At 65.8% G+C, this 111,878-nt stretch carries 101 protein-coding genes, 5 tRNA genes, 3 rRNA genes, 1 other RNA gene and 1 riboswitch (2 of these 111 running past the window's edge); of the genes, 66 read left to right on the top strand and 44 right to left on the bottom strand.

What is annotated here, in order from left to right; translation table 11 throughout:
• Together BJP62_RS08265 and BJP62_RS08260 are read right to left on the bottom strand one after the other, a co-directional pair.
• Positions 1-582, bottom strand: the start of a protein-coding gene (locus BJP62_RS08265; protein ID WP_236943682.1) for an FAD-dependent monooxygenase. Its footprint begins 615 nt before the window's first position; 582 of the gene's 1,197 nt are visible here — the first part of the coding sequence; the start codon lies at positions 580-582; the stop codon falls past the left edge of the window.
• Positions 579-1,880, bottom strand: coding sequence for an aminopeptidase P N-terminal domain-containing protein (locus BJP62_RS08260; protein ID WP_070528799.1), 1,302 nt, complete (start codon positions 1,878-1,880; stop codon positions 579-581). Before BJP62_RS08260 ends, BJP62_RS08265 begins: the two co-directional genes overlap by 4 nt.
• 340 nt (positions 1,881-2,220) lie before the next feature.
• On the opposite strand from BJP62_RS08260, the gene BJP62_RS08255 reads away from it, so the two are divergent.
• On the top strand, positions 2,221-2,967 hold the full coding sequence (locus BJP62_RS08255; protein WP_070528797.1) for an autotransporter domain-containing protein: 747 nt from the start codon (positions 2,221-2,223) through the stop codon (positions 2,965-2,967).
• Between the two features lie 79 nt (positions 2,968-3,046).
• Here BJP62_RS08255 and BJP62_RS08250 read toward each other — a convergent pair whose 3' ends face one another.
• From BJP62_RS08250 to BJP62_RS08225, 7 genes are all read right to left on the bottom strand, one after another.
• On the bottom strand, positions 3,047-3,934 hold the full coding sequence (locus BJP62_RS08250) for a M48 family metalloprotease (protein WP_070528795.1): 888 nt from the start codon (positions 3,932-3,934) through the stop codon (positions 3,047-3,049).
• Positions 3,934-4,473 carry a hypothetical protein gene (locus BJP62_RS08245; RefSeq protein WP_070528792.1) on the bottom strand — a complete coding sequence of 180 codons (540 nt, stop codon included), beginning with the start codon at positions 4,471-4,473 and terminating at the stop codon, positions 3,934-3,936. Before BJP62_RS08245 ends, BJP62_RS08250 begins: the two co-directional genes overlap by 1 nt.
• Positions 4,470-6,293: an adenylate/guanylate cyclase domain-containing protein gene (locus BJP62_RS08240; protein ID WP_070528790.1), complete on the bottom strand. Its 1,824-nt coding sequence runs from the start codon at positions 6,291-6,293 to the stop codon at positions 4,470-4,472. Before BJP62_RS08240 ends, BJP62_RS08245 begins: the two co-directional genes overlap by 4 nt.
• A gap of 58 nt (positions 6,294-6,351) precedes the next feature.
• Positions 6,352-6,555, bottom strand: coding sequence for a GNAT family N-acetyltransferase (locus BJP62_RS18840; protein ID WP_205700986.1), 204 nt, complete (start codon positions 6,553-6,555; stop codon positions 6,352-6,354).
• Positions 6,549-6,917 carry a GNAT family N-acetyltransferase gene (locus BJP62_RS18835; RefSeq protein ID WP_205700985.1) on the bottom strand — a complete coding sequence of 123 codons (369 nt, stop codon included), beginning with the start codon at positions 6,915-6,917 and terminating at the stop codon, positions 6,549-6,551. The genes BJP62_RS18840 and BJP62_RS18835 overlap by 7 nt, the downstream gene beginning before the upstream one ends.
• Before the next feature lie 91 nt (positions 6,918-7,008).
• Positions 7,009-7,740: a YebC/PmpR family DNA-binding transcriptional regulator gene (locus BJP62_RS08230; protein ID WP_070528788.1), complete on the bottom strand. Its 732-nt coding sequence runs from the start codon at positions 7,738-7,740 to the stop codon at positions 7,009-7,011.
• Positions 7,741-7,827: 87 nt separating this feature from the next.
• Entirely contained in the window at positions 7,828-8,646 is an 819-nt protein-coding gene (locus tag BJP62_RS08225) for a hypothetical protein (protein ID WP_070528785.1), read from the bottom strand.
• Positions 8,647-8,777: 131 nt separating this feature from the next.
• Between BJP62_RS08225 and BJP62_RS08220 the strand changes: the two genes are divergently transcribed.
• Genes BJP62_RS08220 through BJP62_RS08210 form a run of 3 tightly spaced genes read left to right on the top strand, consistent with a single transcriptional unit; the run spans position 8,778 to position 13,451 of the window.
• Complete coding sequence (locus BJP62_RS08220) at positions 8,778-10,328, top strand: sensor domain-containing diguanylate cyclase (protein ID WP_070528783.1); 1,551 nt, start codon at positions 8,778-8,780, stop codon at positions 10,326-10,328.
• The gene (locus tag BJP62_RS08215; protein ID WP_070528781.1) at positions 10,328-11,872 is read left to right on the top strand and encodes a sensor domain-containing diguanylate cyclase; all 1,545 of its coding nucleotides are present in this window, start codon (positions 10,328-10,330) and stop codon (positions 11,870-11,872) included. Before BJP62_RS08220 ends, BJP62_RS08215 begins: the two co-directional genes overlap by 1 nt.
• Positions 11,859-13,451: a sensor domain-containing diguanylate cyclase gene (locus BJP62_RS08210; protein WP_168163817.1), complete on the top strand. Its 1,593-nt coding sequence runs from the start codon at positions 11,859-11,861 to the stop codon at positions 13,449-13,451. Before BJP62_RS08215 ends, BJP62_RS08210 begins: the two co-directional genes overlap by 14 nt.
• On the opposite strand, the gene ubiA is transcribed toward BJP62_RS08210, so the two are convergent.
• Positions 13,436-14,314, bottom strand: a complete 879-nt coding sequence (gene ubiA, locus BJP62_RS08205; protein WP_145927149.1) for a 4-hydroxybenzoate octaprenyltransferase — start codon at positions 14,312-14,314, stop codon at positions 13,436-13,438. The two genes, BJP62_RS08210 and ubiA, sit on opposite strands and share 16 nt — an antisense overlap.
• Positions 14,299-14,862 carry a chorismate lyase gene (locus BJP62_RS08200; RefSeq protein WP_070528776.1) on the bottom strand — a complete coding sequence of 188 codons (564 nt, stop codon included), beginning with the start codon at positions 14,860-14,862 and terminating at the stop codon, positions 14,299-14,301. Before BJP62_RS08200 ends, ubiA begins: the two co-directional genes overlap by 16 nt.
• Before the next feature lie 113 nt (positions 14,863-14,975).
• Between BJP62_RS08200 and BJP62_RS08195 the strand changes: the two genes are divergently transcribed.
• The 9 genes from BJP62_RS08195 (at position 14,976) to bioH (ending at position 23,987) form a co-directional block, all read left to right on the top strand.
• Complete coding sequence (locus tag BJP62_RS08195) at positions 14,976-15,683, top strand: AzlC family ABC transporter permease (protein WP_236943681.1); 708 nt, start codon at positions 14,976-14,978, stop codon at positions 15,681-15,683.
• Positions 15,680-16,006: an AzlD domain-containing protein gene (locus BJP62_RS08190; RefSeq protein ID WP_070528771.1), complete on the top strand. Its 327-nt coding sequence runs from the start codon at positions 15,680-15,682 to the stop codon at positions 16,004-16,006. The genes BJP62_RS08195 and BJP62_RS08190 overlap by 4 nt, the downstream gene beginning before the upstream one ends.
• Before the next feature lie 203 nt (positions 16,007-16,209).
• Positions 16,210-17,178: an ABC transporter substrate-binding protein gene (locus tag BJP62_RS08185; protein ID WP_083300792.1), complete on the top strand. Its 969-nt coding sequence runs from the start codon at positions 16,210-16,212 to the stop codon at positions 17,176-17,178.
• A gap of 9 nt (positions 17,179-17,187) precedes the next feature.
• A complete protein-coding gene (locus BJP62_RS08180) occupies positions 17,188-18,003 on the top strand; it encodes an ABC transporter permease (protein ID WP_070528769.1) in 816 nt (271 codons plus the stop codon).
• A gap of 119 nt (positions 18,004-18,122) precedes the next feature.
• Positions 18,123-18,917, top strand: coding sequence for an ABC transporter ATP-binding protein (locus BJP62_RS08175; RefSeq protein ID WP_070528767.1), 795 nt, complete (start codon positions 18,123-18,125; stop codon positions 18,915-18,917).
• Complete coding sequence (locus tag BJP62_RS08170) at positions 18,917-20,737, top strand: ATP-binding protein (RefSeq protein WP_070528765.1); 1,821 nt, start codon at positions 18,917-18,919, stop codon at positions 20,735-20,737. The genes BJP62_RS08175 and BJP62_RS08170 overlap by 1 nt, the downstream gene beginning before the upstream one ends.
• On the top strand, positions 20,737-22,050 hold the full coding sequence (locus BJP62_RS08165) for a sigma-54 dependent transcriptional regulator (protein WP_070528764.1): 1,314 nt from the start codon (positions 20,737-20,739) through the stop codon (positions 22,048-22,050). Before BJP62_RS08170 ends, BJP62_RS08165 begins: the two co-directional genes overlap by 1 nt.
• A gap of 39 nt (positions 22,051-22,089) precedes the next feature.
• Positions 22,090-23,223: an 8-amino-7-oxononanoate synthase gene (gene bioF / locus BJP62_RS08160; RefSeq protein WP_070532483.1), complete on the top strand. Its 1,134-nt coding sequence runs from the start codon at positions 22,090-22,092 to the stop codon at positions 23,221-23,223.
• Positions 23,220-23,987, top strand: a complete 768-nt coding sequence (gene bioH, locus BJP62_RS08155) for a pimeloyl-ACP methyl ester esterase BioH (RefSeq protein WP_070528762.1) — start codon at positions 23,220-23,222, stop codon at positions 23,985-23,987. Before bioF ends, bioH begins: the two co-directional genes overlap by 4 nt.
• Before the next feature lie 11 nt (positions 23,988-23,998).
• On the opposite strand, the gene BJP62_RS08150 is transcribed toward bioH, so the two are convergent.
• The 5 genes from BJP62_RS08150 to grxC all read right to left on the bottom strand — a co-directional run bounded on the left by BJP62_RS08150 (position 23,999) and on the right by grxC (position 26,840).
• A non-coding RNA gene (locus BJP62_RS08150) (sX9 sRNA) lies at positions 23,999-24,076 on the bottom strand.
• A 62-nt stretch (positions 24,077-24,138) separates the two neighbouring features.
• The gene (locus BJP62_RS08145) at positions 24,139-24,870 is read right to left on the bottom strand and encodes a metallophosphoesterase (protein ID WP_168163816.1); all 732 of its coding nucleotides are present in this window, start codon (positions 24,868-24,870) and stop codon (positions 24,139-24,141) included.
• Complete coding sequence (locus BJP62_RS08140; RefSeq protein WP_070528759.1) at positions 24,867-25,859, bottom strand: NAD(P)H-dependent glycerol-3-phosphate dehydrogenase; 993 nt, start codon at positions 25,857-25,859, stop codon at positions 24,867-24,869. Before BJP62_RS08140 ends, BJP62_RS08145 begins: the two co-directional genes overlap by 4 nt.
• A 136-nt stretch (positions 25,860-25,995) precedes the next feature.
• Positions 25,996-26,478, bottom strand: a complete 483-nt coding sequence (gene secB / locus BJP62_RS08135) for a protein-export chaperone SecB (RefSeq protein WP_070528756.1) — start codon at positions 26,476-26,478, stop codon at positions 25,996-25,998.
• 101 nt (positions 26,479-26,579) lie between these two features.
• Positions 26,580-26,840, bottom strand: a complete 261-nt coding sequence (gene grxC, locus BJP62_RS08130) for a glutaredoxin 3 (protein ID WP_070528753.1) — start codon at positions 26,838-26,840, stop codon at positions 26,580-26,582.
• A gap of 637 nt (positions 26,841-27,477) precedes the next feature.
• On the opposite strand from grxC, the gene BJP62_RS08125 reads away from it, so the two are divergent.
• The 5 genes from BJP62_RS08125 (at position 27,478) to rrf (ending at position 32,655) form a co-directional block, all read left to right on the top strand.
• Positions 27,478-29,012: ribosomal RNA gene (locus BJP62_RS08125) — 16S ribosomal RNA — on the top strand.
• Positions 29,013-29,073: 61 nt separating this feature from the next.
• Positions 29,074-29,150, top strand: a tRNA-Ile gene (locus BJP62_RS08120).
• 35 nt (positions 29,151-29,185) lie between these two features.
• Positions 29,186-29,258 (top strand) — tRNA-Ala (locus BJP62_RS08115).
• A 267-nt stretch (positions 29,259-29,525) separates the two neighbouring features.
• Positions 29,526-32,417, top strand: a 23S ribosomal RNA gene (locus tag BJP62_RS08110).
• Between the two features lie 125 nt (positions 32,418-32,542).
• Positions 32,543-32,655 (top strand): 5S ribosomal RNA (rrf, locus tag BJP62_RS08105).
• Together the 16S, 23S and 5S rRNA genes with 2 tRNA genes alongside form the textbook arrangement of a ribosomal RNA operon.
• A gap of 777 nt (positions 32,656-33,432) precedes the next feature.
• Here rrf and BJP62_RS08100 read toward each other — a convergent pair.
• The 3 genes from BJP62_RS08100 to BJP62_RS08090 form a co-directional block, all read right to left on the bottom strand.
• Positions 33,433-33,508: transfer RNA gene (locus BJP62_RS08100), tRNA-His, on the bottom strand.
• Positions 33,509-33,543: 35 nt separating this feature from the next.
• A tRNA-Arg gene (locus tag BJP62_RS08095) sits at positions 33,544-33,620 on the bottom strand.
• 26 nt (positions 33,621-33,646) lie between these two features.
• A tRNA-Pro gene (locus tag BJP62_RS08090) sits at positions 33,647-33,723 on the bottom strand.
• A gap of 128 nt (positions 33,724-33,851) precedes the next feature.
• On the opposite strand from BJP62_RS08090, the gene folD reads away from it, so the two are divergent.
• From folD to BJP62_RS18390, 11 genes are all read left to right on the top strand, one after another.
• Entirely contained in the window at positions 33,852-34,706 is an 855-nt protein-coding gene (gene folD / locus BJP62_RS08085) for a bifunctional methylenetetrahydrofolate dehydrogenase/methenyltetrahydrofolate cyclohydrolase FolD (protein ID WP_070528746.1), read from the top strand.
• A 1-nt stretch (position 34,707) separates the two neighbouring features.
• The gene (locus BJP62_RS08080) at positions 34,708-35,733 is read left to right on the top strand and encodes a quinone-dependent dihydroorotate dehydrogenase (RefSeq protein WP_070528744.1); all 1,026 of its coding nucleotides are present in this window, start codon (positions 34,708-34,710) and stop codon (positions 35,731-35,733) included.
• A gap of 145 nt (positions 35,734-35,878) precedes the next feature.
• Positions 35,879-36,460 (top strand): electron transport complex subunit RsxA, encoded by a 582-nt coding sequence (gene rsxA / locus BJP62_RS08075; RefSeq protein ID WP_070528742.1) that lies wholly within the window; start codon positions 35,879-35,881, stop codon positions 36,458-36,460.
• A 10-nt stretch (positions 36,461-36,470) separates the two neighbouring features.
• Positions 36,471-37,031: an electron transport complex subunit RsxB gene (gene rsxB / locus BJP62_RS08070; RefSeq protein ID WP_070528739.1), complete on the top strand. Its 561-nt coding sequence runs from the start codon at positions 36,471-36,473 to the stop codon at positions 37,029-37,031.
• Positions 37,028-39,145, top strand: coding sequence for an electron transport complex subunit RsxC (gene rsxC / locus BJP62_RS08065; protein ID WP_070528736.1), 2,118 nt, complete (start codon positions 37,028-37,030; stop codon positions 39,143-39,145). Before rsxB ends, rsxC begins: the two co-directional genes overlap by 4 nt.
• Positions 39,142-40,320 (top strand): DinB family protein, encoded by a 1,179-nt coding sequence (locus tag BJP62_RS18395; protein WP_070528734.1) that lies wholly within the window; start codon positions 39,142-39,144, stop codon positions 40,318-40,320. The genes rsxC and BJP62_RS18395 overlap by 4 nt, the downstream gene beginning before the upstream one ends.
• The gene (locus tag BJP62_RS08055; protein ID WP_070528732.1) at positions 40,317-41,357 is read left to right on the top strand and encodes an RnfABCDGE type electron transport complex subunit D; all 1,041 of its coding nucleotides are present in this window, start codon (positions 40,317-40,319) and stop codon (positions 41,355-41,357) included. Before BJP62_RS18395 ends, BJP62_RS08055 begins: the two co-directional genes overlap by 4 nt.
• Positions 41,354-41,986: an electron transport complex subunit RsxG gene (rsxG, locus tag BJP62_RS08050; protein WP_070528729.1), complete on the top strand. Its 633-nt coding sequence runs from the start codon at positions 41,354-41,356 to the stop codon at positions 41,984-41,986. Before BJP62_RS08055 ends, rsxG begins: the two co-directional genes overlap by 4 nt.
• Positions 41,986-42,690, top strand: a complete 705-nt coding sequence (locus tag BJP62_RS08045; RefSeq protein WP_070528726.1) for an electron transport complex subunit E — start codon at positions 41,986-41,988, stop codon at positions 42,688-42,690. The genes rsxG and BJP62_RS08045 overlap by 1 nt, the downstream gene beginning before the upstream one ends.
• 73 nt (positions 42,691-42,763) lie before the next feature.
• Positions 42,764-43,414 (top strand): endonuclease III, encoded by a 651-nt coding sequence (gene nth, locus BJP62_RS08040; protein ID WP_070528725.1) that lies wholly within the window; start codon positions 42,764-42,766, stop codon positions 43,412-43,414.
• Positions 43,415-44,047, top strand: a complete 633-nt coding sequence (locus tag BJP62_RS18390; RefSeq protein WP_145927148.1) for a hypothetical protein — start codon at positions 43,415-43,417, stop codon at positions 44,045-44,047.
• A 238-nt stretch (positions 44,048-44,285) separates the two neighbouring features.
• Here the strand turns inward: BJP62_RS18390 and BJP62_RS08035 are convergent, their stop codons facing one another.
• Positions 44,286-45,251 carry a GyrI-like domain-containing protein gene (locus tag BJP62_RS08035; RefSeq protein ID WP_070528722.1) on the bottom strand — a complete coding sequence of 322 codons (966 nt, stop codon included), beginning with the start codon at positions 45,249-45,251 and terminating at the stop codon, positions 44,286-44,288.
• Positions 45,252-45,586: 335 nt separating this feature from the next.
• Here BJP62_RS08035 and BJP62_RS19235 point away from each other — a divergent pair, with 335 nt between their 5' ends.
• Entirely contained in the window at positions 45,587-47,413 is a 1,827-nt protein-coding gene (locus BJP62_RS19235) for a carbohydrate-binding protein (RefSeq protein WP_070528719.1), read from the top strand.
• Between the two features lie 55 nt (positions 47,414-47,468).
• On the opposite strand, the gene BJP62_RS08025 is transcribed toward BJP62_RS19235, so the two are convergent.
• Positions 47,469-48,857, bottom strand: a complete 1,389-nt coding sequence (locus BJP62_RS08025; protein ID WP_070528716.1) for a sodium:alanine symporter family protein — start codon at positions 48,855-48,857, stop codon at positions 47,469-47,471.
• A gap of 94 nt (positions 48,858-48,951) precedes the next feature.
• Positions 48,952-49,081, bottom strand: a riboswitch (glycine riboswitch).
• Positions 49,082-49,526: 445 nt separating this feature from the next.
• On the opposite strand from BJP62_RS08025, the gene BJP62_RS08020 reads away from it, so the two are divergent.
• The 7 genes from BJP62_RS08020 (at position 49,527) to BJP62_RS07990 (ending at position 57,808) form a co-directional block, all read left to right on the top strand.
• On the top strand, positions 49,527-51,152 hold the full coding sequence (locus BJP62_RS08020; protein ID WP_070528713.1) for a methyl-accepting chemotaxis protein: 1,626 nt from the start codon (positions 49,527-49,529) through the stop codon (positions 51,150-51,152).
• Between the two features lie 252 nt (positions 51,153-51,404).
• Entirely contained in the window at positions 51,405-53,402 is a 1,998-nt protein-coding gene (locus BJP62_RS08015) for a UvrD-helicase domain-containing protein (RefSeq protein ID WP_070528711.1), read from the top strand.
• A 70-nt stretch (positions 53,403-53,472) separates the two neighbouring features.
• Positions 53,473-54,030 (top strand): sugar O-acetyltransferase, encoded by a 558-nt coding sequence (locus BJP62_RS08010; RefSeq protein WP_070532477.1) that lies wholly within the window; start codon positions 53,473-53,475, stop codon positions 54,028-54,030.
• A gap of 275 nt (positions 54,031-54,305) precedes the next feature.
• A complete protein-coding gene (locus BJP62_RS08005) occupies positions 54,306-55,022 on the top strand; it encodes an ABC transporter permease (RefSeq protein WP_070528708.1) in 717 nt (238 codons plus the stop codon).
• Between the two features lie 68 nt (positions 55,023-55,090).
• On the top strand, positions 55,091-55,999 hold the full coding sequence (locus BJP62_RS08000; RefSeq protein WP_070528706.1) for a glycine betaine ABC transporter substrate-binding protein: 909 nt from the start codon (positions 55,091-55,093) through the stop codon (positions 55,997-55,999).
• A gap of 4 nt (positions 56,000-56,003) precedes the next feature.
• Complete coding sequence (locus tag BJP62_RS07995; RefSeq protein ID WP_070528705.1) at positions 56,004-56,663, top strand: ABC transporter permease; 660 nt, start codon at positions 56,004-56,006, stop codon at positions 56,661-56,663.
• Positions 56,663-57,808: a betaine/proline/choline family ABC transporter ATP-binding protein gene (locus BJP62_RS07990; RefSeq protein ID WP_070528703.1), complete on the top strand. Its 1,146-nt coding sequence runs from the start codon at positions 56,663-56,665 to the stop codon at positions 57,806-57,808. Before BJP62_RS07995 ends, BJP62_RS07990 begins: the two co-directional genes overlap by 1 nt.
• A gap of 46 nt (positions 57,809-57,854) precedes the next feature.
• On the opposite strand, the gene BJP62_RS07985 is transcribed toward BJP62_RS07990, so the two are convergent.
• Together BJP62_RS07985 and BJP62_RS07980 are read right to left on the bottom strand one after the other, a co-directional pair.
• Positions 57,855-58,466, bottom strand: a complete 612-nt coding sequence (locus BJP62_RS07985) for a glutathione S-transferase (protein ID WP_070528700.1) — start codon at positions 58,464-58,466, stop codon at positions 57,855-57,857.
• A 102-nt stretch (positions 58,467-58,568) separates the two neighbouring features.
• Entirely contained in the window at positions 58,569-60,353 is a 1,785-nt protein-coding gene (locus BJP62_RS07980; protein ID WP_070528698.1) for an ABC transporter transmembrane domain-containing protein, read from the bottom strand.
• Between the two features lie 150 nt (positions 60,354-60,503).
• Between BJP62_RS07980 and BJP62_RS07975 the strand changes: the two genes are divergently transcribed.
• Positions 60,504-61,427 carry a bestrophin family protein gene (locus BJP62_RS07975; RefSeq protein ID WP_070528695.1) on the top strand — a complete coding sequence of 308 codons (924 nt, stop codon included), beginning with the start codon at positions 60,504-60,506 and terminating at the stop codon, positions 61,425-61,427.
• Between the two features lie 176 nt (positions 61,428-61,603).
• Positions 61,604-62,482 (top strand): lipid A biosynthesis lauroyl acyltransferase, encoded by an 879-nt coding sequence (locus BJP62_RS07970; RefSeq protein WP_070528692.1) that lies wholly within the window; start codon positions 61,604-61,606, stop codon positions 62,480-62,482.
• A 56-nt stretch (positions 62,483-62,538) separates the two neighbouring features.
• Here the strand turns inward: BJP62_RS07970 and aceB are convergent, their stop codons facing one another.
• Positions 62,539-64,134, bottom strand: coding sequence for a malate synthase A (gene aceB, locus BJP62_RS07965; RefSeq protein ID WP_070528690.1), 1,596 nt, complete (start codon positions 64,132-64,134; stop codon positions 62,539-62,541).
• Positions 64,135-64,240: 106 nt separating this feature from the next.
• Here aceB and BJP62_RS07960 point away from each other — a divergent pair, with 106 nt between their 5' ends.
• Complete coding sequence (locus BJP62_RS07960) at positions 64,241-65,137, top strand: LysR family transcriptional regulator (RefSeq protein ID WP_070528688.1); 897 nt, start codon at positions 64,241-64,243, stop codon at positions 65,135-65,137.
• Between the two features lie 195 nt (positions 65,138-65,332).
• Positions 65,333-65,692, top strand: a complete 360-nt coding sequence (locus BJP62_RS07955; protein ID WP_070528687.1) for a 5-carboxymethyl-2-hydroxymuconate Delta-isomerase — start codon at positions 65,333-65,335, stop codon at positions 65,690-65,692.
• Positions 65,693-65,834: 142 nt separating this feature from the next.
• Here BJP62_RS07955 and aceA read toward each other — a convergent pair whose 3' ends face one another.
• The gene (aceA, locus tag BJP62_RS07950) at positions 65,835-67,115 is read right to left on the bottom strand and encodes an isocitrate lyase (protein ID WP_070528685.1); all 1,281 of its coding nucleotides are present in this window, start codon (positions 67,113-67,115) and stop codon (positions 65,835-65,837) included.
• A 256-nt stretch (positions 67,116-67,371) separates the two neighbouring features.
• On the opposite strand from aceA, the gene grpE reads away from it, so the two are divergent.
• The 3 genes from grpE to dnaJ all read left to right on the top strand — a co-directional run bounded on the left by grpE (position 67,372) and on the right by dnaJ (position 71,193).
• A complete protein-coding gene (grpE, locus tag BJP62_RS07945) occupies positions 67,372-67,905 on the top strand; it encodes a nucleotide exchange factor GrpE (RefSeq protein ID WP_070528683.1) in 534 nt (177 codons plus the stop codon).
• A gap of 158 nt (positions 67,906-68,063) precedes the next feature.
• On the top strand, positions 68,064-69,989 hold the full coding sequence (dnaK, locus tag BJP62_RS07940; protein ID WP_070528681.1) for a molecular chaperone DnaK: 1,926 nt from the start codon (positions 68,064-68,066) through the stop codon (positions 69,987-69,989).
• Between the two features lie 73 nt (positions 69,990-70,062).
• Positions 70,063-71,193, top strand: coding sequence for a molecular chaperone DnaJ (gene dnaJ, locus BJP62_RS07935; RefSeq protein ID WP_070528678.1), 1,131 nt, complete (start codon positions 70,063-70,065; stop codon positions 71,191-71,193).
• Positions 71,194-71,530: 337 nt separating this feature from the next.
• On the opposite strand, the gene BJP62_RS07930 is transcribed toward dnaJ, so the two are convergent.
• Both BJP62_RS07930 and BJP62_RS07925 read right to left on the bottom strand, forming a co-directional pair.
• Positions 71,531-71,881, bottom strand: coding sequence for a DUF4870 domain-containing protein (locus BJP62_RS07930; RefSeq protein ID WP_070528675.1), 351 nt, complete (start codon positions 71,879-71,881; stop codon positions 71,531-71,533).
• Between the two features lie 82 nt (positions 71,882-71,963).
• Entirely contained in the window at positions 71,964-73,088 is a 1,125-nt protein-coding gene (locus tag BJP62_RS07925) for an ABC transporter substrate-binding protein (RefSeq protein ID WP_070528673.1), read from the bottom strand.
• Positions 73,089-73,239: 151 nt separating this feature from the next.
• On the opposite strand from BJP62_RS07925, the gene coaD reads away from it, so the two are divergent.
• From coaD to BJP62_RS07905, 4 genes are all read left to right on the top strand, one after another.
• Positions 73,240-73,734 (top strand): pantetheine-phosphate adenylyltransferase, encoded by a 495-nt coding sequence (gene coaD / locus BJP62_RS07920; protein ID WP_083301042.1) that lies wholly within the window; start codon positions 73,240-73,242, stop codon positions 73,732-73,734.
• A 278-nt stretch (positions 73,735-74,012) separates the two neighbouring features.
• Positions 74,013-74,228, top strand: a complete 216-nt coding sequence (locus BJP62_RS07915; protein ID WP_070528668.1) for a hypothetical protein — start codon at positions 74,013-74,015, stop codon at positions 74,226-74,228.
• A gap of 113 nt (positions 74,229-74,341) precedes the next feature.
• Positions 74,342-75,280, top strand: coding sequence for a class I SAM-dependent methyltransferase (locus tag BJP62_RS07910; RefSeq protein WP_070528665.1), 939 nt, complete (start codon positions 74,342-74,344; stop codon positions 75,278-75,280).
• A gap of 13 nt (positions 75,281-75,293) precedes the next feature.
• Positions 75,294-76,688: an exonuclease domain-containing protein gene (locus BJP62_RS07905; protein WP_070528662.1), complete on the top strand. Its 1,395-nt coding sequence runs from the start codon at positions 75,294-75,296 to the stop codon at positions 76,686-76,688.
• Here BJP62_RS07905 and BJP62_RS18985 read toward each other — a convergent pair.
• Both BJP62_RS18985 and BJP62_RS07900 read right to left on the bottom strand, forming a co-directional pair.
• Entirely contained in the window at positions 76,685-76,837 is a 153-nt protein-coding gene (locus BJP62_RS18985) for a hypothetical protein (protein WP_236943680.1), read from the bottom strand. The genes BJP62_RS07905 and BJP62_RS18985 overlap by 4 nt on opposite strands.
• 171 nt (positions 76,838-77,008) lie before the next feature.
• Positions 77,009-77,869, bottom strand: a complete 861-nt coding sequence (locus BJP62_RS07900; protein ID WP_070528659.1) for a PIG-L deacetylase family protein — start codon at positions 77,867-77,869, stop codon at positions 77,009-77,011.
• A gap of 324 nt (positions 77,870-78,193) precedes the next feature.
• Between BJP62_RS07900 and BJP62_RS07895 the strand changes: the two genes are divergently transcribed.
• Positions 78,194-79,243, top strand: coding sequence for a DUF475 domain-containing protein (locus BJP62_RS07895; protein WP_070532475.1), 1,050 nt, complete (start codon positions 78,194-78,196; stop codon positions 79,241-79,243).
• A gap of 58 nt (positions 79,244-79,301) precedes the next feature.
• Here BJP62_RS07895 and BJP62_RS07890 read toward each other — a convergent pair whose 3' ends face one another.
• Positions 79,302-80,249: a TerC family protein gene (locus BJP62_RS07890; RefSeq protein WP_070528656.1), complete on the bottom strand. Its 948-nt coding sequence runs from the start codon at positions 80,247-80,249 to the stop codon at positions 79,302-79,304.
• A 93-nt stretch (positions 80,250-80,342) separates the two neighbouring features.
• Here BJP62_RS07890 and BJP62_RS07885 point away from each other — a divergent pair, with 93 nt between their 5' ends.
• Together BJP62_RS07885 and trpS are read left to right on the top strand one after the other, a co-directional pair.
• A complete protein-coding gene (locus tag BJP62_RS07885; RefSeq protein ID WP_083300786.1) occupies positions 80,343-81,140 on the top strand; it encodes a TatD family hydrolase in 798 nt (265 codons plus the stop codon).
• Between the two features lie 179 nt (positions 81,141-81,319).
• Complete coding sequence (gene trpS / locus BJP62_RS07880; RefSeq protein WP_070528652.1) at positions 81,320-82,333, top strand: tryptophan--tRNA ligase; 1,014 nt, start codon at positions 81,320-81,322, stop codon at positions 82,331-82,333.
• 69 nt (positions 82,334-82,402) lie between these two features.
• Here trpS and BJP62_RS07875 read toward each other — a convergent pair whose 3' ends face one another.
• The 6 genes from BJP62_RS07875 to gpmI all read right to left on the bottom strand — a co-directional run bounded on the left by BJP62_RS07875 (position 82,403) and on the right by gpmI (position 89,149).
• Positions 82,403-83,209: a hypothetical protein gene (locus BJP62_RS07875; protein WP_070528649.1), complete on the bottom strand. Its 807-nt coding sequence runs from the start codon at positions 83,207-83,209 to the stop codon at positions 82,403-82,405.
• A 223-nt stretch (positions 83,210-83,432) separates the two neighbouring features.
• Positions 83,433-84,218 carry a molybdopterin-synthase adenylyltransferase MoeB gene (locus tag BJP62_RS07870; protein ID WP_070528647.1) on the bottom strand — a complete coding sequence of 262 codons (786 nt, stop codon included), beginning with the start codon at positions 84,216-84,218 and terminating at the stop codon, positions 83,433-83,435.
• A 95-nt stretch (positions 84,219-84,313) separates the two neighbouring features.
• Complete coding sequence (locus BJP62_RS07865; RefSeq protein WP_070528645.1) at positions 84,314-84,694, bottom strand: hypothetical protein; 381 nt, start codon at positions 84,692-84,694, stop codon at positions 84,314-84,316.
• A gap of 99 nt (positions 84,695-84,793) precedes the next feature.
• Entirely contained in the window at positions 84,794-86,254 is a 1,461-nt protein-coding gene (locus tag BJP62_RS07860; RefSeq protein ID WP_070528643.1) for a S41 family peptidase, read from the bottom strand.
• Between the two features lie 31 nt (positions 86,255-86,285).
• Positions 86,286-87,593: a murein hydrolase activator EnvC gene (locus tag BJP62_RS07855; RefSeq protein WP_083300785.1), complete on the bottom strand. Its 1,308-nt coding sequence runs from the start codon at positions 87,591-87,593 to the stop codon at positions 86,286-86,288.
• Positions 87,594-87,595: 2 nt separating this feature from the next.
• Positions 87,596-89,149, bottom strand: coding sequence for a 2,3-bisphosphoglycerate-independent phosphoglycerate mutase (gpmI, locus tag BJP62_RS07850; RefSeq protein WP_070528640.1), 1,554 nt, complete (start codon positions 89,147-89,149; stop codon positions 87,596-87,598).
• Positions 89,150-89,332: 183 nt separating this feature from the next.
• On the opposite strand from gpmI, the gene BJP62_RS07845 reads away from it, so the two are divergent.
• Entirely contained in the window at positions 89,333-89,623 is a 291-nt protein-coding gene (locus BJP62_RS07845) for a helix-turn-helix transcriptional regulator (RefSeq protein WP_205700982.1), read from the top strand.
• Between the two features lie 4 nt (positions 89,624-89,627).
• Here the strand turns inward: BJP62_RS07845 and BJP62_RS07840 are convergent, their stop codons facing one another.
• The 3 genes from BJP62_RS07840 to cutA are packed head-to-tail and all read right to left on the bottom strand — an operon-like array spanning position 89,628 to position 91,980.
• Positions 89,628-90,095, bottom strand: coding sequence for a TlpA disulfide reductase family protein (locus BJP62_RS07840; RefSeq protein WP_083300783.1), 468 nt, complete (start codon positions 90,093-90,095; stop codon positions 89,628-89,630).
• Positions 90,092-91,600 (bottom strand): protein-disulfide reductase DsbD, encoded by a 1,509-nt coding sequence (gene dsbD / locus BJP62_RS07835; RefSeq protein ID WP_205700981.1) that lies wholly within the window; start codon positions 91,598-91,600, stop codon positions 90,092-90,094. Before dsbD ends, BJP62_RS07840 begins: the two co-directional genes overlap by 4 nt.
• Before the next feature lie 32 nt (positions 91,601-91,632).
• Positions 91,633-91,980: a divalent-cation tolerance protein CutA gene (gene cutA, locus BJP62_RS07830; protein ID WP_070528630.1), complete on the bottom strand. Its 348-nt coding sequence runs from the start codon at positions 91,978-91,980 to the stop codon at positions 91,633-91,635.
• On the opposite strand from cutA, the gene BJP62_RS07825 reads away from it, so the two are divergent.
• Positions 91,979-92,392 carry an FxsA family protein gene (locus tag BJP62_RS07825; RefSeq protein WP_070528627.1) on the top strand — a complete coding sequence of 138 codons (414 nt, stop codon included), beginning with the start codon at positions 91,979-91,981 and terminating at the stop codon, positions 92,390-92,392. The two genes, cutA and BJP62_RS07825, sit on opposite strands and share 2 nt — an antisense overlap.
• A 13-nt stretch (positions 92,393-92,405) precedes the next feature.
• On the opposite strand, the gene BJP62_RS07820 is transcribed toward BJP62_RS07825, so the two are convergent.
• From BJP62_RS07820 to BJP62_RS07805, 4 genes are read right to left on the bottom strand one after another with little or no spacing between them, the layout of a single operon-like run.
• Entirely contained in the window at positions 92,406-92,690 is a 285-nt protein-coding gene (locus BJP62_RS07820) for a DUF167 domain-containing protein (RefSeq protein WP_070528624.1), read from the bottom strand.
• Positions 92,690-93,277 carry a YggT family protein gene (locus BJP62_RS07815; protein WP_070528621.1) on the bottom strand — a complete coding sequence of 196 codons (588 nt, stop codon included), beginning with the start codon at positions 93,275-93,277 and terminating at the stop codon, positions 92,690-92,692. The genes BJP62_RS07820 and BJP62_RS07815 overlap by 1 nt, the downstream gene beginning before the upstream one ends.
• A 9-nt stretch (positions 93,278-93,286) precedes the next feature.
• Entirely contained in the window at positions 93,287-94,108 is an 822-nt protein-coding gene (gene proC, locus BJP62_RS07810) for a pyrroline-5-carboxylate reductase (RefSeq protein ID WP_070528618.1), read from the bottom strand.
• Positions 94,109-94,147: 39 nt separating this feature from the next.
• A complete protein-coding gene (locus tag BJP62_RS07805; RefSeq protein WP_236943701.1) occupies positions 94,148-94,846 on the bottom strand; it encodes a YggS family pyridoxal phosphate-dependent enzyme in 699 nt (232 codons plus the stop codon).
• A gap of 91 nt (positions 94,847-94,937) precedes the next feature.
• Here BJP62_RS07805 and BJP62_RS07800 point away from each other — a divergent pair, with 91 nt between their 5' ends.
• From BJP62_RS07800 to BJP62_RS07790, 3 genes are read left to right on the top strand one after another with little or no spacing between them, the layout of a single operon-like run.
• Positions 94,938-95,981 carry a type IV pilus twitching motility protein PilT gene (locus BJP62_RS07800; protein ID WP_070528607.1) on the top strand — a complete coding sequence of 348 codons (1,044 nt, stop codon included), beginning with the start codon at positions 94,938-94,940 and terminating at the stop codon, positions 95,979-95,981.
• A gap of 58 nt (positions 95,982-96,039) precedes the next feature.
• Positions 96,040-97,176, top strand: coding sequence for a PilT/PilU family type 4a pilus ATPase (locus BJP62_RS07795; RefSeq protein ID WP_070528604.1), 1,137 nt, complete (start codon positions 96,040-96,042; stop codon positions 97,174-97,176).
• Positions 97,177-97,205: 29 nt separating this feature from the next.
• Complete coding sequence (locus BJP62_RS07790) at positions 97,206-99,206, top strand: FimV family protein (protein ID WP_070528600.1); 2,001 nt, start codon at positions 97,206-97,208, stop codon at positions 99,204-99,206.
• Between the two features lie 265 nt (positions 99,207-99,471).
• Here BJP62_RS07790 and uvrA read toward each other — a convergent pair whose 3' ends face one another.
• Entirely contained in the window at positions 99,472-102,318 is a 2,847-nt protein-coding gene (uvrA, locus tag BJP62_RS07785; protein WP_070528598.1) for an excinuclease ABC subunit UvrA, read from the bottom strand.
• 219 nt (positions 102,319-102,537) lie between these two features.
• On the opposite strand from uvrA, the gene BJP62_RS07780 reads away from it, so the two are divergent.
• The 10 genes from BJP62_RS07780 to BJP62_RS07735 form a co-directional block, all read left to right on the top strand.
• Positions 102,538-103,902 (top strand): MFS transporter, encoded by a 1,365-nt coding sequence (locus tag BJP62_RS07780; protein WP_070528595.1) that lies wholly within the window; start codon positions 102,538-102,540, stop codon positions 103,900-103,902.
• The gene (locus BJP62_RS07775; RefSeq protein ID WP_070528592.1) at positions 103,902-104,399 is read left to right on the top strand and encodes a single-stranded DNA-binding protein; all 498 of its coding nucleotides are present in this window, start codon (positions 103,902-103,904) and stop codon (positions 104,397-104,399) included. Before BJP62_RS07780 ends, BJP62_RS07775 begins: the two co-directional genes overlap by 1 nt.
• Positions 104,400-104,602: 203 nt before the next feature.
• Positions 104,603-105,088 (top strand): spore coat U domain-containing protein, encoded by a 486-nt coding sequence (locus BJP62_RS07770; protein ID WP_070528589.1) that lies wholly within the window; start codon positions 104,603-104,605, stop codon positions 105,086-105,088.
• 22 nt (positions 105,089-105,110) lie between these two features.
• A complete protein-coding gene (locus tag BJP62_RS07765) occupies positions 105,111-105,830 on the top strand; it encodes a molecular chaperone (RefSeq protein WP_070528587.1) in 720 nt (239 codons plus the stop codon).
• A complete protein-coding gene (locus BJP62_RS07760) occupies positions 105,814-108,186 on the top strand; it encodes a fimbria/pilus outer membrane usher protein (RefSeq protein ID WP_070528584.1) in 2,373 nt (790 codons plus the stop codon). The genes BJP62_RS07765 and BJP62_RS07760 overlap by 17 nt, the downstream gene beginning before the upstream one ends.
• 47 nt (positions 108,187-108,233) lie before the next feature.
• Positions 108,234-108,686 carry a spore coat U domain-containing protein gene (locus BJP62_RS07755; protein WP_070532467.1) on the top strand — a complete coding sequence of 151 codons (453 nt, stop codon included), beginning with the start codon at positions 108,234-108,236 and terminating at the stop codon, positions 108,684-108,686.
• Positions 108,687-108,850: 164 nt separating this feature from the next.
• Positions 108,851-109,675 (top strand): autotransporter outer membrane beta-barrel domain-containing protein, encoded by an 825-nt coding sequence (locus BJP62_RS07750; RefSeq protein ID WP_083300781.1) that lies wholly within the window; start codon positions 108,851-108,853, stop codon positions 109,673-109,675.
• A gap of 195 nt (positions 109,676-109,870) precedes the next feature.
• Positions 109,871-110,848: an META domain-containing protein gene (locus tag BJP62_RS07745; RefSeq protein WP_083300780.1), complete on the top strand. Its 978-nt coding sequence runs from the start codon at positions 109,871-109,873 to the stop codon at positions 110,846-110,848.
• Positions 110,849-111,088: 240 nt separating this feature from the next.
• Positions 111,089-111,817, top strand: a complete 729-nt coding sequence (locus tag BJP62_RS07740) for an LOG family protein (RefSeq protein WP_070528576.1) — start codon at positions 111,089-111,091, stop codon at positions 111,815-111,817.
• Between the two features lie 8 nt (positions 111,818-111,825).
• A protein-coding gene (locus BJP62_RS07735) for a hypothetical protein (protein WP_070528573.1) crosses the window boundary here: on the top strand, positions 111,826-111,878 show its 5' end (the start). The gene runs 241 nt beyond the window's last position; only the first 53 of its 294 coding nucleotides appear in the window; it begins with the start codon at positions 111,826-111,828; the stop codon falls past the right edge of the window.

Here is a 111,878-nt window from a genome sequence, read left to right as displayed (position 1 = left end):
GTGCTGGTCGTACGGCTTGACCGACTGCTCGACGTCGTCGAGCGCAGCCAGCAACTGGCCGCCCTCGGCAAGCACGACGAGGCCGGCGGTCAGCCGGTGGATGCCTTGCGGCGTCGCCAGACTCAGCCGCGCATAGCGGGCGAGCCGGTCGACGCCGGTGACGGTGGTGCCGAGCGCGACGGTGGCATGGTCGGCCTTGGGCCGCTTCAGTACCGGCCCGGCCTTGAGCCGCTCGAGCGCCAGCGCCGCCAGCCTGCTGTACGGCACGACATGGCCGAGCGCCGGCAGGCCGATTTCGGCCGCCGACAGTTCGGTGCGGCCGAGCGTACCGGCCTGCGAAACGTGGACCCGGGTGATCGCGGTGGCGCCGAGCTCGTCGTGCCACAGGCCGACGCGGGCCAGCGCCTCGGTGCTGGCGTGCGAGAGCGCCAGCGCGCGCGGGTCGGCCGGCGTGGTCACGCGCGCCTCGATCGCCAGCGCATCGATGCCGGCGTCGGCCAGCCGCAAGGCCAGCAGCGCGCCGACCGGGCCGCCGCCGACGATGGCGACGTCGACATGTTCGGGCAGGCGTTCGGTCATCATCGCTGTGCCATCCAGTCTTCGATCTCGGCGACCGTTCTCGGGCAGCCGTCGGTCAGCCATTCGAAGCCGGTCCCGGTGATGACGACGTTGTCCTCGATGCGGATGCCGATGTTCTCGAATTCGGCCGGCACATTGTCGGCCGGGCGGATGTAAAAGCCCGGCTCGATCGTGAACGCCATGCCGGCCTCGAGCGTGCGCCATGCGCCGTTCCGCATGTAGGCGCCGGCGTCGTGGACGTCGAGGCCGAGCCAGTGGCCGGTCCGGTGCATGTAGAACTGGCGGTAGCTGCCGGTTTCGAGCACTTCGGCTAGCGAGCCCTTCAGCAGTTTCAGGTCGAGCATGCCCTGCGCCAGCACGCGCGTTGCCGCGTCGTGCACCGCGCCCCAGCTGTTGCCGGGGCGTGCTTCGGCCTGCGCGGCTTCGTGCGCGGCCAGCGTGATCTCGTAGACGGCTTTCTGCGCCGGGCTGAAGCGGCCGTTGACCGGGAAGGTGCGGGTGATGTCGGACGCGTAGCCGCCGATTTCGCAGCCGGCGTCGATCAGCACCAGTGCGCCGTCGGCGATGCGGGCGTTGTTCTCGATGTAGTGCAGCACGCAGGCATTGGCGCCGCCGGCGACGATGCTCGTGTACGCCGGGAAGCGGCTGCCCTGGCGGTAGTAGTCGTGCAGCAGCTCGGCCTCGAGCTCGTACTCGAAACAGCCCGGTGTGGCGAAGCGCATCGCGCGCTTGTGCGCCTCGACGTTGATCCGGCCGGCGCGGCGCATGATGTCGAGCTCGTGCGCGTCCTTGAACAGACGCATCTCGTTGATCGCGTCGCGCACCTCGACGATCTCGCCCGGGGCGGCGACGCCGGCGCGGGTGAAGGCACGCACGCCGGCCAGCCAGCCGGACAGCCGCGCGTCCCAGTCCTTGTCCTGGCCGAGCGGAAAGTAGACGCGCGGCTGGTTCTTCATCAGCTCGACGAGGCGTTCGTCGAGCTCTTCGATCGGGTAGGCGGCATCGAAGCCGAAGGTGTCGGCCGCGGCGGCCGGGCCGTAGCGGTAGCCGTCCCAGATCTCGCGTTCGAGGTTCTTCTCGCGGCAGAACAGGATGGATTGCGGCGCGTCGCCGGTGACGGTGACGATGACGAGCACGGCTTCGGGCTCGGCAAAGCCGCTGAGGTAATAGAAGCCCGAGTCGAAACGGTAGGGGAAGGCGGTGTCGGCGTTGCGGTTCAGTTCCGGCGACGTCGGCAGGATCACGAGGCCGGGGGCGAGCTGGCTGGCCAGCGCGGCACGGCGTTGAGCGTAGGGCTGCATGGGGCGCGTCCTGTTGGTGTTGTCCGCCAATTATAAGGCCGGACGGCGTGGTGGGTGGGCGGCCAGTGGAACGCGCGGCGCCGTGCGAGGGCTTCGATTGGCCGGACGCAACCCTCCTTCCGGCATCAGAAGCCTGATGGTTTTGGTGGCTTTTAGTAAGCATGACGAATGAATAAGATTCAGAAATGCGACAAGCCCGTCAGGGAAAACGCCTACGGATTCGCCGGAAACCGGCGTTTAATTCATAATTAGTCACGTTTTTGTAAGTAAATAACCAAACATAGACAGAAAAATGAAAAAACAGATTTCCGTACTCTCTCTCGCCTTTTTCGGTTCAGCCATGGCGGCGCAGGCCGTCGAACGCGAAGGCGTTTACCTCGACATCGGTGAGAATGTCCTGACCAGGGATGTCGAGGCCTACAACACGCAATTCGGCGTCGGCTACAAGTTCGTCGACGACAACGGCATTTTCGATGTCCGTGGCAGCGGCCTGTACCAGAAGGGGTATGGTGACGAGGGCGACGACTACGATCACGGCACCGCTTTTGCACTTGAGGGCCTGTACAAGTCCCCGCTGCTGGCGAACGCGATCCGCGTGCTGGCCGGCGCCAGGTGGCAGACCGGCAAGGACGAATATACGGGCGTCAGCCTTGATGGCGGCGGCCAGGACAGCAGTTTCGCCGGCGACATCCGCACCAACGGCTATACGCTGTTCGGTGGTGCGCAATTCGACCTGAATCCGTCGCTGCGTTTGCAGGCGCTGGTCAGTTGGGGGCGCAACAAGGCGACGTATGACAAGGCCCTGATCGCCGGCCCGGATGCCGATTTCATCTTCAACGATGATCCGGAAGGCGACACCAAGACCACCGGCCTGTCGTTCCGGCTCGAATACGATCTCACGACCAACTGGACCGTGACCGCTGCAGCGGGCTTCTACCGCACGAGCTTCGACAACATCGATGCCGACCTGACGCCGGCGGCGGCCGAGTGGGTATTCGGCGACCCCAGCGCCACTCGCGTCTGGATGGAAGGCGGCGACGACATCAAGTACAGCGAGTACTCGATCGGCGCGCGCTACCAGTTCTGATCCCGGCGCGGCGCATACAAAAAAACCGGCAAAGCCGGTTTTTTTGCGTCAGGCGCCGGCCCGAAGGCCGTGCGCGCCGTCAACGCCCGGTCGCAGCGCGGAACCTCGGCGTATTCTCGACCCCGCCGGCGTACTTCTCGAGCTTGGCCCCGACATTGCGGTCGATGTAGTCGAGTCGCGCCTGCGGGCTCGGGTGGGTGCTGAACATCAGCTGGACGCTGCCGTCGGCCGGATTGATCTCGCCCAGCGTCTGCAGCACCGAGACCAGCGCGTACGGGTTGTAGCCGGCGCGGGCGGCCAGCACCATGCCGGTGACGTCGGCCTCGAACTCGTCGTCCTTGTCCAGACCGCGCACATACACTTCCGAGACGCCCGACAGCACATTGGCGCCGAGCTGGCGGCGCGCGTCGTCGGCCTTGTACTGGGCGACGCCCTGCAGCGCGTTGGCGACGGCCTCGCGGCCCTTGCCCGACTGCGTGGCGCGCGTCACGTGGTGGCGCAGCACGTGGGTGATCTCGTGACCGAGCACGCCGGCGAGTTCGGACTCGTTGCGCAGCCGGTCCATCAGCCCGCGGGTGATCAGCACCACGCCGCCCGGCGTCGCGAAACTGTTGACGTTGGGGCTGTCGATGACGCCGAAGCGCCAGTCGAGATTCGGCGCCTCGCTCTGGCTGGAGACCCAGCGGCCGACCTGGTTCACATAGGTCTGCAAGCCGGCGCTGTTGACCAGCGGCGCGGCGCCGAGCAAGTTGGCGGCCATGCCGTCGCCGAGGGTTTTCTCTTCCTTCGGCCCGATCGTCCGGTTGGCGTCGATGGTGTTCTGCACCGCGCCGACAACCGAATTGACGAGGTCCGGGTTCTCCATCGCCTTGCCGAGGAAGTCGGCCAGGCTCGATGCCAGTGCCGGCTGGGCCAGCGCGGCGGCGAGCGTCATTGCGGCGAGGCGGAATGTCTTGCTGCGTTGCATCACGGGCCTCTCCGGCGGTTTTGCGGATCGTTGCCGTTCCCCGACGACGTGTCGGACGGCGTCGCGCGCGATACGACATAAGGCACGCTGCGCGGCTTCAGGCCGTTGGCCGCCGCGCTGCCCGCGGCGCTCTGGCGCGTCGCATCGTAGCCGTCGAGCTTCTTCAGCTCGGCGTAGTTCGGCCTGGCGTTGCGGATCTGCTCGCTCGACAGCCCCTTGACGCCGGTGGTCACGGTGGTGCCGGACGAACCGGTCGCCAGCACGCTGCCGATTGATCCGATCCCGCCGCCATTACCCTTGCCGCTACCGGTGCGCACATTCAGCAGCTTGACCCAGCCGCCCTGGCTGCCCGATTTCACCTGCATCCACGCGCCCTGGCGCGCGACGATGTCGACCCGCGCGCCGGCGCTCAGCTTGCCGGCGCTGGCGGCGTCGCTGAACGGCTTCTGCTTCAGGTCGCTGGCGCGGACCAGCGTGCCGCTCTCGGCCCAGGCGAAGCTCGCCAGGCCCAGCAGCACTATCGCAAGCAACGATCTCATTGCTTCTCCTTGAAGGGTTGGTACAGCCGCACGGCTTCGGCGCGGCCCTTGACGTGATGCTCGCCGCAGTCGCCGAAGCCGAAGGCATCGCCGCAGGCGTCCCTGGTCGATTGCGACACGAGAATCCGCGCGATCCCTTTGGTTTGACCCTCGATCCGGCTGGCAAGGTTCACCGTATCGCCGATTGCCGTGTAATCGAGCCGATCATCGGCACCAATGAAGCCGACGACGGCGCGGCCGGTGTGGACACCGATGCCCACGTCGAAATCGCGGCCGAAATCGGCACCGGCCTGCGCCAGTTCGGCACGGAAGGCTTCGAGCTCGTTGCCCATCTCGATCGCGGCGGCGACGGCGTGGCGGGCGTGATCCGGGTCGTCGACCGGGGCGCCCCAGAACGCCATGATCGCGTCGCCGATGAATTTATCAAGCGTGCCGCCGTGGCGGAAGACGACGGCGACCTGCCGTGAAAAATAACGGTTTAGTAAAGCAACCACCTCTTCGGGCTGTCGCGTTTCGGACAGGCTGGTGAAGCCGCGGATGTCCGAGAACAGCACGGTGACGTCGCGCGCGGCCGGGGCACTGTCGATCACGCCGCCGGCGACCAGCTGGCCGACGACGCGCGGGTCGAGGAAGCGGCCGAACAGCCGCACCGTGGCTTCGCGCCGTGCGCGTTCCTTGACGTAGGCGACCAGCGCGGCGAGCGCGTAGTAGAGCCAGCCCCAGACCAGCGGCATCGCCAGCGGCGCGAACCACAGCCGCATCTGCGCCAGCCACATCGCCGCAGCGCCGGCGAGCGACGCGACGGCCATGGCGATGCCGAGCCAGAGCGTATTGATGCCCGACTGGAAGCCCAGCGTCAGCAGCGCCGCGATCGCCAGCGCCAGCACGGCAAACCACGGCCGTGGCGCTTCGCGCAGCCAGTCGCCGTGTGCGAGGTTGTCGATTGCCGTGGCCAGGATCTCGACACCGGGCCAGGTCTTGGCCAGCGGTGTCGGGCGCAGGTCCTGCAGCCCCGGCGCGGCGGTGCCGATCAGCACGATCTTGCCGGTGAATTCGTTCTTCGGCCGCTGCGGCGTTTCGCGACCGGCATCGGCGTAGATGTCGGCGTAGCTGACCGTTGCATGCCTTGGCGTCCAGTTCAGGCGCATCCGCCGGACCTCGGGCTGCGGCCAGTCGAAGTGCCGTGCCAGCGCGGTCGGCAGCGCCGGAATCCGCCAGCCGTCCCGCTCGGCGTAGCGCAGGTAGTGACGGCCGATGCCGTCGCGGTCGGCGTCGAAGTTGATCAGCCCGCCGCGCCAGCTTGCCGGCGCCAGCACCAGCGGCAGCAGCAGCGGCGCACGCGCGTCGGGAACGGCGTGGGGCAGGCGTTCGAGGCCGAGCGGGGCGGGCAGGTCGGCGAGTTTCGCGCCCTGGCCGTCGCCGAGCAGCACCGTCGGCACGAAGACGTCCGGGGTGGCGGCGATCGTGTCGCGCAGCAGTGCGTCGCTGTCGAGACGGAAGGTGTCCGCCTCGTTGAACAGCAGGTCGAAGACGATGGCCTTGGGATGCTGGGCGGCGATGGCCGAGACCAGCTCGGCGTGGATCGCCCGCGGCCACGGCCAGCTGCCGGCCTCATCGTTGAGCCGCTCGAGGCTGGTCTGGTCGATGTTGACGACGACGATGTCGTTCGACGGCGCGCGGGCGTTCACGGTGGCGCGCGTCAGTGCATCGCCGGCCTGCGCATCGACGCGCTCGAACAGTGCCCAGCGGTAGTCGGCGCCGACAGCCAGCGCGATGACGAGAAGCAGGATGAGGTAGGCGTAGCGGTTGAGTGGTTTCATGGGCGTGGCCGGATGACACGCTCACAGCATGGCGGTCGTCGCGGGGACAGACAAGCCTTCAGGTGTCGTCAATGGCCGGCGAGAGCCGCCGCGCCAGTGTCTGCTGCACGCGTGGCCAGTCCAGATCGGTGACCGCGAACAGCACGCTGTCGCGGACATGGCCGGTCCAGGTGGTGCGATCGCGGCGCAGCACGCCTTCGCGCACCGCCCCGAGCTTCGCGATGGCGGCCTGGCTGCGCAGGTTGCGGGCATCGGTCAGCAACTCGATCCGGCGTTGACCAGCGTCGAACGGACCGACGGGTGCAGAAAGGTGCCGCCGATTTCGACTCCGCGCTGCGCCGGCTTGAAATTGAGAAAGCTGCTGGTACCGACGATACGGCCACTGGCGCACTCGCGGACCGCATAGGCGATCCACCGGCCGGCGTCGACCTGCGCCATGATCGTCGTCCACCACGATTCGAAGTGAATACCCTGGCCGCTCATCGCGAACAGGTTCCAGCCGTCCGGATCGCAATCGAGCGCGATGCGAACGTCGTGTTTCAGTGCGCCGATGTATGGCTCGAGCCGGACGATGCGGCCGGCCAGCGATCCGCCGTCGACGGTGAAACCGGTCTGGTCCGTCACTTGCATCTCCCGTCGTCACGGTCGTGCTGGCGCAGTGGAAGGCAACAAAAAAGGGCCGGTGAGGCCCTTTCATGTTGCGGTCGCTGCGGACTCAGTCTTCCTCGTCCATCAGCGCGGTGGTGTACACCTCCTGCACGTCGTCGAGGCTTTCGAGCGCGTCGATCAGCTTCTGCATCTTGGCGATGTCGTCGCCGGAGAGCTCGGTTTCCGCTTGCGGCTTCATCGTCACTTCGCCCATTTCGGCCTTGAAACCGCCGGCTTCGAGCGTTTCCTTGATGCCGACGAATTCGTACGGCGGGGTGATGACTTCGATCGAGCCGTCGTCATTGGTGACGACGTCTTCGGCGCCGGCTTCGAGCGCGGCTTCCATCAGCGCGTCTTCGTCGGTGCCCGGCGCGAACACGAGGTAGCCACAGTGCTTGAACTGGAACGAAACGCAGCCGTCGGTGCCCATGTTGCCGCCGTACTTGCTGAATGCATGGCGCACGTCGGCAACGGTACGGGTGCGGTTGTCGGTGAGGCAGTCGACCATCACCGCCGCACCACCGATGCCGTAGCCTTCGTAGCGGGTTTCGAGGTAGTCGACGCCGTCGAGCGTGCCGGAGCCGCGCTTGATCGCGTTCTCGATATTGTCCTTGGGCATCGATTCGCCCTTGGCCTTGTCGATGGCCAGACGCAGGCGCGGATTCATGTTCGGATCGGCGCCGCCCATCTTGGCGGCGACGGTGATTTCCTTGATCAGCCGGGTGAAGACCTGACCGCGCTTGGCGTCCTGACGACCCTTGCGGTGTTGAATGTTCGCCCATTTGCTGTGGCCGGCCATGCTCGAATTCCTGCAGTAACGGTTTGAATGGGCGCGATTTTATCACAGCGCATTTCGCGGCTGTATGGCTGCTGGCGCGGTATTGACCTACAGCAGATGGACTGCGGCACCGAGGCCGTAGACCAGTGCGGCGCTGCCGAGCGTGACCAGCCCGGCGCGCCGGCCGAGCAGCACGGTATTGAGCCCGGCGCCGGCGAGCCCTGCCGCGATCAGCCCCCAGGGCGATGGCAGCAGCGACAGCAGCAGCGTAGCCGGCACGGCGCCGGCGAGCCAGGCGGCACCGCGCAGCAGCCCGCACTGGCGGCGCGTCGGCGCCGGCGGCATGAGTTGCGGCAAGCGCTGCACCAGCGCCGGCCATGCCGCATCGGGGTTGGCGCGCAGTGCGGCGACCAGCGTCAAGGCCTGCTCCGGCGGGCAGTCACTCGCCAGCAGCAGCCCGGTCAGGCCGGTGCATTCCTCCGGCCCCGGAAGCGCGGCGGCAAGCGGTGCACCGGGGGCCGCAGGGGGGGCCGGTTTCGTGCGCCAGGCCAGCCAGAGCGGGCCGAACAGGACCAGCAGCCAGCCGGCGAATGCCTGCGTGGCCGGCAGCAGCCCCAGCCCGGCAAGCAGCGCCGGCAGCACCGCCGCGTACAGTGCGGCGCCGGCGGCCTGATCGCGTGCCCGTTGCCATGCCGGGGCCAGCGTGGCTGCGTACAGCCGGGCGCCGGCCAAGTCCTCGAGCCATGGCCAGCACCACAACGGCCCGACGTGGCGCAACACGCCGGTAAGGCGACTTGCCGTTCCACCCCGGGTGGCGGCAATCTCGAGCCAGTACCACTGCCGCGGCGTGCCGGCTTCGAAATCGGACAGCGCCAGCGCGGCAGGATCATCGGCGTTCGGTAGAGGCGGGACGGAGGTCGGCGGCATATGGTGATTTTAAGCGCTGCGGGGCGGAAATCGTGCGACGCCGCACCGGCTTAAAGTGTCCGACAATGCATGCTATGCATGAGTAAAGCTGGTGCAAGTGCGCGACCAAAGCGCGGTCAACGGGAGTTCAATTGCAGCGCATCAAAGACAAGATACTGGCCAAGCCGCTCGAGCTCGGCGTGGTGCTGTTCCTGATCCTCGGCGTGGCCTGGATGGCCATTGCCGAACGCTGGAGCCAGGCGATCGTGGCGGCCGAGGCGTCGCGGCAGGTTGACCTGCTGATGAGTCAGAAACAGGTCGAGCTGACGCAGGTGGCGACCCGTTTCCACCGCCGGAGCGAGCTGCTCAAGGCCGTACCGCGCATCCTGGCCGAGCAGGAAAAGGTCCGCGCCGTTCTCATCGATCCGCAGTCCGAGCAGTTCCGGAGCAAGGCCGGCAGGGGGCTGGACCTGATGGTCGACAGCCTGCCCGTCGACAAGATACTGGTCGTCGACCGGGAGGGGCGCAAGCTGCTGTCGAGCGATTTCGACGAGACGATGCCGCTTCAGGGGCCGGTATTGCGCGGCCAGGCGTTCGACGATGCGCTGCATGGCCGCTACAGCATGCGCTTTGGCGTTGGTGCGCTGACCCGTCATCCCGGTTTCTATCTGTCGGCGCCGGTCCGCTCGGGCGACATGATCCTCGGTGTCGTGCTGGTCAAGATCGACCTGACTACCGCGGCCAAGGAAATCGTCGATCGCGATCTGGTGCTGGTCGACCAGAACGGCGTGATCGTGCTGTCGAGCCACCCTGCGCTGCAACTGATGACCTACCCGGGGGCGACGGTCGACCGGCTCGATCGGCAGACCAGAATGCTGCTGTACCGGCAGCAGCGCTTTGTCGCGCTGACGCTGCCGCGGGCGGACCCGGCGCTGCCGGCCAATGTGGTGCGCTTGCCGAACGACCCGGTACCGTACCTGCTGGTGGCAGGGAGGCCGGGCGACGTGCGGAATGATCTGCGGGCATACCTGCTGGTGCCGCTGACGATGCTGACCGAACTGGATGCCCGCCGGCGCGTGGTGCTGTGGCCGATGCTCAGCGCCGGTTTCTTCGGCCTGGCGATGCTGCTGGTGCTGCTGATCTATCTGGTGCGGACACGCTGGCTGCGCCAGCAACTGACCGTTGCCAACACCGAGCTGCGCCGCCAGGCCGAGACCGACGCGCTGACCGGCATCGCCAACCGGCGCCGGTTCGACCAGGTGCTCGCCGGCGAGCTGGCCCGTGCGCGCCGCTACGGCGAGCACGCCTGCGCGGCGATCATCGACATCGACTACTTCAAGCGCGTCAACGACGTGCACGGGCATCCGGCCGGCGATGCGGCGCTGGTCTATCTGGCCGACATGATTTCGCTGTCGATCCGCGATACCGACCTGTTCGCGCGGCTTGGCGGCGAGGAGTTCGGCCTGCTGCTGCCGCAAACCGGCATCGATGGCGCGCAACTGCTGCTCGAACGGCTGCGCGCCGCGATCGCGGCCGGGCAGTTCGTCCACGACGGCAAGGCGATCCCGCTGACGATCAGCATCGGTTACGCGGCGGCCCACCCCGACGAAGGCCCCGAGTCGCTGCTGCAGCGTGCCGATACCGCGCTGTATGCGGCCAAGCAGGGCGGGCGCAACCGTGTATGCATGGCGGCCGACCCGTGATGGCGTCGCTGCGCCGGCGTCTCCGCCAGCACCCGCTGCAGGCCGGGGCCGGCCTGCTGGTGTTGCTGGCGCTGTGCTGGCTGCCGCTGGCCTGGTGGCTGAGCGCGCGTGTCGTCGGCACCGAAGCCGAGCGCTTCGTCGCGCTGGTGCAGGCGCGCCGTCTGGCCGAGCTGCACCGGGTCGGCAGCAACCTCGCCAGCCGCTTCGACAATCTCAAGGCGACGCCCGACATCCTTGCGCATACGCTGGAGGTCCGCCGGGCACTGATCGCACCGGGTGCGGCGCACGATGAAAGCGCCAGCCGCTACCTGGCGATGTTTGCCGCCCGCTCGTTCGGCGACGTCATCTGGGTGCTCGATCGCGGCGGCCGGATCGTGCTGGCCAGCGACGCCGGCAAGCCCGGCAGCCTGCTCGGCGCATCGCTGCCGCAGCGGCCGTATTTCCTCGACGCGATCGGCGGCAAGCCGGGCATGCAGTTCAGCTACGGCACCCATACCGGCCTGCCGGGTTTCTACTTTTCCGCGCCGGTGCTGGTCGACGGCACGGTGCTCGGCGTCGTGGTCGTCAAGGTGAAGATCAGCACGCTCGACAAGATGATCGACGATTCGGACCTGCTGCTGTCGGATGCTTTTGGCGTGCTGGTGCTCGCCCGCAACCCCGGCTACCGGCTGCGGGTGCTGCCCGGCGCGTCCGCGCTGTCGCTGTCGCCGGCGGTGCTGCAGCGCCATTACCACCTGCCCAGGCTGGTGCCCCTGGTGCTGGCACCGGCGCGGTCGCCGCTGCCGGCCGGGCTGGTGCACGTCGACGGCGAGGCGGCGCCGTCGCTGCTGCTCGACAGTGCGATCCCGGGGCTGGACGGGCTGCGTCTGCACATGCTGGTGCCGCTGCGCTCGCTCGAACACCTGCCGGAGCGGCAGCGGCTGTATTTCGCGCTGATCGGCGGTTGCGGACTGCTGCTCGGCGCGCTCGGGCTGCTGGTGCTGATCTACCTGCTGCGAACCCGCCTGCTCAGCCGGCAACTGGCGCGGGCCAACCACGAGCTGCGCCAGCAGGCCGAGACCGACTTCCTCACGGGCTGCGCGAACCGGCGCAAGTTCGACCGGGTGCTGGCGGTCGAGCTGGCACGCGGCCGGCGTTACGGCGCGCCGCTGACGCTGGCGCTGATCGACATCGATTATTTCAAGCGCATCAACGACGTCCACGGGCATCCGGCCGGCGATGCGGCGCTCGTTGACCTCGTCGAGACGGTCAGGCAGGAAATCCGCGAGGCCGACCTGCTGGCGCGGGTCGGCGGCGAGGAGTTCGCCCTGTTGTTGCCGCAGACCGGCGAGGCCGGGGCACGCCGGCTGCTCGAGCGGTTGCGCGCATGCGTCGCCCGGCGCGGTTTTCATGTTGCGAACACGCCGATCGCGTTTACGATCAGTATCGGATTCGCGCTGGCGTGCGATGGCGACGATGGCAACAGGTTGCGGATTCGCGCCGACGCGGCGCTGTACGCGGCCAAGCAGGGTGGACGCAACCGGGTCGAATATGCAGGTGGGTAAATCGAAAATGCCGGGCAAGCTGGCTTCGCTGCCCCGGGCTTTCGCCAGGGCGGCCGGCCTCTATGTCGTGTTGCTGCTGTTCTGGGCGCCGGTCGCCTGGTGGCTGGGCACGGTGGTCGTACGTGCCGAGGCGGCGCAGACCGTCGCCGATGTCGCCGCGCGTCGCGCGGAGCGGCTGCGGCTGCTCGGCGGCGCCTTTGCCGACCGCTGGCAGGGGTTCAAGGCGCAACCCGAGATCGCCGCCGATGCGCCGGCGATTCGCCGTGCGCTGCTGACGCCGACCTCCGCCAATGTCGGCGAAGCCGACCGCTTCCTGGCCATGCTGTGCGAGCGGTCAATGTGTGACGCGATCTGGGTGCTGGCGCCGGACGGGAAGATCGTGCTCGCCAGTGACGTGGGCGAGCCGGATTCGCTGTTGGGGCGTTCGCTGGCCGGTCACGACTTCTTCGCCGAGACGCTCAAGGGGCACGGCGGGCGGTTTTTCGGCTACGGCACGCACACCGGCAAACCGGGCTTCTATTTCTCCGCGCCGATCCTGAACAGTGGCCACATCGCCGGTGTGGCGGTGGCCAAGATCCGGATCGAAACGCTTGATGCGCTGTTCGTCGATCCGGCGCTGATGGTGACCGACCAGTTCGGCGTGATCGTGATGGGGCGCGATCACGCACTGCTCTGGCACACGCTGCCGGGGGCCGGCATCGACAAGGCCGATCGCGCCGTCCGTGCCAGCCGTTACGGTGCGCTGCCGCTCAAACCGCTGCCGCTCGAGCCGGTGGATTCCCCGCTGCTGCCCGACGGGCTGTTCCTGCGCGCCGGCAGCAGCGTGCCGCAACTGTTCCTGAGCCAGGGTGACGCGGGATTCGACCAGCTGACGCTGCACATGCTGGTGCCGCTGCCCGAACTGAGCCGGCTGGCGACGCGGCAATGGCTCTACTTCACGCTGATCGGCGGCAGCGGTGCGCTGGCGCTGGCGCTGGTCATCGTACTGGCCACCTATCTGCGTCATGTCCGGCGGCTGGGCCGGCAACTGGCGCGGGCGAACCGCAAGCTGCAGCGGCAGGCCGACAGCGACTTCCTCACCGGCTGCGCCAACCGGCGCAAGTTCGAGCGGGTGCTCGGCGCCGAACTGGGGCGCGGCCACCGCTACGGCAATGCGCTGACCGTCGCGATCATCGACATCGATTTCTTCAAGCGGATCAACGACAGCTACGGCCATCCGGTCGGCGACGCGGGGCTGGTCTACCTGGTCAAAACGGTTGCGGCGGCGATCCGCGACGACGACCTGCTCGGGCGGATCGGCGGCGAGGAGTTCGCGCTGATGCTGCCGCAAACGGATGCGCATGGCGCCGAGCCGCTGCTGCAGCGCTTGCGTACCCGCTTCGAGCAGGGCGGTTTCGAGGCCGACGGCCAGACGATCGGGTTTACGGTCAGCATCGGATACGCGAGCGCGGTGGCCGGCGACGATATCGAGTCGCTGCTCAAGCGTGCCGACGAGGCGCTGTACGCGGCCAAGCAGGGCGGCCGCAACCGGGTCTGCTTCGGCGAGCCCGGCCCGGCGGCGGCTCAGCCGAGCGCGTAATCGAGCAGTACGCCGAGGAAAATCGCCGCGCCCATCCGGTTTGCATGCAGAAAGGCCCTGAAACACGCCTGCGGTTCGCGGTGGCGGATGCGCGGGTACTGGTCGAACAGCACCAGCAGCGCCGCCGCGCCGACTCCGGCCACATAGAGCGGGCCGCGGCCGGTATCGAGGCCGACGGCGAGCATGACCGCCAGAAAGGCGAAGTAGCACGCCATGACGATGGCGACGTCGAAGCGGCCGAAGGTGATGGCCGAGGTCCTGATGCCGATCTTCAGGTCGTCCGGCCGGTCGCACATCGCGTAGGCGGTGTCGTAGGCAACCGACCAGAACACGTTCGCCAGCAGCAGCCACCACGCAGCGGCCGGTACCGTACCGGTCACCGCGGCATAGGCCATCGGGATGCCGAAGCCGAAGGCCACGCCCAGATACGCCTGCGGAACCGCGAAGAACCGCTTGGTATACGGGTAGCTGGCGGCGAGAAAGGCCGCCGGCACGGCCAGCAGCAGCGCCAGCCGGTTCAGCGGCAGCGCGACCAGCAGCGCCGCCAGCGCCAGGCCGGCGGCGTACAGCAACGCCGCTTTTTCGCTGACCTTGCCGCTGGTCAGCGGCCGGGCCTTGGTACGGGCGACGTGTTTGTCGAAATCGCGGTCGGCGTAGTCGTTGATCACGCAGCCGCTCGAGCGCATCAGCACGGTGCCGGCAACGAAGATGGCCACGATGGCCCAGTCCGGCCGGCCGGCGCTGGCGAACCAGAGCGCCCACAGTGTCGGCCAGAGCAGCAGCATGATGCCGATCGGTTTGTCGAGGCGCGCCAGGCGCAGGTAGAGCGAGAGCGTGTTGTCCGGGTTCATCGTGCTGGGCATGCGGTTGGTGCCGTGCTGGCCGGAAAGGCCGGCGGCAGGAAGACTTCGGTCACGAGCAGACGGTCGTGGCCGGCGAAGAACAGCGAGCGGCGTGCCCACAATCGCGGCGGCAGGCCGGCGACGTGCTGCGCGGCCTTGCGCCACAGCGGGTGACGCACATCGACCTGCCGCCATGCCAGCGGCGAGCGGCGGATCGTCGGGGTCGCGAACAGGAAGGAGCCGAGCGAGGCATTGCCGAGCCGGCCGATGCGCCGGAAACCGCCACGCAGCGCCGCGTGCTGCAGCACGCTGTGTGCGAATACCAGCGGCGTCTCGCCGCTCATCAGCAGCACCTCGCGGGTTTCGACCTGCCGGCTGCGGCGCGCCAGCGCGATCGCCCGGCGTTCGTCATCGTGGACGGGTGCAGGCCCCTGTGCGCAGACCCGAACCGAAAACGCCGGAAAATGGGCGATCAGCCGGGCGGTCAGCGAGCCGCGCTCGGTCAGCCACGGCCTGAGCGGCGGCGGGGCGAGGCAGAGCGGCGTGTGCCAGGAGGCGGAACGGGGCATGCGCGCATTATGCCACGCGGCCCCGGCGGCACCGCCGCGGCGCGATCTGTAACGGTCGTTTCACCAGTGCACTGTTCCGGTGGCCGCGCGTGCCGCTCGCCTATCATCGGCCGATGACTTCTCCCTGTACTGAACGCGTCGACGGCATGCTTGCCGGCTGCCGCGACACGCTCGCCATGGTCGTCGGCATTGCGCCATTCGGCCTGATCTTCGGCACGCTGGCCGGCACCGCCGGCTTGTCGCCCTGGGCGGCGCTGGCGATGTCGCTGTTCGTCTACGCCGGCTCGGCGCAGTTCATCGCGGTGACGCTGCTCGCCGCCGGCGTCAGCGCGCCGGTGATCGTCGCGACGACCTTCGTCGTCAACCTGCGCCATGTGCTCTACAGCGCGACGATGGCGCCCTATGTCGGCGGGCTGCCGCGGCGCTGGCGCGCCGCGCTGGCCTTCCTGCTGACCGACGAGGCGTTCGCGGTGCTCTATAACCGCTTCAGCAGCGAGCGCGGCCGGGTCGACCGGCGCCGCTACTACCTCGGCGCCGGCCTGACGCTGTACACGAGCTGGGTCGGCTCGACCGCGGTCGGCGTTGCGCTCGGCAACGTGGTCCCCGAGCTGCAGCACTGGGGGCTGGAATTCGCGATGGTCGCCAGCTTCGTCGGCATCGTCGTGCCGCAGCTGAAGAACCGCGTGCAGGTCTGCGTGGCGCTGACCGCCGGCATCGTCGCGCTGCTGGCGCACGGCCTGCCTTACCAGCTCGGGCTGATGGTCGCGGCGCTGTCCGCCGTCGCCGTCGGCGTCGCGCTCGAGTCGCGGGGGCGGGCATGAGCACGCTGATCCTCTGCATGGCGCTAATCACCTACGTGATGCGCGCGTGTTTCTGGTTCGGCATCGGCGACGGCCTGCCCGACTGGCTCAGGCGGGCGCTGCACTACGTGCCGGTCGCGGTGCTGACGGCCATCGTCGTGCCGACGGTGCTGCTGAAGGACGGCGCGTTCTACCTCGACATCCACAACGCCCAGCTCGCCGGCGCGCTGGCGACCGGGCTGATCGTCTGGCGTTTCAACCACCTGCTTGCCGGCATCGGCGGCGGTCTGGCGGTGTTCGCGCTGTGGCGCGTGTTCAGCATGGCGGTTTTCGGCACGGGCTGAGCCGGCCGATTCCGTAGTTTCGCCACGGTGACTACCGGCCCGGCAGCGATGCCCGGCCGGTTTTCCTTTGGGCTTCAACGGTTTGGAAAGTAGGAAAACAACGGATTCTGGCTGGCACGGTGCTTGCATGTAGCGGCCTGCATGCCGCGCCATCCCGGCCGGATTCGCGTTGTCCAACCTCTGCAACTACGGAAGCCACGCTGATGAAACCGCTGTCCCTGCTGTTGTGCCTGTCCCTCGCCGCCACGTTCGCCCATGCCGCCGATGACGACGTGATCCGGCTCGGCAACCTCAAGTTCGCCCATTACGGCGCGGTGTCGTACATCAAGGAAATCGCGCCCAAGTGCGGGATCAAGGTCCAAGAGCGGATGTTCGCCAAGGGGCTCGATATCATGCCGGCGATCATCGCCGGCGAGATCGACATCGCCGCCAGCGCCGCCGACGCGGCGATCGCCGGCCGGGCCGGCGGCGTGCCGGTGTATGCGGTCGCCGGCTTTGCCCGGGGCGGGGTGCGCATCGTCGTCCAGCAGGGGTCGCCGATCAGGAACGTCGCCGACTTCAAGGGCAAAAAGGTCGGCGTCGCCCGCGGCGGCGCGCAGGAACTGCTGCTGCTGGCCGAGCTGGCCAAGGCCAACCTGAGCTGGTCCGAGAAGCCGGGCAAGGACGTGCTGATCGTCTACCTGCCGTTCGCCGACCTGAACCAGGCGCTGATGCAAAAGCAGATCGACGCGATGGCGCAGTCGGAGCCGCAGGCGTCGCAGGCGATCAACAAGGGCTTCGGCACCGAGCTGCTCAAGCCGTACGACACGCCGATGGGTGAGCCGATCCGCACGCTGGTGATGACCGAGAAGCTTTACAACGGCAACCGGCCGCTGGCGGAGAAGTTCATGCGCTGTTTCGTCCAGGCGACCAAGGCCTTCATCGACGATCCGAAGCTGGCCGAAAACTACGTGCGCAACAATATGTTCAAGGGCCAGATCACCGCCGACGACTATCAGGACGCGATCGCCAACTCGCCGTTCTATTACAACCTCAGCACCGAGCACATGCAGATCACCACCGACTTCATGGTCAAGTACGGCGTCGGCAAGATGGTCAAGCCGCCGGTCGCCAGGGAATGGGTCAGGCTCGATCTGCTCGATCAAGCCAAGACCGCGCTCAAGGTCAAATAAGGAGGCCGCATGAACCGTCTGCTGAAAACCGTACGCGGGCTGTGGGTGCCGCTGCTGGTCGTCGCGCTCTGGCAGGGCGCGGCGCAGGCCGGCTGGCTCAATCCGCAGATCCTGCCGTCGCCGTGGCAGGTGCTGGTGCGCTGGTACGCCTATCTGCTGCCACTCGAACCGTATGATCCGGCGCAGATGTCGCGGCTGGGCTGGCTGGTCTCGGGCGAACTGATCCACGATGCGCTCGGCAGCCTGTACCGGGTCGTCGTCGGCTTCCTGATCGGCGCCGGGCTGGCGCTGCCGCTCGGCCTCCTGATGGGCGCGAGCCAGCGCGTCTACGGCTGGTTCAACCCGCTGATGCAGGTGCTGCGGCCGATCCCGCCGATCGCCTACATCCCGCTGTCCATCCTGTGGTTCGGCCTCGGCAACGCGCCGGCGATCTTCCTGATCGCCATCGGCGCCTTCTTCCCGGTGCTGATGAACACCATCGCCGGCGTGCGCCATGTCGATTCGATCTACCTGCGCGCGGCGCGCAACCTCGGCGCCGGGCAGTGGACGATGTTCGCCAGGGTGATCCTGCCGGCGGCGACGCCGTACATCCTCTCGGGCGCGCGCATCGGCGTCGGCACGGCGTTCATCGTCGTCATCGTCTCGGAGATGATCGCCGTCAACAACGGCCTGGGGTTCCGGATCCTCGAGGCGCGCGAGTACTTCTGGTCCGACAAGATCATCGCCGGCATGTTCACGATCGGCCTGCTCGGGCTGGCGATCGATACGGCGATGAATACGCTGAACAACCATCTTCTGCGCTGGCATCGCGGCCTCGAACACTGATTCCCGCCCGCATCCGGCCGATGGCTTTGTCGTCGGCGCTTGCCGTACCACTTGTACTGTCTGCGCTCCGCCTTCGCGCCCTCGGCCGGATGTGAGCGGAAATAACAAAGGTTTGAATCATGACGACACAAATCCAGATCGATCACGTCCACAAGGTGTTCAAGACGCCGGGCGACGATGTGATCGCCTTGCAGGACATCCACCTCGACATTCCCGAAGGCGAGTTCGTCTGCCTGCTCGGGCCTTCGGGCTGCGGCAAGTCGACGCTGCTCAACGCCGTCGCCGGCTTTTCGCTGCCGAGCAGCGGCGAGATCCGCGTCGACGGCCGCGTCGTCACCGACACCGGGCCCGATCGCGGCATGGTGTTCCAGGAGTACGCGCTGTTCCCGTGGATGACCGTCGCGCAGAACATCGCCTTCGGGCTGAAGATCAAGGGCAGCAGCGCCGACGAGATCGAGGCCAAGGTCGCCGGCCTGCTCGAAACGCTGAAGCTGACCGAGTTCCGCGACCGTTACCCGAAGGACCTGTCGGGCGGGATGCGCCAGCGCGTGGCGATCGCGCGCGTGCTGGCACTCGACTCGCCGATCATGCTGATGGACGAACCGTTCGGCGCGCTCGACGCGCTGACACGACGCAGCCTGCAGGACGAGTTGCTGAAAATCTGGGCAACGTATAAAAAGACCATCCTGTTCGTCACCCACAGCATCGAGGAGTCGATCTATCTCGCCGACCGCATCATCGTGCTCACCTACCGCCCCGGCACCGTCAAGCGCGACGTGCTGGTCGAGCTGCCGCGCCCGCGCGACCCGAGCGCCGCGGCGTTCAACGCGCTCAAGCGCGAGCTGGCGGAACTGGTGATGGAAGAGCAGCAGCGCCACCAGCGGGCCGAACTGCTCGGCCTGACGACCGACTGATGTCGCGGCCGGCGCGCGTCCTGCTCTGGCTGGCTGCGCTGGCCGCCGCCGCCGGCCTGCTGTGGCTGCTGGCGGCGTGGGGCGAGCGCGCCGAGACCGAGCGCTTGCGCGAGGCCGGCCGGCACCGGCTCGACGTCTACGCCGGCAGCCTGCGCAACGCGGTCGACCGCTACGCCTACCTGCCGTTCGCGCTGTCGACGCATCCGGACCTGGCGGCGCTGCTGCGCGCACCGGACGATGCGGCGCTGCGCGACAAGGTCAACCGCTACCTGATCATCAACAAGGCCAGCGCGCAGGCGTCGGTGCTCTATCTGCTCGATGCGCAGGGCACGGCGATCGCCGCGAGCAACTGGGATACCCCGCAGAGCTACGTCGGCCGGAACTACAGCTTCCGGCCCTACTTCTTGCAGGCGCGCGAGGGCCACGGCGGGCGTTTCTACGGTGTCGGCTTCACCACCCGCCAGCCCGGCTACTTCCTGTCCTACCCGGTGTTCGACGGCCGCAAGGTGATCGGCGTCGTCGTCGCCAAGGTCAGCCTCGACGGCCTCGAACACAACTGGCGCCAGGGCGGCGAGCGCATGCTCGTCGCCGACCGCCACGGCGTCGCCTTCCTGTCGACCGACGCCGACTGGCTGTGGCACAGCCTGACGCCGCTGCCGGCCGAGACGCTGCGTTTCATCGAGGACACCCGCCAGTACGGCCGCGCCGATTTCCCGGTGCTGGCGCTGAAACAGCGCCAGCCGCTCGACGCCGACACCGAGCGCGCGACCGGGCCGCGCGGCAGCGAGGTGCTGGTGCAGACGCTGAACCTGCCCGATCTCGAGTGGCGCATCGTACTGTTCAGCGACCTTGCGCCGGTGCGGCAGGTCGTGCGCAACACCGTGACCGGCGGTGCGCTCGGCCTGCTGGCGCTGCTGTCGTGGCTGCTGTTCTGGCGCCAGCGGCGCCGGCGGATCCGCGACAACCTGCGCGCCAGCGCCGCGCTGCGGCAGGCGCACGACGAACTCGAACACAAGGTCGACGCGCGCACGCGCGATCTGGTCGACGCCAACGCTCAACTGCAGCGCGAGATCGCCGAGCGCATCCGCACCGAGACCAATCTGCGCGCGGCGCAGAACGAGCTGATCCAGGCCGGCAAGCTTGCGGTGCTCGGGCAGATGGCCGCCGGCGTCACGCACGAGCTGAACCAGCCGCTGACGGCGATGCGCTCGTTCGCGGAGAACGCGCTGGCACTGCTCGACCGCGGCGATACCGGCGAAGTGCGCCGCAACCTCGGCCTGATCGCCCAACTGACCGAGCGGATGGGCAAGATCACCGGCCAGCTGCGCGCGTTTGCGCGCAAGAGCGACGGCAAGGTCGAGCCGGTGCTGGTCCACGCGGCGATCGGCAACGCGCTGCTGCTGCTCGAGCAGCGGCTGCGGCAGCAGCAGGTCCGGCTCGACATCGACCAGCCCGACACCGGGCTGCGCGTCTCGGGCAACCCGGTCCGGCTCGAACAGGTGCTGATCAACCTGCTGCGCAACGCGCTCGACGCGGTCCGGACCTCGCCGCAGCCGGCGATCCGGATCGGCGTCGCCGCGTCGGGCGACCATGTCGGCATCACGGTCAGCGACAACGGCCCCGGCATCGCCGAGGCGCAACTGCCGGCGATCTTCGACCCGTTCTTTACGACCAAATCCGCCAGCGAGGGGCTGGGTCTCGGGCTGGCGATCTCGCTGTCCATCGTCCGCGATTTCGGCGGCCGGCTCACCGCCGGCAACCGGCCCGAGGGCGGCGCGTATTTCAAGGTCGAGCTGTCGGCCGTCGACTGGAGACCATGATGAAAGTGTTGCTGATCGACGACGAGGCGCTGATCCGCCAGGCGGCCGGGCAGACCCTGCAGCTGGCCGGCTTCGACGTCACGGCGTGCGCCGACGCCGAGTCGGCGCTGCCCAGGCTCAAGCCGGACTTTCCCGGCGTGATCGTCTGCGACGTCCGCCTGCCCGGTATCGACGGCCTGCAGCTGCTGGCGCGCAGCGTCGCGATCGACGCCGAGCTGCCGGTGGTGCTGGTCACCGGCCACGGCGACGTGGCGATGGCGGTGCAGGCGATGCGCGCCGGCGCGTACGACTTCATCGAAAAGCCGTTCGCGTCCGAACAGCTGGTCGAAGTCGTCCGCCGCGCGCTCGACAAGCGCACCCTGGTGCTCGAGAACCGCCAGCTGCGGCGCGAACTCGAACGCCGCAGCGGCATCGAGGCGACCTTGCTCGGCAAGGGGCCGGGCATCGAGCAGTTGCGGCGCAAGATCGCCGATCTGGCGACGACCGACGCCGACGTGATGCTGTTCGGCGAAACCGGCACCGGCAAGGAGCTGGTCGCGCGCAGCCTGCATCGCTACAGCGGCCGCGCCGACAAGCCCTTCGTCGCGCTCAACTGCGGCGCGCTGCCCGAGCAGCTGTTCGAGAGCGAGATCTTCGGCCACGAGGCCGGCGCGTTCACCGGCGCGACCAAGCGGCGGATCGGCAAGCTCGAGTACGCGAACGGCGGCACGCTCTTCCTCGACGAGATCGAAAGCATGCCGCTGGCGCTGCAGGTGAAACTGCTGCGCGTGCTGCAGGAGCGCGAGATCGAGCGCGTCGGCGGCAACGAGGTGATCCCGGTCGACTGCCGCATCGTCTCGGCGACCAAGTACGACCTGAAACAGCTGAGCGAGCAGGGCAGGTTCCGCCTCGACCTCTATTACCGGCTCAACGTCGTCACGCTGAACCTGCCGCCGCTGCGCGAGCGCTGCGAGGACATCCCGATGCTGTTCGAGCATTTCGTGCTGCAGGCGGCGCTGCGCTACCACCGGCCGGCGCCGATCGTCTCGCAGGGGCGGCTGCGCGAGCTGATGCTGCACGGCTGGGCCGGCAATGTGCGCGAGCTGCGCAATGTCGCCGACCGCTTCGTCCTCGGCCTGCTCGACGATGCACCGGCAAGCGAACAGCCGCTCGACCTGCCGGCGCTGGTCGAGCGTTTCGAGCGCAACCTGATCGACGATGCGATGCAGCGCGCCGGCGGCCAGGTCAGCGCCGCGAGCGTCGCGCTCGGCCTGCCGCGCAAGACGCTGTACGACAAGCTCAAGCGCTACGGCCTCGGTCGCGAGTCCGAGTAGCGCGGTACAATCGCGGCCCGACGTTCCGTGCTGACCGCCATGCCTTTCGACGCCCTCGAAGCCGATCTCGAAGCCCGCCGCGCCGCGGACCTGTACCGCCGGCGCCGCATTCTCGGCAGCCCGCAGGGCGCGATCGTCGACGTCGACGGCCGGCGGCTCGTCAATTTCTGCAGCAACGACTACCTCGGCCTCGCCAGCCACCCCGACATCATCGCCGCGGCGCAGGCCGGCGCGGCACGCTGGGGCGTCGGCAGTGGCGCGTCGCACCTCGTCTGCGGCCACAGCGCCGCGCACGAGGCGATGGAGGCGCGGCTTGCGGCCTTCGTCGGCAAGCCGGCGGCGCTGTCGCTGTCGACCGGCTACATGGCCAACCTCGCCGCGATCACCGCGCTGGTCGGCCGCGGCGACGCGATCTTTGCCGACAAGCTCAATCACGCGTCGCTGAATGACGCCTGCCAGCTCTCGCACGCCACGTTCAAGCGCTTTCCCCACAACGATCTCGAGCGGCTCGAACGGCTGCTGGCGACCACCGAGGCACGGCGCAGGCTGATCGTCGTCGATGCGGTGTTCAGCATGGACGGCGACAGCGCGCCGCTGGCGGAGATCGTGCGGCTGGCCGAGCGCTACGACGCGTGGGTCTACGCCGACGACGCACACGGCTTCGGCGTGCTCGGCGACGGCCACGGCAGCGCGGCCGGCATCGCCTCGCCGCGGCTGATCTACATGGCGACGCTCGGCAAGGCCGCCGGCGTCGCCGGCGCCTTCATCGCCGCCGAACCGGTGGTGATCGACTACCTGGTCAACGTCGCCCGGCCGTACATCTACACCACCGCCGCGCCGCCGCTGCTCGCCGAGGCGGTGCTCGCCAGCGTCGAGCTGATCGAGCGCGAGCACTGGCGCCGCGAGGCACTGGCGGCGCATATCGCCCGCCTGCGCGCGCTGTTGAGCGGACTGCTGCCGTCGCAAACGCCGATCCAGCCGCTCGTCGTCGCCGACAACGCCGCCGCACTGGCGCTGTCGCAACGGCTGCGCGACGACGGGCTGTGGGTGTCGGCGATCCGCCCGCCGACGGTGCCGACGCCGCGCCTGCGCATCTGCCTGTCGGCCGCGCACGAGGCCGGCGACATCACCCGCCTGGCGACGACGCTGGCTTCACTTCTGGACAAGCAATGAACCTGCATTTCGATACCGTGGGGCGCGGCGACGACGTCGTCTGGCTGCACGGCTGGGCGATGAACGGCGCCGTCTGGCGCGATGTCGCCGGTGCGCTCGCCGGCGACGCCTGCCATCACCTGGTCGACCTGCCCGGCCACGGCCGCAGCGCGACCGATACGCCGCTGTCGCTGGCCATGATGGTCGACGCGCTCGACGCCGCGTTTCCGTTCCCGGTCCACGTTGTCGGCTGGAGCCTCGGCGGCGCGGTCGCAACCGCATGGGCATTGCGCTCGCCGGACAAGCTGCGTTCGCTGTCGCTGGTCGCCTCGAGCCCGTGCTTCATGCAGCGGCCGGGCTGGGGGAGCGCGATGCCCGAAAAAACACTGGCGCAGTTTGCCGCCAGCCTCGGCGACGACTGGCGCGGCACGCTCAAGCGCTTCATCAGCCTGCAGGCGATGGGCGACGAATCGGCGCGGGTGGTCGCGCGCCGGCTCGGCGACGAGCTGTTCGAGCACGGCGAACCGTCGCTGACCGCGCTGGCCGAAGGCCTGGCCATGCTGCGCGACACCGACCTGCGCGACCGGGTCGGCGCGCTCGGCCTGCCGGTGCTGCTGCAGTTCGGCGACCGCGACACGCTGACGCCGCTGCCCGCCGGTGCCTGGCTGGCGCAGACCTTGCCGCAGGCCGAATTCGTCGTCCACCGCGGCGCCGCACACGTCCCCTTCGTCTCGCACCGCGACGCCTTCATCTCGGCACAGCGGCGGTTTCTGGCTGCAATCTGAAGGAGCAAAGAAGCGATCAGCAAGATCGGCGAGCGGCCGTCAGCGCGGGAAGGCCAGCGCGCAGGAACCGGAATGGACATGAAGTCCATGAGGATTCCGAGCACTGCCCGACCCGCGATCACGGCTGCGCAGCCATCTTGATGATTGCTTCTTAGGCCCAGCCCGAGGAGAGCCACTGTCCCCAGTCGAGCCGGTCCCGGTCGAGCGCCTGTTCGACCGCCTGCTCGTGGTCGTACGGTACCGCACGGTGGTCGATCAGCCAGCCGCGGTCGCTGGCCTCGATGCGTGCATAGCGCGCGAGCGGCGCGCCGGTCTGCATCGCGTGCGGCGGGTCGGCATCGCGGAACGCCGGCAGGCCGACGCTGCCCGGATTGACGATCATCCGGCCGTCCGGCAGCGTGACCACGCGCGGGATATGGCTGTGGCCGCAGGCCATGATCTCGGCGACGATGCCGGTCGCGTCGGCGTTGATGTCGCCGAGCGCGCGCAGCCCGTCGTCGAGGTCCTCGAGCCAGTAGCGTGTGTCGTCGCCGGGTTTGCCGTGACAGAGATAGATGAGATTGTCGACCAGCATGCTCGCCGGCCGTTTCTGCAGCCAGCGCCAGCCGGCATCGCCGAGTTCGTCGACGACGAAATCCATCGTCGCCGACGACGCGGCGGCGATGATCTCGCGATCCTGCTTGCCGTTGACGCCGAGCACGCGCCGCGTTTCGGACTCCGCCAGCAGCCGCTGCCAGGTGCCGCGCGGGTCGAGCGGACCGTACAGCGTGTCGCCGAGGTCGAGCAGCGTCGCGCCGGGCCAGTCGGCCAGGTCGGCGAGCACCGCATCGAGCGCGGCCAGGTTGCCGTGGATGTCCGAGAGCAGCGCGTAGCGCAGTTTCACCGCTGCGCTTCCATCTTCGGTGCGCGCTCCATCAGTGCGCTGACGATCTCGGGCACGCTGGCGCCGTCGAACAGCAGCCGGCAGACCGCGGCGGTGATCGGCATGTCGACGCCGAGCGTGCTGGCCTGACGGTTGACCTCGCGCGCGGTCGGCACGCCTTCGGCGACATGGCCGAGGCTGGCCAGCGCCTGATCGAGCGTCAGTCCTTCGGCGAGCTTGAGGCCGACGCGGCGGTTGCGGCTCAGGTCACCGGTCGCGGTCAGCAGCAGGTCGCCGATGCCGGCGAGCCCCATGAAGGTTTCGGCACGCGCACCGAGCGCGGCGCCGAAGCGGCTCATCTCGGCCAGACCGCGCGTCAGCAGCGCTGCCCGCGCGTTCAGGCCGTAGCCGAGCCCGTCACAGACGCCGGCGGCGATCGCCAGCACGTTCTTGACCGCCGCACCGATCTCGACGCCGATCAGGTCGTCGCTGGCATAGAGCCGCAGCACCGGGGTGTTCAGGGTTTCGACGATGCGCTGCGCGAATGCGGCATCGGTCGCGGCGATCGTCACCGCGCCGGGCAGGCCCTTGGCCACTTCCTGCGCGAAGCTCGGCCCGGACAGCATGCCGCGCGGCACCGCCGGGTCCATTTCCTCGTTGGCGACGTCGTGCGGAAACTTCATCGTCCCGGCTTCGAGCCCCTTGCACGCCCACAGCACCGGCGACGTCGAGCCGAGTTCGCGCAGCGCGCGCAGCGTGCCGCGCAGGCCCGACATCGGCGTGACGATCAGCACGCAATCGGCCGCGGCAACGGCATCGGCGAGCGAAGCGCTGACCGACAGCGCGGGCGGAAACGGTGCGTCGGCCAGATAGCGCGGATTGGCGCGCTCGGCGCGCATCGTCTCGACCTGTTCGGCATCCCGGCTCCACAGCGTCACGTCGCATTGGTCGGCAAAGCGGATCGCCAGCGCGGTGCCCCAGGCCCCGGCGCCGAGTACGGCGAGTTTCATCAGAGTCGTCCTCCACTGTATTCCGATATAGCCGATCGCCCGAAGCATGTCGGGCATGGCTACAAATGACAACGCGCCGTGGCGGGCCACGGCGCGTCTTGACCGACCCGCGCCTGAGGGCGGGGCGGGCGCACGTTTAGTGCGTGGTCTCGGTGGTACCGGCCTGCTGTTGCGCAGCCTGCTGCGCGCGCTGTTGCAGGTAGATCGCCTCGAAGTTGATCGGCTGCAGCAGCAGCGGCGGGAAGCCGGCGCGGGTGGTCAGGTCCGACACGGTCTCGCGCAGGTAGGGGAAGAGGATGCTCGGTGCGCCGATGCCCAGCAGCGGGTCCATCTCTTCGGCCGGCACGTGCTCGATCTGGAACAGGCCGGCCTGGGTGGCCTCGATCAGGAATACCGTGCGGTCTTCGACCTGGGCCTGGGCGGTCACGGTCAGGCTCACTTCATAGAAACCGTTGTCGAAGCCGCGGGCTTCGTTGCGGAACTGGATGTTGAATTCGGGTTGCAACTGCTCGAGGAAGGCTTGCGGCGCGTTCGGCGATTCGACCGAAACGTCCTTCACATAGATCTTCTGGATCGCGAATACCGGCTGGTTTTCCGCTGCTTGGTTTTCTTCGCTCATGATTCCTTCCTGGGTGTCACGGTGTGTGTTTGATTGCTTTGAACAGCGCGCGAAATCATCGCACGATTCCAGTGCTGCTGCCACTTGGCGCGGCGCAGCGGTTAATCTGCCTCAAGCAGCGGCATCAGCCCGCCGGCGCGATCGAGCGCGGCCAGATCGTCATAGCCGCCGACATGGGTTTCGCCGATGAAGATCTGCGGCACGGTGCGCCGGCCGGTTTTCTGCATCATCGTTTCGCGCTGGGCCGGGTCGAGATCGATCCGGACCTTTTCGATCGTCGCGACGCCGCGTGCGCTCAGCAGCCGCTCGGCCATCACGCAGTACGGGCAGACGCCCGTGCTGTACATCACCACTCTGGGCATGGTTGCTCGTTCCAATAAATCAGACATCTGTTTTCAGTAAGTGGGGGCGGCCGCTCCGGCTGCAAGTGCGCTCGGTCGTGATCGCATTGCGGCTTTTGCACATAGATACTCGCGCGAGCGATGACAACGGGCGGCCCTGGCCGCCCGTTGTTCTTTTGGGCGCGGTGAAGCCGGCACTGCCGATGCTGGACGAGCCGGTGGCGGCATTCCAGGCCGGCCGGCGAGGCCGAAACTGACGGATTTCATGCATTTGGCATGGGTTTGTCAGCTTTGCCGCAGGGCAGGGCGGGCTGGCGCGAATGCGTCGGATTCCGGGGTGCTGAAATTTCGCTGTCCGATCAGGGGTTTATCGGTTGTGCTGCGAAATTGTTGCGGCGGGGTGTTGACGGAAGACGGGGAAGTGCTTAAAGTTGCGTTCTCTGCTGATGACGCAGCGAAAGAAACGAAGCGAAACCCGCCGAGTTTACCGAGCGAAGCGTCCTGAAGCAAGCGATCTTTAACAAATTACAGCCGATGAGTGTGAGTGCTTGATGAGTGCATCAAGTACTTGCACTTAAATGATAGAAAGCAGTCTGGCCGCTTCGGTGGTCGGGCGAGTTTTTTTGAGTTAACGCAAGTGCGCAACTATTCAGTGATTAAACGAAAGAGTTTGATCCTGGCTCAGATTGAACGCTGGCGGCATGCTTTACACATGCAAGTCGAACGGGGTTGAGGAGCTTGCTCTTCAATCTAGTGGCGAACGGGTGAGTAATACATCGGAACGTGCCCAGTAATGGGGGATAACCTGCCGAAAGGCAAGCTAATACCGCATACGCCCTGAGGGGGAAAGTGGGGGATCGCAAGACCTCACGTTATTGGAGCGGCCGATGGCTGATTAGCTAGTTGGTGAGGTAAAGGCTCACCAAGGCGACGATCAGTAGCGGGTCTGAGAGGACGACCCGCCACACTGGGACTGAGACACGGCCCAGACTCCTACGGGAGGCAGCAGTGGGGAATCTTGGACAATGGGCGAAAGCCTGATCCAGCAATGCCGCGTGGGTGAAGAAGGCCTTCGGGTTGTAAAGCCCTTTTGTCAGGGAGGAAATTCTGGCCCCTAATACGGGTCGGGGATGACAGTACCTGAAGAATAAGGACCGGCTAACTACGTGCCAGCAGCCGCGGTAATACGTAGGGTCCAAGCGTTAATCGGAATTACTGGGCGTAAAGCGTCCGCAGGTGGCTTGTTAAGAGCGATGTGAAAGCCCCGGGCTCAACCTGGGAACTGCATTGCTGACTGGCTCGCTAGAGTACGGCAGAGGGGGGTGGAATTCCGCGTGTAGCAGTGAAATGCGTAGAGATGCGGAGGAACACCGATGGCGAAGGCAACCCCCTGGGCTGATACTGACACTCATGGACGAAAGCGTGGGGAGCAAACAGGATTAGATACCCTGGTAGTCCACGCCCTAAACGATGTCTACTAGTTGTTGGGCTTTTCGGAGCTTAGTAACGCAGCTAACGCGGGAAGTAGACCGCCTGGGGAGTACGGCCGCAAGGTTAAAACTCAAAGGAATTGACGGGGGCCCGCACAAGCGGTGGATGATGTGGATTAATTCGATGCAACGCGAAAAACCTTACCTGGTCTTGACATGTCTGGAATCCCGAAGAGATTTGGGAGTGCCGTAAGGAGCCAGAACACAGGTGCTGCATGGCTGTCGTCAGCTCGTGTCGTGAGATGTTGGGTTAAGTCCCGCAACGAGCGCAACCCTTGCCATTAGTTGCTACCATTCAGTTGAGCACTTTAATGGGACTGCCGGTGACAAACCGGAGGAAGGTGGGGATGACGTCAAGTCCTCATGGCCCTTATGACCAGGGCTTCACACGTCATACAATGGTTGGTCACAGAGGGTCGCGAAGCCGCGAGGTGGAGCCAATCCCATAAAACCAATCGTAGTCCGGATCGCAGTCTGCAACTCGACTGCGTGAAGTCGGAATCGCTAGTAATCGCGGATCAGCATGTCGCGGTGAATACGTTCCCGGGCCTTGTACACACCGCCCGTCACACCATGGGAGTGGGTTTTACCAGAAGTAGCTAGGCTAACCTTCGGGAGGCCGGTTACCACGGTAGGATTCATGACTGGGGTGAAGTCGTAACAAGGTAGCCGTAGGGGAACCTGCGGCTGGATCACCTCCTTTAAAGATAATGCCTCATTAAGCATTCACACTCATCGGCTGTAGGTTAGAGATACGGAGAACTGGGTCAGTAGCTCAGTCGGTTAGAGCACCGTCTTGATAAGGCGGGGGTCGCTGGTTCGATTCCAGCTTGACCCACCATTTGCTTTGCGGATGGACAAACAGTTTGATCCGATGGGGGCATAGCTCAGTTGGGAGAGCATCTGCTTTGCAAGCAGAGGGTCGTCGGTTCGATCCCGTCTGCCTCCACACCTTGCGGTGAGCCATCACCGTGTTGGTTTAGATCCGGAAGGACTCAGAATCAAGTGCATTCAATCGAGAGATTGCGTGGATTTCATTCTGACTGCTTCAGTTGGACGAGATTTATTCTCTGTATCGCTCTTTAACAAGATAGAAGAAGCAAGACTCAAATTTATTCAGTAATGAATGGGTTTGATTGCATCGAGTTTTGAATTCGAGAGAATTCGAAGTCGCAAACACAGCTTGTAGCCGCAAACCACGTGTTTGAGGTTATAGGATCAAGCGACTAAGTGCATCTGGTGGATGCCTTGGCGATCACAGGCGATGAAGGACGCGGCAGCCTGCGAAAAGCTGCGGGGAGCTGGCAAACAAGCTTTGATCCGCAGATATCCGAATGGGGAAACCCGGCCCTTTTGGGTCATCCATGACTGAATACATAGGTCATGTGAGGCGAACCCGGCGAACTGAAACATCTAAGTAGCCGGAGGAAAAGAAATCAACCGAGATTCCCAAAGTAGTGGCGAGCGAAATGGGAAGAGCCTGTACGTGATAGCGGTAGTCTTAGTAAAACGGCATGGAAAGGCCGGCGATAGTGGGTGATAGCCCCGTATACGAAAAGACCATCGTGGTACTAAGCGTACGACAAGTAAGGCGGGACACGAGAAATCCTGTCCGAAGATGGGGGGACCATCCTCCAAGGCTAAATACTCGTGATCGACCGATAGTGAACCAGTACCGTGAGGGAAAGGCGAAAAGAACCCCGGGAGGGGAGTGAAATAGAACCTGAAACCGGATGCATACAAACAGTGGGAGCCCCCTCGTGGGGTGACTGCGTACCTTTTGTATAATGGGTCAGCGACTTACGTTCAGTAGCGAGCTTAACCGAATAGGGGAGGCGTAGGGAAACCGAGTCCGAATAGGGCGATCAGTTGCTGGGCGTAGACCCGAAACCAGGTGATCTATCCATGGCCAGGATGAAGGTGCGGTAACACGCACTGGAGGTCCGAACCCACTAATGTTGCAAAATTAGGGGATGAGCTGTGGATAGGGGTGAAAGGCTAAACAAACCTGGAAATAGCTGGTTCTCCCCGAAAACTATTTAGGTAGTGCCTCAAGTATCACTAACGGGGGTAAAGCACTGTTATGGCTAGGGGGTCATCGCGACTTACCAAACCATGGCAAACTCTGAATACCGTTAAGTGCGAGCTTGGGAGACAGACATCGGGTGCTAACGTCCGGTGTCAAGAGGGAAACAACCCAGACCGCCGTCTAAGGTCCCAAATGATCAATTAAGTGGAAAACGAGGTGGGAAGGCATAGACAGCCAGGATGTTGGCTTAGAAGCAGCCATCATTTAAAGAAAGCGTAATAGCTCACTGGTCGAGTCGTCCTGCGCGGAAGATGTAACGGGGCTCAAATTGATAACCGAAGACGCGGATATGTACTCTGTACATATGGTAGGGGAGCGTTCCGTAAGCCTGTGAAGGTGACTTGTAAAGGTTGCTGGAGGTATCGGAAGTGCGAATGCTGACATGAGTAGCGTTAAAACGGGTGAAAAGCCCGTTCGCCGAAAGCCCAAGGTTTCCTACGCAACGTTAATCGGCGTAGGGTGAGTCGGCCCCTAAGGCGAGGCTGAAAAGCGTAGTCGATGGGAAACAGGTTAATATTCCTGTACCGATTCTGAGTGCGATGTGGGGACGGAGAAAGGTAGGTCAGCCATCTGTTGGAATAGGTGGTTTAAGCGTGTAGGTGGGGGATTTAGGCAAATCCGGATCCCTGTTAACACTGAGGCGTGACGACGAGGGCCCATTGGGCCTGAAGTGATTGATCCTATGCTTCCAGGAAAAGCCACTAAGCTTCAGCTCAGAATTGACCGTACCGCAAACCGACACTGGTGGGCAGGATGAGAATTCTAAGGCGCTTGAGAGAACTCAGGAGAAGGAACTCGGCAAATTGACACCGTAACTTCGGGAGAAGGTGTGCCTCTGTAGGGTGAAGCGACTTGCTCGTGGAGCTCGAAGAGGTTGCAGTGAAAAGGTGGCTGCGACTGTTTATCAAAAACACAGCACTCTGCTAACACGAAAGTGGACGTATAGGGTGTGACGCCTGCCCGGTGCCGGAAGGTTAATTGATGGGGTGCAAGCTCTTGATCGAAGCCCCGGTAAACGGCGGCCGTAACTATAACGGTCCTAAGGTAGCGAAATTCCTTGTCGGGTAAGTTCCGACCCGCACGAATGGCGTAACGATGGCCACACTGTCTCCTCCTGAGACTCAGCGAAGTTGAAGTGTTTGTGAAGATGCAATCTCCCCGCTGCTAGACGGAAAGACCCCGTGAACCTTTACTGTAGCTTTGCATTGGACTTTGAAGTGGTTTGTGTAGGATAGGTGGGAGGCTTTGAAGCAGAGACGCTAGTTTCTGTGGAGCCGTCCTTGAAATACCACCCTGACCCCTTTGAGGTTCTAACCTTGGTCCGTCATCCGGATCGGGGACCGTGCATGGTAGGCAGTTTGACTGGGGCGGTCTCCTCCCAAAGTGTAACGGAGGAGCTCGAAGGTTACCTAGGTACGGTCGGACATCGTACTGATAGTGTAATGGCACAAGGTAGCTTGACTGCGAGACTGACACGTCGAGCAGGTGCGAAAGCAGGACATAGTGATCCGGTGGTTCTGTATGGAAGGGCCATCGCTCAACGGATAAAAGGTACTCCGGGGATAACAGGCTGATTCCGCCCAAGAGTTCACATCGACGGCGGAGTTTGGCACCTCGATGTCGGCTCATCACATCCTGGGGCTGTAGCCGGTCCCAAGGGTATGGCTGTTCGCCATTTAAAGTGGTACGTGAGCTGGGTTCAAAACGTCGTGAGACAGTTTGGTCCCTATCTGCAGTGGGCGTTGGAAATTTGAGGGGGGCTGCTCCTAGTACGAGAGGACCGGAGTGGACGCATCTCTGGTGTACCGGTTATCACGCCAGTGGTATCGCCGGGTAGCTAAATGCGGAAGAGATAAGCGCTGAAAGCATCTAAGCGCGAAACTTGCCTCAAGATGAGATTTCCCTGGGAACTTGATTCCCCTGAAGGGTCGTGGAAGACCACCACGTTGATAGGTCGGGTGTGGAAGCGCAGTAATGCGTTAAGCTAACCGATACTAATTGCCCGTGCGGCTTGATCCTATAACCTGAACCGCGTGGTTCGGGTGTGTTGCGACAAGCTCGACACAATCAAACCGAGCCTTTGCTTCTTCTATCGAATTCAGAGATATGACTAGTAGTAAACAGTCGTAACTCAACCAGTTACGTCTGGCGACCATAGCGAGTTGGTCCCACGCCTTCCCATCCCGAACAGGACCGTGAAACGACTCAGCGCCGATGATAGTGCGGGTTCCCGTGTGAAAGTAGGTCATCGCCAGACTCCCCATAGAAACCCCCCCATCAGCGAAGCTGGTGGGGGGTTTTGCTTTAGGGGGCTGAAAACGGCAACACGGGCTCGTGTTATGGCGGAGCCGGTGACGTTGAGCGGTGAGGCTGGGTCTTGCCAGCTTCCCGGCGGTTCGAGGAAGGGGTACTGAATGGCGCAAGCTGGCCGACGAGGCGCCACTGGCCAAGGAGCGCGGAGAACGGGGTCGTCCAGCCGGTGGCCGAGGCCCCAGGCAGCGCCATGACGGTTACCGGGGGTCGTGGGTGGGTTGCAGTTTGCTTGGTGCTGATCTCGCCAATGCTTTCCCCGATGCGCTCGAGGGTGACCTGTGACGCTGCCCGGGGTGGAAAGGCGCGCAAGCCGATGCCTATTGTTACCCGGTGGGGCAAGTAGGTCGTCGCAGCGCAAGCCGCTACCGGGTGGGGCGAGTTCCACGAAAAGGGGCTGGCCGGGGACTCCTGCGATGGGCGGGTGATTGGTGATCCGGTATCGGTCGTCTGCCGGTGCTCAACCGCTGTGCAGTGGCAGGTTCAAGCCCGCCGGTGCCCCTGTGCTTGATGGCGACTACTGGGTGATACGGAGGGGGGAGTGCTGCCGTTTGCGGCGATAGGGCGTGCCCTGCGGCCGGCAACCGACCGGAGCTTGATGATCATCCTGTCCCGCTTGGGTTTTCACGCGGCGGGGCACGGTGCCGGCCGTTGTGGCGTCACCATGTCGTTTTCCGGTGGCGGAAAAGCAAAAAGCCCTTGATTGCTCAAGGGCTTTTTAACTTGGGGTGGCTGATGGGGCTCGAACCCACGACAACAGGAATCACAATCCTGGACTCTACCAACTGAGCTACAGCCACCACTGAAACTTGTACTGCCAACTGCCGGGAAAACCTGGCGCACCCGACAGGAATCGAACCTGTAACCTACGGCTTAGAAGGCCGTTGCTCTATCCGGTTGAGCTACGGGCGCCGTGTTGCCAGCGTTGATCGCTTGTCTGGTCGGGGCGGTGGGATTCGAACTCACGACCCCCTGGTCCCAAACCAGGTGCGCTACCAGACTGCGCTACGCCCCGAACAGAGGCCGGAATATAGCCCGGACGGGCCGGTTTCGTCAAGCCCCCCGTACCCGGAGATTGAGCGGAAAGGGTCAACAATGAGAGAATGCGCCGATTATTCAGTCAGTTGCTTCCGGAGTTGCCCGATGTCCGCCCAGATCCTCGATGGGAAAGCCATTTCTCAAGAACTCATCCGCGACGTGCGCGCGCGCGTGGACGCCCGTGTGGCGGCCGGCAAGCGTGCACCGGCGCTGGCGGTCGTGCTGGTGGGCAGCGACCCGGCAAGCCAGGTCTACGTGGGCAACAAGAAGCGCCAGTGCGAGAACGCCGGCATCACCTCGCTGGCGTACGATCTGCCGGCCGAGACGGGCGAGGCCGAGCTGCTGGCGCTGGTCGAGAAGCTCAACAAGGACGATGCGGTCGACGGCATCCTCGTGCAGCTGCCGCTGCCGGGGCACCTGAATGCCGACAAGATCATCGAGCTGATCGACCCGAGCAAGGACGTCGACGGCTTCCACCCGTACAACATCGGCCGGCTGGCGCTGAAGATGCCGCTGCTGCGGCCGTGCACGCCGCGCGGGGTGATGACGCTGCTGGAGAAGACCGGCATCGACATCGTCGGCAAGGATGCGGTGGTCGTCGGTGCGTCGAACATCGTCGGCCGCCCACAGGCGCTCGAGCTGCTGCTGGCGCGTGCGACGGTGACCGTCTGCCACAGCAAGACGAAAGACCTCGCCGACAAGGTGCGCGGTGCCGACATCGTCGTCGCCGGCGTCGGCATTCCCAACTTCGTCAAGGGCGAGTGGATCAAGGACGGCGCGATCGTCATCGACGTCGGCATCAACCGGCTCGAGAGCGGCAAGCTCTGCGGTGACGTCGAGTTCGACGTGGCCAAGGAAAAAGCCAGCTGGATCACGCCGGTGCCGGGCGGCGTCGGCCTGATGACGGTGGCCACGCTGATGCAGAACACGCTCGATGCGTGCGAGAAGCGGGGCGCCTGAGTTGAGCTATCCGCTGCTACGCCCGCTGCTGTTCGCGCTCGACGCCGAACGCGCCCACGGCCTGACGCTCGGGCTGATCGACACGCTGCACAGCTTCGGCTTCCTGCGCGCGTTCGCGCACCAGGCCGAGCCGTCGCCGGTGACGGTGATGGGGATCGAGTTTCCGAACCCGGTCGGCCTGGCCGCCGGGCTCGACAAGAACGGCGAGCACATCGATGCGCTTGCCGAGCTCGGTTTCGGTTTCATCGAAGTCGGTACCGTGACGCCGCGGCCGCAGCCGGGCAATCCGAAGCCGCGGCTGTTCCGGCTGCCCGAGGCCGAGGGCATCATCAACCGGATGGGTTTCAACAACGGCGGCGTCGACGCGCTGATCGAGAATGTCCAGCGCGCGCAGTACCGGGGCGTGCTGGGGATCAATATCGGCAAGAACGCCGATACGCCGATCGAGAAGGCGACCGGCGACTACCTGATCGGACTCGAGAAGGTCTACGAGTACGCGAGCTACGTGACGGTGAACATCAGCTCGCCGAACACCAAGAACCTGCGCCAGCTCCAGCAGTCGGACGAACTGGCACAACTGCTCGACGCGCTCAAGGCCAAGCAGCTGGCGCTGGCGAACCGCGACGGCCGCTATGTGCCGCTGGCGCTGAAGATCGCGCCGGACCTCGATGCCCATCAGGTCGAGGACATCGCCGAGCGGCTGGTGGGCAGCGGTATCGACGCGGTGATCGCGACCAATACCACGCTCGGCCGGACCGGGGTCGAGCACCTGAAGCACGGCAAGGAGGCCGGCGGCCTGTCGGGGGCGCCGGTGCGCTCGAAGTCGACGCACGTGATCCGCGATCTGGCCGAGGCGCTGCACGGCAAGCTGCCGATCATCGGTGCCGGCGGCATTCTGGCCGGCGAGCATGCGGTCGAGAAGGTCCGCGCTGGCGCAAGCCTGGTGCAGCTGTACAGCGGGCTGATCTACCGCGGCCCGCAGCTTGTGGCCGATTGCGTCGAGGCGATTGCCGCGCTGCGCGACTGAGCCGGGTGCAGCTTCGGCGGGCAGGGCGGCGTGAAGCCGCCCTTTTTGCTTGCGGGGCGCTACGATGTTGATCAAACCGGCTTGTTGCCCGAGGGGCGAGCCGGATAATACCGGGCTTCAATCCCGGGTTTTCTGGTGACGGCGGATGGAACTGAACCATTACCTGCTGGTGCTGGTCGGCGCGGTGCTCGTCAACAATGTGGTGTTGGTGCGCATCCTCGGCCTGTGCCCGTTCATGGGCGTGTCGAAAAAGCTCGAGGCGTCGATCGGCATGGGCCTGGCGACGGCCTTCGTGCTGACGCTCGCCTGCGGTACCTCGTGGCTGACCGACCAGCTGCTGATTGCATGGCAGCTCGAATACCTGCGCACGCTGGCCTTTATTGTCATCATCGCGGCGATCGTCCAGTTCACCGAGATGTTCATCCACAAGACCAGCCCGGCGCTGTACCAGACGCTGGGCATCTACCTGCCGCTGATTACGACCAACTGTGCGGTGCTCGGCGTGCCGCTGATCAATTCGCAGGCGAAGAACGGCTTTGTCGAATCGCTGGTGTTCGGCTTCGGCAGTGCGGTCGGCTTCTCGCTGATCCTGATCCTGTTCGCGGCGATCCGCGAGCGGCTCGAAGGTGCCGACATTCCGGCGCCGTTCAAGGGCTCGCCGATCGCCTTCATCACCGCCGGACTCATGAGCCTTGCGTTCATGGGCTTCTCAGGCCTGGTCAAGTGAGAGTGAGGCAATGAGTTTCTGGCTGGCCCTCGGGCTGATGATCGCGCTGGCGCTGCTGCTCGGCGCGATCCTCGGCGTCGCGGCAATCCGCTTCAAGGTCGACGAAGACCCGCTGGTCGACAAGATCGACGCCATCCTGCCGCAGACGCAGTGTGGCCAGTGCGGCTTTCCGGGCTGCAAGCCGTACGCGACCGCGATCGCCAACGACGAGGCCGAGATCAACCAGTGCCCGCCCGGCGGCGACGACGGCGTGCGCAAGCTGGCCGAGCTGCTTGGCAAGGAATACAAGCCGCTGAACGCCGAGAACGGGGTCGAAAAGCCGAAGTCGCTGGCGGTGATCGACGAAAACACCTGCATCGGCTGTACCTTGTGCATCCAGGCCTGTCCGGTCGACGCGATCGTCGGCGCGGCCAAGCAGCTGCATACGGTGATCGCGTCCGAGTGCACCGGCTGCGAGCTGTGCATCGCCCCGTGTCCGGTCGACTGCATCGAGATGCGTGACGTCGGCGAAGCCGCGGCGACGTGGCGTTGGCGCTATCCGGTGATCCAGCTCAGGAAGGTGGCGGCATGAGCGCGCGGACTCTCTACCGCTTCAACGGCGGCGTGCATCCGCCAGAGCACAAGAGCGAGTCGTCCGGCACCGCTATTGTTGCCGGACCGCTGCCGGCGCAACTCGTGCTGCCGTTGCGGCAGAGCATCGGCAACGCCGCCAAGCCGCTGGTCGCCGTCGGCGAGCGGGTGCTGAAAGGCCAGATGATCGCCGCGGCCGACGGCAGTGTCTCGGCGGCGCTGCACGCGCCGACGTCGGGCACCGTGCTTGCGATCGAGGAGCGGCTGGTTGCGCATCCGTCGGGGCTGACCGAGGCGAGTGTCGTCATCGACAGCGACGGGCTGGATGCGTGGTGCGAACGCACGCCGTTCGACTGGCGCGCCGCGCAGGCCGCCAGCGACGGCAGGGCGATCCGCGACTACCTGCGCGACATGGGCGTCGTCGGCCTTGGCGGCGCGGTGTTTCCGTCGCACCTGAAACTCGCCGGCCGCGACGTGCTCGACACGCTGATCATCAACGGCGCCGAGTGCGAACCGTATATCACCTGCGACGATCGGCTGATGCGCGAACGCGCCGCCGACATCGTCGCAGGCGTGGAGATCGTCCGGCAGCTGCTGAGTGCGCGCGAGGTGCTGATCGGCATCGAGGACAACAAGTCCGAGGCCGTTGCTGCCTTGCGCTGCGCGATTGCAGAGGCGGGCGCAGCGGTCGACGTCGTCGTCGTGCCGACCTTGTATCCGTCCGGCGGCGCCAAGCAGCTGATCAAGCTGCTGACGAATATCGAGGTGCCGAGCGGCGTCCGCTCGACCGATCTGGGCGTGCAGTGCTTCAACGTCGCGACGGTCTACACGATCTATCGCGCGCTCGAACACGCCGAGCCGGTGATCAGCCGCGTCGTCACGCTGACCGGCAATGTCGCGCGTCCCGGCAATGTCGAGGCGCTGATCGGCACGCCGCTGGCCGATCTGATGGCGTTCGCCGGCGAGCAGCCGGGCACGCGCGAGCATATCTACGGCGGACCGATGATGGGTTTTGCGCTGCCGGGTCTTGAGGCCGGGCTCACGAAGGCCGGCAACTGCATCATCGCGACGGCACCGGCCGACTTCCCGGACAAGGGCCGCGAGATGCCGTGCATCCGCTGCGGCGAGTGCGCCAGCGCCTGCCCGGCCGAGCTGCAGCCGATGGACCTGTACTGGTTTGCCCGCAGCCGCGAGTTCGGCCGCGCGCAGGAGCGCAATCTGTTCGACTGCATCGAGTGCGGCGCCTGCGCCTACGTCTGCCCGTCGAGCATCCGGCTGGTCGATTACTACCGCTTCGCCAAGTCCGAGATCTGGGCGGCCGAGGCGAACAAGAAGGCCGCCGACAAGGCGCGCGAGCGGCACGAATTCAAGCAATTCCGCGAGGAGCGGGAAAAGCGCGAGAAGGCCGAGCGCCTCGCGGCGCGGCAGGCCGCGGCTGCCAAGCCGGCCACCACAGCCGATGCCGTCAACCCGGCTGCGGCCGACAATGCGGAAGCCAAGGCCGCCAAGATCAGGGCGGCGATGGCGCGCGCGGCCGAACGCAAGGCCGCAGGCGGCGAGGCTGGCAGCGACGCGCAGGCCGCCGATGCGATGGACGCCGAAAAGCGCGCCAAGATCGCCGCGGCGATGGAAAAGGCGGCGGCACGCAAGGCGCACCTCGAATCGCTGCAGGCCGGCGAGGCACCCGCGGCGGAGGCGATTGACGAGGCCAAGGCCGAGAAGATTCGTGCTGCGATGGAAGCGGCTGCGCTGCGCAAGGCGGCGCGCGATGCGGCCAAAGTGGAGGCGGGCACCGAGCCAGTCGGGGACGCCGCAGCCATCGACGACGCCAAGGCGGCGAAGATCCGCGCCGCGATGGAAGCGGCCGCACAACGCAAGGCGCATCGCGAGTCGCTGCAGGCCGCAGCGCCGGTCGTTGACGCTGTTCCGGCCGCACCCGCACCCGCACTCGACCCGGAAAAGGCCGAGCGCATCCGCGCGGCGATGCAGAAGCGCGAGGAAGAAAAAGCCCGGCTGGCGGCGATGAGCCCCGAGGAGCGCGCTGCGCTCGACGCCGAGCGTCAGGCCCGGATCGACGCCGCCAAGGCGCGTGCCGCAGCGAAAGGTGGACAATGAGCATCCTGATCGTACCCGGCTACGGCGGTTCGGGCCCCGCGCACTGGCAGAGCCGCTGGCAGGCGCTGCATTCCGAATGCATGCGCGTCGAACAGGCCGACTGGGAGGCGCCCGATCTCGATGCCTGGATCGCGCAGCTCGACGCCGCCGTGCTCGCCGCCGGCCCCGATGTCAGGATCGCGGCACACAGCCTTGGCTGCCTGCTCGTCGCACACTGGGCGGCGCGCTCGCCAAGGCCGGTTGCCGGCGCGCTGCTCGTCGCCGTGCCTGATCCGGCGGGGGGCGAGTTTCCGCTTGCCGCGGCCGGTTTCGGCCCGGTGCCGACGGCGCGCCTGCCGTTTGCGGCGACGATGATCGCCAGCCGGAATGATCCGTACGCGGGCTGGGCGTTCAGCCGGCAGGTGGCGACGGACTGGGGCGTGCAACTGGTCGATGCCGGCGAACGCGGCCACCTGAACGCCGACTCCGGGCTTGCCGACTGGGCCGAGGGCTGGTGCCTGCTGCAGGGGCTCGGTCTTGCCGACGCGGTGATCGGCCCGGCGCAGCTGGCGCTGATGGCGCGCTACAACGCGCACATGAACGCCAAGCTGTACGCCGCGGCGGCGAGCCTGCCCGAAGCCGAGCTGATGCGCGATCGCGGCGCCTACTTCGGTTCGCTGTTCGCGACGCTGAACCACCTTGTCGTCGCCGACATCCTCTGGCTGAAGCGCTTCGCCGCGCATCCACGCGGCGGAGTGAATGGACAGACCTCCGCGCATCCACGCGGCGGATCGAATGGACTGACCTCCGTGCATCCACGCGGCGGATCGAATGGGCTGGCCACCGCGCATCCGGGCGAGCACACCAAGGCCCTGGCGCCGGTGGTGGCGCTGCCGATGCCGGCCGGGCTGGACGCGATCGTCTGCGCCGATCTTGCGTCGCTGGCTGCATTGCGCAGCGTGCTCGACCACGCGATCGGCAGCTGGATCGGCGGCCTGAGCCTAGCGCTGCTGGCCGAGACGCTGCACTACACCCGCGCCAATGGCGTTGCCTGCCAGAAGCGTCTGGGCGACGTGCTGCTGCATTTCTTCAACCACCAGACGCACCATCGCGGCCAGGCGAGTACCCTACTGTGCCAGGCCGGTGTCGACCTCGGCGTGACCGATCTCGCGCCCCTGATTGCGGACGCCGAATGATCACTTCCCCGTTCCTGACCAAGCCGACACCACTTCAGGTCGTCATGGCCAAGGTGCTGCTGGCGTTGCTGCCGGGCATCGCGGTCCACTTGTACGTGTTCGGCGCCGGCATCCTCGTCCAGCTGCTGCTGGCGACGCTGACCGCGCTCGGCGTCGAAGCCGCCTGCCTGAAGCTGCGCGACTTTCCGGTCAGACCCTTCATTACCGACGGTTCGGCCGTCGTCACCGCCTGGCTGCTGGCGCTGTCGCTGCCGCCGCTGGCGCCGTGGTGGATGATCGTGCTGGCAACGGCGATCGCGATCGGCATGGCCAAACACCTGTACGGCGGGCTGGGGCAGAACACCTTCAACCCGGCGATGGTCGGCTTTGCGGTGATGATGGTGTCGTTTCCGGCGCAGATGTCGCGCTGGGCGGCGCCCCAGATGCAACAAGCGACCGAGCTGGATGCGCTGGCGCAGATCGGCTACATCTTCACCGGCCGGCTGCCCGTGCCGTTCGACGCGATCGCGTCGGCAACGCCGCTCGATACCGTCAAGACGACGATCCTGCAGCATGGTGGCATCGGCGAGCTGTTTGCCGTGCCGCTGTTCCACGCCGGGCAACTCGGGGCAGGGTGGATGCCGAGCATGATGGGCTGGATCGCGCTGGCCTACCTCGTCGGTGGCGTCTATTTGTACGCGTCGAAAATCATTCCATGGCAGACGCCGGTGGCGTTTCTGGGGGCGCTGGCGGCACTGTCGGGCGTGCTTCATCTGGTCGACCCGGCGCGGTTCACGTCGCCGCTGTTCCATCTGTTTTCGGGCGCGGCGATGCTCGGCGCCTTCTTCATCATCACCGACCCGGTCTCGGGTCCGACGACGCCGCGCGGACGCCTGGTTTACGGCGCGCTGATCGGCGTGCTGGTCTACGTGATCCGCGTGTTCGGCGGCTATCCGGACGGCGTGGCGTTTGCGGTGCTGATCATGAATCTGGCCGCACCCTTCATCGACCAGTACACGCAACCGAAGGTGTTCGGTCGCAAGGGCGGGGCGGCATGAAGCGGATGGTCAAATCCGGCGTGCGCGGCGCGGCGACCTTGGCGCTGTTCGCGCTGGTGTTCACCGCGCTGATGGCCGGCACCTATGCGCTGACCCGCGATACGGTAAGGAAGAACGAGCTCGACGCCAAGGTGGCGCTGCTGGCGCAGGTGCTGCCGGCCGGCAGCTACGACAACGCGCTGCTCGATGATGCCGTCGTGGTGCCGAAGGCGGACGCGGCACGGCTCGGCAACGACACCGAGAGCCGCATCTATCTGGCGAAAAAAGCCGGCAAGACCGTCGGCGCGGTGGTCGAGGCGACGGCGCCGGACGGCTACGCCGGCAGGATCCGCCTGCTGATCGGTGTCGATGCCGCGGGCCGCGTGCTCGGCGTGCGGGTGGTCAGCCACAAGGAAACGCCGGGGCTCGGCGACTATATCGACGCGGCCAAGTCGGACTGGATCACCCAGTTCCGCTACAAAAGCACCAGCAACCCTGGCAATGCGCTATGGAAGGTGAAGAAGGACGGTGGCGCGTTCGACAGCCGCGCCGGCGCAACGATCAGCCCGCGTGCGGTGGTCACGGCGATCCACGCGACGCTGGTCTATGTCGATGCTCACCGCAATCAACTGTTTGGAGCCCTGCACTGATGGACAAGCTGATCGACAAGGAAGAAGCAAAGGCGATCGTCCACAACGGGCTGTGGAAGCAGAATGCCGGCGTGGTGCAGATCCTCGGCATGTGCCCGGTGCTGGTGATGTCGAACAACATCATCAACGGCGTCAGCCTCGGGCTGGCGACGAGTCTGGTGATGCTGATCTCGGGCATGGCGGTGGCGGCGATCCGCCGCTTCGTGCCGAACGAGCTGCGCACGCCGATCTTCATCCTGATCATTGCCGCCCTGGTGACGATGGTCGACCTGGCGATGAACGCCTGGGTGCACGGGCTGTACGTGGTGCTCGGCATCTTCATCCCGCTGATCACCACCAACTGCATCGTGCTGGCGCGCGCCGAGGCGTTTGCCAGCAAGAACGGCGTGCTGCAATCGGGGCTCGACGGCCTGTTCATGGGGCTGGGGCTGACCGGCGTGCTGGCGGTGCTTGGCGCGATGCGCGAACTGGTCGGGCAGGGCACGCTGCTCTCGAGCATCGACCTGCTGTTCGGCCCGCAGGCCAGAACCTGGGTGATCCACGTGATCCCGGCGGAAGCCAATTACCAGTTCCTGCTGGCGATGCTGCCACCGGGCGCATTCATCGGCCTCGGTTTCCTCGTCGCCGGCAAGATGGCGCTCGACCGGCGTGCCGAAGCCCGTGCCAAGGCCGTGCCGCCGCCCACAGCGAGCGCCGCGGCCTGATCCGGCGGGCGGCCGGCATCAGCGGTTAAAATGAACGCCCCGCGATCGGGGCGTTTTTTCGTATGGAGCATCAATGAACAAGGATACCCGCCGCGAATTCTTCCGCCGGCTCGCCGAGCTCGACCCGGAGCCGAGGAGCGAGCTCGAATACAGCACGCCGTTCGAACTGCTCGCCGCGGTGCTGCTGAGTGCGCAGGCGACCGACATCGGCGTCAACAAGGCAACGCGCCGGCTGTTCCCGGTGGCCAATACACCGGCGGCCATCCTCGCGCTCGGGCAGGAAGGGCTCGAGTCCTACATCGCCACGATCGGCCTCTACCGCAGCAAGGCCAAGCACCTGCTGCAGACCTGTGCGATTTTGCTTGAGCGCTACGGTGGCGAGGTGCCGAACGACCAGGCCGCGCTCGAATCGCTGCCCGGCGTCGGCCGCAAGACCGCCAACGTGGTGCGCAACGTCGCGTTTAAGGAACCGACGATGGCGGTCGACACCCACATCTTCCGCCTCGGCAACCGCACCGGCATGGCGCCGGGCAAGGACGTGCTCGCGGTCGAACTCAAGCTCCTGAAGGTGGTGCCGAAGGAATACATGCTGCACGCGCACCACTGGCTGATCCTGCATGGCCGTTATGTGTGCAAGGCACGCCGGCCCGAATGCTGGCGCTGCGTGGTTGCCGATCTGTGCGATTACAAAGACAAGGAAATGGTGCCGCCGAAGGGGAGGTAAATGGATATTGAAACGATAAGCAAAATGGTTGCCTTAGTAGTTGCTATTGCGGGTGTTGGCTGGAGAATGCTTGATTTTATTTATAGTAACAAATCAAGGCTACGTGAAGAGTATAAATTCGCCAGGGATTTTTTCGAAGATTTGACTTCGCAGAGAGCGCTTCACCCCTTTGTTATTGAAAAGGGCTATCATGCGATTTCGGGTACGACAGCAATTAAAGGTGAGGAGGTTGCATATATTTTAACGCTTGAGAATTCCGCTCAATTTTTGCGAGATTTTGTACTGTCGCGTAAATACTTAGATTATTTAAATTCGGCGGAATATTCTCAGATTGTTTTTGCAAGGAAATACCAAAATAGGTGGTCTAGAACTTGGCGAAAAGGGATTTACTTCTCTGGGTATGTGGTATTTGCGTTCTCTGCGTTATCTCCGCTTGTTCTCGCGACAACATTAGCTTTTCAGTCTAAGCAGTTGTTTGGTTTTCTTGCCTTTACGTTGCCTGTCTTTGGTTGGTTGGCGTTTGATGCTATCCGCTCTTTTGCCCGAATTTATCGAGGAGAAAAGCTCGTTGCAAGCCAGCAGAAATATATGAAAAAAGTAGTGCTCTCACCACCGGTGCGGCGGCGAGATTGAACCGATGAATAAATGCTTGGGATGTTAATCGAGGCTGTTGTTGTGGCTGGCTCGTAGGTTGAGTTGAATGCAGTGCAGCTCAACGGTCTTCGGGCTAATCAATTGGCCGTGTAGTGAATTTGTTCAAATTGTTTGGCCTTACGCTTCTTGCCTAAGCGACGATCTGCTCGTTTCAGTTTTATCGCTGGTTTAAAAAAAGGTGCGAATTCGCGATTTTTCTAAATTTCCAGCTCACCATTCAAAGCGGCCTTACCGGAATGCACAGCTCGCAACTGAAATCCTCGCGACTGGTGTCCTCGTCCGGTGCGCCGCTGTAGCGCTCGAAGCACGGCCGGTTGTCGAACTGGTAGCCGCTGCCCGGCAGCCAGTCGCGGGTCAGCGCCAGCCAGGCGTCGCCGATGGTGCGTACGTCGCCGCTGAAGCTGGCGACGGCGTAGCGGCCGCCGGGCAGCTCGGCAATGCCGGCTTCGCCGCTGGCGACGAAGTCGGCCGGGACTTCCACCGCCGCGTCGTAGCGGCATTTTTCCGGCAGCGTGACGCTCGGGTCGTCGTGGCCGATGCCGTAGCTGGTGTTGCCGGACAGGCCGTGCGTGCGTGCCCACGGTGCGAAGGTGCCGCGCCAGAACTGGCCGAGCGCCGGGCCGTAGGGGCCGATGTGGCGCAGGTAGGCGACGCGTACCGGTGGCAGGGTCTGGATCGTGACGTTCATGATGATCTCCGTGTCGGGTGACGTGTCCTCATCGTGCCCGGCCATATGGTTACCGGCCTGATCGTGCTTGCGATCCGGCTGATCCGGATTGCGGTTCTGCATGCGCCGCACGCGGATCGCATCGAGTTCGGCCTGCCAGCGGGCCGGTGCTTGCCGCCGCCAGTCGCTCGGCGTGACGCCGAAACGGGTCTTGAACGCGCGGGCGAACGCTTCACCCGAACCGAAACCGACCGCCAGTGCGATGTTCAGCACCGGTTCGCCGGGCCGGATGGCGAGCGTCGACGCGGCGACCTCCAGCCGTCTGCGGCGCACATAGTCGCCCAGCGTTTCGCCGAGCCAGGACTGGAAGACCCGGTGGAAATGGAACGGCGAGAAGTTCGCCACCCCGGCCAGCGTGGTGAGATCGAGCGGGGCGTCGAGGTGCCGGTCGATATGGTCGAGCACCCGGTTCATCCGGCGGCTGTATTCGGCGAAATGGAGATTGGGCAGGGCCATCGGGCAAGATGGAAGCGGCTGGTCAAGCAGCATCGCATGCGCCGGCCACGCCGGACAAGGCCAGGCGGACGCGCCGGCGCTGCGCTCGTGTACGAAGCAGATCGACACTGCTGGCCCATGCGGCGACACGGTGCGTTGGGTGCGAATGCAACGGCCGTTCGTGAACCTCGTTCAGCGGCGGTGACGATGCAGGCTGATGATTTTCATGGGTTTTATCCGTTTGTTCTGGCCGTTCGTGAAAAAGAGCGGGCCATCGGCTAGTCGAACGTCATCTGTTCTGAAACTGTGCGTGCGCGGCTGTAGACCGCACAACGACAGTGGATGGAGAAGTCTTGATGACGCATTTCAATCGTTTTGCCCTTGCCGCCATTCCGGCCGCGGTGCTGGCCGTACCGGTGTACGCGACCCCGGCACCGCTGTGCGTTGCCGCATGGAACGCGACCACCGCCTACAACGGCGGGGACAAGGTGGCCCTGAACGGCATCAACTACCAGGCCAACTGGTGGACGCAAGGCAACAGCCCGGCGACCCACTCCGGCCCGGCCGGCAGCGGCATGCCATGGACCAGTCTGGGTACGTGCAGCACCATTTCGACCCCGACCCCGACCCCGACCCCGACCCCGACCCCGACCCCGACCCCGAGCGGCTGCACCGACTGGCTGACGACGCCGGTCTACAACAGCGGCCAATGCGTGATCTACCAAGGCAAGATGTACCGCGCCAAGTGGTGGACGCAAGGTAGCGTACCGGGCGCCGAGCAATGGGGGCCGTGGGAGTATCTCGGCGACGTGCTACCACCTTCTCCGACTCCGACTCCGACTCCGACTCCGACTCCGACTCCGATCTACGCATCGCAGATCGTGGGAGACGTCTGCCCGGGCGAGGCACCGCATCCGACCTGGAGTGCCGGGGCCAGCTATGCCGCCGGCGCGACCGTCAAGCCGGCTGGCGGCACCTTCCGTGCCTACTACAACGGCAATTTCGCACCGGGCATTTTTGTCGCCAAGCAGACCCATGTCGCATCGACAGCAAACGAGCCGAAGGTGCTCGGCCAGGACAGCGTGTCGTTCGATGCCAGCCTCTGGTCGGTGGCCGCCGTGTACCCGAAACCGTGCCCGCCGCCGACGCCCACCCCGACGCCAACGCCGGTCCAGATCAGCGCGGCCGAGGTGACGACCTGGCGCGGTGGCGCCAAGGGCGCGTACTCGATGGTGCACGACGACTTCTGCAACAACGTCGTCAGCCAGAGCCACATCAACGTGGCCGAGCCCGCGCTGACGCAGCGGGGGCTGGTGGCGGGCTTCGGCATCGTCACCAACCTGTGCCAGCCCGGCCACTGGAGCGCGGCGCAGACTTTCATCACGAACGGTCATGAAATCATCAACCACTCGCGCAACCATCCGGTCGCCGGCAGTGGCGACGCCAACTGGGTGAACAGCGTCGAAATCAACGATTCGGTGCAGGACGTGAAGACCAGGCTGGGCGGCTACCAGATGAGCTACTTCATCTGGCCGAACGATACGGCGACCGATGCGGCGCTGACGTATCTGCGAGCGCAACCGGGTTATCTGGGCGGCCGGGGCAGCAACCGCGATCTTGGCGGCGGCAATATCGAGTACGTCGGCCGGGCCGCCGGCGTGAACGCCGCCAACTTCAGCGATCCGTACATGGTGAAGTGGGACCTGTTCACCGCTTCCGGCCAATGGTCGCTGTATCCGATGGGCAGCGAAATCCTCAACCTGCACGTCGATGCGGCGATCGATCAGGGCGGCTGGGCGACGCGGACCATGCATGCGGTCGACGACAACCCGAACAGCAGCTGGGAGCCGGTGCCGGTGGCGCGCTACCTCGGCCACCTCGATTACGTGAAGGCCAGGGTCGATGCCGGGCTGTTGTGGGTGGCGACGCCGTCGAACGTGATCCGCTACCGCTACGCCCGCGAAGCGTGCGCGCCGGCGCTCAACGGCAATCAGGTGGTGTTCAATACCGGCAACGCCGATTGCGTGAAGTACGCCACGCCGCTGACGCTGGACCTGAGCGCCAGTGCGGCGATCAGCGTCAGGCAGGGCGGCGGCGCGCTGGCGGTGAGGGCGCTCGGTAACGGCAAGTACCGCGTCGATGCCGATCCGCTGGCGGGGCCGCTGTCGGTGTTCGGCCAGTAAGCACGGGCCGCAAAGCCCCGGCCTTGGCCGGGGCTTTTTGCGTTGCGCCCGGCGATCAGCGCTGCGCCAGCGCCGGCTGCAGCACGCCGGTATCGTCGTCGTCGAGCCGGCCGGCGAAATAGCGCTTCGTTTCCATCGCCACCACATGCCGCAGGCCGATCAGGCCGATCAGGTTCGGGATCGCCATCAGGCCGTTGACGATGTCGGCCAGCACCCAGATCAGGTCCAGATGCAGGAAGGCGCTACCGACGATGCAGGCGATGAACACCAGCTTGAACGGAATGATGCCGCGGCGGCCGGCGAGGTACTGCATGCAGCGCTCGCCGTAGTAGTTCCAGCCGATGATCGTGGTGAAGGCGAAGAACAGCAGGCCGACGGTGACGATCAGGTTGCCCCAGTCCTGCGACAACCCCTGCTGGAAGGCGAGGTTGGTCATCCGTGCGCCGCTGGCGTCGCCGGACCAGACGCCGGTGACGATCAGCACCAGCCCGGTCATGGTGCAGATGATGATGGTGTCGAAAAAGGTGCCGGTCATCGAGATCAGCCCCTGCTCGACGCAGGAGTTGCTGCGCGCGGCGGCGGCGGCGATCGGCGCACTGCCCAGGCCCGATTCGTTCGAGAACACGCCGCGGGCGACGCCGCTCTGGATCGCCAGCATCATCGTCGCGCCGAAAAAGCCGCCGACGGCCGCGTGGCCGGTGAACGCCGACCGGATCACCAGCATGATCGCGTCGGGCAGGGCGCTGGCATTCATCGCCAGCAGCGCGACCGACGCGGTGACGTAGAACACCATCATGAACGGCACGATGGCCTCGGCAACGCGCGAGATCGACTTGATGCCGCCGAGCGTGATCATCGCCACCAGCACCGCCAAGGTCAGGCAGGTCCACAACACCGGGATGTCGAAACTCGAATGCACGGCTTCGGAGATCGCGTTGACCTGCGCGAACGTGCCGATGCCGAACAGCGCGACGCCGACGCCGAACAGCGCGAACAGCTTGCCCAGCCACGGCAGGCCGAGGCCGTGCGTGAGGTAATACATCGGCCCGCCGGCCATCTGGCCCCTGTCGTCGACGGTGCGGTACTTCACCGCCAGCAGGCACTCGGCGTACTTGGTCGCCATGCCGAAGAACGCTGCCATCCACATCCAGAACAGCGCGCCGGGGCCGCCGAGCTTGATGGCTGTCGCCACGCCGACGATGTTACCGGTGCCGACGGTGGCCGACAGCGCGGTGCACAGCGCGGCAAAACTCGACACGTCACCGGGCAGGTTGGGGTTCTTGTCGGCACGGAACACGAGCCTGAGCGCCAGCGGCAGCCTGAACACCTGCAGCAGGCCCAGCCGGGCGGTGAGATAAATACCGGTGCCGACCAGCAGGATCAGCAGCGGCGGGCCCCAGACGAGGTTGTCGATCGTCTGCAGCAGGTCTTGGAGCGGGGGCATGGTTTGTAGGTCTCCGTCAGTATCAAACATCGATCTGACAGAGGGGACGGCCAGCCGTACGCTGCCCGGGACGCGGGCAGGCACGGCGAGCGGCCGTCCTTCCTCTGTCCTTTTACCTGAGCGTTTCAGCGTTCCTGACGGAACGCCTTTCGCCTTCGGTGCCCGGCCGGTGCAGTCCGTCCTGAAAACGGTGATGCACGCCGGGGCTCTCCAGAGGCTCGTCCAGTCGCAGTCCCTGCCGGGTTTTCCCGGCGCCTGAAAGATTCACTTCTTCGGCGGCCCGACGCGCCTTGCGGCACGGCCATGTGGGCACTCTCCTGCGACCTTCATCCGAACACGGGGGAAGCTTGCAACATCGAATGTAGCAAAACGACGTAGTCATCGGCCATCGTGATTTCTCCCAATATTGACCTGCCGCAAGCCGGTGCCCCGGCGCGGCCTGCCTCGCGGGGATACGGCCTGGCGGCCGATTCTGCCGCCTTTGCTTACATGCGCTTGTGTCAGGAAACATGCCGGATCGCAGGCTGTAGTTGGTCCGGGCGTTTGCCGGGGGCGCGCCTGTCGGCCCGCCACTTGCGTGTTTTGCTTAATTTTTGCTGACTTCTATATTTCCAGTTCGTATTTATTGCTCGCGGCCACTCCGGTGCGGGCGGGTATGGAGGACTGGAAATGCTGTCGAACGCGACGATACGCCACAAGCTGTGGCTGCTGATCCTGCTGGCGGTGCTGGCCATCTCGGCCGGGGCGGTGTGGGCCCTGTTCAACGAGCGCAGGGACATGCTCGATGCGCGGCGTACGGCCACGCGCCACGTCGTCGACACGGCCCACTCGGTGATCGCGCACTACGGCCAGCTCGCCAAGGACGGAAAAATGCCGCTCAATGCAGCGAAGCAGACGGCGGCCGACGCGGTCGCCGGCCTGCGTTACGACGACGGCAATTATGTCGCGCTGTATGACACGCATTACCGGATGCTGCGGCACCCGATCAAGCCCGAGCTGAACGGCAAGGACCAGAGCCAGCTCAAGGATCCCAACGGCGTGCGCATCGTCAGCGAACTGGTCGATGCCGCGGTGCGCGACCGCGGCGAGTTCGTCGACTACCAGTGGGCCAAGCCGGGCAGCAAGACACCGGTCGACAAGGTCAGCGGCAGCCGGCTCTACGCGCCGTGGGGCTGGGTCGTGGCGACCGGCGTCTACGTTGACGATGTCGAGCGCGAATTTGCCCGCAAGGCCTGGGCATGGGCCGGATCGATCGCCGCCGGCCTTGCGGTGCTGGTGCTGGCGTCGTGGCTGATCGCGCGCAGCATCAGCGTGCCGCTCGAAAAGCTGCGCGACCACATGCACGAGATCGCCGCATCGGGCAATCTCGCGATCGGCAACCGTCCGTCGGCGGACGGCGAAGTCGGCCAGATCGGCGCAGTGTTCTTTTCGCTGATCGACCGCTTCCGCGACATTCTCCGCGACGTGCGCCAGGGCTCGCGCGAGGTCTCGGGCGAGATCACCGAACTGGCGCGCAGCATGAAGGTGATCGAGGACAGCTCGGCCACGCAGCAGCGCTCGGCGATGGCGACCGCGGCGACGGTCGAGGAGATCAGCGCCAGCATTGCCCGGATCAGCGGCCACCTCGGCGAGGTGGCGGGGCGCTCGGACAACGCGCAGCAACTGACCCGGCAGGGACGGGACGCGGTCGGGCGGGCGACCGGCGAGATGGAGCGGATCGCCGAGTCGGTCGGCGAATCGACCCGGCTGGTGCAGACGCTCGGCGAGCGTTCGGGGCAGGTCTCGGCGATCGTCGCGACGATCCACGAGATCGCCGACCAGACCAACCTGCTGGCGCTGAATGCGGCGATCGAGGCCGCACGCGCCGGCGAGGCCGGGCGCGGCTTTGCCGTCGTCGCCGACGAGGTGCGCAAACTGGCCGAACGGACCAGCGAGGCAACCAAGCGGATCACGACGATGACCGATGCGATCCAGAGCGATACCGGCCAGGCGGTCGCCGGCATCGAAGGCGTCAGCGGCCTTGCGCTGAGCGGCGTCGCGCTGGCCGGCGAGGCCGCTTCGTCGGTCTCGCGCATCGACGAGCGCACCCGCGAGGTCTCGGTCATTCTTGGCGAGGTCACGCAGGCGGCGGGCGAGCAGTCGCGCGCGAGCGAAGAGATCGCCCGCAACATCGAGGCGATCTCGCAGACCGGCGAAGAGAATCTCCGGGCGATCGGCGAGATTGCCGCGGCGTCGGCGCATCTGGCGGCGACGGCGGCAAGGCTGGACGGCGTGGTCGGGCAGTTCCGGGTCTAGAACCTGTCCCGTTGGGCGGCTGCGCATTGTGTCCCCGCCCGATGCCCGGAACCCCGCAAGGGGGCTACCTTCGGGTCGTTCTCCTGAACTCGATGTCCGTTCCGGTTTCCCCCGGGGGACGTCCAGAGGGCATCCTCGCTTCGGGCGTGAACAAACGACTTTGGCTCGCTCGCCTGCCGGGACAGGTGCTTCGGGGGCGGGGCGATGGCGGGGCTGTGCTAGAATCGCAAGCCCTTGAAGGAAAACCGCTTTATGCTCGACAAGCTCAACGATCCGCAACGCGAGGCCGTCAAATATCTTGGCGGCCCGTGCCTCGTGCTTGCGGGGGCCGGGTCGGGCAAGACGCGGGTGATCACGCAGAAGATCGCCTACCTGATCGGCCAGGCCGGGATGGACGCGCGCAATATCGCGGCGATCACCTTCACCAACAAGGCGGCGCGCGAGATGCAGGAGCGCGTCGGCGCGCTGATGGACGCGAACCGCCTCAAGGGGCTGACGGTGTCGACCTTCCACAGCCTCGGCATGCGCATCCTGCGCGAGGAAGCGAAGCACCTCGGCTACAAGCCGCAGTTCTCGATTCTGGACAGCGCCGATGCCAGCAAGATCATCTCCGACCTGCTGACGACGACCGACAAGCAGCTGATCCGCTCGACGGTCAGCCAGATCTCGCTGCTGAAGAACGACCGGATTTCGCCCGATACCGCGCTGGTGCGTGCCAGCTCGGACGGCGAGATGCATCTGGCCAAGCTCTACCGCGCCTACCAGGACACCTTGCAGGCGTATCAGGCGGTCGACTTCGACGACCTGATCCGGCTGCCGGTCGACCTGTTCGAGCAGCACGAAGACGTGCTGACCAAGTGGCAGCACCGGTTGCGCTACCTGCTGATCGACGAGTGCCAGGACACCAACACCACGCAGTACGACATGGTGAAACAGCTGACCGGCATCACCGGCCAGTTCACCGCCGTCGGCGACGACGACCAGTCGATCTACGCCTGGCGCGGCGCGAACATGGAAAACCTGCGGCTGCTGAGCACCGACTTCCCCAAGCTCAAGGTGATCAAGCTCGAGCAGAACTACCGCTCGGTCGCGCGCATCCTGCGCTGCGCCAACGCGGTGATCGCCAACAATCCCAAGCTGTTCGAAAAGACGCTGTGGTCGGACCTCGGCGTTGGCGATCCGGTGCAGGTGATCGAGGCCAGGAACGACGAGCACGAGGCTGAACTCGTCGCGATGAAACTGCTGGCGCACAAGTTCGAGGCCGGCACCGGTTTCAAGGACTACGCGATCCTCTATCGCGGCAACCATCAGGCGCGCATCGTCGAAACCCAGCTGCGGATGCACAAGATCCCGTACACGATTTCGGGCGGGCAGTCGTTCTTCGACAAGGCCGAGATCAAGGACGTGCTGTCCTACCTGCGGCTGATCGCCAACGAGGACGACGATCCGGCCTTCATCCGTGCGGTGACGACACCCAAGCGCGGTGTCGGCAACGTCACGCTCGAAAAGCTCGGCGCCTACGCGGCCGAGCGGCACATCTCGCTGTTTGCCGCCGTGCACGAGGAAGGCTTCGTCTGGCAGGTGCAGGCCGCCCAGTACGAGCCGCTCAAGCAGTTCTGCGACTTCATCGGCCGGATGCAGTTCGAGGCGCCGCGTGCGCCGGCCGGCGAGCTGCTCAGGCAACTGCTCGACGCGATCGACTTCGAGACGTGGCTGTATGACAGCGACGAGCCGAAGCCGGCCGAGACCAAGTGGAAAACCGTGCTCGAACTCGTCGACTGGGTGGCCAAGCAGGGCGAGAACAACGGCAAGAACCTGATCGAGATCAGCCAGACGATCGCGCTGATCACGATGCTGCAGGGCCGCGACGAGGACGAGGTCGACGCGGTGAAGATGTCGACCCTGCATGCGAGCAAGGGGCTCGAGTATCCGCACGTGTTCCTCGTCGGCTGCGAGGAGGACATCCTGCCGCACCAGAACTCGATCGAATCGAACATGGTCGAGGAAGAGCGGCGGCTGATGTACGTCGGCATCACCCGCGCCCAGCGCAGCCTGACGATCAGCTACTGCGGCAAGCGCCGCCGCGGTGGCGAGTGGCAGATCGTCCAGCCCAGCCGCTTCCTGCGCGAGCTGCCCGGCGACGACGTGCGCTTCTCGGGCCGGCTTGCCGGCGACAAGGCCGAAGGCGCGATCAGCAAGCAGGAAGGCCGGGCGATGCTGGCGGGCATGCTGGCCAAGCTCGGCGGCTGAGCAAGAATCGGCTGGCGCCCGGCCGGCCGCGCGGTAAGCTGGCGGTTTCACGATGCTGCGGAGCCGCCCGATGACCGAACTCGACAAACTGCTCGCCGGTGAACCGTTCGACTTCTTCGCACCCGAAATGGTCGCGATGCGCAAGAACGCCGAGCGCCTGCTGCGGCAGATCGCCCAGACCGAATCGGAACTGCAGGCGCCGTTGTGGCGCGAACTGTTCGGTGCGCTGGGCGAGGACAGCTGGGTGCGTGCGCCGCTGTTCTGCGAATACGGCAAGTCGATCCGCATCGGCAGCCATACCTTCCTCAATGCCGGCGCCACCTTCCTCGACGGCACGGCGATCACCATCGGCAACAACGTGCTGGTCGGCCCGAACGTGCAGTTCTACGGCGCCAGCCACCCGATCGACCACATTGAGCGGCGCGACTGGACCGCGCGCTGGAAACCGATTTTCATCGAAGATGACGTGTGGATCGGCGGCAATGCCGTCATTTGTCAGGGTGTAACGATCGGCGCGCGGTCCATCGTCGGTGCCGGCGCCGTCGTGCTCAAGGACGTGCCGGCGGACACCATCGTCGGCGGCAATCCGGCGCGGATCATCCGCAAAATCGACGCGAACGATCGCTGAGTGCCGCGGCGGCGATCCGCCTTCCAGCGTGCATAGAATCAAAAGTATTTGGTTTGTAATGTCCGGTAACAAAGTGTTATAAGTATAAGCCTCAGTCAGACGGCGCCCCGGCGCCACTCAATCTGGCGGCCGTTTCCCGGCCGCCGCCGCGCCCCTGGCGCACCGCGTCCGGCGCCATGCCGGACAACCTCGTAAGGCAGCTCTCTAGTTGTCGCGATCATTACAGCGGATCGCGCCCGGCCCCGTGTCGCCGCGCTTTCCGCCAAGGAGGACGCATGAACAAAAGAGCGTTTTTCAAGCGCATCAGTATCGGGCTCGTACTCGCCGCCGCAGGCCTGGCCGCGCTGGTCTACGGCATTGGCCCCGCCGGGCTCGCCCAGTACCGGGAAGACCTCGTCTATCTCGGCCAGCAACACCTTTATCTCGTGTTCGTGTCGATGGCACTGGCCCTTGTCGTCGGCCTGCCCAGCGGCGTGCTGCTGAGCCGGCCGTGGGCGAAGCGCTATGCCGAGCACGGCATGCAGGTGTTCAACATCGGCAACACGCTGCCGCCGATGGCGGTGCTGGCGCTGGCGATGGTCGTCGTCGGCATCGGCGACAAGCCGGCCATCGTCGCGCTGTTCCTCGCGTCCCTGCTGCCCATCGTCCGCAACACCTACGCCGGGCTTGCCGGGCTGTCGCCGACGCTGCTTGAAGCGGCCGATGCGATCGGCATGACGCCGCGGCAGCGGTTGTGGCGGGTCGAGCTGCCCAATGCGCTGCCGGTGATCGCGTCCGGCGTGCGCATCGCGCTGGCGATCAACGTCGGTACCGCGCCGCTGGCCTTCCTGATTGGCGCCAGCAGCTATGGCGAGCTGATCTTCCCGGGCATCTACCTGAACAACCACACCGCGCTGCTGCTCGGTGCGGTCGGGACGGCCGCGATCGCGCTGGTGCTCGACCTGCTGGTCGCCAGCCTCGGCCGGCTGGCCAGCCCGCGCGGCGTCGCCTGACGCTTCACCCCCCCGTACCATCCCGCCGCCCGGACCGGGCCGGCGGACCCCAACATGGAGGACGATCCATGGCGATATTTTCGTCGCTTTCCAAACGCGTGGCGCTGGGCGCCGCCGCGCTCGTGCTGGCCGCGCCGGCGCTGGCCACCAGCCTCGTGCTCGGCAGCAAGAACTTCACCGAGCAGCACATCCTGTCGTCGCTGACCGCGCAATACCTCGGCAGCAAGGGCTATCAGGTCGAGCAGAAGACCGATCTGGCGACCATCATCCAGCGCAACGCGCTCGAGAACAAACAGCTCGACCTGGTCTGGGATTACACCGGCACCGCGCTGATCATCTACAACCACATCGCCGAGCGGATGAGCGACGCCGACGCGTACGCAACGGTCAAGCGCATCGACGCCGCCAAGGGTCTGACCTGGCTGGCCCCGGCGCCGCTGAACAATACCTATGCGCTGGCGATGAAGCGCGAGCGCGCCGAGGCCGAGGGCATCCGCAGCGTGTCCGATCTGGTCGCCAGGATGGACGCCGCCAGGGCGGGCAAGCCGTGGCAGCTCGGTTTCGACATGGAGTTCGCCGGCCGCTCCGACGGACTCAAGCCGATGCAGGCGCTGTACAAGCTCGAGCTGACCCGGCCGCAGATCCGCCAGATGGACCCGGGCCTCGTCTACAACGCGATCCGCGACGGCTTTGTCGACGCCGGCCTCGTCTACACCACCGACGGCCGGGTCAAGGGCTTCGACCTCCTGGTGCTCGACGACGACCTGCATTACTTCCCGAGCTACGCGGCGACGCCGGTCGTGCGTGCCGAGGTGCTGGCGCAGAACCCGGGCCTGGCCGATGCGCTGAACACGCTGTCGGCCCTGCTCGACAACGACACCATGTCGGCGCTGAACGCGCAGGTCGACATCGACCACCGCCCGGTCGACGACGTCGCCCGCGCCTTCCTGCGCCAGCACGGCCTGATCGGGGGCTGAGCGCATGGAGACGCTGAACCAAACCGTTGACTACATCTGGCACAGCCTGCCGTTCATCCTCGGGCTGACGCAGCAGCATCTGGCGCTGGTCGGCATCGCCGTCGGGCTGGCGGTGCTGATCGGTGTGCCGCTCGGCGTGCTGATCGTGCGCTTCAAGTCGCTGGCCGGCGTGGTGCTGAGCCTGGCGACCGTGGTGCTGACGATTCCGGCGATCGCGCTGTTCGGGCTGATGATTCCGCTGTTCTCGCTGATCGGCCAGGGTATCGGTGCGGTGCCGGCGATCACCGCCGCCTTTCTGTATTCGCTGCTGCCGATCGTGCGCAACACGCACACCGCGCTGACGACGCTCGACGCCGGCGTGCGCGAGGCCGGTCGCGGCATCGGCCTGACGTTCTGGCAGCGGCTCAAGTGGGTCGAGCTGCCGCTGGCGGTGCCGCTGATCTTCGGCGGCATCCGTACCGCCGTCGTTCTCAATATCGGCGTGATGGCGATTGCCGCCATCGTCGGCGCCGGCGGCCTCGGCACGCTGATCCTGCACGGCATCAGCCAGAGCGACATCCGCAAGCTGATCGCCGGCGCCGTCGTGGTGAGCGTGCTCGCCGTGGTGATGGACTGGTTGCTGCTTCGACTGCAGCGCGTACTCACTCCCAAAGGAATCCGCTGATGATCGAACTCAAGAACCTCTGCAAGCAATTCGTCCAGAAGAACGGCCAGCCGTTCAACGCCGTCGACAACGTCAACCTCGTGGTGCCGGAAGGCGAGATCTGCGTGCTGCTCGGCCCGTCGGGCTGCGGCAAGACGACGACGATGAAAATGATCAACCGGCTGATCGAGCCGAGTTCGGGCCAGGTGCTGATCAACGGCGAGGACACCGCCGGCATCGACACCGTGACGCTGCGGCGCAATATCGGCTACGTGATCCAGCAGATCGGCCTGTTCCCGAACATGACGATCGAGGACAACATCATGGTCGTGCCGCGCATGCTCGGCTGGGACAGGAAGCGCTGCCGCGAACGCGCGCGCGAGCTGATGAGCATGGTCGCACTCGATCCGGACCGTTTCCTGCACCGTTATCCGAAGGAAATGTCCGGCGGCCAGCAGCAGCGCATCGGCGTGATCCGCGCGCTGGCGGCCGACGCCCCGGTGCTGCTGATGGACGAGCCGTTCGGCGCGGTCGACCCCATCAACCGCGAGCAGATCCAGAACGAGTTCCTGCTGATGCAGCGCCAGCTCGGCAAGACGGTGATGCTGGTCAGCCACGACATCGACGAGGCGATCAAGCTCGGCGACCGGATCGCCGTGTTCCGCCAGGGCCGGATCGTCCAGTGCGCCGGCGCCGACGAGATCCTCGCCAAGCCGGCCGACGAGTTCGTCGCGTCCTTCGTCGGCCACGACCGCACGCTCAAGCGCCTCTTGCTGGTGCAGGCCGGCGACGTCGCCGACGCGCAGCCGACGCTGACCGCGGCGCTGGACACGCCGTTGCAGCAGGCTTTCGGCACCATGGACGACCACGACCTGCGCTACCTGACCGTCGTCGACGGCGACGGCAAGCCGCTCGGCTACGTGAAGCGCAAGGACGCCAAGGCCAGCGATGGCGTCTGCGCCGACCGGCTCAACCCGATCACGATCACGTCGAATCCCGACGAGAACCTGCGCGTGGTGCTGTCGAAGCTGTACGAGCACAACCTGACGTGGATGCCGGTGCTCGACGCCGACGGCCGCTACAACGGCGAGGTGTCGCAGGACTACATCGCCAGCTTCCTCAACTCTGGCAAGACGCACGGCCGCCAGCGCGTCGCGCTGAAATGAACAAGGGCGCCGTCGGCGCCCTTGTTCACGTGTGTGGCAACGCGGTTCAGGCCGCCGGCGGCCGGGTGTCGCCGAACGAGGCGCGGGTATCGAGGCGGGCGCGCAGCTCGGCCAGGTTCGGGTGCTGCGTCGCCCATTGCAGCTCGGGAAAGCGCAGTTCGAGGTAGCCGAGCATGCAGCCGACGGCGACATCGGCGAGCGTGAACGCATCGCCGGTGCACCACTTGCGGTCGGCGAGGTCGGTGGCGACGCGCTCGAGGCCGCGGTCGATCTTGACCTGCTGCTTGGCGATCCACTCGGCGCTCTGCTGTTCGGCCGGCCGGCGGGTTTCCATGACGATCAGCACCGCGGCGTCGGTGATGCCGTCGGCGAGCGCTTCCCAGCGCTTGACGCTGATCGCCTGGCGGTGCTCGGCCGGGATCAGCTTGCCGACCGGCGAGATCTGGTCGAGGTAGTCGACGATGACGCTCGAGTCGTACAGCGGCCGGCCATCGTCGAGCAGCAGCACCGGCACCTTGCCGAGCGGATTGAGCGCGGCGATCCGGTTGTCCGGGTCATGCGGCGAGTCTTCGGCCAGCTGATAGTCGATGTGCTTTTCGGCGAGCACGACGCGGACCTTGCGGCCGAACGGGCTGGTGAGCGAGCTGATCAGTTTCATGGCCGAGACACGCAGAGAAGGGAGGCGAGCCGATTCTAATCGGCCGGCTGCGCTTCGGCCATTAGGGTTGTCTGCAAGCAACATATCAGCGTTGTCGCATGTTCAAGTCAGTTTTTCAGCCGGAACCCGTGCCGGGTCGCCGAACTGCAGCGCGGCGAGCTGCGCGTACAGCGGCGAGCCGTGCAGCAGGTCGGCGTGCCGTCCCTGCGCGACGATGCGGCCGTGTTCGAGGACGACGATCCAGTCGGCCTCGAGCACCGTCGCCAGCCGGTGGGCGATCACCAGCGTGGTGCGGTTGTGCGAGGCGTTGTCGAGCGCCTGCTGCACCAGCCGCTCGCTGGCGGCGTCGAGCGCGCTGGTCGCTTCGTCGAGCAGCAGCACCGGCGGGTTCTTCAGGATCGCCCGCGCGATCGCAATGCGCTGGCGCTGGCCGCCCGACAGCCGCACGCCGCGCTCGCCGAGAAAGGTGTCGTAGCCCTGCGGCAATTCGGCGATGAAGCCGGCCGCCGCCGCGGCTTCGGCGGCCCGTTCGATCTCGGCCTGCGTCGCGTCGGGCCGGCCGTAGCGGATGTTGTCGGCCACGCTGCCGGCGAAGATCACCGACTCCTGCAGCACCACGCCGATATGCCGGCGCAGCGCGGCGAACGACAGCGCGCGGGTATCGACGCCGTTGACGCGCACGCTGCCCGACTGCGGCTCATAAAAGCGCAGCAGCAGCTGGAACAGCGTGGTCTTGCCGGCGCCGGACGGGCCGACCAGCGCAATGTGCTCGCCGGGGCGGATGTGCAGCGACAGCCCGGCGAGCGCTGGCGTGTCCGGGCGGGACGGGTAGGCGAAGTCGATCGCCTCGAACTCGATGCCGAGGCCGTTGTCCGGCAGCGGCTGTGGCGTGGCGGTTTCCTGCACCGGCGAGCGCGTGTGCAGCAGCTGCAGCAGCCGCTCGGTGGCGCCGGCGGCGCGCTGCAGGTCGCCCCAGACCTCGGCGATCGCACCGACCGCGCCGGCGGTGACGACGGCATAGAGGATGAACTGCGACAGCTCGCCGGCGCTCATCGTCCCGCCGAGCACCGCCTGTGCGCCGAGCCAGAGCACGAAGACTACGGCGGCGAACATCAGCACGATGACCATCGCGGTCAGCCAGGCGCGAGCGCGGATGCGCTCCAGCGCGGTGCCGAAGGCCGTGTCCGCCGCAGCGCCGAAGCGGGCGTTCTCGAACGGCTCCTGCGTGAACGACTGCACCGTCGGCATCGCGTTCAGCACCTCGCCGGCCAGCGCGCTGGCATCGGCGACGCGGTCCTGGCTGGCTTTGGACAGCCTGCGCACCCGCCGGCCGAACACGAGGATGGGCACGATGACGGCGACCAGGGTCACGAGGATGTAGGCCGAGAGCACCGGGCTGGTGACGACCAGCATCGCCGTGCCGCCGGTGAACAGGAAAAAGTTGCGCAGCCCCATCGACAGGCTGGTGCCGACGACGGTCTGGATCAGCGTGGCGTCGGTGGTCAGGCGCGACAGCACTTCACCGGTCTGCGTTGTTTCAAAGAACTGCGGGCTCATCCCGAGTACGTGTTCGTAGACGGCGCGGCGCAGGTCGGCAGTGATCCGCTCGCCGAGCCACGAGACGAGGTAGAAGCGCAGCGACGTCGCCGCGGCCAGCAGCAGCGAGACGCCGAACAGTGCAACGAAGTAGCGGTCGATCTGCCCGCGCTGCGCCGGCGAGAAGCCGAGGTCGATCAGGTAGCGGAACGCGACCGGCAGCGCCAGCGTTGCGCCGGCGGCGACCGCAAGCGCGACGAAGGCCAGCAGCCAGCGGCCGAGATAGGGGCGCAGGAAAGGCGCCAGGCCGAGCAGCGGCGTGATGCGGCGGGCATTCGAAGGGGCAGACATGCGTTTGGGCGAGGCCGGGCAGGACGATCCGGGCAGGGTACGCCATCCTAGCCGTGCCGGGCGAGCGACGTGCCGGCGTAGCAAGCGGTAACCTGTTCGTGACGGCCGGCTGGCTATAATCGCCGCTCCGATGTCCTGCCGTTTCCCCCGATGATCGTCCGCCCGCCGCAGCACTGGTTTTTCATGGTTTTCACCTGGCGGGGGTCGGTGCTGTCGTCGATCCTGCCGCGTCTCGGGCTGAACCTGGCGTTTGCGCTGCTGGTCGTCGTGCTGCATGGCTGGGTCGAAGGTTTCGGCCTGCACCTGTCGATCGGGCCGTTCAGCCTGATGGGGATCGCGCTGGCGATCTTCCTCGGTTTCCGCAACAACACCAGTTACGACCGCTTCTGGGAAGCGCGCAAGCTCTGTGGCGGGGTGCTGGTGAACACGCGCTCGCTGCTGCGGCAGGCGATCGCCATGACCGGCCGCAAGCCCGACGATCCGCGCATCGTGCAGTTCGCAGCGCTGCTGCAGGCCTTTGCCTTCGCGCTGAAACACCAGCTGCGCCAGACCGACCCGCGTGCGGATCTGGCACGGCTGCTGCCCGATCCGATGGCCGCGCGGCTTGCCGCGGCGCAGTTCGTCCCGGCGATGGTGCTGCGCGAGCTGGCGCAGTGGCTGGCGGACGAGCGCGCCGCCGGCCGGCTGAACGACATCCTCTGGCAGGCGATGGACACCAATCTCGACAAGCTGTCGGAGATCCTCGGCAGTTGCGAGCGCATTGCCAGCACGCCGCTGCCGTACGCCTACAGCGTGCTGCTGCACCGGACGATCTACCTGTACTGCTCGCTGCTGCCGCTGGGGCTGGTCGACAGCATCGGCCTGCTGACGCCGCTGATCTCGGTCTTTGTCGCCTACACCTTCATGGCGCTGGAATCGATCGCCGGCGAGCTGGAAACGCCGTTCGGCACCGAACCCAACGATCTGGCGCTGGACGCGATCTGCCGCACCGTGGAGCGGTCGTTGTTGGAAATGACCGACGCGCCGCAACTGCCGCCGGTGCTAGAGCCCGATTCCCAGTACATTCTGACGTGAGTTTTGTTACGCGTTGACGGCCTTGAGGAAGCAAGCGAAAGGGATTGTTGCCAGACCGTATCGATGTGGCCGCGTTCACTAAATTATCGCGTGGCGCTGCGCATAGACCGCGTATGCTGGCCGCGCATCGTTCCGGGCCGACGACGCCGGTGAGATTGCCCGCGGGAAACAGACGTGTGAAGCGGAAGATCGGTTTTTACCTGAGCCTGGCGTTGCTGCGCCTGCTGGCCTGCCTGCCATACGGCGTGGTCGCCCGCCTGGGCGAGGCGCTCGGCGCCTTGCTGTACCGCTTGCCGACGTCACGCAAGCGCGTCGTGCACACCAATCTGCGGCTGTGCTTCCCCCATCTGGACGAGGCAGCGCGCGAGAAGCTGGCCAGGGCACATATCGGCCATGTGATCCGCAGCTACCTCGAGCGCGGTTTCCAGTGGTTCGGCAGTGCGCGCACCATGGCGCGGCTGATCGAGCTCGACAGCGCCATCGACCTGAACGACCCGGCTGCGCCGCCGACCATTTTCATGGGCTTCCATTTCGTCGCGATCGAGGCGGGGTCGATGCGTTACTCGTGCGAGTTGCCGGTGGCGTCGCTGTACACGCCGATGTCCAACCTGCGCTTCGACGCACTGGCCAGGGCGCAGCGCAGCCGCTTCGGCGCCGAAATGATCTCGCGCGCCGACAGCGTCCGCGCATCGCTGGAGTGCCTGCGACGCGGCGTGCCGGTGATGCTGGCGGCGGACATGGATTTCGGCGTGACGAATTCGGCCTTCGTGCCGTTTTTCGGTGTGCAGGCCTGCACGCTGACGTCGGTGTCGCGACTGGCCAGGCTGAGCGGTGCGCGCGTCGTGCCCTTTGTCACCGAAGTCCTGCCCGGTTACCGCGGCTACAAGCTGACGATCTTCGAGCCGCTGGCCGACTACCCGAGCCACGATGCCGTGGCCGACGCCAGGACGATGAACGCGTTTCTGGAGGCGCAGATCCGGCGCATGCCGGCGCAGTATTACTGGGTGCACAAGCGCTTCAAGCACCGGCCCGCAGGCGAGGCGTCGGTTTACTAGACCCCATGAAAAACGGCACCCTCGGGTGCCGTTTTCGTTCTGGCATCGAAGCCGGATCAGAGCTTTTCGTACAGCGGCAAGGTCAGGAATTCGGCGAAGTCGTCGCTGGTGCTCATGGTTTCGAATATCTGCGCCGCCTGCGCGTACGGCGTGGCGTTGAACACCGCGTCGCCGTGCTCCAAGCGGATTGCGTCGAGCACTTCCGGGATCATCCCGCGCACCATGTCGGCGGTGACCTTGCGGCCGTCGTCGAGCACGCCCTTCGGCGTACGGATCCACTGCCAGACCTGCGAGCGGCTGATTTCGGCCGTCGCCGCATCTTCCATCAGGTTGTGGATCGGCACGCAGCCGTTGCCGGCAAGCCAGGAGCCGAGGTACTGGATGCCGACGTCGATGTTCATCCTGAGACCCGCTTCGGTGATCGGCGCTTCCGGCTGGAAGTTCAGGAGGTCGGCGGCGGTGACCGCGACATCCGGGCGCTGCTTGTCGAACTGGTTGGGCCGGTCGCCCAAGACCTTGACCCATTCCTCCATCGCGATCGGCACCAGCCCCGGGTGGGCAACCCAGCCGCCGTCGAAGCCGTCGCCGGCGTCGCGCGTCTTGTCGGCGCGCACCGCGGCCATCGCCTTGTCGTTGGCTTCCGGTTCGTTCTTGATCGGAATCAGCGCGCTCATGCCGCCGATCGCCGGTGCGCCGCGCTTGTGGCAGGTCTTGACCAGGTTCAGCGCGTAGGCGCGCATGAACGGCACCGTCATGGTGATCTGCGCGCGGTTGGCGAGGCAGAAGTCGCGGTCGGTCTTGAACTTCTTGATGCAGCTGAAGATGTAGTCCCAGCGGCCGGCGTTGAGCCCGGCCGAATGGTTGCGCAGCTCGTAGAGGATTTCTTCCATCTCGAACGCGGCGAGGATGGTCTCGATCAGCACCGTCGCTTTGATCGTGCCCTGCGGAATGCCCAGCTCGTCCTGCGCCAGCACGAAGGTGTCGTTCCACAGCCTCGCTTCGAGGTGCGACTCCATCTTCGGCAGGTAGAAATACGGTGCGGTGCCGCGGTCGATCTGTTCCCTGGCGTTGTGGAACAGGAACAGCGCGAAGTCGAACAGCCCGCCCGAAACGCGCGATCCGTCGACGGTGACGTGCTTTTCGTCAAGGTGCCAGCCGCGCGGGCGGACGATCAGCGTCGCGATCTTGGCATTGAGCTTGTACTCCTTGCCGGCCTCGTTGCGGAAGGCGAGGGTGCGGCGCACCGCCTGCTTGAGGTTGATCTGCCCCTGGATCTGGTTGCCCCAGTTCGGCGTGTTCGAATCCTCGAAGTCGGTCATATAGCTGTCTGCGCCCGAATTCAGCGCGTTGATGATCATCTTCTTTTCGACCGGGCCGGTGATCTCGACACGACGCAGCGCGATGTCGGCCGGCACCGGTGCGATCTGCCACTCGCCGGCGCGGATGTGCGCGGTCTCGGCGAGGAAGTCCGGGCGCTTGCCGGCGTCGAGCTCCTGCTGGCGCAGCACGCGGCGGCCGAGCAGTTCCTGGCGGCGGCCCTCGAAGGCACGGTGCAGTTTGGCGACGAAGGCCAGTGCTTCCGGCGTCAGAATGGCGGCGAAGTCGTCGGAAACCGGCGCGTGGATCTGGACACCTTGCGGCAGTGAACTCATTGCGTGCTCCTCGTTGGCGTGATGTTGCAATGCACCCAGTCTAGACGCCGCCATGGCCACAAAAAAGCCCTAGAATGCGATAGCTTCTTTTACTTTCAAGTACATAATGGACGCACTCAAACAGCTGCAGACCTTCATCGCGGTGGTCAATCTCGGCAGCCTTTCGGCCGCGGCGCGCGATGAGGGCGTGGTGCCGGCGGTGATCGGCCGGCGGATCGATGCGCTCGAGGAGCGGCTGGGCGCCCGGCTGCTGGTACGCACGACTAGGCGCGTGACGCTGACGCAGGAAGGCAGCGCGTTTTTCGAGGACGGCCAGCGCATCGTCGCCGAACTCGAAGAGGCCGAAGCGGCGGTCGCCTCGGGCAGCGTGCGCGTACGCGGCCACCTGCGCGTGAGTGCGCCGGCCGGCTTCGGCCGCCGCCATGTCGCGCCGCATATCGCGACCTTCCAGCGCGAACACCCGGACCTGAAGGTCACGCTCGACCTGTCGGACCGGCTGGTCGATCTGGCCGGCGAACGCGTCGACTGCGCGATCCGCATCAGCGAGCTCGCCGATTCGAACCTCGTCGCCGTGCGGCTGGCCGAGAACCGCCGCGTCGTCGTCGCGTCGCCGGGTTATCTGGCCGAACGCGGCATTCCGAAAACGCCGGACGACCTCGAGCGCTTCGACTGCCTGTCGCTCGGCGCGAGCCAGAGCCGAGGCTGGACCTTCCGCGTCGACGGCAAGCTGGTCAACTGGCGGGTGCAGGGCGTGCTCGAATGCAATGACGGCGCGGTGCTGCACGAATGGGCATTGCGCGGCTACGGACTGGCGTGGCGCTCGCTGTGGGAGGTGCGCAGCGACGTTGGCGAAGGCCGGCTGGTGACGGTGCTCGACGCCTATTCGGCGCCCGACTATCCGGTGTACGCGGTGATGCCGCAGCGCAAGCACCTGCCGCAGCGGGTGCGGCGCTTTGTCGATCACCTGAAGGCGGCTTATGCGGCGGTGGGATACTGGGACTGAAGCGCCGGCCTCGCCCCGCCGGCGCTGCGCTCCATCGCATCACCTGCCGCCGCCTGGATGGCATCGCCTCGGCCGCCGGGAACCGCATCGGACTCCGGATTGCAGCGTTGAAACGGATGCCTCAGGGTCATGCCGGGCTTGATGATGCCCGGGGACGCCCGCACCTGTTCTGCACCTTCTCCGGAGCCACGACCGATGCCGCATCTTTCACTTGAATACACCCAGAACCTGACCGGCTACGACGCCCCCGCCGCACTGCGCACGCTGGGGCAGACGATGTTCGATTCCGGCCTGTTCGGCGAGTCCGACATCAAGGGCCGGTCGCAATGCCTCGCCGGTTATCTGGTCGGTACGTCGGATACCGACACCGCCTTCGTCCACGTGCAGGTATCCTTGCTCAGCGGCCGCACGGCGGAGCAGAAGCAGGCGCTCGGCGCGCGGATTGCCGAGGCCCTGAAGACCACCTTGCCGGCCGGTCACGCCGGCGTGCAGCTGACCGTGGACGTGCGCGACATGGACCGCGACTGCTACGCCAAGGTCGTACTGCCGGGCTGACGGGACTGGCGTGCAAGAAAAAACCGCACGCGGGTAGCGTGCGGTTTTTTCTTGGCTGCCGAAGTCGGCGCGGGAGGGAGTAGGACCGTCCCGGCAGCCACACCGCCCGTCGATCATGTCCGGGGCGGCTGGGGTATCCGGCTCAGTGGAACTGCTCTTCCTCGGTCGAGCCGGTCAGCGCGGTCGTGCTCGACTGGCCTTGCTGGATCACCTGGGTGACCGAGTCGAAGTAGCCGGTGCCGACTTCGCGCTGGTGCTTGACCGCGGTGAAGCCGCGGTCGGCGGCGGCGAATTCGGCCTGCTGCAGCTCGACGAAGGCGCTCATGCCGGTGCGGGCATAGCCGTGCGCGAGGTTGAACATGCCGTAGTTCAGCGCGTGGAAGCCGGCGAGCGTGATGAACTGGAACTTGTAGCCCATCGCGCCGAGTTCCTTCTGGAACTTGGCGATCGTTGCGTCGTCGAGGTTCTTCTTCCAGTTGAAACTTGGCGAACAGTTGTACGCCAGCATCTTGCCCGGGAACTTGGCGTGGATCGCCGCGGCGAAGGCGCGCGCGTACTCGAGGTCCGGCTTGCCGGTTTCGCACCAGATCAGGTCGGCGTACGGCGCATAGGCGAGGCCGCGCGAAATCGCCTGCTCCAGGCCCGGCTTGGTCCGGTAGAAGCCTTCCGGCGTGCGCTCGCCGGTGCAGAACGGCTTGTCGTTGTCGTCGACGTCGCTGGTCAGGAGGTCGGCGGCTTCGGCGTCGGTCCGGGCGACGAGGAGGGTCGGCACGCACATCACGTCGGCAGCCAGACGCGCGGCGGCGAGCTTCTCGACGGCTTCGCGCGTCGGCACCAGCACCTTGCCGCCCATGTGGCCGCACTTCTTCACCGACGCGAGCTGGTCTTCGAAGTGCACGCCGGCGGCGCCGGCCTCGATCATGCCCTTCATCAGCTCGAACGCGTTCAGCACGCCACCGAAGCCGGCTTCGGCATCGGCGACGATCGGTGCGTAGTAATCGATGCTGTCATCGCCTTCGGCGTGGCTGATCTGGTCGGCGCGCTGGAAGGTATTGTTGATCCGGCGCACCACGGCCGGGACCGAGTTCGCCGGGTACAGCGACTGGTCCGGATACATTTCGCCGGCGATGTTGGCGTCGGCAGCGACCTGCCAGCCCGACAGGTAGATCGCCTTCAGGCCGGCCTTGACCTGCTGCATCGCCTGGTTGCCGGTCATCGCGCCGAGGGCGTGGACGTACGGCGTTTCGTTCAGCAGCTTCCAGAGCTTTTCCGAACCGCGGCGTGCCAGCGTGTGTTCAATCTGTAGTGAACCGCGCAGCCTTTCAACATCGGCGGCGCTGTAAGTACGCTGGATGCCTTTCCAGCGCGGATTTTCCGCCCATTCCTTCTCGAGTTGTGCAATGCGCTCTTCCCGTGTAGTCATCTCTCTCTCCCGCGTGGTGACTGGCGTTTCCGCCGAAAACAAAAGAAATTCAAGCACAAAACTACTGCAGCGCAACATGATTTTGCGGTGCACCAATAAAGTGTAGTCCGATGATTTTGACTACATATTGGGGCTTGCCCGTATCCCTTTGATCGCATTGCCGTTTGACCGGTTTCCCCGTCTGCAAATGCTTGAAATTTCCCGGCTTGGCTCTATATAGCGGGGCAGTCTTATGTTTTTCAGGAGTAGCTAGCCAATGTCGCAAGAAAACGAACAACAGCCTTTGAATCAGACCGAACAGGATGTGACCGTCGCGCAGGACGAAGCGCAGGGCGCAGGCCTCGAGGCCCAGCTGACCGCCGCGCTGGCCGACCTCGACCGCGCGCGCCAGGACGTGCTGTATGCCAAGGCCGAGATGGACAACGTCCGCCGCCGTGCCGCCGAGGAAAACGACAAGGCGCGCAAGTTCGCGGTCGAGAAGTTCGCGCGCGAGCTGCTGTCGGTGAAGGACGCGATGGAAATGGCGCTGCTCGACCAGTCGGGCAATTTCGACGCGCTGAAGATGGGCGTCGACCTGACGCAGAAGGCGCTGGTATCGGCGTTCGAAAAGTTCGAACTCGTCGAAGTGGCGCCGGCGGTCGGCGACAAGCTCGACCCGAACGTGCATCAGGCGATCTCGATGGAACCGGCGCAGCAGGAGCCGAACACCGTCGTTCGCGTGCTGCAGAAAGGCTACACGCTGTCGGGCCGCGTGCTGCGTCCGGCAATGGTCATCGTCGCCGCGGGCTGACCCGCCTGCAGGGATGTCGTGCTCGCTGGTGCCCGTCGCCACAACCCGCTGTCGGCGGGGGCTTGAAAACCCGAACGACATCCCCACTTGGCCAACAAGGTTATTCGAATCGATGGTCTCGCCGCGGCGGGGCCGACTTATTTGGAAGGAAACGAATCATGGCAAAAATCATTGGTATTGATCTGGGTACGACCAACTCCTGCGTGGCGGTGTTCGAGAACGGCCAGCCGAAGGTGATCGAGAACGCCGAGGGCGCACGCACCACGCCGTCGATCATCGCGTATCAGGAAGACGGCGAGATCCTCGTCGGCGCGCCGGCCAAGCGTCAGGCCGTGACCAACCCGAAGAACACGCTGTATGCGGTGAAGCGCCTGATCGGCCGCAAGTTCACCGACAAGGAAGTGCAGAAGGACATCGACCTGATGCCGTTCGGCATCGTCAAGGCCGACAACGGCGATGCCTGGGTGTCGGTGCGCGACAAGCAGATGGCGCCGCCGCAAATCAGCGCCGAAGTGCTGCGCAAGATGAAGAAGACCGCCGAAGACTACCTCGGCGAGGAAGTGACCGAAGCCGTGATCACCGTGCCGGCCTACTTCAACGACAGCCAGCGCCAGGCGACCAAGGACGCCGGCCGTATCGCGGGTCTGGACGTCAAGCGCATCATCAACGAGCCGACCGCTGCCGCGCTCGCGTTCGGCATGGACAAGCACGAAGGCGGCGATTCGAAGATCGCCGTGTATGACCTCGGCGGCGGTACCTTCGACATCTCGATCATCGAAATCGCCGACGTCGACGGCGACAAGCAGTTCGAAGTGCTCGCGACCAACGGCGACACCTTCCTCGGTGGCGAAGACTTCGACCAGCGCCTGATCGACTACATCATCGGCGAGTTCAAGAAAGAGCAGGGCATCGACCTGAAGAACGACGTGATGGCGCTGCAGCGGCTGAAGGAAGCCGCCGAAAAGGCCAAGATCGAGCTGTCGAGCGCTGCGCAGACCGAAATCAACCTGCCGTACATCACCATGGATGCAACCGGTCCGAAGCACCTGGTGCTGAAGATCACCCGCGCCAAGTTCGAGTCGCTGGTCGACGAGCTGATCGAGCGCTCGATCGAGCCGTGCCGCGTTGCCCTGAAGGACGCCGGCCTCAAGGTGTCGGACATCCATGACGTCATCCTCGTCGGCGGCCAGACCCGCATGCCGAAGGTGATGGAAAAAGTGAAGGAATTCTTCGGCAAGGAAGCGCGCCGCGACGTGAACCCGGACGAAGCCGTTGCCGTCGGTGCGGCGATTCAGGGCTCGGTGCTGTCGGGCGATCGCAAGGACGTGCTGCTGCTCGACGTGACCCCGCTGTCGCTGGGCATCGAGACGCTGGGCGGCATCATGACCAAGCTGATCCAGAAGAACACCACGATCCCGACCAAGGCATCGCAAGTGTTCTCGACCGCCGACGACAACCAGAACGCCGTGACCATCCACGTGCTGCAGGGCGAGCGCGAGAAGGCGGCGGCGAACAAGAGCCTCGGCCAGTTCAACCTGTCGGACATCCCGCCGGCACCGCGCGGCACGCCGCAGATCGAAGTGACTTTCGACATCGACGCCAACGGCATCCTGCACGTGTCGGCCAAGGACAAGGCGACCGGCAAGGAGAACAAGATCAAGATCCAGGCGTCGTCGGGTCTGTCGGAAGACGAGATCAACCGGATGGTCAAGGATGCCGAGCTGAACGCCGAGGAAGACAAGAAGCTGTCCGAACTCGTCGCTGCGCGCAACCAGGGCGACGCGATGATCCACTCGGTGAAGAAGTCGCTGGCCGAGTTCGGCGACAAGGTGTCGGCCGATGAAAAGGCCGCGATCGAAACCGCGATCAAGGAACTCGAAGAAGTGGTCCAGGGCGACGACAAGGAAGTCATCGAAGCCAAGACCAACGCGCTGATGCAGGCCAGCCACAAGCTGGCCGAGCAGATGTACGCGCAGCAGGGCGGTGACGCCGCTGCGGCCGGCGGTGCCGAGGCAGCGGGTGACAAGAAGGACGACGGCAATGTCGTCGACGCCGAGTTCACCGAAGTGAAAGAAAACAAGTAATCCGGTTGTTGCATCTGGAAAGGCACACGGCGCGCACGGCGGGCCGTCGTGCCTTTTTGCTTAGGTGATATCCATGTCCAAGAAAGATTTTTACGACGTCCTCGGGGTCAATCGCGACGCCTCCGACGACGACATCAAGAAGGCCTATCGCAAGCTGGCGATGAAGTATCACCCGGACCGCAATCCGGACAGCAAGGACGCCGAAGAGAAGTTCAAGGAGGCCAAGGAGGCCTACGAGATCCTCTCCGAGCCGCAAAAGCGCGCCGCGTACGACCAGTACGGCCACGCCGGGGTCGACCCGCAGGCCGGCATGGGCGGCGGTTTCGGTGGCGGTGCCGGCGGCTTTGCCGACGCGTTCTCCGACATCTTCGGCGACATCTTCGGCGGCGGTCAGCGCGGCGGCGGTGGCCGCTCCAACGTCTACCGCGGCGCCGACCTGCGCTACAACATGGAGATCTCGCTGGAAGAGGCCGCGCGCGGCGTCGAGAAGCAGATCAAGATCCCGTCGCACGACGAATGCGAGCTCTGCCACGGCTCGGGCGCCAAGCCGGGCACCGAGGCCAAGACCTGCCACACCTGTGGCGGCGCCGGCCAGGTGCGCGTGTCGCAGGGCTTCTTCAGCATCCAGCAGACGTGCCCGACCTGCCACGGCAGCGGCCGCTACATCCCCGATCCATGCCGCAACTGCCACGGCACCGGCCGCGTGCAGTCGAGCAAGACTCTGGCGGTGAAGATCCCGGCCGGCGTCGACGAAGGCGACCGCATCCGGCTCTCGGGCGAAGGCGAGCCGGGCGTCAACGGCGGCCCGCCGGGCGATCTGTACGTCGTCGTGCACCTGAAGTCGCACTCGGTGTTCGAGCGCGAGGGCAACGACCTGCACTGCGAAATGCCGATCAGCATCACCGTGGCGGCACTCGGCGGCGAGATCGAAATCCCGACGCTCGACAACAAGGCGCGGATCTCGATTCCGGCCGGCACCCAGACCGGCCAGGTGTTCCGGTTGCGCGGCAAGGGGATCAAGGGTGTGCGCAGCGCGATCACCGGCGACCTGATGTGCCATGTGGTGATCGAAACGCCGGTGAGCCTGACCAGCCGGCAGAAGGAGCTGCTGCGCGAATTCGACGAGATCAGCCAGGGCGAGCCGGGCAAGCACAACCCGCGCGAGAAGTCGTTCATGGACAAAGTCAAAGACTTCTTCTCCTGAGTTTTCCGGTTCGGCTTTCGCCCGATTGCTTTGTCGCTGCGCCGCTCGTGTACTGACCGTACACGTCACGGCTTGCTTCGCGCACTCGAACGAAATCCTTTCCGGAAGTGCTGCGTGACCAGTTGCAAGGCTGGAAAACAAAAAGGCTGCCCTCGGGCAGCCTTTTTGTTTGTGGTACGACACGCATCTCAGTAGGCGAGCGAGCCGGTTCGTTTTCGCCCGAAGCGCAGGAGCCGGAATGGACATGAAGTCCATGAGGACGACCCGAAGGTAGCCCCCTTGCGGGGTTCCGAGTATCGGACGGGAACGAAATGCGCCGGCACAGCCGCCTGATGGCTTACTTGATCAGGCGGATATTGAACGGCAGCACGCAAGGCTGGCCGTTGCTGGCCTTGACCGCGCCCATGATGCAGAAGATCAGCTGGGCGACGAACATGATGCCGATCAGCAGGAAGCCGACGAGCACGATCGCGAGGATCTGGCCGATCAGCGTCAGCAGCAGCATCGTGATCGCCCAGTTCAGCGCCTCCTTGGCGTGTTCCTGCAGGAAGGCGTCGTCCTTCTTCAGCAGGTAGACGATCAGCGCCGGGATAAAGGTAAAGAAGATCGTGCCGATCCAGACGAGGACGGCGAAGGTCTGGCTGTTCTTGTCGGCGGCGGGCGAGGACGGGCGGGGGAAGTCGGTCATGGCGGTCTCCTTGTGTTCGAAAAGCCGTTCCAAACGGCGATGCCCCGCGGGCGGGGCATCGTCGGGATCGTCATTGCAGCGATCAGCGGGTCAGTGTACCGGTCGGCGAGATCATCGTCAGCTCGACAAAGTTGCTGCCGGTGCGCTTCTTGTCGCCGAAGTCGACGATGAAGCCGCCGAGGTCGTAGCGCTTGAGCGAGGTCAGCGCGTTGTAGACGGCCGAGCGGGTCGGGTTTTTGCCGGCGCGCTTGAGCGCCTCGACGACGAGCCGCGCCGACAGATAGCCTTCCATCACCGCGTACGACGGCGTGCTGCCGTCGCGCAGCACGGCGGCGGCGTCCTGCTGGAACTCGCGCACGAAACGCAGCTGCTCGTTGCGCGGATACGGCAGGACCTCGGAAATGGCCAACCCGTGCGCCTGCTTCTTGCCGACGGCCTGAATCACTTCCTCGAACTGGATCGGCGACAGCCCGTAGAGCTGGGCGGTGCCGCCGCCGGCGCGGAACTGCTTGACGAAGGTTGCGGCCGGCCTGGACACGGTGATCAGCACCACCGCCTCGGGATTGAGTTTGGCCAGTTCGTTCGCGGCCTTGGTGGTATCGCCGCTCTTGCGGTCGTACCAGGCCTCGCCGACCAGTGCCAGCTTGCGCTTGGCCAGCGCATCTTTCAGTGCGCCGTAGCCGGCCTGGCCGTAGGCATCCTGCTGGGCGACCACGGCGATCCGGGTGACGCCGAGGTTGCCGGCGAGCAGGTTGACGATGCGGTCGATCTCCTGCCGGTAGCTGGCGCGGGTGTGGAAAACGAACAGGCTGCTGCCGGGCGTACGCAGGGCATCGGCGCCGGAATGCACGCCGACGAGCGGAATGCCGGCGTTGTCGAGCACCTTGGTTTTCTCGAGCTCGGTCATCGTTGCCGTGCCGTAGTACGACACCAGCGCCAGCGCGCCTTCCTTGTCGATCAGCTCGCGGGTATTGGCGACGGTGCGTTGCGGATCGTAGCCGTCGTCGCGGACAACGTGGTTGATCGGCTCGCCATGAATGCCGCCGTTGGCGTTGACGCGCGAGAAATACAGCGAGGCGCCGAGCGCCAGCGCCTTGCCGGTGCCGGCGACGAGGCCGGTGGTCGGCACCGACTGGCCGATGACGATGTCGGCGTGGGCGAGCGGGGCCAGCACGAGCGCGGCTCCCAGCAGAAACTTGCGCAACACGGCGGTCTCCTCGTTGGTGATCGGGCCATCTTAAATTAAGCCGCCGTCGGCAGCCAAACCGCCGAGGCCGGGGTATTGCCCGGCGCAACATTGCCGCCAAAGGCCGGTGTTATAGTGACGGCATTGACGGTCCATTCAGGGGATGACGCCGATGCGGCGGGGCGTATATGCAGGCAGTTTCGATCCGGTGACCAATGGCCACCTGTGGATGATCGAGCACGGCGTGCAGCTGTTTGACGAGATGATCATCGCGATCGGCGAGAATCCGGACAAGCGCTACACCTTCTCGCAGGACGAGCGGCTGGCGATGCTGCGCGAGACGACGGCGCACCTGCCCAACCTGCGGGTCGAAACCTTCGAGAACCGCTTTCTCGTCGACTACGCCCGCGAAGAAGGGGCGCACTACATACTGCGCGGCATCCGCGAGGCGGCCGACTATGAGTTCGAGCGCAAGATGCGCTACGTCAACGCCGACCTGGCGCCGCATATCGACACCGTGTTCCTGATGCCGCCGCGTGAAATCGCCGAGATCAGCTCGACCATGGTCAAGGGTCTCGTCGGCCCCAAGGGCTGGGAGGGCGTGGTGCGGCAGTATGTACCGACCGCGGTTTTCGAGCGTCTGCTGCAATGGCAGGCGCAGGGCTGAACCGGCCTTGCGATGCTTGCCGGCCTGACGGCTGGTATTCGGGTGTGCGATGCCGGGCCGGGGCTGTACTGGAAGGTCAAGGCGAGGCACTGATGGCGTAACCGCATTTTTGCCGATTTTTAGCCGATATTGGCCGCTGAAAGGCGACGATGGCTGGCGAGTGCGGGTGAAGCCGGAACCGTGCCAGCAAGCCGTCCGTCCGAACTTGTATTGCGGGCAGGCACTCTTCGGGGAATGCCGCAGTCATAGCAGAACCTCAACGAGGAGGACTGTTAACAATGCGTGCTCTCAGCAAGTGGATCGCCGTTGTCGCCGCGACCTTGTTTTCTGCGGCGGCGTTCTCGGCAATGACCGCGCCGAACGATATTCCGACCAGCGACCATGGTACCGGCCTCGACCAGAACCAGTGGCTGCACAAGCAGGCCGGGCCGGGCAGCAACAGCGGTGGCGGTTTCGGTGGCAGCGGCGGGGCAGGTGCAGGCGGTGGCATGTAGCCGCGGTTGACTCATCCCAACGAAAAGGCGGCCTCTGGCCGCCTTTTGCACGTCCGGCATTGTCGGCGCATCCGGTAGAATGCGCCTTTACATTCCTCCGCCCCTGCCGTCCGATGAGCGACCTTTCCAGCTACAAGAACCGCCTTGCCAAGAATGCCAAGCACTGGGGCAAGTGGGCCCGCCGCCAGGGCATCCAGTGCTACCGGCTGTACGACCGCGACGTGCCCGAGTTTCCGGTCGTCGTCGACTGGTACGCCGGCAGGGTGCATCTGGCCGAGGTCGAGACCGGCTGGGTACAGACCGACGAGGACCACGAGGCCTGGCTTGCCGAGATCTGGTACGCGACCGGCGAGGCGCTCGGCATTCCCGAGGACGATATCGCGATCAAGCTGCGCCGGCGCCAGAAGGGCGAGTCGCAGTACGAGAAGACCGGTGCCGAGGGGGACGAGTTCATTGTCGAGGAGGACGGATTGCGTTTCATCGTCAACCTCGACGCCTATCTCGACACCGGGCTTTTCCTCGACCACCGCAATACGCGCAAGCGCGTGCGGGCCGAATCGGCCGGCAAGCGGATGCTCAACCTCTTTTGCTATACCGGTGCGTTTTCGGTCTACGCTGCTGCCGGCGGCGCAAGCGAGACGGTGTCGGTCGACCTGTCGAACACCTATCTGGCATGGGCCAAGCGCAACCTCGAAGTCAATGGCCTCGATACGCCGGCGCACACGCAGGTGCGCGCCGACGTGCTGCAATGGCTCGGCGACGCCGAACGCGCCGGCGAGAAGTTCGACCTGATCGTCTGCGATCCGCCGTCGTTCTCGAACTCGAAGAAAATGGCCGGCATCCTCGACGTCCAGCGTGACCAGCGCTATCTGGTCGAAACCGCGCTCGACCTGCTCAATCCGGGCGGCGTGCTGTATTTCTCGAACAACCTGCGCCGCTTCAAGCTCGACGAGGCGCTGGTGCCGCTGTGCGAGGACATCTCGACCGAGTCGGTACCCGAGGATTTCCGCAACAAGCGCATCCATCAGTGCTTCCACTTCGTGAAGCGCTGAATCCCGTGTGGCCATGAACCCTTACCACAGCGCCCCCCTGGTCTTTGTCGACCTCGAAACCACCGGCGCGACGCCGGCCAGCGACCGGATTACCGAGATCGGCATCGTCCAGGTCGACGACGACGGTGTGCGCAGCTGGTCCAGCCTCGTCAATCCGCAACAGCCGATTCCGCCGTTCATCCAGCGGCTGACCGGTATCGACGACGCGATGGTCGCCGGTGCGCCGACCTTTGCCGAGCTCGCCGACACCGTGCTGCCGCAGCTGCAGGGCCGGGTGTTCGTCGCCCACAACGCGCGCTTCGACTACGGCTTCCTGAAGCACGAGTTCGGCCGGCTCGGGCTGCGTTTTTCGGCCCCGGTACTGTGCACGGTCAAGCTGTCGCGCAAGCTGTACCCGAACGAGTTCAAGCACAGCCTCGACGCGATCGTCGCAAGGCACGGCCTGACGGTCGACGGCGAGCGCCATCGCGCCTTGAGCGATGCGCGGCTGCTGCCGGCCTTTCTCGACGTCGTCCTGCGCGAACATCCGTCCGAGTCGGTACAGCAGGCGATCGCCGAGCTGCTACGCCAGCCGCGGATTCCGGCCGGCCTCGACCCGGCGGTGATCGACGAGCTGCCCGAGACCGGCGGCTGCTACTCGTTTTATGCCGCCGACGGCGCCGCCTTGCTGGTCGGGCGCAGCCACAACATCCGCAAGCGGGTGCTGCAGCATTTCGCCGCCGATGCACGCAAGCCGCGCGAACTCGAAATGCTGGCGCGGCTGGCACGCATCGACTGGCAGGAAGCGGCAGGCGACTTCGGCGCAATGCTGAACGAGGCAAGGCTGATCCGCTCGCTCAAGCCCGCGTACAACCCGCGCCCGAAGAAGAATGCCGGCGCTTGCGTGCTGCGTCTGGCCGAACAGGAGGGCGCGCTGATGCCGGCGGTCGTCGATCTGGCCGAGCCGGCCGAGCCGGGCGACGTCGATCCGCACCGCGTGTTCGGACCGTTCCGCGCCCGTCGCGACGCACAGCGGCTGCTCGAGAAACTCGCCGACGGCACCGGCCTGTGCCGGCAGCTGTTGGGGCTCGAGCCGCGGACCGGCACGCCGTGCAGTGCCCAGCCGCAGGGGAAGTGCCGCGGCGCCTGCATCGGCCGCGAGCCGCTGGCGACGCACAACGCGCGGCTCATGTCGCTGCTGGAAAAACACCGCTTCGCGCCGTGGCCGCACCCGGGGCCGGTCGGTCTGGTCGAAGGGCCCGAGTGGTCGCCGCTGATCCACGTGATCGACCGCTGGTGTTACCTCGGCACGATCCACGACCCCGCCGAACTCGACACGCTGCAGTGCGCAGCCGACTTCGATTTCGACGCGTACAAACTGATCCAGTTCGAGCTCAAGCGCCGCGCCGGCCAGGTGCTGCGCTTCTAGGTGGCCAGCGCCCAGTCGGCCGCGGCATGGGCATAGATCAGGGCGGTGTCGAACAGCGGCAGTGTGCTGTTGCCGTCGCCGACGAGCAGGTCGATTTCGGTACAGCCGAGCACGATCGCGCCAACGCCGCGTGCGGCTAGCGCGGCCATTTCAGCGCGGTACGCGGCGCGGCTGGCGTCAAGGAAGATGCCCCTGCACAGCTCGTCGTAGATGATGCGGTCGTTGCCATCGGCATTGCGCGCCGCGCGGACAGGTACAGTGGCCGCGCGGCGAAAGCAAAACAGGCTGCCGGGGCAGCCTGTTCGCGGTGCGAGTCCGGTTCAGCCGAACAGTGCGCGGATGTCGTCGCCTTCGGCCAGGGTGTACTTGGCCGGATTCTCGAGCAGCTTGCCGCCGTCGAACTTGCTGACCTTGTAGATGGTACCGAACGAGAACGTCGGCGCAGCCGCACCCTGGCCGCCGCAGACCTCGGCACCGCGCCGGACGTTGTCGGCCATCCAGCCCGGCAGGCGCAGGTGGTAGGGGTTGCGGCGCACTTCCTCGACATGGCACGCCAGCGCGGCGATCAGGTCGGCGGTATCGGCGTTGCCGGTCGCGATCAGCGCGTTCGGTGCGTCCATCTGGCGCCAGAACTCGCTCTGCGCCAGCGTGCAGGCGTGGCCGGCCTGCTTCAATGCATCGACGACCAGATAGTGGGTGCCGATGTGCGCCGAGTGGTAGTCGTTGTCGTGCGGGCACACACAGACGGCCGGCTGGTATTTCTCGATCAGTGCGGCGAGCACGTTGACCTTTTCGGCCCAGGCCACGGGGTCGTCGCTGCGGGTCTTGGGCGATACGCCCATCAGGCCGCCCGGGATGGTTTCCTGCAGTTCCCAGCCGAGCAGCTCGCACGCGTTCGATACCTCGACCCAACGCTCCGGCTGGCGCTTGAGGTTCGAGCCCTGCGTCACCGCAACGTTGACGACGCGGAAACCCGCTTCGCGGCCGAGGCGCAGCGGCAGCGCGCCGATGATGCATTCGTCGTCCGGGTGCGGCGCGAAGATCATCACGACCGGCGCGTCGGCGGCCGGCGCCGTGCGGGCGGGCAGATTCAGGCCTTCCAGCGAGCCGAACAGCGGGGCATCCTGTTTTTGCAGCAGCGCGTCGTGCGCCTGAACCAGATCGAGATAAGCGTGACTCATGCGGGGCTCCGTTCGGGGGAAACAGCTTGGACCTGGCCCACTGGACGGCTGTGCCTGCGATTCTGCCGCCGTTCGATGCCCGGAATCCGCATGGACTTCAGTCCATTCCGGCTTCTGCGCTTCGGGTGGCGGCCAACTGCTTTGGCTCGCCCGCCCATCGGGATAGGTGCTTATTGTGCAAAGCCAAAAGTATAGAGACTTTGCCTGACACGAACCATGCCCGTCTGCACTGCCGTTGTGCTGGATCAGGGCGCCGCGGCTGGCGGCGGCGAAGGGACGCCGGATTCGGGGGCATAATGGCGCTTTGCCACTATGCTGTGCGTCATGCTGCGCTATTTCCATTCTTCCTTCATCGTCACCGCCATCGGCCTTGTACTGGCCTGGCTGATCGGCGGCTGGGTCGGGCTCTGGGTCACGTTCAACCTGGCACTGCTCGAAACCAGCCTGTCGTTCGACAACGCCGTCGTCAACGCCTCGATCCTCAAGCACTGGGACGAAAAATGGCGTCGCCGCTTCCTCGTCTGGGGGATGCTGATCGCGGTATTCGGCATGCGCCTGCTGTTCCCGCTGGTCATCGTCGGCGTGATTGCGCAGGCATCGCCGCTGCCCGGGCCGATCTCGCTGTACGAATGGGCGATGAACGGCCACTGGCCGGCGAACGATGTGCTGACGATGGCAATCATGCGCCCCGACCACTACGCGGCAACGCTGACGTCGGCGCACATCGAGGTCACCGCCTTTGGCGGCGCCTTCCTGATGATGGTGTTCTGGGCGTTCTTCCTGAACCGCGACAAGCGCGATCACTGGATCAAGCCGCTCGAAGCCGGGCTGGCGCACATCGGCCGGTTGAACATGGCCGCGGCGATCCTGTCGCTGGCGGTGCTGCTGGCGCTGGCGAGCGAGCTGCCCGAGCACGAGGCTTACCGTTTCCTGTCGGCCGGGCTGTGGGGCGTGGTGATCTACGCGATCGTCGAAAGCCTTGGCGCGCTGCTTGGCGACGAAAACACCGCCGCCAAGACCGGCTGGGGCGGCTTCATCTATCTCGAACTGCTCGACGCCTCGTTCTCGTTCGACGGCGTGCTCGGCGCATTTGCGCTGACCAAGAACATCTTCCTGATCGCGATCGGCCTCGGCATCGGCGCGATGTTCGTCCGCAGCTTCACGCTGGCACTGGTCGAGAAGGGCACGCTGTCGACGCTGCGCTACCTCGAGCACGGCGCGTTCTGGGCCATCGGCTCGCTGGCGGCGGTGATGCTGATTGCGCCGCTCGTCCACGTCCCCGAGGCGCTGACCGGCGGGATGGCCGCGGTGCTGATCGTCGCGGCGGCGGTCCACTCGTGGTGGCTGAACCGGCGCGAAGCCGACCGTAAGTAAGCACTGGAAAAAACAAAACGGCCCGACGGGCCGTTTTGCTTGCGGGGGAGATGCCCGATCATTTCTCGGGTATCGGTTCGCCGCGGGTCTTGTACAGCGAGTACAGCACGCCGGCGAGCAGCAGGCCGAAGGTCACCGTCAGCGACAGTACCGACGGAATCTTGACGTCCATGTAGACGAGGCCGATCTTCGCACCGATGAACACCAGCACCACCGCGAGCGCGTACTTGAGGTAGTGGAAGCGGTGCACCATCGCCGCCAGCGCGAAGTACAGCGCGCGCAGGCCGAGGATTGCGAAGATGTTCGACGTGTAGACGATGAACGGATCCTGCGTAATCGCGAAGATTGCCGGGATGCTGTCGACCGCGAATACGAGGTCGGCCGCTTCGACCATCACCAGCGCCAGGAACAGCGGCGTCGCCCACCAGCCGGCGGTCTTGCCGATCGTTTCGCCACGGACGAAGAAGTGGCTGCCCTGCAGCGTCGGCACCATGCGCAGGTGGCGCTTGAAGAACTTGAACATCCGGTTGTTCTCGATGTCCGGATCTTCGTCATTGGCCACGAGCATCTTGATGCCGGTGATGATCAGGAAGGCGCCGAACACCAGCAGGATCCAGCTGAACTGGTGCACCAGCGCCGCGCCGAGGCCGATCATCACCGCGCGCATCACGATGGCGCCGAGAATGCCCCAGAACAGCACCCGGTGCTGCAACTCGCGCGGAATCGCCAGGCTGGTGAAGATCAGCGAGATGATGAACACGTTGTCCATCGACAGCGACTTCTCGACCAGGAAGCCGGTGAAGTAGTCCATCCCCGCCTGCGGGCCCTTGAACGACCAGACCCAGGCGCCGAACAGGAGGCCTGCGCCGATATAGAACGCCGAGAGCTTCAGGCTCTTCTTGATGCTGATTTCATTGTTGCCGCGGTTGAGAAAACCGAGGTCGAAGGCGAGCAGCGCCAGCACCACGCCGATGAACACGCCCCAAATCCATAATTCACTGCCCATATGATCCCCGTTCGGTATGGCATTATTCTGATGTAGTGGCCGCACAGCGCGGCCGCCAGTTAGACACAGATAGTAAACGCTCGAGAGAGTTCCGTGCTGATCGACAGTCATTGCCACCTGGATGCGCCCGAGTTCGACACCGACCGCGACCGGGTCGTCGCGGCGGCTGGCACGGCGGGGCTTGTGCAGCTGGTGGTGCCGTCTGTCGGCGCGGCGATGTTCGAGGGTACGCGGCGGATGCGCGAACGCTACGGCTGCGCCGTTGCCTACGGGCTGCATCCGCTCTACATCGCCGAGCATCGCGACGAACACCTCGCGCTGCTCGCCGATTGGCTGGTACGTGAGCCGGCCGTCGCCGTCGGCGAAATCGGCCTCGATTTCTACGTGCCGGGGCTCGATCCGGTCCGGCAGGTCGACGTGTTCGAGGCGCAGCTCAGGCTGGCGCGCGATCTCGATCTGCCGGTCATCGTCCACATCCGCCGCAGCCAGGACCAGGTGCTCAAGTACCTGCGCAAGTGGCGGGTCAGGGGCGGCATTGCCCATGCGTTCAACGGCAGCGTCCAGCAGGCCGAAGCGTTCATGGCGCTGGGCTTCAAGCTCGGTTTCGGCGGCGCGATGACCTACAGCGGATCGCAACGGATACGCCGGCTCGCCGCCGAATTGCCGCTCGACGCGATCGTGCTCGAAACCGACGCGCCGGACATCCCGCCAGCCTGGCTCGCCGGGCCGCCACCCGGGCGCAATGCGCCGGATCAGCTGCCTCGGATCGCGGCCGAGCTCGCCGGGCTGCGCGGCGTTGCGGTCGACGCGGTGCTGGCGGCGACCGCTTCCAGTGTGCAGGCGGTGCTCGGGCCGCTCGGCCGGATGCACGAGGCTGGACACCCGGCGTGATCGCCGCCAGAATGACCGCCATGTACCGAACAACCGCAACAGTCCGTCCGGCCCGAGGCCGCTGGTGGCGCCGCTGACATAGCGGCGGGCCACGTTGCGTGAACCATGCCGCCGGACCGGGCGGCATGTGTATTTCTGCGGTACCGGTCCGGCGGCCCCATCCGACAGGGAGCTCGACCATGAACGCCATTCCTCCGAACCAGACCATCCTTACCGGCGACCGCCCGACCGGGCCCTTGCACCTCGGCCACTACGTCGGCTCGTTGCAGAACCGCGTGGTTTTCCAGGACCAGCACACGCAGTACCTGATGCTCGCCGACGCGCAGGCGTTCACCGACAATATGGGCGACCGCGACAAGGTGCGCCGCAACGTGCTCGAGGTCGCACTCGACTATCTGGCCTGTGGCATCGACCCGGCCAAGAGCACGATCTTTATCCAGTCCCAGTTGCCCGAGCTGACCGAGCTGACGTTCTACTACCTGAACCTCGTCACCGTTGCGCGGCTCGAACGCAATCCGACGGTGAAGGAGGAAATCCGCCTGCGCGATTTCCAGCGCGACATCCCGGCCGGTTTTTTCACCTATCCGGTCAGCCAGGCCGCCGACATCACCGCGTTCAAGGCAACCCTGGTGCCGGTCGGTGCCGATCAGGCGCCGATGATCGAGCAATCGAACGAAATCGTCCGGAAGTTCAACGCCAACGTCGGTCAGGACATCCTGGTCGAAGCGGCCGCGGTGATCCCGGCGATGGGCCGGCTGCCGGGCATCGACGGTAAGGCCAAGATGAGCAAGTCGCTCGGCAACGCGCTGGCGCTGTCGGCCAGCGCCGACGAGGTCAGCAAGGCGGTGAAGATGATGTACACCGACCCGAACCACCTGCGCGTGGCTGATCCGGGCCAGGTCGAAGGCAATGTGGTGTTCACCTACCTCGACGTATTCGAGCCGGACACCGCCTTGGTCGAGGACCTGAAGGCACACTACCGTCGTGGTGGCCTTGGCGACATGGTGATCAAGCGCCAGCTGGAACAACGCCTGCAAGCCTTGCTGGAGCCGATTCGCGCCCGCCGGGCCGAGTTTGCCGCCGATCCGGCCGAAGTGATGCGGATGCTGGCGCAAGGCACCGACAAGGCACGCGCCGTTGCCGCGCAGACGCTGTCCGAGGTCAAGGCCGCGCTGGGGCTCAACTACTTCTGAGCGTGCGCAGGCACAAAAAAGCGAGGCGCTGGGCCTCGCTTTTTTGTTGGAGCGGCAGGCCGCTCGCGCTCAGCCCAGCGCATGTCGGACCTCGGACAGCGTCTGCGCTGCGACCTCGCGGGTCCGGTCGATGCCGCGCTGCAGTTGCCGGGCGACGGCATCGCGCGACAGGGCGGCGCGGCGTTCGCGCAGCGGCGCAACGAAGGCTTCGAGGCAATGCGCCAGATGCAGCTGCAGCACGTCGTCGGCCAGGCCGCCACGGCGGAACTTGGCTTTCAGGTCGTCGAGGAAGTGGATGTCCGATTCGAACGCATCGAGGTAGGCAAAGATCGGGTGCTGTTCGACACCGAGCTTTTCGGCCGGCAGCGCCATCGTCAGCACGGCGGCGCGCAGCTCGGCCGGTGTCGACGTCAGGCCGACCTCGCGACCGAGCGGGGCCAGCGCGCGCCGGGATTCGGGCAGCGCCAGCGCTTCCGGCAGCAGCTCGCGTCCGGCCAGGCTGTTGCAGTGGCGGGCGATGCGGTTGGCTTCGGAGAGTTGCGTCGATTGCGGCAAGGCGGCCAGCGCCGGGCGGATCGCGGTCATCGCGGTCGCGGTGCGGCTGGCGGGCAGCAGCGGCGCGAAGCAGCGGCCGATGTCGGCGAGTTCCGGGACCTGGCCGGCGGCGAAGATCGTGCACCGGTCGGCGTCGACGCCGACGGCCAGATGGTCGAGCACGGTGTCGAGCGGCGCGCCATCGTCGAGCATCAGGAACGGCCGATGGCGATCGAGGAAGGGCAGGCGGCGGTTCAGCGTGGCCAGCGTATCGCCGACGGTGAGCGCATGTTGCGCCGGATTGCCGAGCAGGATGGTGACGGGATTGCGGGGTTCGGTCATGGTATCGGTCCTTTGTGCTGTGGACCACCGACCAGGGAGGGTATCTTGAGTGCTACAAACAACGATGCCGCCTGATCGGCGGCATGTGTTCGTGAGTAGTCCTGGCCGCCTTTAGATATACGGGCGGTACCAATAATTCTGGCGGGAAAGGGGCAGGGACTTGGTGTTCATGGGAAGCACTCTACGCGGATGGGCCGGGCTTGGAATGCGGGAAAACCCGTATTCATGCCGGACGGGCTTCGCCGCAGACCGGGCAGGCCGGGTCCTTGCGGTACTTCATCTCCCGCCATTGCAGCGTCCGCGCATCGAGCAGCTGCAGCCGGCCGGCCAGCACCGGCAGGCCGATCAGCAGCTTCAGCGCCTCGGCCGCCTGTGCTGCGCCGATGATGCCGGTCAGCGGCGCGAACACGCCGAAGGTCGCACAGGGACCGTCCGATGCGTCACCGTCCTCGCCGAACAGACAGTGGTAGCACGGCTGGGCCGGGTCGCGCAGGTCGAACGTCGTCAACTGGCCGTCGAAGCGGACCGCCGCACCGGAGACCAGCGGCACGCGGGCGGTGACACAGGCCCTGTTGACTGCATGGCGGGTCGCGAAGTTGTCGCAGCAATCGAGCACGACGTCGGCGTCGCCAAGCAGGGCGGCCAGCCGGGCCGCATCGACGCGTTCATGCAGCGGCCGGATCGTGATGTGCGGATTCAGCGCCCGCATCGACTCGGCGGCCGACTGCGCCTTGTTGACGCCGATTCTTGCCTCGGTGTGGGCGATCTGCCGCTGCAGGTTCGTCAGGTCGACCGCGTCGTCGTCGACGACGGTGATCGTGCCGACGCCGGCGCTGGCCAGATAGAGCAGCGCCGGCGAGCCGAGCCCGCCGGCGCCGATCACCAGCGCGTGGGCATCGGCCAGCGCCTGCTGGCCTTCGACGCCGATTTCGTCGAGCAGGATGTGGCGACTGTAGCGCAGCAGCGCCGCATCGTCGAGTTCGGCATGGCGGGTCGGGCAGAGGGTCATGGCGCGCAACTCAAAAAGCGGGGCGATCAGTATAACCGCCCCGGAGTTCGCTCTCGTTGCTGCAACTCAGGCCTGGCTCCGATACGGCAACCGGATCAGAGGTAGCGCCTGAGCTCCTCTGGCGTTTCGTCGGAATCGCCATGAGGATGGTGTCCCCACGCCTGCACGTAGATGTCGCGTGCCTTGACGTTGTGTTCGGGGACGTTCAGGTTGTCGCGCTCGACGTCGTCGGCGTAGCGGGCCAGTGCGCGGCCCAGCAACTGCAGCGGGCCGGACGCCAGCACCAGCCCGTTGTCCAGCAGCCAGGCTTCGAGCTCGGCAAATGAATGGGTGGCGGACGAGTAGGACACGCTGACACGCCGTTCGCCGGCAGCCAGGGCCGACACCCCGGGAAGCCGGGACAGCAGCTGCAGCGCCCGGGCAGCCTGACCTTCCGGCTCGGCGCTGAATGCGAACTGCGTGCGGGTATCCGGCATGATCGTCTCCCTTCACCTTGTTCCTACTCTAGGCCCGGAAACGACGGATTGCACGCTGCGCTGCAGCAGAAAAAAACCCCGCCGGAGCGGGGTTCGGACTTACTTGGCAGCCTTGGGCTTGGCCGCCGGCTCGCTCTTGGGCTGGTCCTTCTGCTGCAGCAGTTGCTGGACCTTGAGCACGCTGAACGCCTGCTGAAGCTGGTAGTCCTTCTTCGACACCAGTTCGCGCGGGCTGTCGCTGTCCGGCTCGCTTGCATCGACCTTGGGCGCCGCCTTCGGACGGATCACCGACCTGGGCTTCGAAGCGTCGCTCTTGCCGCCCTTGTCGCTCGGATTGTTGAGGTGGTGCTCGAGGTCGGCCTCGCGGACGCGCAGGCCGTTGTCCTCGCGACCGTTCAGCGTTGCTTCTTCGACCTCGATGTCCGGCGTGATGCCCTTGGCCTGGATCGAGCGGCCGTTCGGCGTGTAGTAGCGTGCGGTCGTGAGCTTGACCGCCGACTTGGCGTCGATCGGCAGGATGGTCTGCACCGAGCCCTTGCCGAACGACTGCGTGCCGACGACGAGCGCCCGCTTGTGGTCCTGCAGCGCGCCGGCGACGATTTCCGACGCCGATGCCGAGCCACCGTTGACCAGGACGACCAGCGGCACGTTCTTGATGTCCTTGGGCAGGCTGGCGAGATAGTCGCCCTTGTTGCCCGGACGCAGGTAGTTCTCGCGATCGGCCGTCAGGCGGATCTTGGCGTCGGCGGTGCGGCCTTCGGTGTAGACGACGAGCGAGCCCTTGGGCAGGAAGGCGGCGGAGACGCCGACGGCGCTGTTGAGCAGGCCGCCCGGGTCGTTGCGCAGGTCGAGGACGATGCCCTTGAGCGGCGTCTTGTTGTCCTTGTAGAGCGTCTCGATCGCCTTGGCCAGCGTCTCGGTGGTGCGTTCCTGGAACTGGGTCACGCGGATGTAGCCGTAGTCGGGCTCGGCGAGCTTGAACTTGACGCTCTGCACCTGGATCACCGCACGCTTGAGCGTCAGCACCAGCGGTTTGGCTTCGCCCTTGCGCAGGATCGTCAGCGTGACGCTGCTGCCGGCCTTGCCGCGCATCTTGTTCACGGCATCGGTCAGCGACATGCCCTGGACCTGGGTGTCGTCGATCTTGACGATGTAGTCACCGGCCTTGATGCCGGCCTTGTCGGCCGGGGTGTCCTCGATCGGCGAGACGATGCGTACCAGCCCGTCTTCCATGTTCACTTCGAGGCCGAGGCCGCCGAATTCGCCCTGCGTGGTTTCCTGCAGGTCCTTGAAGTCCTTGGCGTCGAGGTAGGTCGAGTGCGGGTCGAGCCCGGAAACCATGCCCTTGATCGCTTCGGAAATCAGCTTCTTGTCTTCGACCGGCTCGACGTAGTTTTGCTTGATCAGCCCGAACACGGTTGAAAAGGCCCGGAGTTCGTCGATCGGCAGCGGATTGGGGTTGGCGTCCTTGTCGGCAACGGCGTTGAACGACAGCGACACGGCGACGCCGAGGCTGGCGCCGACGCACAGGAGGCCCAGTTTCTGCAATTTTTGCTTCATCGTGAGGGGGCTTTTTTATCCGGGGGTAAGGTCAGCCGATCCAACCCTGCGGGTCGAGCGGACGGCCGTTCTGTCTGAGTTCAAAATATACACCGGAATCCACCATGCCACCGCTGTTGCCACTGGTGGCAATTGTGTCACCGGCATTGACGCTGTCACCGACGTGCTTGAGCACCGACTCGTTGCCGGCATAGAGGCTCATGTAGCCACCGCCGTGCTCGACGATGACGAGGTTGCCGAAGCCGCGCAGCCAGTCGGCGAACACGACGCGGCCGCTGGCGACCGCATGCACCGGCTGGCCCGGTGCCGCCTTGATCATCATGCCTTTCCACGTCGTGCCTTCGGCGCGCGATGCGCCGTAGCGGCCGACGATCTCGCCGCGGACCGGCAGCTTGAGCCTGCCCCTGAGCGAGGCGAAGGCCTTGCCCGACAGGCTGGCATCCGGCACGTCGTCGTTGACCTCGGCCTTGGGCTCGGGCGCCGGTTTCGGTGCGGGTTTGCCCTCGGACTTGGCCTGCGCCGCGGCGCGGGCGTTGGCCTCGCGGACGGCCTTGGCGCGCGCAGCGGCTTCGGCGCGTCTCTTGGCCGCGGCGCGTGCGCGTTCGGCTTCCTGCTTTTTGATCAGCGCGTTGAGCCGGTCGATCAGCCCGGTCAGGCGCTTTTCGTCGGCGCTGAGCTTCTGGATCTGGCCGCGCTGGCTGGCGACTTCGGCCGACAACTGCTCGACCAGTACCTGGCGTTTGTTCTGTTCGGTCTGCAGCCGGGTTTTCTGCCGCTGCTTTTCGCTGCTCATCGCCGCCAGTTCGTCCTGTCTGGCGCGGATCTCGTCGGCAAGCAGGTTCAGTTCGGCGAGCTGCGCTTCGAGCTGGCTGGCCAGTTGCTGCTGCGCGGCGACCAGGTAGCGGTAGTAACCGAGCGTGCGGTTGACCTGGTTCGGGTCCTGCTGGTTGAGCAGCAGGCGCCAGGCTTCGAGCTCGCCGCTCTTGTAGCGCGACTTGATCACCCTGGCCAGCCGCTGCTGGCTCTGCGCAATGTGCTGCTGGGCCGCGGCGATCTCGGCCTCGAGCTTCGCGAGTTCGGCCTGCGTCAGCGAACGCTGGGTATTTAGGTCACCGAGGATGCGGTTGGCGTCCGAGATCGCCGATTCCGAATCCCTGAGCGCATCGCTCGCTTCCTTGCGGTCCGACTCGGTGTCGGCGAGGTCCTTCTTCAGCGCGTCGATATGACCGCGCAGCGACTTGAGCTCCTGCTGCTTCTCGGCACTTTGCAGGCGGGAGTCGGCCGGTGCCGCGCAGACACCGGCCGAGAGCAGTACGGTCAGGGCGAGGACGCGCCGCACGGTCAGGCGAAGTCGACGAGCGAGCGGCCGGTCATTTCGACCGGTTGCGGCAGCCCCATCAGCTTGAGCAGCGTCGGCGCGATGTCGCGCAGCGCGCCGGCGCCACGCGGTGCCATCGTCGCATCGCGACCGACGTAGATGAACGGCACGACGTCGGTCGTGTGCTGGGTGTGCGGCTGGTGCGCGTTCTTGTCGTACATCAGCTCGCAGTTGCCGTGGTCGGCGGTGATCAGCACTTCGCCGCCGATCTGTCGCATCGCCTCGACGCACTTGCCGACGCAGACGTCGAGCGTTTCGACGGCCTTGACCGCAGCGTCGAAGATGCCGGTGTGGCCGACCATGTCGCCGTTGGCGAGGTTGCAGATGATCGCCGCGTACTGCTGCGATTCGATCGCGGCGACGATCTTGTCGGCGACTTCGAGCGCGCTCATTTCCGGCTGCAGGTCATAGGTCGCGACCTTGGGGCTCGGCACCAGCACGCGGTCTTCGCCCTGGAATTCCTTTTCCTCGCCACCCGAGAAGAAGTAGGTGACGTGCGGGTACTTCTCGGTTTCGGCGATGCGCAGCTGCTTGAGGCCGAGCGAGGCGATGTATTCGCCGAAGCTGTTCTTGACCTTTTCCTTCTCGTACGCCGCCGGGAAGGGGTAGCTCTCGGCGTAGCGCGTTGCGGTACAGAAGTAGCCGAACTGCGGCACGCGCGGACGGGCGAAGCCGTCGAATGCGGCGTCGGTCAGCGCGACGGCGATCTGGCGGGCGCGGTCGGCGCGGAAGTTCATGAACACGGCGACGTCGCCGTCCTCGATCCGCGCCGGTGCGCCGATGCTGGTCGCGCCGACGAACTCGTCGTTCTCGTCACGGGCGTAGGCGGCCTTGAGGCCGTCGATCGCGGTGTCGGCATGATGCAGGCCCCGGCCGTCGACGATGAGCTTGTACGCCGGCGCAACGCGCTCCCAGCGCTTGTCGCGGTCCATTACCCAGTAGCGGCCGACGATGCCGACGATGCGGGCGACCTTGGCGTCGTCGCAGACTTTCTGCAATTTGGCGAGGTATTGCTCGGCGCTGCGCGGCGGCGTGTCGCGGCCGTCGAGGAAGGCGTGGACGTGGATGGCCTTGACGCCGGCGGCCGCCGCGTCCTTGATCAGGGCATGGATGTGCGCTTCGTGGGCGTGGACGCCGCCGTCGGAGACGAGGCCCATCACGTGCAGCGTCTTACCGGTGGATTTGGCCTTCTCGATCGCCTCGGCGAATACCGGATTCTGGCCGAGCGCGCCGGCGGCGACGTCGACGTCGATCCGGCTGATGTCCTGCAGCAGCACGCGGCCGGCGCCGATGTTCAGGTGGCCGACCTCGGAATTGCCGAACTGGCCGTCGGGCAGGCCGACGAAGTGTTCGGATGCGTTGATCGTCGTCCACGGGTACTGGGCCAGAAGGCGGTCGATGTTCGGCTTGTTCGCTGCGGCGATTGCGTTGTCCTGGGTCTCCTCGCGGTAACCGTAACCGTCGAGAATCAGGAGCAGGACGGGTTTGACCGAAACGGCCGAATTCGCTTGCGTCATCTTGCTTGTACCTTTAGGCAAAACCGCGACGCGACTGTAAGCTGGCGTTGCGGTCGGGTTCCAAATGTCGGTAGTATTCTACCGCAATGGCATCGCTTTGCCGTCGTCACAATTCCTGCCTTCGGCCGCGCCGACCCTGCCTTGAATACAGCCTATCCCGCCATGCTCAACCCATCCGAATTAATGAGCGACGAGCATATCGAGCAAGCGTCGCGCGCCATGAAGGCGATGTCGCATCCGCTGCGCCTGAAGATTCTCTGCGTGCTCGGCGAGGACGAAGTCAGCGTCCAGGACATCGTCGACGCGGTGGGCACGACGCAGTCGAACATTTCGCAGCACCTGGCGCTGATGCGCGAAAAGGGCGTGCTGCGCACCCGCAAGGACGCCAACCGCGTCTACTACCGCGTCGGCGACATCCGCACGCTCGAAGTGGTCGAGCTGCTGCGCGACGTGTTCTGCGGTTTCTCGAAGTAGGCCGTCAGCGCAGCGTTTTCAGGATCGACTCGAGCTTCTCGCCGCTGAGCCGGCCGGTGTGCGTCGACACGCGCCGGCCCTGGCTGTCGTAGATCGCCGTGTACGGCAGCGCGCCGATGGTGTTGCCCTCGGCCTTCATCAGGTCCATCGCGTCGGCCTCGCCGACCAGATTCGGATAACTGACCTTGTACTGCCTGACGAAATCGGTGACCGGCTTGGCCTCGTCGATGGCGATGCCGACGAAACGCACCTTGCCGGCGTACTTTTTCGACAGCGAAACGAACTCGGGGATTTCCTCGCGGCACGGCGAACACCACGTCGCCCAGTAGTTGACCACCAGTGGCTTGCCGCGCAAGGCGGCAAGCTTGTACGGCTTGCCGTTGACGTCCTTGAGCGCGGCGTCGAAGAAGCCGCCGGCCTGCGCGGTCAGCGAGACGAAAGCGGCGAGCGCGAACAGGGCGGGATATCTCATCGGGTTCCTTCTACGGCATTCAGCGTGGCGAGGAAGGCGTCGGCGTCCTGGAAGCCGATCACGCGCTGGCGCGAGAGCCTGCCTTCGGCATCATAGAACAGCAGCGCCGGTGGCCCGTAGAGACCGAAATGCTTGAGCAGCGCCGCGTCGTCGGCGGTGTTGCCGGTGACGTCGGCACGCAGCCGGACGAAGTGGTCGAGCCTGGCCTTGACGCGCGGGTCGGGCAGCGTTTCGCGTTCGAACTCGATGCAGCTGATGCACCAGTCGGCGTAGAAGTCGACGATCACCGGCCTGCCGCGCGCGCCGGCCACCTTGTCCTGCAGCTCGGCGACGCTGCGGACCGGCTCGAAGCTCACCGCGTGTTCACCGGGCAGCCAGCCCTGCCACAGCGGCCGGGCCACCCAGACCGCCATGCCGAGCAGCACGACGCCGAACAGCATCTTGATCCGGGCCATCGTCTTGCCGGACAGCCGCGGCAAGACCGCACTGCCGGCTGCACCGACGACCAGCAGTGGCGTGCCGATGCCGAGCGCGAGCGCATACAGCGCGCCGCCGCCGAGCGTGACGTCGCCCTGCTGGCCGAGGTAGGCGAGTGCCGCGGCCAGTGGCGGGGCGACGCAAGGGCCGACGATCAGCGCCGACAGCGCGCCCATCAGGAAAACCGGCCCGGCATGGCCACCGGGCAGGCGGGTGGCGAGTGCGTTCATGCGGCTTTGCCAGCTGCCGGGCAACTGCAGCTGGTAGCCGCCGAACATCGCCACCGACATCGCGACGAAAAACAGCGCGAACGCGCCGATGACCACCGGCTGCTGCAGCCAGACCGTCAACAGCGTGCCGCTCAGCGCCGCGGCGACGCCGACCAGCGTATACGTCAGCGCCAGTCCCTGGACGTAGACCAGCGACAGCCACAGCGCCTTGCCGCGGCCGCTGCTGCCCGGGCCGAGTACGATGCCCGAGATGATCGGCAGCAGCGGATACATGCATGCGGTCAGGGCCAGGCCGATGCCGGCGACGAAGAACAGCGCGATCGTCGCCCACTTGCCGCCGTTGAAATAGCCGTCATCGCCGGCCGCGGCGGGGGGCTCGCTGCCGGTGCGGGTCGTGCCGAACAGCGCCGCGACGCCGCCTTCGTCCTGCTGGCCCGGATGCAACAACGCCGTCTGCGGCGGGTAGCAGACGCCGGCATCGGCGCAGCCCTGGAACTTGGTGCGGATCGCCGTGCCGACCGGTGGCGTGCCTTCGAGCGGCACGACGACGTCGTGCTTGAACACTTCTACCCGGCCGAAGCTCGGGTCGTCCTTGAACTCGCCCTTGGGCGGGGCCGCGCGCAGCGGTGCCGCAGGTTCGGGGCTGAAACTCATCCGGTCGCGGTACAGGTAGTAACCCGGCGCGACGCTGAAACGCACCGCGTAGCCGCCGTCGGCCGAGACCTCGAGGCTGGCGCGGAACGCCTTGTCCGGCGGCAACAGCGAGGCAGGGTCGGCGAGGCTGAATGATGTGAGCATTGCCAGCCACAGGCCGATCAACAGGCGTACCATCAAAGCGTCACCCCGGCGTCGAGCCAGTCGAGATACGCCGGCAGGCCGGCCGCGATCGGCAGCGCGATGATTTCCGGCAGCTCGTACGGATGGTGTTCGGCGAGCCAGTCCTGCAGCGCCGGGTAGGCGGCGAGCGTGGTTTTTGCCATCAGTGGAACTTCCTCGGCCGTTTCGATTCTGCCTTCCCAGCGGTAGGTCGAGCGCACCGGCGCCAGCCGGTTGACGCATGCCGCCAGCCCGGCCTCTACGAGGCCCGCGGCCAGCCGGTCGGCGACCGCCGCATCGGGGCAGTTACAGATGACGACCACGGCGCGGTGCGACGTGGCAGCTTGTTCAGGAGTATTCATGCCTTACTTGTTTCTCGCATTCATCGTTTATCCGCTGGCCGAGATCGCCTCGCTGGTGATTGTCGCCGACTGGATCGGCGCCGGCTGGACGCTTGCCGCGCTGTTCGCTTCGGCGCTGATCGGTATCGGCATGCTGCGGCATCACCGTTTCGCCGTCGGCTGGTCGCTGGTCAACGACATGCGCAGCGGCCGGCTGGCGCCGCAGAGCCTGTTCTGGGTGGCGCGCTACTACATTGCGGCGGTGCTATTCATCGTACCGGGCTTCATTGGCGACGTGGCGGCCGTATTGATGTTGCTGCCTTGGGGACGCCGTGATACCGCAAAGGTTCCCCCGGTGCCCGATGTACTCGAAGGCGAATACCGCCGGGTAGACCCGCGCCAAGACCCCAGGCGTCGGCTCGACGATCGCTGAGCGCCGGCCGGCGTCAGCGAGGGTCGAGCAGCGCCAGCGGGTCCAGCCCGCTGCCTTCGATGACGACGAGCTTCCGCCTCGAAGACTGTCCGGACTTGATCGTCACCTGACGTTGCGGCACGCCGAACGTTTCGGCCAGCCAGGCGACGAGCCTGGCATTGGCCTTGCCGTCGACCGGCGGTGCGGCGAGCCTGAGCTTCAGCGCGTCGCCGTGCAGCCCGGCGACTTCGGTGCGTTTGGCGCCGGGCTGGACGTGCAGCCGCAGCTGCACGACATCGGCACCGGCCTCGTACCACATCAGCCGGCGACGCTGACGTGCTGCAGGATGGCAGGTTCGAGCTGGGCGACGAAGACCGACAGCACCAGCTGGATCAGCAGGATCAGGATCAGCGGGGTGATGTCGACGCCGCCGATCGGCGGGATCATCCGGCGCAGCGGCTTGAGGAAAGGGCCGGTCAGCCCGTTGAGGATGGGCATCAGCGGGTTGTGCGGCGAGATCCACGACATCAGCGCCTGGCCGATCACCGCGGCGAACAGCAGGTAGAGCGAGAGCTTGACCAGTTCGACCACGGCGACCAGCGCCAGCGCGACGACCGTCGTCACCGAGCCGAATACGAAGGGCCACGGCGTGATCGCCAGCAACAGGCCGTGCATCAGCAGCGCGGTCAGCCACGCGAGCAGCAGGCTCGCGGTATCGTAGCCGCGAACCGGCTTGACCCAGCGCCGGACCGGCAACACCGCCCAGCTCGTCAGCACCAGCACGAACTGGCCGAGCGGGTGCGAGAACGACACGCGCGCCGCCTGCAGGAAAAACCGCGTCAGCAGCAAGAGGATGAAGAATTCCGCCAGGTTGCGGATCAGGAAATCGAGGGTGGCGTTGAGCATCCGGCGTCCTTAATCGTTGCGCTCGGCGTCGCGGCCGAGTTCGTCGCCGAGTTCCTTCGAGCGCGCGGCGGCGGCGGCGGCGGCGGCGATGATGGTGCTGCGGACCTGACTGTTCTCGAGCGCATTGATCGCGCGCTCGGTCGTGCCGCCCTTGCTGGTGACCTTCTGCCGCAGCGTCGCGGCGTCGTCGTCGCTCTGCTGCGCCAGCTTCACCGCGCCGGCGAAGGTCTGGTAGGCGAGGCGGCGCGCGGTCTCGGTATCGAAGCCCTGCGCGCGCGCGGCCGCCTGCAGCGATTCGATGAAGTAGAACACGTAGGCCGGGCCCGACCCCGAGATCGCGGTGACGCCGTCGAGGTCGGCCTCGTCGTCGACCCAGACGATCTCGCCGGTCGACTCGAGCACGCGCGTCGCCAGCTGGCGGTCGGCATCGGTCGAGGCGGGCGAGGCGTAGGCACCGGCGATGCCGGCCTGGACCAGTGCCGGCGTGTTCGGCATCACGCGGATGACGCGCCCGGCGCCGAGCCAGCGGCCGATCGCGTCGCTGCGGATACCGGCGGCGATCGAGACCACCAGCGCATCACCGAGCTGCGGTGCGATCGCCTCGGCGACGGTGCGGAACTGCTGCGGCTTGATCGCGAACACCACCGCGTCGCTCGCCGGCAGCGCCTCGTCCGGTGCCGAGGTGGTGACGCCGAAATCGGCGTGCAGCTGGGCGCGCTTGGCCGCATCGGGTTCGACGACATGGACCTCGTCGCCGGCGAAACCGCGGGCGACCATGCCGCCGATCATGGCGGTCGCCATATTGCCACCACCGATAAAGCTGATTCGCATCCTTTTCTCCTTGTCGTACGTCGCCGACCGGCGGCGTGTTTATCTTTCGCTGCGGTTCAGCGCGTCGCGCCGGCCGAAAATCGCCGTACCGACCCGGACCAGCGTCGCGCCTTCGGCGATCGCGGTTTCGAGGTCGGCCGACATGCCCATCGACAGCGTATCGAGCGCGTGGCCGCGCGCGTTCAGCGCCTGCTGCAACTGCCTGAGTTGCGCGAACTGGCCGGCGAGCCGCGCCGGATCGGCCGTCGGTTCCGGAATGCACATCAGCCCGCGCAGCCTGAGCCGCGGCAGCGCCGCGACCGCGCCGGCGAGCGCAACGGCGTCGTCGGGCGCGACGCCGGACTTGCTGGCCTCGCCCGACACATTGACCTGGATGCAGACGTTCAGTTCGCCGCGTGCGTCCGGCCGCTGCGCCGACAGCCGCTCGGCGATCTTCAGCCGGTCGACCGTGTGTACCCAGTCGGCGCCCTCGGCGACGCTGCGGCTCTTGTTGCTCTGCAACGGACCGATGAAATGCCATTCGATCCCGGCCAGCTCGGCCAGCGCCGCGCGCTTGGCGGCGAACTCCTGCACGTAGTTCTCGCCGAAGGCGCGCTGGCCATGGCCGTACAGCGTGCGGACCGCCTCGGCTGGGAAGGTCTTGCTGACGGCGAGCAGGCGCACCGAACCGGCCGGGCGTTGGATGCTTACAACCGCCTCGTCGATGCGCCGGAGCACGTCTTGCCACGCTTCAAACATCGTTGCCATAATGGATTTGCCTTGATCTGGCCCTTGCCTGCGGCCTTTTTCTGCGTTCGGAGTCTGCCCCGGCAGAAGGACAAAATTATAAATGGAAATCTCAGAACTCTTGGCCTTTGCCGTCAAGAACAAGGCGTCCGACCTGCACCTGTCGTCCGGCCTGCCGCCGATGATCCGCGTGCACGGCGATGTCCGGCGCATCAACCTGCCGGCGATGGACCACAAAGACGTTCATGACATGGTCTACGACATCATGAACGACGGTCAGCGCAAGGTCTACGAAGACACGCTCGAGTGCGATTTCTCGTTCGAGATCCCCAATCTGTCCCGCTTCCGGGTCAACGCCTTCGTCCAGCAGCGCGGCGCCGGCGCGGTGTTCCGGACCATTCCGTCCAAGGTGCTGACGCTCGAGGAGCTGAACGCGCCGCGCGTGTTCACCGAGATCGCGCAGAACCCGCGCGGCCTGGTGCTCGTGACCGGGCCGACCGGCTCGGGCAAGTCGACGACGCTGGCGGCGATGGTCAACCACGTCAACGAAAACGACTACGGCCACATCCTCACCGTCGAGGATCCGATCGAATTCGTCCACCAGTCGAAGAAGTGCCTGATCAACCAGCGCGAGGTCGGGCCGCACACGATGAGCTTCTCGAACGCGCTGCGCTCGGCGCTGCGCGAAGACCCGGACGTGATCCTCGTCGGCGAAATGCGCGACCTCGAAACGATCCGGCTGGCGCTGACCGCGGCCGAAACCGGCCATCTGGTGTTCGGTACGCTGCACACGAGTTCGGCGGCCAAGACGATCGACCGCGTCGTCGACGTGTTCCCGGCGGCCGAGAAGGAAATGGTCCGGGCGATGCTGTCCGAATCGCTGCGCGCGGTGATTTCGCAGACGCTGCTCAAGACCAAGGACGGCCAGGGCCGGGTCGCGGCGCACGAGGTCATGATCGGCATTCCGGCGATCCGCAACCTGATCCGTGAGAACAAGATCGCCCAGATGTATTCGTCGATCCAGACCGGCCAGCAGTACGGGATGCAGACGCTCGACCAGTGCCTGCAGGGGCTGGTGCAGCGCAATATCGTTTCGGTTGCCGAGGCGCGGACCAAGGCCGCCAATCCGGACCACTTCAAGGGCTGAGTCCGCACGGACCTTCTCGGATAATCACAAGGCGTCATCGCCATAGAAGAGCAGGATCATGGAGAAAGAACAGTCCGCCAAGTTCATGCACGACTTGCTGCGCCACATGCGCGCCAAGGAAGCATCCGACCTGTTCATCACCGCCGACTTCCCGCCGGCGATGAAGATCGACGGCCGGGTGACGCCGGTATCGAACCAGGTGCTGTCGGCGCAGCACACCAAGGAGCTGGCGAGGGCGATCATGAACGATCGTCAGGCCGAAGAGTTCGAAGGCACCAAGGAGTGCAACTTCGCGATCAGCCCGGGCAGCCTCGGCCGCTTCCGCGTCAACGCCTTCATGCAGCAGGGCCGGGTCGGCATGGTGCTGCGGACGATCAACTCCGAGATTCCCAAGCTCGAGGACCTCGGCCTGCCGCCGGTGCTGAAAGACATCGCGATGACCAAGCGCGGTCTGGTGATCTTCGTCGGCGGCACCGGCAGCGGCAAGTCGACGTCGCTGGCGGCGATGGTGGGTCACCGCAACGAAACAGCGTACGATCACATCATCACGATCGAGGACCCGATCGAATACGTGCACGAGCACAAGCGCTCGATCGTCACCCAGCGCGAAGTCGGCGTCGATACCGACTCGTGGATGGCTGCGCTGAAGAACACGCTGCGGCAGGCGCCGGACGTGATCCTGATCGGTGAAATCCGCGACCGCGAAACGATGGACTACGCGATCGCCTTTGCCGAGACCGGCCATCTGTGCATGGCGACGCTGCACGCGAACTCGTCGAACCAGGCGCTCGACCGGATCATCAACTTCTTCCCTGAGGAGCGTAAGGCGCAACTGCTGATGGACCTGTCGCTGAACCTCAAGGCCTTCGTCTCGCAGCGGCTGGTGCCGCACCGCGCCGGCAAGGGGCGCGTTGCCGCGGTCGAGGTGATGCTCAACAGCCCGCTGATTTCCGAGCTGGTCTTCAAGGGCGACGTGCACGAGATCAAGGAGATCATGAAGCGCTCGCGCGAGCTCGGCATGCAGACCTTCGATCAGAGCCTGTTCGACCTGTACGAGGCCGGCAAGATCAGCTACGAGGATGCGCTGCGCAACGCCGACTCGGTCAACGACCTGCGGCTGCAGATCAAGCTCAACGGCACGGAAGCGAAGCAGAAGGATGTGCTGAGCGGCTTCGATCATCTGGACATCGTTTGAGACGGCCAGTCCTTCGCCCGGTCAGCAAGATGAATGCCCCGTTGAACTGTCGCTGGATCGCCCTGCTGCTCGGGCTGCCGCTGGCCTGCGCCCAGGCAGCGACGCTTGGCGAACTGCAACTGCGCTCGGCGCTCGGCGAGCGTTTCGACGCCGTCGTGCCGGTGCGGCTGTCGGCGGGCGAGAACCTCGGAACCGCCTGTTTCAGGCTGCTGCCCGATGCCGACAGCGGGATCGGGACGCTGGTGAATGCCCGGCTGCGCTATCAGGCCGACGACGGACGTGGCGAGCTGCAGATCGTCGGCACCGGCCCGGTGAGCGAGCCGGTGCTGCAACTGGTCGTGCGGCTGCAATGCCCCGACGACGAGCAGGTGCGCTTCCAGCGCAGCTACGACGTGCTGATCGACCCGCGCGACTATGCCGCGCCGGCCGTGCGCAGGTCCGCGACGGTCGACCGCAAGGCGCGCCGCTATCCGCCGCTGGGCGGGAGCTGGCGCGCCGCTGACGGCGATACCGTCTCGCTCATTGCACGGCACTATTATCCGAACGACCGCGATCTGCGGGCGCGTTTTATTGACGCGCTGCATCAGCTCAATCCGGACCTGCCGCAAGGGATGGAGGCGCCGTTGCCGGACGACGCCCGCATCGTGCTGCCGGCCCGGCCGGCCACGCCGGGTCCGGCGCCGCAACCGGTGCCGACGGTGGCGCCGCTGCCGAAGCTGGCCGATACCCTCAGCGTTACCGCGGCCGAGCCGTCGCAGCCGGTCTTGCGGCCTGCAGCGCCTGCCGGTGACGGCGAGTTCAGGCTGCAGCTGTCGTCGCCGTTGCTCGATCTGGCGCACGAATCCGAACTGACGCCGGAGGAACGGCTGAAGCTGCGCGAGCGGCTGCTGATGCTGACATCGGACGACCAGACCTCGCAGCTGATGGCGCTCAAGTATCAGGTGACCCAGCTCGAGAAGCAGTTGGCCGGGTTGCGCCAGGGCGAGCAGGTGGCCGTCGGCAGCGACGCCGGCCAGCGCCGCGAGCCGGCCGACGTCTCGCCATGGTGGCTGCTGACCCTGCTGCTGATCCCGCTCGGCTTTGTCGGCTGGCGCTGGCGTGCGCGCCAGCAGGACTACGGCGACGCGTTCTCGCTCGCCCATCCGCGTGCCAGCGACGAGATGATGTCGATGCGTCCGGCCACGCTGCCGCCGTCCGAGCCGCGCGTGCGGACGGCGCTCGGCGCGGCGACGCTGATGCAGAACATCGGCCAGATCGCCGACGAATTCCACAACGACGAAGTCGATGTGGTGCTGCCGGGCAACGTCTCTGAGGAGGCGCAGTTGCTGATCGACCATGGTCTCGTCCAGCAGGCGATCAACCTGCTCAACCACGAGATCGAGCAGCATCCGGCCGCACTGGTGCTGTGGATGAAGCTGTTCGAGGTCTATCGCCAGAACGACATGAAGCAGGCATTCCAGGAGCGTGCGGTGGCGTTTCGGCTGCAGTTTGCCAGCGATGCGCTGTGGCAGCAGGTGCAGGCGATCGGGCAGCGTGTCGATCCGGACAACCCGCTGTACCGCTCGCTCGACGACAGCATCGATCGCCAGCTCGAACTGGGGCCGGCGGAGGTGGTCGATCTCGGCGACGACGCGCTCGATTTCGCTTCCACGATGTACCGCGAGGCCGGGCTGGCGCCGCCGGCCGGGGTGGCGGCCGAAGAGCCGGTCGAAGCGTACGATGCGGTTCCGGTGCTGCCGTCGAGCGAGGAACTCGATTTCCAGCTGGCGCCTTTCCCGGAGCCGCCCGATCCGCAGGTCGATGCGCTGATTGCACCGGCCTTGCCGCGCGCCGAGAGCTACCGGATCGAGCCCGCCGAATTCGTCAGCGACGACCCGCAGCTGCAACAGGTGGCGCGCCACCTGGCGCAGGGCGAACTTGAGCACGCCTACGGACTGCTCGAGGAGGCCTTGCTTCACGGCCGGAGCATGGAGCAGCGGCTGACCGCGATGAAGTGGCTCGACAAGCTGACGCCGGTTCGGGGCCGCTGAAAACCCGCCTCATCAGGCGGCTGCGCCTGCGCAGTTTGGCTTCGTCCGGTGCCCGGAACCCCGCAAGGGGGCTAGCTTCGGGTCGTGCCCCAAGGGCACTTCCTTCGGGGCGTCCTCAGGTACCTTCATGGACATTCCGGTTTCCGTGCTCCGGGCGCAGCCGAACTGCTTTGGCTCGCTCGCATGCCGAGGTGGGTTTGCCATAGAGAAGGAAGAGCCCGCAACAAAGCCGCCTTCGGGCGGCTTTGTTGTTTGCTGCCGGCAATCAGGCGGCCAGCACCCGCGCCAGGTAGTGGCCGGTGTGGCTGGCCGGATTCGCGGCGACGGCTTCCGGTGCGCCGCAGGCGATGATCTGGCCACCGCCGGCGCCGCCCTCGGGCCCGAGGTCGACGACCCAGTCGGCGGTCTTGATCACGTCGAGGTTGTGCTCGATCACCACCACGGTATTGCCGTGTTCGGACAGCCGCTGCAGCACGCTCAAGAGCAGGTCGATGTCGTGGAAGTGCAGGCCGGTGGTCGGCTCGTCGAGGATGTAGAGCGTGCGGCCGGTGTCGCGCTTGGACAGCTCCAGCGCCAGCTTGACCCGTTGCGCCTCGCCGCCCGACAGCGTCGTCGCGCTCTGGCCAAGGCGGATGTAGCCGAGGCCGACGTCCATCAGCGTCCTGAGCTTGCGCGCGACCGTCGGCACCGCTTCGAAGAACGCCAGCGCCTGCTCGACCGTCATCTCCAGCACTTCGGTGATGTTCCTGCCCTTGTACTGGACCTCGAGCGTTTCGCGGTTGTAACGCTTGCCGTGACAGACGTCGCACGGCACGTAGACGTCGGGCAGGAAGTGCATCTCGACCTTGAGCACGCCGTCGCCCTGGCAGGCCTCGCAGCGGCCGCCCTTGACGTTGAACGAGAAGCGGCCCGGGCCGTAGCCGCGTTCACGGCTCGACGGCACGCCGGCGAACAGTTCGCGGATCGGCGTGAACAGCCCGGTGTACGTCGCCGGGTTCGAGCGCGGCGTGCGGCCGATCGGGCTCTGGTCGACGCTGATGACCTTGTCGAAATGGTCGAGGCCGTGCACTTCGTGGAATGGCGCCGGCTCGGCCGAGGCACCGTTGAGTTCCTTCGCCGCCAGCGTGTACAGCGTGTCGTTGATCAGCGTGCTCTTGCCCGAGCCCGAGACGCCGGTGATCGCGACGAAGAGGCCGACCGGCAGCGCCAGGTTCACGTACTTGAGGTTGTTGCCGTGCGCGCCCTTGAGCGTCAGCCAGCGGTCCGGCTCGGGGGCGCGACGCTTGGCCGGAATCTCGATCTTGCGTGCGCCGGAGAGGAACTGGCCGGTGATCGACTTCGGTTCGGCCATGATGTCGTCCGGGTGGCCGGCGGCGATCACCTCGCCGCCGTGGACGCCGGCGCCGGGGCCGATGTCGACGAGGAAGTCGGCGGCGCGGATCGCGTCCTCGTCGTGTTCGACGACGATGACCGAGTTGTCGAGGTCGCGCAGCCGCATCAAGGTGCCGAGCAGCCGGTCGTTGTCGCGCTGGTGCAGGCCGATCGACGGCTCGTCGAGCACGTACATCACCCCGGTCAGGCCCGAGCCGATCTGGCTGGCAAGGCGGATGCGCTGCGCTTCACCGCCCGACAGCGTGTCGGCGCTGCGCTCGAGGCTCAGGTAGTCGAGGCCGACGTTGACGAGGAAGCCCAGCCGCTCGCGGATTTCCTTGACGATCTTTTCGGCGATCTGCGCCTTGGCGCCTTCGAGCTGCAGCGATTCGAAAAACGCCGCCGTGTCGCGCAGCGCCATCTGGCTGATCGCGTGCAGGTTCTCGCTGCCGACCCGGACGTGGCGGGCTTCGCGCCGCAGCCGCGAGCCGGCGCAGCTCGGGCAGGCCTGGTTGTTCTGGTACTTGGCCAGCTCCTCGCGCACCGTCGCCGAGTCGGTTTCGCGGTAGCGGCGCTCGAGGTTCGGGATGATGCCTTCGAAGCTGTGCACGCGCTCGAACTTGCTGCCGCGCTCGTTCATGTAGGTGAAGGCGATCTCGTCGCGGCCCGAACCGTGCAGCACGACCTGCTGTACCGCCTCGCCGAGTTCGCTCCACGGCGTGTTGACGTCGAAGCCGTAGTGGTTCGCCAGACTCAGCAGCATCTGGAAGTAGAACTGGTTGCGCTTGTCCCAGCCCTTGATCGCGCCGGCGGCAAGGCTCAGTTCGGGGTGGGCGACGACGCGCTTCGGGTCGAAATAGGTGATCTGGCCGAGGCCGTCGCACTTCGGGCAGGCGCCCATCGGGTTGTTGAACGAGAACAGCCGCGGTTCGAGCTCGGGCAGGCTGTAGCTGCACACCGGGCAGGCGAACTTGGCCGAGAACCAGTGCTCTTTGCCAGAGTCCATTTCCACCGCGATCGCCCGGCCGTCGGCGTGGCGCAGCGCGGTCTCGAACGATTCGGCGAGCCGCTGCTTCAGGTCGGCACGCACCTTGATCCGGTCGATGACGACGTCGATCGTGTGTTTCTTGTTCTTGTCGAGCTTCGGGATGGCGTCCATCTCGTACACCTCGCCGTCGACGCGCACGCGCACGAAACCCTGCGCGCGCAATTCGTCGAACAGGTCGAGGTTTTCGCCCTTCTTGCCGACGATCACCGGCGCCAGCACCATCAGCCTGGTCTCTTCGGGTAGCGCCAGCACGTGGTCGACCATCTGGCTGACGGTCTGCGAGGCGAGGGGCTGGCCGTGGTCCGGGCAGTACGGCGTGCCGACGCGCGCGAACAGCAGCCGCAGGTAATCGTGGATTTCGGTGACGGTGCCGACGGTCGAGCGCGGGTTGTGGCTGGTGGCCTTCTGCTCGATCGAGATCGCCGGGGAGAGCCCCTCGATCAGGTCGACGTCGGGCTTTTCCATCAGCTGCAAAAACTGCCGCGCGTACGCCGACAGCGATTCGACATAGCGGCGCTGGCCCTCGGCGTAGAGCGTGTCGAACGCCAGCGACGATTTGCCCGACCCCGACAGCCCGGTGATGACGACGAGCTTGCCGCGCGGAATGTCGAGATTGACGTTCTTCAGGTTGTGCGTGCGCGCGCCGCGGATGCGGATCAGCGGGGTGTCTGCGTCGGCGGGGCGGTAGCTCATGGCGTGCTCGTCTGGGTTGAAAAGGCAACCACCTAGTTTACCGGAGAACATTTGGCTTGGTGTACGTTTGTTCTGTTGGCCGCGACGAATGCCGCGGGGCCAATGCCTCCCGGGCGCGAGCCCGGCCGGCTGCGTGCGTCGGGCGCTGTCAGCCGCGCCGAGGTCGGCAGCGCCCCGGCCGCCTGCTAGAATCGCGTCTTTCGCTTCATCCTGCCGCCCATGTCCCCGCTCGAACTACGCGCCGCATCCGGACTTGCCGGGCTCTACGCCCTGCGCATGCTCGGGATGTTCCTCGTGCTGCCGGTCTTTGCCGTCTACGCCGGCCACATGCCCGGTGGCGACAACCACGCGCTGGTCGGGCTGGCGTTCGGCGCCTACGGGTTGACGCAGGCGCTGCTGCAACTGCCGTTCGGCATGTGGAGCGACCACGTCGGCCGCAAGAAGGTGATCTACATCGGCCTGGCGCTGTTCGCGCTCGGCAGCATCATGTGCGCGATGGCCGACCACATCGTCTGGCTGATCGTCGGCCGCGCGGTCCAGGGCGCCGGGGCGATCTCGGCGGCGATCACCGCGCTGCTGGCCGACCTGACGCGCGAGGAGCACCGGACCAAGGCGATGGCAATGATCGGCGCCAGCATCGCCGGCACCTTTGCGGTGTCGCTGGTCGTCGCACCGAAACTGGCCGACTGGATCGGTCTGCCGGGGATCTTCGTGCTGACGGCGGTGCTGGCGCTGGTCGCCATCGTCGGCGTCGCGCGGGTGATCCCGAGTCCGACGGTGTCGCGTTTCCATTCGGATGCCGAAACCAGCGCCCGGCGGCTACCGTCGGTGCTGCGCGATCCGCAGCTCTTGCGGCTCAACTACGGCGTGTTCGCCCTGCACGCGGCGCAGATGGCGATGTTCACCGTCATGCCGCTGCTGCTGGCCAAGGTCGGCCAGCTTGACGTGTCGAGGCACTGGTGGGTGTATCTGCCGGTGGTGCTGCTCAGCTTCGTGCTGATGGTGCCGGCGGTGATCTACGGCGAGAAGAAGCGCCAGCTCAAGCGGGTGTTCCTGTGGGCGATCGCGCTGATGTTCGGCGCGCAGATCGGCATGACGCTGTACATGCCCAGCCTGACGATGATCGTCGTCTGGCTGGCGCTGTACTTCATCGCCTTCAACGTGCTCGAGGCGATCCAGCCCAGCCTGATCTCGAAAATTGCGCCGGCCGACGCCAAGGGCACGGCGATGGGCGTCTACAACACCTGCCAGGCCGCGGCGATGTTCCTCGGCTCGGCGCTGGCAGGCTGGCTGTACCAGCGTTTCGACTCGCCGGCACCGGTGTTTGCACTGTCGGCTGCCTTGGTCGGCATCTGGCTGGCCGTGGCGTGGCGGATGCGGGCGCCCAAGCCGGTGAAGACCCAACTCTTTCACATCGGCGAAGCGTGGCAGGGCGATCCGGCCGCGCTGTCTGATAAACTTTCACGGATTGCCGGCGTTTCCGAAGCCGTCGTGTTGCTCGACGAGCGGGTTGCCCTGCTCAAGGTCATGCAGGACGGCTGGAATGAAGACGAGGCTAAACAATTGATTATGGAGACGCACTGATGGCTTCCTTGAACAAGGTCATCCTGATCGGCAACCTCGGGCGCGACCCCGAGGTGCGCTACCTGCCCAACGGCGACGCGGTGTGCAATTTCAGCATCGCCACGACCGAAAACTGGAAGGACAAGTCCGGCCAGAAGCAGGAAAAGACCGAGTGGCACAACATCACCATGTACCGCCGTCTGGCTGAGATCGCCGGCCAGTACCTGAAGAAGGGCAGTTCGGTCTACATCGAAGGCAAGCTGCAGACGCGCAAGTGGCAGGACAAGCAGACCGGTGCCGACCGTTACACCACCGAAATCATCGCCGACCAGATGCAGATGCTCGGCGGCCGTAGTGGCGGCGGTGCGCCGATGGATCAGGGGGGCGGCGGCGGTTACGACGACTTCAACCAGAGCTACGCCCCAGCGCCGGCCGCTGCGCCGGCTGCTCGCCCGCAACAGGCTGCACCGGCACCGAAGCGCAGCTTCGACGATTTCGAGGACGACATTCCGTTCTGATTCCCGATGCCGGTTTCCGGCGATCCGCTCATGCAAAAAAGCGCCCCGCGAGGGCGCTTTTTCTTTGGGCACGCCCTGAAGGCAGCGTGCAAAATCTGATTCAAAGCTTTTATTTATATTTCTTGTTTCATATAATTTGCTTTCGTTTATTGGAAGTTATTGGAGCCGCCGGTGTTTGTCGTGGCGTCCGGGGAGGGGCGAAAATGAAAAGCTTGCTGGTCTTGATGCCCTGCGGGCTGCTTGCTTCCGTTGCGCATGCAACGACCGTCAACGCAACGCTGACGGTGAACGCCACCGTTGTCGCCGCGTGCACGGTCGAGGCCGCGACGCTGGCGTTCGGCAACTACGATCCCACCAGCAATAGCGATACCAATGTCAGCACGACCATCAACTTCAGCTGCACACCGAGCACGGCGTATACCGTCTCGCTGGATGCCGGCCTCAACTCGGCCAGCATCGCCGCCGGCCGCAACATGAAAGCCGGCAGCGACCTGCTGCAGTACCAGCTGTACACCGATTCGGGCTGGACCAACTACTGGGGCAATACCGGCAGCAACAGGATGACCGGTACCAGCGCCGCCGGCAGCCTCGCCAACACGCTGACCGTGTACGGCAAGATTCCAAAGAACCAGATCGTTCCGGCCAGCGCTGCCTATACGGACAGCGTCAATATCGCCGTGAGCTTCTGACCCGCTCGTCTCGAAGGGAAGCATGCTCGATCACCGCTTGCGATTGTTGCCGGGCGCCGTGCTGCTGTTTTGCGCCGGCATCGCCAGCGCGCTTGGCATCGAGCCGATCCGCATCGAGTTGTCACCCGCCCGGCCCAGCCAAACGCTGACGGTGCGCAACGATGGCGACCAGCCGCGGCTGGTGCAGCTGGAAACCTTCGACTGGCAGGGCTGGGACAGCGCAAGCCAGCAGATGGCGCTGTCGACGTCACGGACCCTGATTGCCAACCCGCCGGCATTCCGGCTGGCAGCGCACGCCAGCCAGTTGATCCGCGTCGGCCTGAGCGAGGCGCCCGGCGGCGCGATGCAGCGCGGCTACCGTATTTTGGTGCGCGAGCTGCTTCCGCTCGAGCCGCAGCCGGCGTCCGGTCCGGGGCAGGTTGCGCTGCTGGTCAATTTCAATCTGCCGGTGTTTTACACGCCGGACGGTACGCCTGTCGGCGCAAAGCTCGAATGGCGGGGCGAACGCGGCGTCGATGGCCGGCGGCTTCTGGTGGCGACCAACCCGGGAGCGGTAGCGGTCCGGGTGGCCGAGGTGCAGGCCGACGGCGTTCGTCTTTCGCCGTTCGGTGGCCACAACGGCTATTTGCTCGCGGGCCAGTCGCTGTCCTGGGGTGTGGGCGACGGCGAGCGTCGCCAGTTGAACCTCCGGATCAGGGACGACAAGGGGCAATGGTCGAACGCCAATGTGGCGCTGCCGTAGCGGCCTGCACTGGCTGCTGTGTTCGACGGCGTTGTCGTTCCATGTCGCAGCTGCCGAACCGCCGGCCGACCAGCGCCCGTGCGCCGGCGCGCGGCAGTTGCTGCTGCAGGTCAGCGTCAACGGCGTCTTGCTGCCGAACGACCAGTTGCTGATCCGCGACGATTGCGGCAACTGGTTCTGGCCGCTGGATAGCACACAGCAACTGCCGCTCAACCCGCAACGGTCGCGCCATTCGGTCCTGCTCGGTGACGGCAAGCGCTATCTGCCGCTGTCCGGTGTTGCCGAACGGGTTTTACTCGACGATGCGCTGCAGCAGTTGCAGCTGACCTTGCCCGATCGCGAGCTCGACCCGCATGTGCTGGTCATGCCGCAGGCGGCGCTCGATCCGGTCACGCCAGCCAACCTGAACGGCGCCTATCTCGACTACGACGTGCTGGCCACCCGGGACGGCCGGCGCGAGGGGTGGGGAGCGAACCTGTTTGCGCGCGCCTTCGGCGCCTGGGGCGGTGTGCAGCAAAGCGGGCTGATCCGCAAGGAGCTGGGCGCGACCAGTCGCGACTCGCGCGTCGAAACGCTGCGGCTGGATACGACCTATCGCTATGACGACTACCGCGGCATGTGGACGCTGCGTCTGGGTGATGCGATCAGCCAGGCCTTCGAGAGCGGGTTGCCGATCCGTTTTGCCGGGGTGCAATTGGTGCGGGACTTTTCGCTGCAGCCAGGTTTTCTGCCTTATCCGACCCAGACGATCAGCGGCAGCTCGGCGCTGCCGTCGGTGCTCGATGTCTACGTCAACGACATGTTGAGCTACACGAGCAAGCTGCCGCCGGGGCCGTTCGAACTCGATCAGTTACCGGCCGTTGGCAACGACGGCGTGGTCAGCGTGCAGCTGCGCGACACGCTAGGACGCAGCCGCACCTACCAGGCGCCGCTCTTGTCGCTGACGCGCTTGCTGGCGCCCGGTTTGTGGGACTACGCGCTGCAGATCGGTCGCGAGCGTCTCGATTACGGTTCGCAGAGCAATCATTACGGTGCCGGCTTTGCTTCTGGCGGCTACCGTTACGGCGTCAACCCCTGGCTGACGCTGGACGGCCGTGTCGAAGCGGTGCAAGGCGGCGGGCTGCTCGGCACCGGTCTGGTCGGCAGGCTGGGGCTGGTCGGCACGGTGACGGCGAATGGCGCGGCCAGCCTGCACCCGGAGAGCGGCCGCGGCTGGCAGTACAGTCTGGGCTATGAGTGGAGTGGCCTGCTTTTCAACGCCGGCCTGCAATACACCCGCCGTGGCAGTGCTTTCCGCCAACTCGGCATGGCGAGCGATCCGGCGCTTGAGGCTCTACGCAGTCGCAGCGGCTATCTCGGCACCCAGCTTGGTCCGCTGGGCTTGTCCCTGGGCTATGTCGAGCGCTGTTACGTGCTCGACCACTGCCGGAGTTCGAGCAATCTGAGCGCGTCGCTGCCGCTGGCGTACAACAGCCAGATCGCGCTGACGCTGTTCGAATCCCGCGATCTGGTGCGCCGCTACGGTCTGTTCGTCGGCGTCTCCTTGCCGCTCGACCGCGGCCAGAATCTGGCTGCCAGCTACGCCTTGCAGGAGCAGCAGCACACCAGCACCCTCAGCTACAGCTATACCGCAGATGATCCGATGCTGCGCACCGCGACCCTGACCGCCCAGAAGGACAAACGCGATACCCGCGTGCTGGCGATGGCAAGGGCCGACACCCGCTATACCTCGCTGCAGCTGGACACCCAGCTCTCGCAGCGCGGCGACCCGCAGCTGCGTCTGGGTGTGCGAGGTAGTCTGATTGCCACGCCGCAGCTGCTCGGCGCCACCCGCCAGGTCGGCGACGGTTTTGCCATCGTTACGACCGGTGGCCAGCCGGATGTGCCGGTGACGCTGGAGAACCGGGTGGTTGCCTGGAGCAACGCCGACGGTGTCGCCCTGGTCCCGCAGCTCTACGGCTACCAGGCCAATCGCATCGGCATCGACACCGCGCGGCTGAAGATCGATTACCAGGTCCCCGACACTAGACGCACGCTGGTTCCACAACGCGGCAACGGTTATCTGCTGGACTTCATCGTCAAGCAGTCCGCGCCGGGCCGGGTGATCGAGCTGGCGCTACCACAGGACTGGCAGCTGGCGAGCGACAGCGAGAGCTGGCGTGATGGCACGAAGGTGGAGAGCCTGACACTGGGGCGCAGCCGTCTCTATCTGGATAGTGCGGCGGCCGGCGATTACCGGCTGCAACTGGATCGTGACCGGCTGTGCCGGTTCACGCTGGTGCCCGAAGCCCTGGCCAGTCCGCTCAATCAGGTGCTTGGTCCGATGCCCTGCCAAACCGTGGAGGACTCTTCGTGAAGCCGGGAAGGCGGTTCGACCTTCGCCGGTTGCTGCTCTGGCCGGCCATGCTGTCCGGACTCGCGACGCCGGTGTGTCATGCGGTCTTTCTTGGCAGTTGCTCGGTGCCGCCGGTGGCTGTCAATTTGGGCCCCTATTCTCCGCTGGCTGGCAGCGCCCTGACCGCGCAATCGACGCTGACGCTCAACTGCAACGCCGGTGTCTCCCTGAATGCCTCGGTGGGCATCTCGTTCAGCGGCGGGCTGAGCGGCAATGCGCTGACACGCAGCCTGAAGCAGGGAGGACATTCGCTGGCTTACAACCTCTACACCAGCAATCTGTACACCGAGATTCTTGGTGACGGCAGCGGCGGTACCAGCAGGCTGACCGGTACCATCCAGGTCCAGCAGCTCTTTTCCAGTACACAAAGCTGGACGATCTACGCCAGGCTGCCCGCCGGGCAAGTGGTTCCGGCCGGCGCGTATGCGGACAACGTGTCCATCACCGTGACCATCGACTGACGGTGCGTTTACCGAATCGCGCCGGACCTGGCGACGGTTCGCTCGTTCGCGAGCATCGAATCACGGCCAATCCGTCTGGTTCTCACCCGAAGCCGGGTCGTCACACCGAATCGCCACCGCTTTCCAACCGGCGGGTGTCCGGGCGTCGTTCCAGCAACAGGTAGATCTGGATCGGTGGCGCGCTCAACTTCGGCCGACGCGATGCGGAAACCGGCCAGGACAAGTTCCGCTTCAGCACCGACGGCATCAGCGTCGGTGGCGACTATCGCGTCAACGATCTGTTGTCGGTCGGGGTTGGCGGTGGCGTTGCCCGTGACGTCAGCGATATCGGCGACAACGGTTCGAAGAGTGAAGGCCGCAGCGGCGTGGTGGCGATCTACGGCAGTGTGCGCCCGGCCGAGTCGCTGTTCGTCGACGGCATGCTCGGTTACGGCTGGCTGAACTTCGACGTGGACCGCTACATCACCGGCAACGGTCGCTTTGCCTCGGGCTCGCGTGACGGTAACCAGCTGTTCGGTCTGCTCGCCGCCGGTTACGAGTACCGCAACGGTACGTGGCTGGTCTCGCCGTATGGCCGGGTCGACCTGATGTCGGCGACGCTCGATGCCTACACCGAGTCGGCAGCCGGGCTGAGCGCGCTGAGCTATGGCGAGCAGACCGTGCGGATGACGACAGGCAAGCTTGGCCTGCGTGGCGAAACGAGCTTCGATGTCTCGGTGGGCAGGCTTACGCCGCGGATGCGGATCGAGTACCAGCACCAGTTCGAAGGCGGCGACGATGCCCGCATGGGCTACGCGGACCTCGCCGCCTATGGCCTCGGTTATGTCGCCCATCTGGTGCCGATGGCGCAGAACCAGTGGATCATCGAGGTCGGTGGCAAGCTGGCGCTGCGTGACGAACTGACGCTGTCGCTCGACTACAGCAGCACGCTCAACAACAGCTCGGGCTACGAGCAGGCGATCCGGCTGATGCTGGGCATGCCGTTCTGATCCGGCAGTGGGCGAACGAAACGGCGCACCGGGTGCGCCGTTTCCGGTGAATGGCTGGATGGATTTCTACAAAGTTGATTTACACAACAATTATTCTCGAGACACCTTGACGTCAAGAAAAGCCAGCCATTATTTCCAAAGCCTTGCCGGATAGCGGGGACTAGACTTCACGCGTCCAAACACAGGAGCGCTCAGATGACTCGTTCGATGGCAGCAGCATTGATGGTTCTGGGAGGCGGTGTGGCGCTGACCGGGTGTGCCGGCGTACAACCGGCCCTTGTCGCACCGGCGCAGCAAACGCTCAAGGGCGAGTTGAGCTACCGCGCGCGGATCGCCTTGCCGCCGGACGCGGTCGCCGTCGTCGAGGTTCGCGACACCCAGACGGACAAGGTCGTCAGGGACGTGCGGCTGCCGCTGCAGGGCAAGCAGGTACCGGTCCCGTTCGCGCTGACGCTCGACCGGCTGGCCGCGGGTGGTACGTATGCCTTGCGCGGCGGCATCGAACAGCAGGGGCGGCTGGCGTGGTTGAGCGAGCCGGTCGCCGTTACGCCGGGGAGTACCGATGTGGGCGTGCTGCAGCTTGTGCAGCAGCCGCAGCAACAGGCGTTTGCCAGCAAACTGCAATGCGGTGACAAGCAGATCAGCGTCGGTTTCAGCGGCGATGCGATGACCCTGCAGGCCGGCAGATCGCAGTTCGCGCTGACGCAGGTACGCACCGCATCGGGCGCCAAGTACGCCGCCAACGATGATCCGCAGACCTGGTTCTGGTCCAAGGGCCAGGGGGGCATGCTGCAGCTGCACGGCAAAAGCTACCCCGAGTGCGTGCCGGTGAAGGACGCCGGCGCGACGCCTGGTGCGTCGGCGCTGCAGGGCGCCGAATGGCAGGTCGCCGGCGGCAAGCGTCCGAGCACGCTGAATTTTGCCGCGGACGGCCGAATCAGCGGTTTTGCCGGTTGCAACCGCTACACCGGCCAGTACGCGATCGACGGCAGCGTACTCAGGATCGACAAGGTCGCAACGACCAGGATGGCGTGTGGCGCGGCACCGACGAAGCAGGAGCGCGGCTTCCTGAAGGCGCTGGCGCGGGTGAACGGCTTCGCGGTCGCCGCCGACGGGACGCTGACGTTGAAGGCCGGCGAGCAAGCCGTCTTGCGCGCGCGCCGTCCGTCCTGATCGCCGCCGCCTCGTAGCCCGGTCTGGCCGGGCACTCGCAATTCCGAGACGGCCCCGGCGCGCGTTTGCAGCGCCGGGGCCGTCGGCTGTGGTGCGTACCGGTTTGGTGCGACGCGCAATCTGCTACCATAGCCGCCCCGGGCGTGGGCCGAACACTGCGGCCTACCTGCGGACCTATTCCCCTTCTACGCGCGAGGGGTTACGTTTAAGTTTCGGATTCCGAGTGTAATCAAGAGCGATATGGATCAAATCGTAAAACCCGACGTGCAGGGCGACAGCGAGGCTACGCTGCGCCTCGTGACCGGCGCGGTACTCAAGCTGTGGGATGTCGTCGACGACCTGTCGAAGCTTCGGCCGCAACATACGCCGCACTATCACGTGACGATCTTCGGTTCGGCGCGGATCGAGGAAGCGACGCCGGCGTACGAGGCGGTCAAGCAACTGGCGGCCGAGCTGGCGGCGATGGGCTGCCGCATCGTCACCGGCGGCGGGCCGGGGCTGATGCAGGCGGCGAACGAGGGCGCCCGCGAAGGCGCGCCGGACAAGCCCGAGGCATCGGTCGGCATCCGGATCGACCTCGACTTTGAACAGCATGCCAACGACTTCGTCGGCCGCGTGTTCGAGCACAAGACCTTCTTCTCGCGGCTGCATCACTTCATCCTGCGTTCGAACGCGTTCATCGTCACGCCGGGCGGCGTCGGCACGCTGCTCGAGCTGGCGATGGTCTGGCAGCTCCTGCAGGTGCGCAAGCTCTACGGCACGCCGCTGATCCTCGTCGGCGACATGTGGCACGAGCTGGTCGACTGGGCCAAGCGCTACATGGTCGACAACGGTGCGGGCCTGGCCAGCGGTGTCGACATGCAGATTCCGGTCGTCGTCGACACGATCGAGGACGCGGTGCATCTGATGCGCGAGCACCACGCCAAGTGGCTGGCCGAAGGGCAGCCGAACGGCGTCGCGTCGGAATGAAATGCCGGATGATGGTGCTGGCGGCCCTGCTGGCCGGTCCGGCACTCGCGACGAACAACGA

Source organism: Jeongeupia sp. USM3 (assembly GCF_001808185.1).
GTDB lineage: Bacteria > Pseudomonadota > Gammaproteobacteria > Burkholderiales > Chitinibacteraceae > Jeongeupia.
This window is presented reverse-complemented; position numbering and strand designations above follow the sequence as displayed.

What these genes read in the sequence shown, in the direction of transcription:
- BJP62_RS08260 (WP_070528799.1), bottom strand. Translation starts at nt 1,880, where the DNA reads ATGCAGCCCTACGCTCAACGCCGTGCCGCGCTGGCCAGCCAGCTCGCC.
- BJP62_RS08255 (WP_070528797.1), top strand. Translation starts at nt 2,221, where the DNA reads ATGGCGGCGCAGGCCGTCGAACGCGAAGGCGTTTACCTCGACATCGGT.
- BJP62_RS08250 (WP_070528795.1), bottom strand. Translation starts at nt 3,934, where the DNA reads ATGCAACGCAGCAAGACATTCCGCCTCGCCGCAATGACGCTCGCCGCC.
- BJP62_RS08245 (WP_070528792.1), bottom strand. Translation starts at nt 4,473, where the DNA reads ATGAGATCGTTGCTTGCGATAGTGCTGCTGGGCCTGGCGAGCTTCGCC.
- BJP62_RS08240 (WP_070528790.1), bottom strand. Translation starts at nt 6,293, where the DNA reads ATGAAACCACTCAACCGCTACGCCTACCTCATCCTGCTTCTCGTCATC.
- BJP62_RS08230 (WP_070528788.1), bottom strand. Translation starts at nt 7,740, where the DNA reads ATGGCCGGCCACAGCAAATGGGCGAACATTCAACACCGCAAGGGTCGT.
- BJP62_RS08225 (WP_070528785.1), bottom strand. Translation starts at nt 8,646, where the DNA reads ATGCCGCCGACCTCCGTCCCGCCTCTACCGAACGCCGATGATCCTGCC.
- BJP62_RS08215 (WP_070528781.1), top strand. Translation starts at nt 10,328, where the DNA reads ATGGCGTCGCTGCGCCGGCGTCTCCGCCAGCACCCGCTGCAGGCCGGG.
- BJP62_RS08210 (WP_168163817.1), top strand. Translation starts at nt 11,859, where the DNA reads ATGCAGGTGGGTAAATCGAAAATGCCGGGCAAGCTGGCTTCGCTGCCC.
- ubiA (WP_145927149.1), bottom strand. Translation starts at nt 14,314, where the DNA reads ATGCCCAGCACGATGAACCCGGACAACACGCTCTCGCTCTACCTGCGC.
- BJP62_RS08200 (WP_070528776.1), bottom strand. Translation starts at nt 14,862, where the DNA reads ATGCCCCGTTCCGCCTCCTGGCACACGCCGCTCTGCCTCGCCCCGCCG.
- BJP62_RS08195 (WP_236943681.1), top strand. Translation starts at nt 14,976, where the DNA reads ATGACTTCTCCCTGTACTGAACGCGTCGACGGCATGCTTGCCGGCTGC.
- BJP62_RS08190 (WP_070528771.1), top strand. Translation starts at nt 15,680, where the DNA reads ATGAGCACGCTGATCCTCTGCATGGCGCTAATCACCTACGTGATGCGC.
- BJP62_RS08185 (WP_083300792.1), top strand. Translation starts at nt 16,210, where the DNA reads ATGAAACCGCTGTCCCTGCTGTTGTGCCTGTCCCTCGCCGCCACGTTC.
- BJP62_RS08180 (WP_070528769.1), top strand. Translation starts at nt 17,188, where the DNA reads ATGAACCGTCTGCTGAAAACCGTACGCGGGCTGTGGGTGCCGCTGCTG.
- BJP62_RS08175 (WP_070528767.1), top strand. Translation starts at nt 18,123, where the DNA reads ATGACGACACAAATCCAGATCGATCACGTCCACAAGGTGTTCAAGACG.
- BJP62_RS08170 (WP_070528765.1), top strand. Translation starts at nt 18,917, where the DNA reads ATGTCGCGGCCGGCGCGCGTCCTGCTCTGGCTGGCTGCGCTGGCCGCC.
- BJP62_RS08165 (WP_070528764.1), top strand. Translation starts at nt 20,737, where the DNA reads ATGAAAGTGTTGCTGATCGACGACGAGGCGCTGATCCGCCAGGCGGCC.
- bioF (WP_070532483.1), top strand. Translation starts at nt 22,090, where the DNA reads ATGCCTTTCGACGCCCTCGAAGCCGATCTCGAAGCCCGCCGCGCCGCG.
- bioH (WP_070528762.1), top strand. Translation starts at nt 23,220, where the DNA reads ATGAACCTGCATTTCGATACCGTGGGGCGCGGCGACGACGTCGTCTGG.
- BJP62_RS08140 (WP_070528759.1), bottom strand. Translation starts at nt 25,859, where the DNA reads ATGAAACTCGCCGTACTCGGCGCCGGGGCCTGGGGCACCGCGCTGGCG.
- secB (WP_070528756.1), bottom strand. Translation starts at nt 26,478, where the DNA reads ATGAGCGAAGAAAACCAAGCAGCGGAAAACCAGCCGGTATTCGCGATC.
- grxC (WP_070528753.1), bottom strand. Translation starts at nt 26,840, where the DNA reads ATGCCCAGAGTGGTGATGTACAGCACGGGCGTCTGCCCGTACTGCGTG.
- folD (WP_070528746.1), top strand. Translation starts at nt 33,852, where the DNA reads ATGTCCGCCCAGATCCTCGATGGGAAAGCCATTTCTCAAGAACTCATC.
- rsxA (WP_070528742.1), top strand. Translation starts at nt 35,879, where the DNA reads ATGGAACTGAACCATTACCTGCTGGTGCTGGTCGGCGCGGTGCTCGTC.
- rsxB (WP_070528739.1), top strand. Translation starts at nt 36,471, where the DNA reads ATGAGTTTCTGGCTGGCCCTCGGGCTGATGATCGCGCTGGCGCTGCTG.
- rsxC (WP_070528736.1), top strand. Translation starts at nt 37,028, where the DNA reads ATGAGCGCGCGGACTCTCTACCGCTTCAACGGCGGCGTGCATCCGCCA.
- BJP62_RS18395 (WP_070528734.1), top strand. Translation starts at nt 39,142, where the DNA reads ATGAGCATCCTGATCGTACCCGGCTACGGCGGTTCGGGCCCCGCGCAC.
- BJP62_RS08055 (WP_070528732.1), top strand. Translation starts at nt 40,317, where the DNA reads ATGATCACTTCCCCGTTCCTGACCAAGCCGACACCACTTCAGGTCGTC.
- rsxG (WP_070528729.1), top strand. Translation starts at nt 41,354, where the DNA reads ATGAAGCGGATGGTCAAATCCGGCGTGCGCGGCGCGGCGACCTTGGCG.
- BJP62_RS08045 (WP_070528726.1), top strand. Translation starts at nt 41,986, where the DNA reads ATGGACAAGCTGATCGACAAGGAAGAAGCAAAGGCGATCGTCCACAAC.
- nth (WP_070528725.1), top strand. Translation starts at nt 42,764, where the DNA reads ATGAACAAGGATACCCGCCGCGAATTCTTCCGCCGGCTCGCCGAGCTC.
- BJP62_RS18390 (WP_145927148.1), top strand. Translation starts at nt 43,415, where the DNA reads ATGGATATTGAAACGATAAGCAAAATGGTTGCCTTAGTAGTTGCTATT.
- BJP62_RS08035 (WP_070528722.1), bottom strand. Translation starts at nt 45,251, where the DNA reads ATGGCCCTGCCCAATCTCCATTTCGCCGAATACAGCCGCCGGATGAAC.
- BJP62_RS19235 (WP_070528719.1), top strand. Translation starts at nt 45,587, where the DNA reads ATGACGCATTTCAATCGTTTTGCCCTTGCCGCCATTCCGGCCGCGGTG.
- BJP62_RS08025 (WP_070528716.1), bottom strand. Translation starts at nt 48,857, where the DNA reads ATGCCCCCGCTCCAAGACCTGCTGCAGACGATCGACAACCTCGTCTGG.
- BJP62_RS08020 (WP_070528713.1), top strand. Translation starts at nt 49,527, where the DNA reads ATGCTGTCGAACGCGACGATACGCCACAAGCTGTGGCTGCTGATCCTG.
- BJP62_RS08015 (WP_070528711.1), top strand. Translation starts at nt 51,405, where the DNA reads ATGCTCGACAAGCTCAACGATCCGCAACGCGAGGCCGTCAAATATCTT.
- BJP62_RS08010 (WP_070532477.1), top strand. Translation starts at nt 53,473, where the DNA reads ATGACCGAACTCGACAAACTGCTCGCCGGTGAACCGTTCGACTTCTTC.
- BJP62_RS08005 (WP_070528708.1), top strand. Translation starts at nt 54,306, where the DNA reads ATGAACAAAAGAGCGTTTTTCAAGCGCATCAGTATCGGGCTCGTACTC.
- BJP62_RS08000 (WP_070528706.1), top strand. Translation starts at nt 55,091, where the DNA reads ATGGCGATATTTTCGTCGCTTTCCAAACGCGTGGCGCTGGGCGCCGCC.
- BJP62_RS07995 (WP_070528705.1), top strand. Translation starts at nt 56,004, where the DNA reads ATGGAGACGCTGAACCAAACCGTTGACTACATCTGGCACAGCCTGCCG.
- BJP62_RS07990 (WP_070528703.1), top strand. Translation starts at nt 56,663, where the DNA reads ATGATCGAACTCAAGAACCTCTGCAAGCAATTCGTCCAGAAGAACGGC.
- BJP62_RS07985 (WP_070528700.1), bottom strand. Translation starts at nt 58,466, where the DNA reads ATGAAACTGATCAGCTCGCTCACCAGCCCGTTCGGCCGCAAGGTCCGC.
- BJP62_RS07980 (WP_070528698.1), bottom strand. Translation starts at nt 60,353, where the DNA reads ATGTCTGCCCCTTCGAATGCCCGCCGCATCACGCCGCTGCTCGGCCTG.
- BJP62_RS07975 (WP_070528695.1), top strand. Translation starts at nt 60,504, where the DNA reads ATGATCGTCCGCCCGCCGCAGCACTGGTTTTTCATGGTTTTCACCTGG.
- aceB (WP_070528690.1), bottom strand. Translation starts at nt 64,134, where the DNA reads ATGAGTTCACTGCCGCAAGGTGTCCAGATCCACGCGCCGGTTTCCGAC.
- BJP62_RS07960 (WP_070528688.1), top strand. Translation starts at nt 64,241, where the DNA reads ATGGACGCACTCAAACAGCTGCAGACCTTCATCGCGGTGGTCAATCTC.
- BJP62_RS07955 (WP_070528687.1), top strand. Translation starts at nt 65,333, where the DNA reads ATGCCGCATCTTTCACTTGAATACACCCAGAACCTGACCGGCTACGAC.
- aceA (WP_070528685.1), bottom strand. Translation starts at nt 67,115, where the DNA reads ATGACTACACGGGAAGAGCGCATTGCACAACTCGAGAAGGAATGGGCG.
- grpE (WP_070528683.1), top strand. Translation starts at nt 67,372, where the DNA reads ATGTCGCAAGAAAACGAACAACAGCCTTTGAATCAGACCGAACAGGAT.
- dnaK (WP_070528681.1), top strand. Translation starts at nt 68,064, where the DNA reads ATGGCAAAAATCATTGGTATTGATCTGGGTACGACCAACTCCTGCGTG.
- dnaJ (WP_070528678.1), top strand. Translation starts at nt 70,063, where the DNA reads ATGTCCAAGAAAGATTTTTACGACGTCCTCGGGGTCAATCGCGACGCC.
- BJP62_RS07930 (WP_070528675.1), bottom strand. Translation starts at nt 71,881, where the DNA reads ATGACCGACTTCCCCCGCCCGTCCTCGCCCGCCGCCGACAAGAACAGC.
- coaD (WP_083301042.1), top strand. Translation starts at nt 73,240, where the DNA reads ATGCGGCGGGGCGTATATGCAGGCAGTTTCGATCCGGTGACCAATGGC.
- BJP62_RS07915 (WP_070528668.1), top strand. Translation starts at nt 74,013, where the DNA reads ATGCGTGCTCTCAGCAAGTGGATCGCCGTTGTCGCCGCGACCTTGTTT.
- BJP62_RS07910 (WP_070528665.1), top strand. Translation starts at nt 74,342, where the DNA reads ATGAGCGACCTTTCCAGCTACAAGAACCGCCTTGCCAAGAATGCCAAG.
- BJP62_RS07905 (WP_070528662.1), top strand. Translation starts at nt 75,294, where the DNA reads ATGAACCCTTACCACAGCGCCCCCCTGGTCTTTGTCGACCTCGAAACC.
- BJP62_RS18985 (WP_236943680.1), bottom strand. Translation starts at nt 76,837, where the DNA reads ATGGCCGCGCTAGCCGCACGCGGCGTTGGCGCGATCGTGCTCGGCTGT.
- BJP62_RS07900 (WP_070528659.1), bottom strand. Translation starts at nt 77,869, where the DNA reads ATGAGTCACGCTTATCTCGATCTGGTTCAGGCGCACGACGCGCTGCTG.
- BJP62_RS07895 (WP_070532475.1), top strand. Translation starts at nt 78,194, where the DNA reads ATGCTGCGCTATTTCCATTCTTCCTTCATCGTCACCGCCATCGGCCTT.
- BJP62_RS07890 (WP_070528656.1), bottom strand. Translation starts at nt 80,249, where the DNA reads ATGGGCAGTGAATTATGGATTTGGGGCGTGTTCATCGGCGTGGTGCTG.
- trpS (WP_070528652.1), top strand. Translation starts at nt 81,320, where the DNA reads ATGAACGCCATTCCTCCGAACCAGACCATCCTTACCGGCGACCGCCCG.
- BJP62_RS07875 (WP_070528649.1), bottom strand. Translation starts at nt 83,209, where the DNA reads ATGACCGAACCCCGCAATCCCGTCACCATCCTGCTCGGCAATCCGGCG.
- BJP62_RS07870 (WP_070528647.1), bottom strand. Translation starts at nt 84,218, where the DNA reads ATGACCCTCTGCCCGACCCGCCATGCCGAACTCGACGATGCGGCGCTG.
- BJP62_RS07865 (WP_070528645.1), bottom strand. Translation starts at nt 84,694, where the DNA reads ATGCCGGATACCCGCACGCAGTTCGCATTCAGCGCCGAGCCGGAAGGT.
- BJP62_RS07860 (WP_070528643.1), bottom strand. Translation starts at nt 86,254, where the DNA reads ATGAAGCAAAAATTGCAGAAACTGGGCCTCCTGTGCGTCGGCGCCAGC.
- gpmI (WP_070528640.1), bottom strand. Translation starts at nt 89,149, where the DNA reads ATGACGCAAGCGAATTCGGCCGTTTCGGTCAAACCCGTCCTGCTCCTG.
- BJP62_RS07845 (WP_205700982.1), top strand. Translation starts at nt 89,333, where the DNA reads ATGAGCGACGAGCATATCGAGCAAGCGTCGCGCGCCATGAAGGCGATG.
- BJP62_RS07840 (WP_083300783.1), bottom strand. Translation starts at nt 90,095, where the DNA reads ATGAGATATCCCGCCCTGTTCGCGCTCGCCGCTTTCGTCTCGCTGACC.
- dsbD (WP_205700981.1), bottom strand. Translation starts at nt 91,600, where the DNA reads ATGCTCACATCATTCAGCCTCGCCGACCCTGCCTCGCTGTTGCCGCCG.
- BJP62_RS07825 (WP_070528627.1), top strand. Translation starts at nt 91,979, where the DNA reads ATGCCTTACTTGTTTCTCGCATTCATCGTTTATCCGCTGGCCGAGATC.
- cutA (WP_070528630.1), bottom strand. Translation starts at nt 91,980, where the DNA reads ATGAATACTCCTGAACAAGCTGCCACGTCGCACCGCGCCGTGGTCGTC.
- BJP62_RS07820 (WP_070528624.1), bottom strand. Translation starts at nt 92,690, where the DNA reads ATGTGGTACGAGGCCGGTGCCGATGTCGTGCAGCTGCGGCTGCACGTC.
- BJP62_RS07815 (WP_070528621.1), bottom strand. Translation starts at nt 93,277, where the DNA reads ATGCTCAACGCCACCCTCGATTTCCTGATCCGCAACCTGGCGGAATTC.
- proC (WP_070528618.1), bottom strand. Translation starts at nt 94,108, where the DNA reads ATGCGAATCAGCTTTATCGGTGGTGGCAATATGGCGACCGCCATGATC.
- BJP62_RS07805 (WP_236943701.1), bottom strand. Translation starts at nt 94,846, where the DNA reads ATGTTTGAAGCGTGGCAAGACGTGCTCCGGCGCATCGACGAGGCGGTT.
- BJP62_RS07800 (WP_070528607.1), top strand. Translation starts at nt 94,938, where the DNA reads ATGGAAATCTCAGAACTCTTGGCCTTTGCCGTCAAGAACAAGGCGTCC.
- BJP62_RS07795 (WP_070528604.1), top strand. Translation starts at nt 96,040, where the DNA reads ATGGAGAAAGAACAGTCCGCCAAGTTCATGCACGACTTGCTGCGCCAC.
- BJP62_RS07790 (WP_070528600.1), top strand. Translation starts at nt 97,206, where the DNA reads ATGAATGCCCCGTTGAACTGTCGCTGGATCGCCCTGCTGCTCGGGCTG.
- uvrA (WP_070528598.1), bottom strand. Translation starts at nt 102,318, where the DNA reads ATGAGCTACCGCCCCGCCGACGCAGACACCCCGCTGATCCGCATCCGC.
- BJP62_RS07780 (WP_070528595.1), top strand. Translation starts at nt 102,538, where the DNA reads ATGTCCCCGCTCGAACTACGCGCCGCATCCGGACTTGCCGGGCTCTAC.
- BJP62_RS07775 (WP_070528592.1), top strand. Translation starts at nt 103,902, where the DNA reads ATGGCTTCCTTGAACAAGGTCATCCTGATCGGCAACCTCGGGCGCGAC.
- BJP62_RS07770 (WP_070528589.1), top strand. Translation starts at nt 104,603, where the DNA reads ATGAAAAGCTTGCTGGTCTTGATGCCCTGCGGGCTGCTTGCTTCCGTT.
- BJP62_RS07765 (WP_070528587.1), top strand. Translation starts at nt 105,111, where the DNA reads ATGCTCGATCACCGCTTGCGATTGTTGCCGGGCGCCGTGCTGCTGTTT.
- BJP62_RS07760 (WP_070528584.1), top strand. Translation starts at nt 105,814, where the DNA reads ATGTGGCGCTGCCGTAGCGGCCTGCACTGGCTGCTGTGTTCGACGGCG.
- BJP62_RS07755 (WP_070532467.1), top strand. Translation starts at nt 108,234, where the DNA reads ATGCTGTCCGGACTCGCGACGCCGGTGTGTCATGCGGTCTTTCTTGGC.
- BJP62_RS07745 (WP_083300780.1), top strand. Translation starts at nt 109,871, where the DNA reads ATGACTCGTTCGATGGCAGCAGCATTGATGGTTCTGGGAGGCGGTGTG.
- BJP62_RS07740 (WP_070528576.1), top strand. Translation starts at nt 111,089, where the DNA reads ATGGATCAAATCGTAAAACCCGACGTGCAGGGCGACAGCGAGGCTACG.